A 114,598-nucleotide genomic window follows, 5' to 3' on the forward strand; every position below is an offset into this window, starting at 1 on the left:
CCTGCTTTGTAAGCAGGCTTAGTTTATTAAATAATGGCCGCAATTAAGCCAAATAAACCGCCAAACACACCGCCCCATACTACTAGCCAACCTAAATGCTCACGTATCATAGTTTGAATAATGTCTTTAACCATTTTTGGGGTGAGTTCATTTAAACGCTCATCAACTAATTTAAGTATCGTAGCATGTAAGCTTTGTGCGCTATTCCCTTGCGATAACGTATCGTTTACTAGCACTTTAAAATCGTCTGTTTGGCTAATTTGCGCAAGTGATAGCTGCATTTTTTCAATAAACTTTTCTCGCATTGGCTCTATAGCCGCTGTGCCACCAAACATACCTAACATACTGCCAAACTGTGATTGCTCTATTACTTGAAGTAGGTTGTCGAATGCAGGGTTTAAATCAACCTTAGTAATAATGCCTTCAAAGTCGATATTAGGTTGTGCTTTGCTAAGTAGGTTATTAATTTTTTGCTCAGAGAAAAACTCAGTCAAAATTAAATTACGAATAGCCACTTTAAAACTTTCGAATTTTAGAGCAATAACACCCGAGCCATATAATAAAGGTACTTTTTCAAATAACATATGAACAGCCAATAAGTTTGTGACAGCACCAGATAGCGCAAATAACCCCACCGATAACACAATAGCGTGGTTAAAAAGGTAGCCTATAACTACGCACAAGACAGCGAGCAAATTGGTGATAAAACTTTTGTTCATTGTTACTCCATTAGCATTTTTTATATCGTTAATTTTACAACGATTAGTTTGTTAAATTAATACTTTTTTGCCATAGTTTAAGTATCTGTTTAAAAGGCGAGCAATTGATATGTGGAAAACAGTAAACGAGCACATTAGCCAAGCCATTCATTATGACTTTAAACATACTTACAAACGTCAGCTGCAAAGTACAAATACCGATAAACTCTATCAACTCACCGATGGAAAACACAATTACTTGGTTAAAATTGCCCTTAAAAGCGAACTAGATCGCCTAGAAAGCGAAGCGATAGGACTTAAGCAGCTCACCCAAAATAGTGTTTTTATGGTGCCCGACTGCATTGTAACAGGTGCTAATATTGAATTTTCGTTTATTGTACTCGAATGGTTAGTACTTGATAAACAGCCCCATACACATTGGCACGATATGGGTAAACAACTGGCTATGCTGCACCAAAAGCACGACCAAGCAATGTTTGGCTTTGATGTAGATAATTACCTAGCCACCACCGTGCAACCAAACCAATGGCATAAAAAATGGGACTTATTTTACGCAGAAGAGCGCATCGGCTGGCAACTGCAACTATTAGCCGAAAAAGGCATTCAGCTTGTAGAGCCTGAGCTATTAATTAATTTGGTAAAAGAGCAATTGCACAGCCATATTGTGGAGCCCTCTTTAGTACATGGCGACTTTTGGCGAGGAAATATGGGCTTTATTAAAAATGTACCGACCTTATTTAATCCCGCTTGTTATTACGGAGACCGCGAGGTAGATATTGCAATGAGCGAGCTATTTGCCCCTTTACCTGATGATTTTTATAACGCTTATAACGCGCAATACCCATTAAGCGAAAACTATAAAAAGCGCAAAGCTATATACCAACTTTACCCTATTTTAAATCACGCAAATATATTTGCAGGGCACTATCTTACTCAGGCTAAGCAGCATATTGATGAACTGCTATCGCTTTAAATAATAACGCCTCATAAGGCGTAAAATAACTGTCATAATCGTTGCTTCAGCACTATATTTAAAAAGGATGTTATTTAGGCTCAATACCTTGTTGTTTAGTTCAGTTTTGAGCCATCAAGTTGTTGCTAGTATAACTGCACAACTTAATTAACGCGTATCAACAAGTTAATTCTTACCTTGGTACTATTGGAGTGATTATGAAAGATTTTTTATCACAACGTATCACGTGCCCACACTGTGGCAACCACATACACCTAGACATTGACGCAAGTATGGGGGATCAAGACTACGTAGAAGAATGCAGTGCCTGCTGTAACCCTATTCATTTAAACATGCACATAGACCATGCTCATAAAAAATTAGAGTTACACATAGACAGCGACGATGAACAAATTTTTTAGCCCTGGTGGCGTAAGTAATTTTCTACCGTGTTAATAATGGTATAAGTTTGCTGATCGACTTCTATATTTAGTTCATCACCCACTTGAGCGTTACCTAAATTTGTAATGGCCAGCGTTTCGGGGATCAGGTGTAACCAAAACCCCTGCTCGTCAATTTCGCCCACGGTTAAACTTGCGCCATTTATTGCTACAAAGCCTTTGTACAAAACATACTTTTGCCATTTAGTAGGTAAGCTTAACTGAATTTTACAGTTATTTTGTTGCTTAACTATTTGCCCAATTTGGGCAGTGCAGTGAATATGCCCCGACACAATATGCCCACCTAATTCAGTACCAAAGGTTACTGAGCGCTCATAATTAACTAAACTACCTAGTGCAAGCTTGCCTAAATTCGTTAGTAATAGTGTTTCATCAATTACATCAAAATGTACTTGCGCCACTACATCGTGGTTACTTAATTCAACTTTAACCACCGTTAAACAACAGCCATTAATTGCAATGCTCGCGCCTAAATCTAAATGTTTAACGTATTCATCACCTACCGATACAACCAAACGTAAAACCCCTTCGGTATGCGTGGTAGATACAACAGTAGCTTGAGTTTGAACGATTCCTGTAAACATAAAATCACTTAAAATTATTACAAAGTGCTAGTTTAACGTATCAACTCGTAAAATCATTCACTACAGTGATTTTTATTTGAAACACAATCGATTACAATTGCGCCCTGTTTTATCAAATAGCTGTTTTTATGACCTTTTGTAGCTGGGAAGCCAAACGTTTAATCACCCTTGCCGTACCTGTATTTTTAGCACAAGTAACACTCGTTTTAATGTCGGTGGTCGACACCATTATGGCAGGCCAAGTAAGCCCAACAGATTTAGCTGCGCTGTCGATTGCAACCGGTATATGGAACCCGTTATTACTGGCGCTGCAAGGTATTTTGCTCGCGTTAACCGGTATTATTGCCCAATTTGCGGGCGCTAATGATAAAAAGGGTATTAGCCATTATTTTCAGCAAGCTCTGTATTTAACCGCTATTTTAAGCGCAATTGGTTTTGGTATAGCCAACCTAGCCGATATAGTGATTTTAAAACTCGATACAACCCCCGCTATCGCAAGCCTTGCGTACGACTATATCCATTTTGTGAAATGGGGAGCCTTTGGTTTTTTAATTTTTACCGTTTATCGCAATATGACCGAAGGCATGGGGATGACAAAACCCGCTTTTTATATCAGCTTACTGGGCCTTGGCGTTAATATTCCGGCTAACTATATTTTTATAAATGGTTTATTTGGCTTACCAGCCTACGGCGGTGCAGGTTGTGGTATTGCTACGGCATTGGTACTGACTGTAATGGCTGTTGCACAAGTGACGTATTGCCAGTTTAGTAAAAAAATCGATGCAAAAGCCCTGCTGGCAAATTTTGAAAAGCCCAATATTAAAACCATTGGAATTATTACTAAATTAGGTATACCTATTTCGTTGGCCACCTTTTTTGAAATTACGCTATTTGCGTGTATACCATTATTTATTGCACACTTAGGTGCTGTTGCTGTGTCGGGTCATCAAATTGCGGGAAGCGTGACCGCGTTATTATTTATGATGCCACTGAGCTTATCTATCGCCATTAGTATTCGTATTGGTAATTTATTTGGTCAAAACCATTTAAGCCAATTAAAAACTGCTATATCAACCAGCTACATATTAGCCATTGCTATTGCGTTATTTTTAGCTTTTATAACCTTTATTGGCCGCGATTTAATAAGCCAACTTTACACCGACAGCCCAGCTGTTATTGCATTAGCGACCTCAATTATGATTTTGGCATGTATTTATCAAATTCCTGATGCACTCCAAGTCGCTGCGAACGGCATTTTAAGAGGTTTAAAACATACGCAGCCTATATCGTATATAACGTTTATATCTTACTGGTTAATCGGGTTTGCTTTAGGCTACGTATTGGGAAGAACAGATTTAATTGTGCCCGCCATGGGGCCGCACGGTTTTTGGATAGGTATTATTTTTGGCTTAACCGTTGCTGCTGTATGGCTTATGTTCACCGTTAATAAGCGATTAAAGCAGGCGCCATTTGTATAAAAAAGCACTAACATTAATACCAAGCAAAACATGGTTAAGTTGTTTATTAGCGGTGTGTTGCGCCGTGCTTGCTGGGTGTTCAAAAGCGCCTAGCAACACTTATCAAACATACACAGCACGCTTAAGTAATACCCTTGAAACCCAAGCCCCAAGTTTAAGTAAACCTGTAGCAATTAGCCCGCTTTTACCCCCTAACACGCTTTTAAACACCACCACCATTAGCTTGATTGAACTTGCCAGCTTAAGCCATTGTAAGCTCAGCTTACTTATTAGTGAGCACAACAATCAGCTAGGTAAAACGGCCGGACATGCCGGTGTTTTAAAGTATCAAATAGAGTTTGTGCAAAATGCACAGCAGTGCTTAAGCACGCTTGAGCCTGACTCAGCAGTTTATAAAACCTTGTTAAAAGCAAAAACACATAAAGAGCAAACACTAAACCACTACTTTAATTTAATGTTGTATAACGAATTTGAGCTAAAAAACACGTGGCAAGCTAGCAGCGCAGAGCTTTCTGCTTCCCCGGCAGGGTTTAGCGACACGGTAGCGGCCATGCAGCAGCTTGCGCTCATAAAACAACACATACTCAATAAACACTACTTAAAAATTAACTCCGCAGACATTTTTAACGCGTTAGAGCAGCTGAATAAGTACCGTTTTAACCAATTACTCATTTATTCTGCACGCCTGCAAATAGCGTTTAATAATTCAGCCACGCGATTTATCGAATCGCAATCCATTGATGAAATATGCCCAGCAGGAAAAAATAAAAAAGTAGCCACTATCGTCAGTAACGTGTTTCAAAAGTATTTCCTTAAAGAAATACAGCCTTATCAGGCTAATTTAGCAGGCTACCTTGAAACACTTTTACCTTTGTATAACCAACTGTGGTTTGACCAAGCCATAACAAATAAGCAAATAAATACTTTTATAGCGCTTGATTCACAAAACAATCTACTAAACCAGCTTAAAGGCTCAGCCAAAAAACACGTTACCTGGTGGCAAAACTTTTATAAAACGTGTGAAATCAGCCCAATATGAATAAAAAAACGGCAAATAAACGTAAAAGCAACAAACTTGCTTGATTCACCACTCACCACGCTATATATTAGCGGCCGCTGATAATTAAATTTATCGCATCTTAATTAGGTAATACGACCGTAGCTCAGTTGGTTAGAGCGCTACCTTGACATGGTAGAGGTCGGTGGTTCGAATCCACTCGGTCGTACCAAATTTATTCTTCCCTCTGAATAAATATAATTAAGATACTATTTGTACGACTGTAGCTCAGTTGGTTAGAGCGCTACCTTGACATGGTAGAGGTCGGTGGTTCGAATCCACTCAGTCGTACCAAAATTATTCTGACTTCTTTGAATAAATTATATTTAAGAATCCCTATATGTACGAATGTAGCTCAGTTGGTTAGAACGCTACCTACTCTCTATGCCCACGCCGAAATCAGTTGCTCGAATCCACTCAGTCGTACCAAAATTATTCTTCCCACTGAATAAATATAATTAAGATACTATTTGTACGACTGTAGCTCAGTTGGTTAGCGCGCTACCTACTCTTTATGCCTACGCCGAAATCGGTGGTTTGAATCCACTCAGTCGTACCAAAACTATTCCTCCCTCTGAATAAATATTATTAAGATACTATTGTACGACTGTAGCTCAGTTGGTTAGCGCGCTACCCACTCTCTATGCCCATGCCGAAATCGCTGGTTCGAATCCACTCAGTCGTACCAAAACTTTTCTTCCCTCTGAATAAATATAATTAAGATATTATATGTACGAATGTAGCTCAGTTGGTTAGGGCACTATCTACTTTAAACCCTAACTAATACTGCAAACACCCGCAGTGTTTATAAATTCGTTTAAACAAAAACGCCCTCGTATTACTTATTTATTAATGCAGTTTGTTATTTAAAGCCAAATTAAGCCATTACTTAAAGGCGATAATTTTGTTTGATTTATATACTATTTATTTACAATTTGATTATAATCGCTTAGTGGGTTTTTAAAGTGAGTTTAGGTATGGTGCGGGTTGGTATATTAACAGTATTCTTTTTCTGTGCTTTGTTTAGCCCGCTAACACCTGCTTATACACTTAATAACAACATTACCCTAGAGGATGATAACCTGTGGCGCCCTGTCACAGCATTCAATACGCCTCCTTCTGCACAGCAAGTAATTACATCTTATAAAAACGCTAGTGAAACGAGCAACCTGCTCGGTAAAAGTGGCGCTGTAATAACAAAAATTGCGCTAAATAACCCCACCACTGGAGATTGGTATGTGCTGCCGCAAGCCAATTTTATCGACGTTGGTTTAGCCTATTGGCAAACCGAACAGGGAGATATAGTTAAGCTTGCTGATTTTTCGCAGTCTCACGTTAATCAACCGGCTATTTTAATGCATGGACAAGCATTTAAATTGCCCTTTTATGCGCCAAGCAGTGGCTATTTATGGATATATTTAGAAGCCAAACACTATCCAACGCCAGTTGATTTAAGTATTTTAAGCGAAGGTGCATTTTTGCATCATCAGTTTTATATAAACTCATTAAGCCTTATTACTATTTCTGTCATGCTTACTTTAGCAATGATGGCCTTTGTAATGTTTTTAAGAGTAAAGCAAAAAGTGGCCTTGTTTTGTGCTGGGTATGTCGGTTTGCACGGTCTAGGCTGGGCGTTTGCTTCGGGCGCTGTAAATACAATTTATGCCAGCCCCTCTTTTAATAAGCATTACTTAGGTATTTATTTATTTTCCTTTGCTGTGAGTTGCGCAGCAGCATTTACCTACTACCTGTTTAACTTCGATAAAGAAAAAGCCAATAAGCTTGGGAGTGCTTTAAAATACTTTACCGTTAGCGCATTTGTATGCGGTATCTGCAGCCTATTTATGCCCTTTTATTTAGTGTTTTATATCGCGCACTTTTTAGCAGCCGTATGGGTTATGCTTAGCTTAACCACCGGGTTTGCCATGCTTAGCCTGAACGATTTTAGAGCCAAGTATTTTTTATTTGGAAATATGCTCTATAGCCTGTCATTAGTAGTATTCGTTGCGTTTCATTTTGATTTAATAAATGCGACCTCATCAGAAATACTTGTGCTGTTAGCCTTAGCAATAGATTGTGTGTGTATTGTGCTGTCTTTGTCTGAGTGGCTAAAGTTAAAACAGCATAAATTTAGTACCTTGTTACATGAATCTCGCTTTGATCCTCTAACCCAAGTAGGCAACCGACTACTATTAAATGATGAGCTGATTAAACTTGCACACAGTGCTTACATCATTGTGTTTATAGATTGTGATGGAATAAAAAATAAACGATGCGCTTGGGCACGCCAAAGGTGATGCTTTTTTAATAAATGCAGCAAAATTAATGACGCAGCATCTAGCGCAAGACGGCACCGTATTTAGAACCGGGGGCGATGAATTTATTTGGTTATGTAAAGTCAAAAACAAATCACACCTCCCCCAACTAAAAACCACACTTACCCAAAAGCTCACCGCATTACATCGCACTATTCAACAGCAATGGCCGCAATCTGGTATTAGTTATGGCATAGCATCTAGCGATGAGTGCCAAAGCCATACCGAGTGTTTAACCTTAGCGGATCAGCGCATGTATAACTTAAAATCAGCCCATAAACTCAAAGTATGCTGAGTTAATAGTGTTCACTTTTGGGTTTGTTACTTACCATAGTGTATTTAGATCATTAACCGTGTTAAGTACACTCGTGTATCCACCAGTAACTACGTACCACTGTGTTGGATTTAGATAATAAACATGATTTTTTTGCCAAGCGTTGGAATTTTTTATAAAAGGTGAACTAGTTAATGCTTGCTTAATATTACTTTGTCCTGCGGTTGCTAGCCCTCTGTCGAGTATAAATAACCAATCAGGTTTTTTTTCTATGTATGCTTTTGTAAGGGTTGCAGCATGTTTGGCTTTTTGTGCTTTAGTTTGCTTTTTATTTGCTTTGCTATCGGTTTGTTTATTAATTTTATCAACGCTTGGAATACCTAATAGGTCATACACCATACCAAACCTATCGCCAGGTAAATGTGCAATAAACACATCTTTTACGGTAAATAAAACTAGCCCTGCACCTTTACTTTTTGCTTTAGCCTGCAAAGTTAGGATTTTACTGTTTAGCTTTTCCCACAGTGACTTTGCTTGTTGTTTTTTATCAAAAATACTGCCCAGTAATAAAACATTTCTTTTAACGCTAGGCACAAAGATATCGGCATTAACGGTTAAATCAATAGTTGGCGCAATACCCGATAGTTTATCAAGGGCCTTACGGCTTCGGCCACCCACAATAATAAGGTCAGGTTTTATATCTTTGAGCTTTGCATAGTCGGGTTTAAATAAACTACCCGCTATTGCTCTATCAGAGGTGTTATAACCTGCCAAATAATCCGGAAACACGCCCTTAGCTACAGCGGTTACTTCAACATCAAGCGCTGTTAAGGTATCGAGTACACCTAAATCAAAAACAACCACTTTTTTAGGTTTTTGTTTTATAACAACAGGCTTCTTTCCTGCATGCTCTATTGTTAAAGGGTAGTTGGCAAAACTTGCCACTGAATAAAAGCCGAACACTAAAATTATAAGTATATTTAAAAATTGACCGTACATTATTACTATTTCCTTTTGTGTAAGTATAGGTAATTGGTAAGCCATGCTATCACGCACACCTAAAAATGATAATGAGTCGTATTTGTTTTATTTGGTATAAAAGCGGTTTTTTGCGTTGCAGTTTCTAAAACACTAAGACATTTCTTCGCGTTTATGAGGGTCTGTTGATCTTTGCGGACTAAAATTTGTTTAAACTAGGGGCTATTTAATCACAGTGCGATTTTTGTAACATAATGGATTAAGCAAAAGCCACGTTACAAAGAGTAAATAGTCCCCAGGGAGACCCTTTAGGCAGCGCCTGTTGGGCGTTAATGCGACGTTAGCGCCTATTTATAGGGAATAACAAGATAGGCTCGGCTTTGCCTAAATACCAAACAGACTGATGAGAAGTTAACTAAAAAGCTCAACATACTCTAATTACTATTACATACTTTGGCATATTTCAGTATTCCAGGCTTTAGGTAAATTACCTTTAATATGATCTATAAAGGCGCGTTGCTTTTTCGCTAATTTACCAAATGGGTAACATAGCCAAATAGGCAGTGGATCCGCTACCCAGTCGTTTAAACAACGCTCAAAACACCCAGGATGAGCATTGAGCCGCATGCTGGCTTGCCACAATGGTAATAAACCCAGCCCATGCCCGTGGCTTATTGCGTCCCCCTGCAACACGAGCTGATCAGACTGAATACGTGACGAAGGTACCGGCACACTTAATGTCGTCCCACGCTGATCAGTCATCACTAGCTGCTCGCTTTTATTCCCAAGTAATTGAAGCCATTGTGTGTTTATCAAATCTTCCGGTGATTGTGGGTAGCCGTTACGGCTAAAATACTCTTTACTACCAAATACTCCTTGCCATAACATGCAGAGTTTTTCTTGGCGTTGGCTGGTCTCTGGGAGAGAGCCCATACAAAGTAAAATATGATCTCGCCACTGATTTGAATTTGCCTTTATATCTGTTTTTAAAGTCACGCTCACATCAGGAAAGCGCGTTAAAAACTGAGCAACCACATCCCCAAGCCAACCTCTTAATAAACCATTATCAACATACACAACCACCTCACCTTGTATCTTTTCATCAAGTGTAGCTAGTTCATGTTTGGCCTCATTAGCAATGCGAAGTATTTGCTCGCAATAACTATAGAAACGCAGCCCTGCCTCCGTAGGGACTAAGCTTTTAGGCATTCTTTTTAATAAAGTATAACCTGTATCTTGCTCTAAATTTTTTAGGTGTCGGCTAAGAGTTGATTTAGATAACTGAAGCGTTTTTGCAGAACTTGATAAACTGCCCGAACTGACAACAGACACAAAACTATGTAATTCTTTAAACTGTAACACTATAACCTCCTGCAACGTTTGAAATACAAAACAGGCTTACACCTTCAGTTAAACCTGTTTGTCATAAACAAACGAGTGCAATGTGTTGCGGCTTTTGCAACACATTGTTCCATTCAATTTCCTTTACATGATAACAATAAGAATTATCATTTGCACTTTATAAATAAAGGTCTACACGTAAAGGAGAACATTTTAATGTGCAACCGCTCATTGTTTAAGCAAGCACCATTGACCTGTAAAAAGTTACCTTTGGCTATTTTTATACCTTTAGCCATGGGAGCTTCGGCCACAGAAAATAACAACGAAATGGAAACAATGGTTGTAACAGCAACCGGTTACCAACAAAAAATTATAGACGCCCCTGCTTCTATCTCGGTCATATTACAAGAAGAGTTACGTAAACAGTCTTATACCACGGTGGTGGATGCTGTTCGCGATATACCCGGCGTATACGTCAGTGGTGGCGGTAATATGCAAGATATTAGTATTCGCGGTATGGATGATCAGTACACCCTATACCTTGTTGATGGCCGCCCTATTTCAGCGGGACGCTCTGTTAATACCAACGGTGCCGATGGAGGCAAACAAATTGGTATACCGCCGCTTGCAATGATTGAGCGTGTAGAAGTTATTCGCGGCCCTATGTCATCGCTTTATGGCTCAGAGGCAATGGGGGGTGTAATTAATATTATTACCCGTGCAGCCCCTCAACACTGGTCAGGCAGTTTGGCGGCCAGTTATACCTCATCGATGAATGATGTAAGTAATGATGAGTACAATAGTGACTTTTATCTGGGCGGCGCTTTAATAAAAGACGTATTAGGCGTTGAGCTTACAGGGTCTTTACAGCATACCGATGAAAGTGGTTATTCAGGCGGTGGCGACTCTGCTGCAAGCCGCCCTGATTCGGATACAACGCAATTAGGTGTAAAATTTAATTGGGCTGTAAATGCTAAAAACCGAATGAGCATAGCTTACAATACATCAAACATTGATTTTAAGCATACGCCAGGTGAGTCTATTGCGGCTGATGCCGAAGGGTCTCAATACGAATATGAGAAGCAAATGTATGTGGTTACTCATAATGGTAATTATGGCAAGCTAACTACAAATACGTATCTTCAACAAGACTTATCGGAACGTGTTCAAAATGAAGATAAAAAAGAAGAAGTGATCACGCTAAATAGTTCGGCAACTTACGCAGGCGATAAGCACATTTATACTGTTGGCGCACGCTATAAAACAGAAGAGCTCGTTGATGAAACCAACGGTTTACTTGATGCTAATGTTGCTATTGCAAGTGACACGGTAGATCGGTGGATTGGTGCTTTATTCACAGAGGTTGAGTGGAACTTTATTGACGACTTAGCCATAACAACCGGCTTAAGATACGATAACGATGAGCAATTTGGCTCGCATTGGTCACCCCGCCTGTATGCCAACTGGCATACCACTAATAATTTTACTATTAAGGGGGGTGTTTCTACAGGGTATACGCAACCTTCACTCTCTCAAGCCACAGCTGGCTTTGGACGCGGTACTGGTGGCGGCGGGTCGCCTAATTTATCTGCAGATGGGACATCGATTTCACGTGCCTTGATCATAGGTAATCCTGATCTAGAGCCTGAAACCAGCGTAAACTACGAAGTAGGTTTTATTTATAACGACCCCAAAGTAGGTCTATCCACTAGCTTAACGCTTTATCAGACAAACTTTGATGATAAAATTGCAGAAGATAGATACTGTGTTAGCGCAAATATTGATAGGAATGACTTTGAAAACTACCAATGTGAATTCAGTGGCAATACCTATCAGTTTTTAAGTACGCAAAAAAATATCTCAAAAGCGCAGATGCAAGGGTTAGAAGCAACGATAAGCTACCGTATTAACCAAAGTTTACGTGTTAAAGGCGACTATTCTTACACTGATTCTGAGCAAAAAACCGGTGACTTTGCAGGCGAACCTTTAAATAAAATACCAAAGAGCATGGCTAACATTAGCTTAAATTGGGATGCCAGCGATACTGTAAATTTATGGAGCCGTGTAAATTATCGTGGCGAAACAACCGACTACTTAAGTCGTACCAGCCTAAGTGATGGTACACCCGGTTACACCATGATGGATATATGTGCACGTTATTGGATTACTGATGACTTAAAACTCATGGCTGGCTTATATAACGTAACAGACCGTGTAGTTACCAACGAGACTTATGGCGTTGTATTAGATGGTAGAAGGCTTACTCTAAGCTTTAACTATGACTTTTAATACACTCTAATTTAATAGGGGCGTTTAACACGCTCCTATCTTCCCTATTTTGCCAATTTATTTAAATAACCTTACAAATCCCTATCCACGTTTATTCATTATAAAACTTGCCAGTAATGACTTTGATAACCTACCGCCCCTTATGCAGCATTTAATTAAATTACATGAAATTTATTAAACGGCTAAACAGTACAAAAAAAATAAGAACAAAGTTATAATGGCGCTAATTTGTCAGGCGAATAAAGCTATAAATAACACGATTAAATTACACCAATAGGAGTTGTACATGGAACATATTATTTCGGGCGTGGCTAAGTTTCAAAAAGAAGTTTACCCATCAAAAAAAGCAGCGTTTCAAAAACTAGCCAATGGTCAAAATCCAGAAGTGTTATTTTTCACCTGTGCCGACTCGCGTATCGATCCTAACTTAGTGACTCAAACTGAACCCGGTGAATTATTTATTTGTCGTAACGCGGGCAATATTATCCCGCCACATAGTAATCAAACCGGCGGTATGACAGCCTCAATTGAATTTGCGGTGGCTGCACTGGGCGTATCGCACATTATCATCTGTGGGCACTCGGATTGTGGCGCAATGAAAGGCGCTATAAATACTGAAGGTTTATCAAGCTTACCGCACGTTAAAGAGTGGCTTGGCCACAGCCGCGTAGCAACTGAAGTTGTAAAAGAAAAATGCGGTTGCGCAGAGCTAAACAATAACGACCACCTAGGCTTAGTAATTGAAGAAAACGTAGTACAACAACTACAGCATATAAAAACACACCCTGCCGTGGCTGCAAAAATTGCAACCGGTCAAGTTAAGCTACACGGCTGGGTATATGATATAGAATCTGCAGAAATTAAAACCTACGATGAAGCAACGGGCAGCTTTAAACCTGTTGAAGATACCGATGTAGAAACCCTAGCAAAACAAAGCAAGTAAAGCCGCTTTACAGAATTAATGCGCTTACTGTTATTTTTATCTCAAAATAACAGTAAGCGCATTTTTATTTATAGCCTAAACGCTTACCCCTCGTTATTAGTTAACGGCACAAATGCACTTTTGCTGACTAAACACCACATTGTAGCCTCATTATGTGCACTCCCATAGTGCTAGCACCGCACCAAAACAACTCAAATATGCGTAAGTAAAACCTTTTAAAAGTAATGTAGCTATTAAAAAACAAATACTTATAAAAATGGCCGTGTTTTTGCTTATATGATAACCATACCGTTCGTTATTAAAACGACACACATTTAGGTTGTTATGACCACAGGCAAAGAAGCCCGCTCGCAGTTGCATTAATTTGTAACTGTGGCGGGCTTTTTTGTTTTTAAATTAAACCGTCATTGAGGGGATACCAATGCAAACACCAACAAAAATACTCATTATTGGTAATGGGATGGTTGGGCACCATTTTGTAGAGCAAATGCGCCAAAGCGACGCTGACGCGCACATTACCGTACTGTGTGGAGAAGCAAATTTAGCTTATGACCGTGTTTACTTATCCAGCGTGTTTGATGGTAAAACAGCCGCCGATTTAGCCCTAACCACCTTTGATAATTATCAGCAGTTAAATATAAATGTGCATACTAACCAGTGGGTTAATGAAATAGATAAAACAAACAAGGTAGTTAGCACTCAAACCGGTGATAAATTTAGTTACGATAAACTTATTTTAGCAACAGGGTCGTACCCGTTTGTGCCGCCAATTAAAGGGAATGACCAACCCCATTGCTTGGTTTACCGTACCCTAGAAGATTTAGAGCAAATAAAAGCAAGCGCTGCACAAAGTAAAAGTGGCGTAGTGATAGGTGGCGGCTTATTAGGGCTTGAAGCAGCCAATGCAATTAAGCAACTTGGGCTTGATACTCATGTAGTTGAGTTTGCACCCCAACTTATGGCGGTACAACTTGATCAACAAGGTGGTACGCTGTTAAAAAACAAAATTAAAAAACTGGGCGTGAGCGTGCATACCGCTAAAGCCACCAGCGAAATAGTAAAAGGCGAAACGAGCCGTTACAGATTAAATTTTTCAGATGACACGTTTTTAGAAACCGACTTAATTTTGTTCTCGGCCGGTATTCGCCCATACGATGAGCTTGGCAAAGTAGCCGAACTTGAATTAGGGCAACGTGGCGGCATTGTAATAAATAACCAATGCCAAACATCAAACCCAGATATATATGCTATTGGCGAATGTGCCCTGTGGGATAAAAAGCTATTTGGCCTAGTCGCCCCGGGATATAACATGGCTCGCGTGGTTGCAAGCCAACTTACAGGCGGCGAACTTGAGTTTTTAGGCGCCGATATGAGCACAAAATTAAAGCTACTCGGGGTAGAGGTAGGCTCAATTGGCGATGCCCACGCTAAAACCCCCGATTGCAAAGAGTTAATTTATCAAGATCCTATTCGTGATTGTTATAAAAAAATTATTTTAAATGAGGCAGGCAACAAGTTATTAGGCGCAGTACTTGTTGGCGATACTAGCGATTACGACACACTGTTGCAGTACATGTTAAACGACATGGAATTACCCGCACACCCTGAGTGCCTCATTTTACCTGATAGCGAAGGAGCACCTGTTTTAGCGGGAAATGCCCTGCCCGATACTGCCACTATTTGTTCGTGTCACAATGTAAGCAAAGGCGACATTGTGGGTGCAATTGATGGCGGCTTATGCGATTTATCTGCAGTTAAAGCTTGTACCAAAGCCGCCAGCGGCTGTGGTGGTTGTGCCGCATTATTAAAATCGGTAGTCGACAGTGAACTTCAAAGCCGTGGGGTTGAAGTTAACAACCATGTGTGTGAACACTTTGCTTTTTCGCGCCAAGAGTTACTGCATTTAGTAAAAGTAGAAAGCATTAAAACTTTTGATGATTTGCTCGCTAAACATGGCAGCGGTCATCACGGCTGTGAAATATGCAAACCTGCAGTGGCCTCTATTTTAGCTTCAACGTGGAATGAGTTTATTTTAGAACCCGCTCATGTTGGCCTGCAAGATACCAACGACACTTACCTTGCAAATATGCAAAAAGATGGCTCTTACTCTGTCGTTCCCCGTATAGCGGGTGGCGAAATTACCCCCGACAAACTTATTGTTATTGGTCAAGTTGCCAAAGACTTTAACCTGTATTGTAAAGTCACAGGTGGGCAGCGTATCGACTTATTTGGCGCACGCCTTGAAGAGCTCCCTATTATTTGGGAAAGACTTATTGCAGCCGGTTTTGAGACCGGTCATGCTTATGGTAAATCGCTCAGAACCGTTAAATCGTGTGTCGGCAGCACGTGGTGTCGCTATGGAGTACAAGACAGTGTTGGCCACGCGATTGCGATTGAAAACCGCTACAAAGGTTTACGCGCCCCGCATAAATTTAAAATGGCCGTATCGGGTTGTACCCGCGAGTGCGCTGAGGCACAAAGCAAAGATATAGGCGTAATAGCAACCGAAAATGGCTGGAACTTATACGTATGTGGAAATGGCGGTATGCGTCCGCGCCATGCTGATTTATTTGCTACCGATTTAGATACCGAAACACTCATTAAATACATTGACCGCGTGATCATGTTTTACATTAAAACCGCCGATAAACTGCAGCGCACCTCAGTGTGGATGGAAAATTTAGAGGGCGGGTTAGATTATTTAAAAAGCGTAGTAATAGACGACAGCCTAGGTATTTGCCATGAGCTTGAAATCCAAATGGCGCTTATAACTAAAACTTATGCCTGCGAATGGAAAAAAGCAGTGGAAAGTCCAGAGGCATCAAAACGGTTCCGCCAATTTATTAATAGCCCAGATGCCGATAGCAATATTTTATTTGTACAAGAGCGCAACCAAATTCGCCCTGCAACTGAGTCTGAAAAACGTAACCAGCAAAATTCGACAAACCGTATCCCCGTAATGGAAATTGAGCAGGAGCAAGCTGATGTATTGGCATAAAATTGGAACAACCGACGACCTAGTTGCTAATAGTGGCGTATGCGCATTAGTAAACAACCAGCAAGTGGCCATATTTTATGTTCCACAAAATAGTGAGCCTGTGTTAGCCATTAGCAACTACGACCCGATAGGCAAAGCCAATGTACTATCGCGCGGCATTATTGGCTCTATTGATGGAAAATTAGTAGTGGCCTCCCCTTTGTATAAGCAACATTTTTGTTTAAGTACCGGCGAATGCCTAGAAGCAGAAGCGATACAGCTCCCCGTATTTGAAGCCAAAATAGACAATGGCAATGTATTTGTTAGCGCTGAGCCAAAAGCCATTACAGCATTAGCATAAGGAGCAATAAAATGAGTGTTCTTTCGTATTTTTCGGGTATTGACAGCCCATGGCTAAACAAGTTTGTTAATAAACTCACTCAAGATGCAAAGCACAAAGCTAAACACAAAAAAAACGGCCACGTGTATTTAATAGGCGCAGGCCCGGGCGATGCTGAGCTTATAACGGTGAAAGCGCAGCGCCTGATTGCAGCAGCCGACGTGGTATTGTACGACAGCCTAGTTAGTGAAGCGCTTTTAAATACATTGCCTAAACATGCGCAGCGAGTGTATGTAGGTAAACGCGCAGGTAAACACTCTATGCCACAAGCTGCCATTAGTGACCTATTAGTAAAATACGCACAACAAGGGTTTAAAGTTGTTCGTTTAAAAGGTGGCGATCCCAGTATTTTTGCGCGCATCAATGAAGAAGCCAACGCCCTATCAGATCACAATATTAATTTTGCTATTGTCCCGGGCGTTACTACCGCGTGTGCAGCCTCGGCTTATACTGGTATACCGCTTACTGCTCGCGATGTGGCCCGAAGTGTTACCTTTTTAACGGCGCAATTTGCCGATCCTAATAAACTCCCTAATTGGCACAACTACACCTATGTACAAGGCTCTAACAACCCCACGCTAGTCGTCTATATGGGATTAGGACGTTTAAACGCATTAAGTACTGGTTTGCAATCGGTTGGCTGGCCTAAAACAACCCCTATCGCATTGATAGAAAATGCCACCACCAACCAGCAAAAAATAATAACCAGCACGCTTGGGCAAATTATTAGCGAAAGTGCGGTGCATACATTAACGGGCCCTACGCTAATTATGGTTGGCGAGGTAATAAATCATCAAATGGCTATCAGCCCAGCGTTACTGCAATGTAGCAACGCATAAATTCCCCCTCTGGTGTTTGCTCTGTGCAGTTTACAGAGTAAACACTTTTTTCCCCTCGTTCATGAAGGGCGCAATCGAGTGCAAAAACAACTATTTTTGCACCAAAAAGGTTTATTCCTGTAATAAGGACAGATAAGTTAAAATGGGAACAAATAACAAGTATGGCTTTAAGCAGCTGTTTTAATTTAATTTTAAATTCAATCGAAAAGTTTTTAAATGATTGGAACAGTGGTTGCATTTTATATACAAAAAAGTGTGGAACAAGTCCTATGTTATCGAGCAATCCTCTCACAAAACAGTTTTTATTAGCAGCAAAATACCAAGAGATTCATGCCTTAAAACAGCTTCAAAAAAGCTGTGCATCGCTTACTAAACTGGGCGATTTTATACACCAGTTACAAAAAGAGCGTGGCATGAGCAATATTTACTTAGCCTCTAACCGCAAACGTTTTGCTTCGCAGTTAAAACAACAAATTAGCTTAACAGAGCAAACCCAAACGCAGTTTTACCACTCAATTAAAACGACCTTTATTACCGATAACGCCGACACGGGCCACACCCGTTTGTACAATTTAATTACCCATAGTTTGCAATTGTTAGAGGCGCTGCCAGAGCTGCGACAACAAATAGCAAATCAAAAAATTACCCCAGTGCATGCAACTCAATCGTATACGCAGCTTATTTCGTGTTTGCTAAATATAATTTTAGAAGCCGCCGATGGCGCAAGCGACCCGCGCGTTACACGATTGCTAGTGGCTTATTTTAATTTTATGCAAGGTAAAGAATACGCCGGACAAGAACGTGCCTGTGGCGCGCAAGCGTTTGCATCAAGTAAGTTTACCGTGGAGCAAAAACAACAGCTTGCTCATTTTGTTCAACAACAGCATCACAGCTTTACGTTTTTTAACGAATACGCCGACGAACACGTATTAAAATGCTATCGCTCGTTAACTGATCACCCCGTAAATAAGCAAGTGGATCAGCTACGGGGGCTTTTACAAAATTTAGATGACGAAAATGCGCAGCCGCTTTCTCAGCTTAGTGAGGTGTGGTACGAGGTAACAACAACGCGTATCGATATTATGCACAAAATTGAGCAAAACCTCAGTGACTACCTTATTGACTCTGCAGCAATGCAAATTGCTCAGGCGCAGCGCACTTTAAATTCAAATAAACAGGTTATAAGCAGCCTTGAAGAACAATACATGCCAATGACCGACGGCCAACTCGCGTTTAAACAAAATACCCCCCAAAATACCGCTGCTAATAAACTCAATAGTAATAAAAGCATGTACGACTTAATCATGGAGCAAAGCCAACATATTAAGCAAATAAATCAGGCTTTAGTTGATGCTAAACGGGTAATAACAGAACAAAAAATAATACATCAGGCAAAGTATATTTTAATAGAGCAGCTAAGCCTTAGCGAAGAGCAAGCTCATAAAAAGTTGCAAAAGCAAGCAATGGACTCGCACTGCTCGCTTTATAATATTGCGCAAAAAATTGTAGAGCTAAGCGATTAAAATCGGGCGTATGGTTAGCGCCAAAAACCGCCTTAAAGTAAGGGTTTTAAAAAGCGGTTTTTACGAGGTAAGTAATAATCGTCGTAATCAAGCGACACAATAATACGCTCTGCTTTGCCAAGTAGTTCGCTGCGGGGGATTAAACCAATAACACGCGAGTCAGCACTGTGGTCGCGGTTATCACCCATTGCTAAATAATAATCTTCAGGAATAGTTATTTTATTAAAACCCGATAGCTGCGAAGGCGTATGCGCAACACGAATCGTGTGTTTGTGGCCATTTAAATCTTCTATTTTGTCTAAAGAATCAATATTGCTTTGCAAGTTATTGTATTTAAGTTTAACGCCATTAATTTCTAGCTCGTTGTTGTAAAGCGCTACCGTATCACCTGGCACACCAATTACGCGTTTAATTAACCGGTTATCAGCAGCTTGTGAGTCAAATACAATAATATCGCCTGTTTGTGGGTCGGCTAATTTAACTAAAGGAATATGCGTAAAAGGGATGCGTATATCATAAGCCATTTTATCGGTTAAGATTCTGTCGCCTTCTAATATGGTGGGTTTCATCGAGCCTGTCGGTACTTCATACCAATCGGCAACTGCGCTTCTAAACACGCTCATCAGCGCAATAAATAAAATTAACGAACGGTTATTTTTCCAAAATTTATAAAGTGGCTTCATACCTAGTCCCTACCTATCATAAGTAATAGTATGACTAGCTTAATACCAAGCAGTTCAATGAATAATGTAACAAAAAGTGTGGTGATTTTAGGTAGAATTACCAAGGCTTATGCCTTGGTAAAGTGGTAACTTGTGAAGCTTATTGCTGGTTTAGCTTGTCTTTCGCTTCTTTTACTTTTTCAAAGTCTAGGCCGAGTTCGTCGGTGGCTTCTTTAATTAAATGCGGCTGAGTCATCACCACGGCCATTAACTGCTGTAGTTTTTCAGGCGGAATACCAAGCTCTTGTACTAATGCCATTGCCATCATTGGGTTTTGTGTAAAGGCTTCGAACAATGCTTTTACTTTTTCGTCGCTTACATTGTGCTCTTTAAGTATTGCTAGTATTGGGTTCATTTTTAACCTTGTGTGTTTTGTACGTATTTATATTTACTAAATTATATTAGCTGAGCCATGCATTAACAACGCCAACACACGACTCAGTGTTACATCGGGTGGTTATTCTACAAGTAATACCACTTTACCGGCATTTTCATTACGCTCTAAAATAGCATGCGCTTCGTTTGCATCGCTCCACGGTAGTGTTTTATACACGTTAAAGTCGTACTTTTTAGTAGCAATATCATTGTAAAAACGCGCAACTAAGTCATCGAGTAATTGGCGTTTAAACTCAATACTACGGTTTCTTAGTGTTGATGCATGAAACGAAATACGTTTGCGTAATAGCGCTGCAAAATCAACCTCAGCAAAACGTCCATCTAAAAAAGCGAGCATAATAATTTGGCAATCCATGGCTGCAATAGCCGCATTTTTATTTAAATAACTGCCCGATACGGGATCTACAATTGCATTTGCTAAAAGCTCATTTGCTTGCATATATTCTACAAAGTCAGTTGTTTTGTAGTTAATGGCATGATCGGCGCCAAGGGCTTTTGCATGCTCGCATTTTTCATCTGAGCCGGCAGTAATAACCACCGTTGCACCTGCACTTTTAGCCATTTGAATAGCCGCACCGCCTACACCACTTGCCCCTGCATGAATAAGCGCTGTTTGGCCTTGTTGTAATTTACCCAGTTCAAAAAGCGCACCAAATGCTGTTAGGTACACTTCGCTAATAGCTGCACCTTCAGCCATGGTTAAATCATCTGGTAATACCATTAATTGTTTAGCATCTATGGCAACGTATTCGCTGTAAGCCCCGCCTGCGCACAAGCTAAAAATACGTTTATTAAGCCAGCTTTTATCAACATCAAAACCAAGCTCAACCACTGTGCCTGCGCACTCTAAACCTAAAATGGGGCTATCCCCAGCTGGCGCTGGGTATTTACCTTGGCGCTGCATGCAATCAGCGCGATTTACACCTATAGCAGACACTTTGACTAGCACTTCGTGGCTTTTTAAAACCGGTTTATCGGTTTCACTAAATGCAAGGGTGCCACCCTCATGAGAAATATATTTCATTAATGCTCCGTATTTAGCCTTTTAATTAGGGCCTGTTAACCTTTCAGGATTAAAATTTGTTCAATCTAGGGGCCATTTAATCGCGGCGCGAGGTTTGTAACCTAGTGGGCTAAGTAAAAACCGAGCAACAAAGAGTAAATGGCCCCTAGGCAGAAACCCTTCGGGCAGCGCCTGTTTGGCATTTATGCTACGTTATCGCCTATTTATGGGGAACAACCACACTACATAGGCTCTGCCTTGCCTAATTACCAAACAGACGGCTGCAAATTTAACCTCGAAAGATAAACAGGCCCTAGCTAGACATGGGGTTAGTTATTTTTATTTAAACCGCCAGCTTTGTTTATACGGGTATACATCAGGTAAAAAGCCTGATTTAATTTGTTGTTGGCAAGCTTGCCAAAAATCAGCTAAAAACAGATCGTTATGTTCGCAGTTAAAATAGTTAAATGCCGTTTCGTTTGCGCTAAAAAACACCTTAAACTGACTGGGGAAAATATCGTTTTCTGCTATATCAAAATAACTGTTGGCGCTTAGCTCCTCCAGGTCGTTTTGTGCGCTAGGTACATCTCTAAAGTGGCAATCAGTCAATGGGCAAATTTCATCAAAATCGTAAAAAACAACGCGCCCCCAACGGGTTACGCCAAAGTTTTTCATTAGCATATCGCCTGGGAATATATTTGCGCCGGCTAAGTCTTTAATCGCTTTACCGTAATCGGTCATAACCTGTTGTAATGCTTTGTTAGAGCAGTGATTAATGTATAAATTAAGCGGCGTCATTTTTCGCTCAACATACACATGCTTTAAAATAAGCGCCTTACCCGATATAACCATGCTGCTGCCAATTTGTGATTTCATTTGCTTAAGTAACTCGTCGCTAAAGCGGCTGAGGTCGAACGCTAAATACCTAAATTCGTGTGTATCTACTAAGCGCCCTACGCGGTCGGCTTGCTTTACAAAGTTGTACTTGGCTTTTACTTGCGCTTTGGTGGCTGTTTTTGGTGCACTAAATTTATCTTTTATTACTTTATAAACGTAGTCTAGCCCTTCAATGGTAAATACCAGCATAACCATGCCGGGAGTACCTGGTGCTGTAACGTATTTAAAATTAGTAGGGCTATTTTTAGTGGTATCAACTTTGTAACGATAAAACTCTGTTTTAGCGTGCTTAATAAAGCCAATGGCGTTAAATAACTCAAAGCGTTTTTTATGAGGCATCAGCACGCTTAAGTAATCTACGTAACGCGCGGGTTGGTCGGTATCAACCATAAAATAGGTACGAGCAAAACCAAACAATAAACTTAACTGATCGGCGCCCATCATTACGGCATCAAGCTTTAACCCTTTATTAGTATTTAATATGGCGATAGCAAAAGGCATATTATCGCCATTTTTAGCGATACAGCGCCCTATTAAGTAACAGGCTTTGTTTCTAAAAAATAATGAATTTGCGTATTCTATAAACCCGTCGTTTAGATTTATAAGCTCATACACTTGTTTGCATTGCTGCTTTGCACCGGCCATTAACGTTGCTTGCAATGCCTGTAAATCGGCATTTAATTGACTAAAAGGCACTCTAAATGCTTGGCGGGTAATGAGCGTTTTTACAGCGTGGTTAAACCCATCTTTAAACGATATTCGCCTTACTAAATTTTCATACGAACGCGGCTCGCTTCTGTATTTTGCTTTTAATACAAACAAATGTACGGTACGAATTTTTTTATCGTCCCAAATTGCACCAAAGGTAGAATTAAAAAAGGTATGCGCTATGGGTTTATTTTCATGATTTTGCACCATATCGCCGTATATATTTTTAGCTAGTTGCCATGTTTGCGGGCAAGACAGTTCAGCGTAAGCAATAACTCTCACAGCTTCACTAACATTTTTTACTTCCCGCTCGTACACTTGTAAGCGTTCGCGCATGGCAGTTTGCACATCGTGATATTTTTGTTGTTCAAACCGGCTTTGCGCACCTAGCGTAATATTTAAAAACTGCGCAAACATTGCTTCAAAGCCTGCAAAAACAGCGTGGGCCAACTTAGTAGCAATAACTTGCTGTAGCGCATTATTGGTTTGTTTAGTTAACGATTTTGACATGGTTACAACACTTTTATTTTTACCACTTATAGCGGTTATTTTTTATTAATTGTTTACACCTTAGCAAGCAGGCTTTAATTTAGGTAATTAATAAAGCATATAAATAAAATTGATCATATGAATATACGTAACGTCGATCTCAACTTATTGGTGTACTTAAATGTGCTCATTGATGAAAAAAGTGTTTCAAAAGCGGCCAATAAACTCGCACTAACACAACCTGCCATGAGTAACGCACTTAAACGATTACGTGATTTATTTGACGACCCATTACTTGTGCGTGCCGCAGGCTCTATGACCCCCACCAGCAAAGCACTTAGCTTAAAGCCTGAAATAGAGTCTCTTTTAAAAATGGCAGAGGCGATTACTCAGCCCAGTGAGCAATTTAACCCAGCAACGGCAGAGGTGACTTTTAGAATAATGGCAAACGACTACATGGAGTCGACCTTAATTGCCCCCTTTATTACTGAGCAGTTAACTAAAAACCCAGGGATTAATTTTGATGTACTAAGTCCAAGCGATGTAAACCTGCAAGATATGGAAAAAGGCACTATTGATTTAGCCATAAACCGTTTTAATGGCTTGCCCCGCTCGTTTCATCAAGCCAGTGTTTGGCGCGATAATTACTGCTGTTTAACCCACCCTAAAAATACCTTTTTACAGCACTCAAGCCTTGATGATTACCTACAAAAAGAACATGTTTGGGTAAACCGCGCTGGCTGGGGGCCAGAAGCCGCCGTTACCAATAAGTCAGGCAAGCAAAAACTAGGCTGGGTAGATGAAGCACTTTGGCAGCTAGAACAAACGCGTAAAATACGGGTGTTTACACGCCACTACATGATTGCAAGTTTGCTATGTCAATCAGAGCAACTTATTGCCACCTTACCGCGCAGGCAGGCTAAATTATTAACCACGCATACCGATTTAGTCATTAGCCCAGTACCGTTTCAAATAGTCCCTATTGAGGTAAAAATGATATGGAGCCCACTACTTCACCATGCTCCCGCACACCTGTGGTTACGCCGTGAGTTGCTTGAGTTTGCTAAAACAATTGCGGATAGGTAGTTTGTTATTCCCCGTTCATCAGGCACTAGCACTTTCAAAAAATTGGCATGATGTTTTCGATCAACTTTTTGCAGAAGTATACAATGATCAACAAACTTAATAATAAGAATACCGAGATAGCAAATATAATTTTTACTGTCTTTCAAAAGTCCTATGCTATCGAAGCTAATTTAATAGAGGCACTTAACTTTCCTCCTTTGGCACGTAATACTGAAGATATTAAAAAGTCAGAAACAACCTTTTATGGCTTCACCGAAAATGAATGTTTAGCAGCGGTTATTGAAGTAGATACAAACAGCCAGTGTTTAGATATATGCAGCTTAACTGTTGACCCTAGTTATTTTAAAAAAGGTATCGCAAGTAAGCTAATAAATTATGTATTAGAAATGAGTGATTTATCTTATGCAAGAGTTGAGACTGCGGTTGCTAATACTCCTGCAATAAATTTATATAAAAAGCATGGCTTTGTAGAGTTTAAAAGATGGACACCGTCACATGGTATAGAAAAGCTAGCTATGTCGGTTGTCACTTAAAGCATTATTAAAGAAACAGATTTATACAAATGGATAGTGCATCAATAATTGCGAGGAGTGTTATGTTTGGCGGTATAGGTATTGTGCAGCTTATTGTCAGCGCTATTTTGAGAACCATTCTCTACTTTATTAAAATTTAATATTACTGCAGTTAAATAAAATGAATGCTCAAATAAAAAAGCGCCATGGTATTCAACTTTGGGAAAATACCATGGCGCTTTTGAAATCGTAGAAATAGGAGTGAACCCTACCCTTTATATTTAGCAACCTTGATGCCAACCCACCACAAAAATAAAAAACATTTAAAATCAAACATCTAATTAAATTATGCTTTTAATTATTATTTAGTGTGTCCCAGTTTTGTGCATTTTTATAGGTTTTTGCACCACTTTAATTAAGCATGCTAAGTGGTTTTTGGTTTGTTGTCATTTACTATTGATAAAATCAATGTCAGTTATTGAAAACAACAATTTCATTAATAATACACTTAGCGCTAAAGTGAAGTTAAGCCAACAAACTAAGAGTAATAATTATGACAACATCAAGCTTCACACAACAAGACGGGTTATTTATTGATGCTAATTTACATCAGTTTATTACCCAGCAGTTATGCACTAAAACCAATGCCGCTGAGACATACCAAGCACTTGCTACCTTGGTTGATGAGTTTGGTTGTAAGTGCCGTAAAACAAAGCACCAACCCGATGACATTTTAGAAGTAGATACGCTACTGCATGCGTACCAGCGTAAAAACCACCCGCTTTGCCATGTAGATGCACAAACAACCGAGGCAGTACTTGATGAATACTGCTGCCAAGTACCGGCTATTATTGTAGTTGCATTAATGGATACGCTTAGTGGTACTCAGTGCGATGAACCTAACGCACACGATATTTACCACCGCGCTGCACAGCTTACTAATCGCCCATGTGTACACAAGGCAAAAACAGCCACAGCGGCCTAATAATGGAGTTGCTTAAAAATACTCGATAACCTTTTGTGCAAAGTCACTGCAGCTTAGGGTTGTCGAGTTATTAATATTTTGCGTTAAATCAAAGGTTACATTACCGCTTTTGAGTGCTTGTTCGAGCGCTTGTTCAATCAGCGTTGCCGCCTCATCCCAGCCCATAAACTTAAGCATTAAAACGGCACTTAAAATACTGCTACTTGGGTTTGCTTTGTTTTGCCCTGCTATTCTCTCAAACGTGCCATGGGTTGGCTCAAAAAATGCCACATCGTTATTTAAATTAGCAGCCGGCATAATGCCCACTCCGCCAACTTGTGCGCTGAGCATATCAGCTAAAAAGTCGCCATTTTGGTTTGTGGTTGCTACCACATCAAATTGCTCTGGGTTCATTAAACATTGTTGCAGCATGTTATCGGCTATCACTTCTTTAATAATTAAAGGCGATTTATTAGCGCGTGCTATTTCAAGCCAGCGCCCGTTTTCGTGTGGGGTAGCGTTAAACTCATTTTGGGCTAAGGCAAACCCCCAACGTTTAAAGGCACCATCGGTAAATTTAAGTACATTCCCTTTATGCACAAGCGTTAACGATTCGCTGTTATTTTTAAGGGCGTAATTAATTGCATAGCGTACTAGGCGCTCGGAGCCTTCTTTAGATATATTTTTTATACCTATGCCACACTCTTGAGAAAACCTTAGGCGCGTTACTCCCATTTCTTCACATAAAAAGTCGAGCATTTTCTCGCTCTCTACGCTGCCAGCTTGCCACTCTATTCCTGAATATACGTCTTCGCTGCTATCACGCAGCACTGTTATGTTAGTTAAAAATGGATTTTTTAACGGCGATGGCAACGCACTTAGCCCTTTAACAGTGCGCATATTTACAAATAAATCCATTTCGTGCCTTAGCGCCACATTTAATGAGCGAAAACCGCCGCCAAGAGGTGTAGTTAGCGGCCCTTTAATTGCTATTTTACACGCACGTACTGCGTTAATCGTCTCCTCTGGGAACCAATCGCCATCATATAACTTTGCTGCTTGCTCGCCGTTATATACTTGCATCCAGTGAATTTTTCGCTCCTTTGCATAACAGTGTGTAATGGCATTATTCACCACATGCTGCATGGCAGGTGTGACCTCTTGCCCAACCCCGTCACCATTAATATAAGCAATAATAGGGTTTACAGGCACATGCCATTGGCCTTTAGCATCAATAGTAATATTTTGTCCGTGCTCAGGGATTTTAATATGCTGATAAGCCATGGTTAATACCTATACTAAAAATAGTGTTACCTAATTAAATCATGCTTGATTGAGCATGTATGCAATTTGCTTTTTATAATTGATATTAGTTAAAAAAATAACGAATAACATGTGCTTAATTACGTAAATAGTGGGTCTAGTATTAAGCGCGTATTTAGGAGGTATAAATGAAGTTATTTTGGCTGTTATTGCTATTAGTGTGCTCTTTAAAAGTCTCAGCTGTTGATGTGGTTATTCATAATTTAGACGCACTGACGATTAAGGGTCAAAAAACGGTAGCTACTTGGGTAAATCAAAGCCTTAAAAAAACACAAAATACTTTAGGGCCATTACAACAAAGCACCCTCCCTATTTATTTAAAGCCACAATATTTTGCTTTTGAACCCGTGCCATGGGCTAGCGTAAAACGAAATAATCCCGATGGAGTAGAGCTGCATATTGACCGCTACGCAAGTTTAAATGCATTTACAAAAGATTGGACGCTTTACCATGAGCTTTCACATTTATATTTGCCACTACTGCCTTACTCTGGCTTTTGGTTAAGCGAGGGGTTTGCCAGTTACATGCAAAACGTAATAATGCGCAACAGCGGTGTCATTAGCCAAGCGCAATTTGTTCAGCGCCTAAACGCAGGGTTTGAGCGAGCACGCTTACAAACTAAAAAAAGCAGCAGCCACTTAATCAACTTTCAAGTGATATGTGGAAGCAACGTGCACAACAGCGGGTTTATTGGACTGGGGCAGCATTTTTTGTAGAAGCCGATTTAGCCCTTCACAAACAAGGTAAAAGCGTTGCCGCTATAATAAAACAATACCAACTATGCTGCAGAGCTGCGCGCACAAGTGCTAAAACGCTCATAAAAGAGCTAGATAAGCTCTCACGCAGTAGTATTTTTACTACCTTGTACGCGCAATATAATACGCGCACTGACTTTCCTGTTATTACTAAAACGCAGTTAAATACACTTTAAGTACTTTTAATAAGTGCGCAATACTCATCATATGCTTTTACATTGTAATTAGTAGAGTAAGCATTCATAAAACCATGTAAAAACGGTGTTTTGTTACACGTAACTTGGCTTTTACTGGCTAAAGCACTTATCACTTCATCTACATTAAAATGCATTTCGGTATGTGGAAAAATAAACGTACAAGGTACTTTTGCCGCAATATCTAAATGATTTCTAATTTGTGAAGGGTAAAAGCCAATGAGCTTTTTTAGGTGTGGATTGCCTGTTAATAACTGTGCGCGCCACGCGGCACTTGCGCCTGCACTAAACCCTATACAGGCTGTTGGCTCTGTAAGGTTATTAAATACATTTAAGAGCTTAGCTACGTAATTGTCATGGCCACAGGAATTTATAAATTTATTATAATAATACTCTTCACTATCAAGGGGTTGCAGTTCTCCTTTGTAGGGGTCTATAACCTCTGTATTGCCTTGCATAATATCTAACAACCTCACTAAAGGTGCTGTTACACCATAAATATCGCTGACTATTATGTAATTCATACTTACCTTTTTAAGGTTAAAATCCATGCGTTTAAGCAGTTGATAAAATTAAGTATAAATAATTTTTAAATAAATAGCTTGCACACATTTTTTATTTAGGTTACCTTTCTTCTCTGGTTTTAAAAACCACCGCGGTTAACCTTTTTACCCTGATCCAGTAAGCCCCGCAAAACGTATATTTTAAAGCTAAGTTATTGTACGGCGAGAACCCCTATTAATACCTTGATGATTTTTTTAATATCATCGCAAAAGTGTCATAAAGATCGTCAACACTGTAATGAAGCTAAACACAACATCGTTAATTTATTAACTGCATTTGGCTATAAAAAATAGCGCAGAGTAAATAACAAGAATAAAGTGAGTTTTATTATGTCTTATAAATACAATGGATCTATGATCCAAATTGCCCATCCGGTGCAATCAATTTCTGTAAACAAACAACGTGTTGTTTTTAGTGATACACAAGGTTTGAAAAACGCAATGTTTCAAAAAGCAAGCGAAGCGCGCGAATTTGTAAAATGGTTAAAAGCCAACTAATCATTGCGAGCAATTAACTGCTTAAGCAGTTAATGTTAATAAAATGTGCCAGCTTTGTAGCTGGCATTTTACTTTGTTGCACTTAATTGACTACAATAGCGATACTTTCATTGTTTTAGGTAATTGTAGTAATGCTCCGTGCATTTTTGTGTATCACCTTATATTTAAGCATTTCTTCAGTCAGTTACGCCCATACGATTAACTGGCTAACACACGACTTTGCGCCCTATTACATTTTAAATGGAAAATACCAACACCAGGGGCGTGATGAAAGCGTTATAACCTTACTCGAGCAACAACTTGCGCACATCACGTTTAATCGCCTTGTTATCCCCTCTGGCAAAGTTACGCAAGAACTGGCCAATAAATCGGCCACACATTGTGCCCTATCACTTTATAAAAATGCATTTAGAGAAAAGTTTATTCACTTTAGCGAGCAAAGCTCAACCACGGGCCTTTCACCTTCTATTGCTATGCATAAAGGTTTGGCGCATTCACTAGAAGTGCCTAACTCAGAGCCGGTGTCGTTGCAGGATTTACTTGCAGAAAAAAAGCTCACGTTAGGTGTATCTATGAACCGCTCATACGGCGAGCAACTCGACAGTGTAATAAATAACACCCCCGATGTTGATATTGTTATTCGGCCAACGCGCAATAGTTTAGCCAGCCTTACCTATATGCTTAATTTAAAGCGCTTAGATATTTTATTAGGTTACCCAAGTGAGCACCATTACTTAGCTAAATCTATGTACTTTGAAGAAAACCTAACTCAGCGAGCGATTGTTGAAGCGCCACCGTTAAGTTATGGCTATATTGGCTGCACTAAAAATGAGCAAGGAGCTAAAAATATTCAACTATTAGATGAGCAATTAAAAAAAATTAAGCAAACCGAGCAATACCATCAAGTAATGTTACGCTGGTTACCCCCACATTTAAAACCCTTATTAGAATCAAGAATTCACGCCACAAAAAACAAAAACGCCACTAACTAAAGTGGCGTTTTAATTTAATCTACGCTTTATTATTTACGCACACCTTCAATAGACAGCCCAATATCAACATGAGTAGACGCTGGGCCTAAATTATAATCAATGCCGTAATCGGTGAGTTTTAAACTGGTTTCGCCCTCAAAACCAGCACGGTAGCCACCCCAAGGGTCTTGCCCTTCACCTACTTTATCCATTTCAAACGTAATGCGTTTAGTTACGCCATGTAAAGTAAAGTCGCCCGTTACAGTGGCTGTATCATCATCGGTAAATTTCACATCGGTGCTTTTAAATGTTGCTGTTGGGTATTTATCTACATTTAAAAAGTCTTTACCTCGTAAGTGTTTATCACGCTCAGCATGGTTAGAGTCTAAACTTGCAGTATCTATATTTACTAAAATATTAGACCCTGTTTGCGTTTTAGCGTCGTAACTAAAGCTGCCATCAAAACGGTTAAATCGCCCGTGTAGCCAGCTGTAGCCTAAATGCTTAATTTTAAAGGTAACAAATGCATGCGCCCCTTGCGTATCAATTACATAATCTGCTGCATTTGCAGTGGCCGATAACATCATTACACCCGATAGAGCTGCAATTAATAGTCGTTTTTTCATGTTAGTATTCCTTTGGTTTGATCATTCTTGTTAAGGTTTTATCTTTATCAATAAAGTGGTGCTTTAATGCCCCCAGTGCATGCAAAACAGCCAAGCCAATTAATGTACACGCACCGTAGTAATGAATTTTTCCGGCAATATCGGCTTGTCCATCAAAGTTATAATCCAGAGCTGGTACATTAAATATCGAAAAAACGGCGATTGCTCTGCCATCGGCGGTAGAAATCAAATAACCCGCCACTACAATGACTGCTAAAATTAGGTACATAACAATATGCGCGGTATGTGCAATGTGGTTTACTGTATTATTTTGACTAAGGGGGCGAGGTTTGGGGCTGAATACGCGCCACAAAATTCTAAAAATAAGCACTGCGGCGAGCGTTATACCTATACTTTTATGTAAATCCAATGAGCCTTTATACCAGCTATCGTAATAGGTTAGCTCAACCATGTATAAGCCCAAGCCAAATAAACCAAACACGGTCAAAGCCATCAACCAGTGTAAAATAATGGCAATAAGGCCATAAGATGTGGGCGTATTTTTAAACATGTGGGTTCCTCTAAATTCAATAATTTAAGAATATAGAGGGTGAAGAAAAACTAAAATAGCGTATACAAACAGCATCTGTGCATATACGCACATACAACTTGAGCTACAGGTTTTTGCTAGTTAGCTATTAGGCGTGTCGGTAAGGTTTATGTAAATTAAGCTATCAGGTGAGACTTGCAAACAGCTAATTAAGCCTTCTTTTATAAGCTCAAGCATAGCAATAAAGCTAACCACTACACCGCTTCGCCCTTCACTAAGGGTGAATAAATCGTTAAACGGCAGCGCTTTTTTTGCGTTACTCAGCTGGGCTAAAATTTGGCTCATCCGCTCACGGGTAGAGAGGATTTCTGCGGTCACTTGGTGATGCTCAAATGTTTTAGCACGCGCCATCACGTCGCTCAGAGCTAACATTAAATCCTTTAACTCTAGCTCTGGCAGGTTTTGAGCGGTATTTTCAATAACCGGCATAGTTGCATGTGCTACGAAAATATCACGGCCTACACGGGGGATGGCATCTATATTTTCGGCTGCTTTTTTAAACTGCTCGTACTCTTGTAAACGCTTGATCAGTTCTGCGCGGGGGTCTTCCTCTTCTTCGAGCTCCTCGTGCACAGGCAATAACAGACGCGATTTTATTTGTGCCAATAACGCTGCCATTACTAAGTACTCACCGGCAAGCTCTAACTGAAACTCACTCATCATTTCTACATAACTGACATATTGCTCAGTAATGCTAAAAATAGAGAGTTCGAGCACATCTAACTTGTGCTTTTTTATTAAATACAGCAGTAAATCAAGCGGTCCTTCAAAGGTTTCCAAAATAATTTCAAGTGCATCGGGCGGAATGTATAAATCTTCAGGTTTATCTACAACGGCTTTGCCATGCAAAAAAGCCAGTGGCAGCTTTTGCTGCACTGGCTCACTTTGAGTCTTTTTTTCGCCCTGTGTTGAATCACTCACCAAGGTTACTCAAACGGGCTGGTATCGCCACACCCTACACGTAAAATGTGAATATCGTCTTCTGATAGGTCAATAACCGTGGTTGCTTGCTCTGCAAGGTGCCCGCCGTCAATAATTAAATCTACGTGTTTATCTAAACGCGTTAAAATTTCATCTGGGTCTGATTCTGTAAACTCTTCTCCAGGTAAAATTAACGAACACGACATTAACGGCTCCCCAAGCTCTGCAAGTAATGCACATGCAATTGGATGCTCTATAACGCGCATACCAATGGTTTTTTTCTTATCGTTTAATAACCGCTTTGGCACCTCTTTTGTACCTTTAAAAATAAAGGTGTATGGCCCTGGCGTATTATTTTTAATAAGCCTAAACATTTGGTTATCTACACGGGCATAAGTTGCCAGCTCAGATAAATCACGGCATACCAGCGTAAAGTTATGGTGTTTTTCTATTCCACGAATACGCTCAATGCGCTCTTTTGCTTGCTTATTACCGAGGTTACACCCTATCGCGTAGCCCGAATCTGTTGGGTATACAACAACCCCGCCCTGTTTAATAATATCAACCGCTTGGCTAATAAGTCGTGGCTGTGGGTTTGCTGGGTGAATATGAATTAATTGACTCATGATAATGCTCCTTCTTGCCCTTCCCACACTTGCCAAACCCCTTGGCAGTCTTTGGGTAAGTATAAGTTTTTACCTAGCTCTAAATAACTAGTTGGAAAATGAAAGTCAGAACCTTGCGAGCACAGTAAACCGTACTCTTGGCTCAATTGCCCTAAAAATTGGCGTTCAGTGGGCGCTTGTTGCGGCTGCGCAACTTCCATAGCATCGCCCCCGTCACTTTTGTATTGCACAAGTAACTTACGTAACCATTTATTAGACATTTGATAACGCCCAGGGTGTGCAAGCACCGCAACCCCACCCGCAGCATGAATGGCGCTAATGGCTGTTTGCATATCACACCAATTGCTTGGAACATAACCTGTTTTACTGCGCCCTAAGTATTTTTTAAATACCCCAGGGAAATTTTTAGCAACGCCTCTTTCAATTAATGCACGCGCAAAATGGGCACGGGTAATTTGGGCGTTTTCTGCCAGCGCCTTGGCTTGCTCGTAAATACCATCAAAACCGTTTTTTGCCAGCCTTTTGCCAATTTCAATGGCGCGTTCATCACGCTTTTGCTGCTGCGCCGATAACAATGATGTAAGGGCATTGTTGTTTATATCAATATTTAGCCCAACAATATGTATTTCAAAGCTTTCCCACTTGGTAGAAATTTCTACGCCAGATATAAGCTTAAGCGGTAAGTTTTCTGTTTCGATAAACGCTTTTGCCGGCGTAATAGCAGCCACAGTGTCGTGATCGGTTATCGCAAACACATCAATGTTTTTTTCTACGGCGCGGTTTAATAATTGCTCAACTGTTAAATGTCCGTCTGAATGCGTTGTATGGCTGTGTAAATCGTATTTTATCAAAAGAAAACTGCTTAAATTTAAGGGTAATAGATGTTTATATAAGTATAACAACTTTTTTGACTAAATTGTTTTAAATAAACACTTGACACAAAAGCGCTAAATACGTTTTACTGTAGCCACTTTAAGACACATTAAGAATTAATAAAAATGATCAATTCAATTCAACACACTATTTGGTGGTGGCACTCATAATTTTTGGGTGATGAATTGTCGTGTCTAGCAAATATTCAAAACCCGCAACTATGCGGGTTTTTTTATAACTAAATTTTACGTATTTAATTTTTTATTTTGAGGCAAAAAAACATGAATAACGGTCTTACTCTTACACATCGTTGGTGGTGGCGCCTGATATAGCGGGACGGTAATGATCTGTTTGTAATTTAGATATCGTTATTCAAACCCCGCATTGCAAAAGCATTGCGGGGTTTTATTTTTTGAGGAAATGAGGTTTGATTTTTAGTCATATAACTACCACACCAGGCGAAGTTACTAGCATAACGCAAGTGCGCGACTACATTAGTAGCCCACTTGCACTTTATGCAGCACTTGATAAGCCTAATTCGCTACTGCTTGAATCAGCCGAAATTGATTCTAAAGACAGTGTTAAAAGCTTAATTTTAGTTGACTGCGCGCTGCGCATTGTTTGCCAAGGTAAAACCGTCACGGTAAGTGCTCAATCTAATAACGGTAAACAGTTACTGCCGTATTTAAGAGCCAATGTACAAAGCTGCGATGCAACCTTAACCGACACAAGCCTAACTCTTGTTTATAAAGGCGGCTCTAATGACATTGACGAGGCAAGTAAACTGGTTGCCGATAATGCATTTAGCGCACTACGCACCTGTATAAACAGTATCAAAAGCACCACCGAAAACCCGTTTTCGGTATTTTTAGGCGGTGTATTTGCCTACGACATGGTGGCTAATTTTGAGCAGCTAAGCGACGTACCCGATGGCGAAAACACCTGCCCAGACTACGTATTTTACTTAGCCGAAACCTTAGTGGTTATCGACCATCAAAAACAAACCACCGAGCTTATTGGTAATGTGTTTAATGGCCCAGACGTACACGCTAATTGTTTTGAGGTAGGTAAAGAGCTAGAACGATTAAATGCCTTATGCGACAAAGCAGAAGAGTTTAGTGCGCCTATGCAAACAGGTACTTGCGATGTAAGTGTTGATATAAGCGATGAAACTTACTGCGAGCAAGTGGTTAAGCTTAAAAAGAACATCGTTGATGGTGATATTTTTCAGGTTGTGCCTTCGCGCACGTTTTCACTGCCCTGCCCTGATTCATTGCACGCATATAGCCAGCTTAAAAAGCAAAACCCAAGCCCTTATATGTTTTATATGCGCGATGAAGAATTTGCTTTATTTGGCGCCTCACCTGAGTCTGCGCTTAAATACGAAGTGCAAAGCAAACAAGTTGAAGTTTACCCTATTGCCGGTACTCGCCCACGTGGAAAATTTGCCAATGGCGCAATCAACCCAGATTTAGACAGCCGTATTGAGCTTGAACTAAGAAACGATCAAAAAGAGCGTGCAGAGCATTTAATGCTCGTTGATTTAGCCCGTAACGATGTGGCACGCATCAGTGTAGCCGGCACGCGCCATGCAAAAGAGCTATTAAAAGTAGACCGCTATTCGCAAGTAATGCACTTGGTTTCTCGCGTGGTGGGCACATTAAAGCCTGAGCTTGATGCACTACACGCTTACCAAGCGTGTATGAACATGGGCACGCTGGTAGGCGCTCCGAAAGTACGCGCTGCCGAACTTGTACGCCAAACCGAAGGCAAACGCCGTGGCAGCTACGGTGGCGCAGTAGGCTATTTAACAGGCGATGGTGCAATGGATAGCTGCATTGTTATTCGCTCAGCGTTTGTTAAAAATAATACCGCGTATGTGCAAGCAGGTGCCGGTGTCGTTTACGATTCTGATCCACAAGCCGAAGCTAACGAAACCCGCGCTAAAGCCCAAGCGGTGATCACCGCCATAAAATCGACTTATGAGGCGGTATAAAATGAGCACAGCAAACCCAATGAAAATATACTTTTTAGATAACTTTGATTCGTTTAGCTACAACCTTGTTGATGAACTAACCATGCTGGGCTGTGAGCTTGTGGTATACAGAAATAACATAAGCGCAGAGGTTATTTTTAATAAAATGCGCCAAGAGCCTGGGCAAGTATTATTAGTGCTTTCGCCAGGACCTGGTGCACCCAGTGATGCAGGTTGCTTAATGGAATTAATCGAACTGGCTAAAGGTCACTTCCCCATGCTGGGCATTTGCCTAGGGCAACAAGCACTTACACAAAGTTATGGCGGAGTAATCGGCCACGCTGGCGAAACCGTACATGGTAAGTCATCAATCATTAATTTAAACCCGCACCCGGTGTTTGAAGGAATGGGCAACACCATGCCCGTAGCCCGTTACCATTCATTAATGGCAACCAAGGTACCTGAAAATATTGAGGTAATTGCACAATTTGACGATATTCCTATGGCCATATATCACCACGACGATAAAGCGTTAGGTTATCAATTTCATCCTGAGTCAATACTTACGCCAAATGGTGCAATGCTACTTCAACAAAGTGTTGCGTACTTAACGCGCACCAACTAATAGAGGACATTATGAGTACCCAAGCACAAGAGACCATAAATGTTCAATACGCTATTGAGCAACTTATTCAAGGCAAGTCGTTAAACTATGCCCAATCAAACGCATTATTTAACCAAATAATGCAAGGTAACATGAGCGAAATAGAGCTCACTGCATTGCTAATCAGCCTTAAAATAAAAGGCGAAGTAAGTGATGAAATTGCCGGCGCTGCAGCGTCAATGCGAGAAAACGCCGTTGCCTTTACAACCACTAGCACGCAACTTGCCGATAGCTGCGGCACCGGGGGCGATGGCTCAAACACGATTAATATTAGTACTACCGCGGCGATTGTTGCAGCTGCCGCGGGTATTAATATGGTAAAACATGGTAATCGCAGTGTATCGAGTAATTCGGGCTCTGCTGATTTATTAAAAGCACTGGGCATTAATATTGATATGAGCCCAGCACAGGCTGCACATTGCCTTGAGCAAACCCATTTTACCTTTTTGTTTGCACCGCATTATCACAGTGGTGTACGCCACGCGATGGGCGTACGTACTGCGCTTAAAACACGTACCATTTTTAATATTTTAGGCCCGCTTGCTAACCCTGCTGCACCACACGTGCAATTACTGGGTGTTTACGATGAGTCTTTATGTATGCCAATGGCGCAAACACTTAAAACTTTAGGCACTAAGCGCGCGATGATAGTGCATGGTTCTGGCACTGACGAAATAGCCCTGCACGGCCCAACTAACGTAGTTGAGCTAAACAATGGCGAAATAACGCAGTACACATTAAACCCAAGCGACTTTGACCTTGCAAACTATTCACTTGAACAACTAGCCGGTGAAGGCCCACAATATAACGCAAATGCGAGCCTTGCTATTTTACAAGGTAAAGGCAGTGATGCGCACAATGCTGCAATCGTAGTCAATGTGGCTGCACTTTTATACCTAAGCGGTAAAGTACAGTCATTAAAAGAAGGCGCACAACAGGTACAAACATTACTAAGTTCAGGCAAAGCCATGAACACATTAAATGCAATTATTGAGGTAAGTCATGGCTAATGTATTAGACAAAATTGTTGCTGATAAAAAACAAGAGCTAATAGAGCGTAAAGCCGCGCGCCCACTAGAGAGCTTTAAACACCTAGCAGTGCCAACCAGCCGCAGCTTTTATAAAGCGTTAGCAAAGCCGGGTACGCAGTTTATTTTAGAATGTAAAAAAGCATCTCCTTCAAAAGGGCTAATAAGAGAGCCGTTTGATTTAACCGAGATCACCTCTGTTTATAAAAAATACGCCAGCTGCATGAGCGTACTTACAGATACTAAATACTTTCAAGGTAGTTTTGATTATTTAGAGTTTGTACGTAGCCAAGTAGAGCAACCACTTATTTGTAAAGACTTTTTTATTGATGAGTACCAAGTTTACATGGCACGTATTTATGGCGGCGATGCTATATTACTAATGCTTTCAGTGCTTGATGATGAACAATATAAAGCGCTACATGCAGTTGCCGACTCGCTTAACATGTCGGTATTAACCGAAGTCAGTAACGAAGAAGAAGTACATCGTGCCCTTTCACTTGATGCGCAAATTATTGGTATTAATAACCGTGACCTTCGCGATTTAAGCACTGATTTAGCCACCACCGAAAAGCTACGTAAACTCATCCCACAAGATAAAGTGGTTATCTCAGAGTCAGGTATTTACACTCATCAAGATGTTAAACGTTTAGCGCCATTATGTGATGGCTTTTTAGTTGGCAGTTCTTTAATGGCTGAGCGCGATTTAGAACAAGCCTGCAAAAAAGTGATTTTAGGTGATAACAAAGTGTGCGGTTTAACCCGAGCACAAGACGTACAGGTCGCTTACAACAACGGCGCAGTGTACGGTGGACTCATTTTTTACCCTAAATCGCCTCGTTATGTTGATTTAGATTGTGCGATTGAGCTGAGCCAAAGTGCGCCACTTAAATTTGTCGGTGTTTTTGTTAATGCAAGCCCGCAGCAAGTGGTACAATACGCGCACGAACTAAAACTTGCCGCAGTACAATTACACGGTCAAGAAAGTGACGATTACATTGCCTCATTACGTACACAGTTACCTAAAGGTTGTGAAATTTGGAAAGCACAGGCAATTAAAGATACATTGCCAACCCCAGCTAAGGGCGTAGACCGCCATCTTTATGATACCCACAGCGATACACAAGCCGGTGGTACAGGTAAAGCATTTGATTGGGCAGTACTGCGCGACGCAACAACCCCCTTTATGCTAGCGGGTGGCTTAAATCCAGACAATATAAAAGACGCGCTGTTTCAAGGTGCCCTAGGCCTTGATTTAAATTCAGGCGTTGAAGAATCTGCGGGTAAAAAGTGCCCTATCAAATTACAAAATGCTTTTACAAGCATCAGAAATTATTGAGGTTATAATGCAAAATCCAGCTTATTTTGGCGAGTTTGGCGGTATGTTTGTACCTGAGCTACTTGTCCCTGCGCTTAAGCAGTTAGAGAACGAATTTAACAAAGCACAAAAAGACCCTGAATTTCAGGCTGAGTTTACAAAATTATTAAACGAGTATGCCGGTCGCCCTACGCCGCTTACTTTAACGCGTAATTTAATTAAAAACCCTAAAGTAAAACTTTACCTAAAACGTGAAGATTTACTGCACGGCGGTGCACACAAAACCAACCAAGTACTTGGTCAAGCGTTGCTAACTAAACGTATGGGTAAAAAAGAAGTTATTGCCGAAACTGGAGCGGGCCAACATGGCGTGGCAACAGCCCTAGCCTGTGCATTACTTGGCTTAAAATGCCGCATTTATATGGGTGCTAAAGACGTTGAGCGCCAACAGCCTAATGTATTTAGAATGAAATTAATGGGCGCAGAGGTTATTCCGGTAACAGCCGGCTCTGGCACATTAAAAGATGCGGTAAACGAAGCGCTACGTGACTGGTCTGCAAACTACCAAGACGCTCATTACTTACTTGGTACCGCAGCGGGTCCTCACCCATTCCCAACAATTGTACGAGAGTATCAAAAAATCATTGGTGAAGAAGCTAAACAACAAGTACTAAAAGCAGAAGGACGCCTACCAGATGCCGTACTAGCCTGTGTTGGCGGTGGCTCTAATGCCATTGGTATGTTTACTGACTTTATTGACGAGCCAAGTGTAAAACTTATTGGTGTAGAGCCTGCAGGTAAAGGCCTAGATACCCACGAGCACGGCGCTACAATTTGTAAAGGTACTAAAGGTATATTGCACGGTACCTATACGTACATTATGCAAAACGACGATGGCCAAATTGAAGAGTCATACTCAGTATCTGCCGGTCTTGATTACCCAGCAGTTGGACCACAGCACGCGTTTTTACACGAAACAGGCCGTGCTCAATATGTGGGTATTACCGATACAGAAGCGCTTGACGCGTTCCAAGCACTGGCTAAAAACGAAGGCATTATTCCAGCTCTTGAATCAAGCCATGCCCTTGCTTATGCGCTTAAATACGCCGAAGAGCAAACAGAAGAAAGCATTTTAGTGGTTAACTTAAGTGGCCGTGGCGATAAAGACTTAACCCACGTACACAGCGTTTTATCACAAGGAGGTCAACTATGAGCCAGTTAAATACAGATCGTTACGGTAAAACCTTTGCTGCACTTAATGAGCAAAAACAAGGTGCATTTGTGCCATTTGTTACCATTGGCGACCCAGGTAAAGAGCAAAGTATTGCCATTATTAAAAGCTTAATTGATGGCGGCGCGGATGCACTGGAGCTAGGTATTCCGTTTTCGGACCCAATCGCCGATGGCCCAGTTATTCAAGCGGCGAATATTCGTGCTCTCGATGTAAACATTAACACGCAAGATTGCTTTGATATTATTAAAGAAATACGCGATTACAATGCAGATATTCCAATTGGCTTATTATTGTATTCAAACCTTGTGTTTAAACGCGGTTTAGAAACATTTTATAAAGATGCAAAAGCGGCGGGCGTAGACTCTATTTTAGTTGCTGATGTACCACTGCATGAGTCTAAAATGTTTAGAAAAGCAGCCATGGCAAACGGTGTAGACCCAATATTTATTGCCACACCAAATGCCGATGACGATACTCTGCGCCAATGTGCATCTTACGGCCGTGGCTACACGTATTTATTATCGCGTGCGGGTGTTACCGGCACTGATACTAAAGCGCAAATGCCAGCGGGTAACATAGTAACTAAGCTAAAAGAATACCATGCAGCCCCTGCTTTATTAGGCTTTGGTATTTCTACGCCCGATGATGTAAAAGCCGCCCTAAATGCCGGCGCAGCTGGTGCTATTTCAGGCTCGGCCGTTGTTAAAATTATTGAAGCCAACCTTAATGATTTAGATGCGATGACAACGCAGTTAAAAGCGTTTGTAGCTGATATGAAAGCGGCCACCGCACTGTAAAAGCTTAAAATTTACGCATTAAAAAAGGGCATTTTCAATGCCCTTTTTTATTAAGCTCTAAACTTAATGAGCTTGATGCTTACCTTCTAAAATTTCTTCAATAAATTTTGCATTAAATGCTTCTAAATCTGCAGGACTGCGGCTTGTTACTAAACCTTGGTCTACGCTCACCTCTTCATCAACCCAATTGGCACCAGCATTGATCAAATCACTTTTAATGCTTGGGAATGATGTAACGGTACGGTCGCGTAATTTATTAATTTCGGCAAGTAACCAAGGAGCATGGCAAATAGCTGCAACGGGTTTGTTTTTCTCGGCGCCAAAAAAACCGTCTATAAACGCTTTTGCGTGCTTATCTTGGCGTAACGTATCTGGGTTAAATAAGCCACCTGGCAGCATAAGCGCATCGTAATCGCTGGCACTGGCATTTGTAACAAGTTTATCTACGCTTACTTTGTCGCCCCATTTATCTTCATCCCAACCGGTGATTTCGCCCTCTTTTACCGACACAATATCGATATCGGCGCCGGCATTAAGTAAAGCATCACGTGGAGATAATAGCTCACTTTGCTCAAAGCCATCAGTGGCTAAAATAGCAATTTTTTTACCTTGTAAACGAGTGCTTGTTTGTAATGTAGACATATAGATCTCCTTATTGCGTTTAATAAAATGTTTCAATCACCCTATTAAAAGCATAACCGATGCCAAATTTAACCTATTGAAAATAATGGATAATATAAATTAAAGCTATCAAAGCTATGTAAATCATTTAGAGGGTTTGAACAATCTACATAGCTTAATTTAAAGTGCGTATTAAAAACCAGCACACAAGCTTTGCTTACAAGATGAAGTAGTTAGCATTAACTAAAAGCTGGGTATTTATTTTCTAGACGCACCCTATTAGCGGGGTGCGCCGAACTGTAATTTTGTGATTAATAGCGCAAAGTAAACCTAAAAAGGTAACCGGGCTATTTGCAAGTATTGGTTGCAGGAACTAGTCGCTGGTACTGGTCAATGCAAGTTGCTATTTAAAGGAGATCTTTTAATGCTTTGGCAGGTTTAAATACGGGTTTGTTAGCGCCTTCTATTTCAATACTTTCGCCTGTTTGCGGGTTACGCCCAGTGCGCGCTGGGTAGTAGCTTAAAGCAAATGTACCAAATCCATTAATTTGCACTTGGTCGCCTTCAGACAGCGATTTAGTAATTACTTTTTGTAAGCTAGTAAGGGCCGCTTGTGTGTCTTTTTTTGTTAGTTCACTGCGTTTGGCTATTTGGGCAACAAGTTGTGCTTTGTTCATTCTAGGCTCCTAAATGCACACTTAATCAGTGTTGGTTAAGTGTGGGAATATGAAGATGGATAATTAAAGCCACGCAGGCTAAGGCTTACAGGGCAACAAGTCAACCTTGTAGTTGCCTAGTGTTATGTGGTAAAAACTTCCCTGACTTCTTTTTGTATAATTTAGGTAGTATATGCACGCATTGATTGAATACATCCCGCTAATATTATTTTTTGCGGTATTTAAATTAGTTGATATTTACTGGGCAACAGGCCTTTTAATGGTCACTACGCTTATTCAAGTTGCGTATAGCTACTTTAAGCACGGCCATGTACCTGCCCGCCAATGGCTATTTTTTGCTATTGCAGCGGTGTTTGGCACATTAACCTTAGTACTCCACGATGAGCAGTATATAAAATGGAAAGCCACGTTAATTTATGCCGGCTTAAGCCTTACCTTATTAATTAGCCGCTACGTGCTGAATAAAAATCTTGTTAAAAAAGCCCTTAGCTCAATCCTTGAAAACGCCAACGACTCTAAACAGGCGATTGAAGTACCTGAGCCGGTGTGGAATAAGCTTAACTTAATGTGGGTTGCCATTACCGCAGGTATTGCAGTACTGAATATTTACATTGCGTATAATTTCTCACTCGATTTTTGGGTTAACTTTAAAGTGTTTGGTTTAATGGCCATTACTTTTGTGAGTATTTTGATCACTATTTTTGCTTTGTATAAGTACTTCCCTGATGAAGAAGAACCCGCAAAGTAAAACACCTTCGTCATAAAAATGTCGTCTTTGCTTGATAGCGTGTAAAAAAAATCAATCAGAGACGACCTTGAACGCCAATCAATACCGCTGGTTTGAATTTACCCTAATATTTGTTTTATTGCCTTTAATAGGCTTTACCCTTCGTAGCTACCTAGCGAACTGGCTAATACCCGCACTGATTGTTTTAATGAGTGTGTGCTGCATGTTATTACTGAACGACCCTCACTTTAAGCGATTTAGACTCACAAGCCTGGGGCAGTTTTCTACAGTAAAGCGCCGTTTATTTAGTTTCTTTTTTTTAGGAGCGCTTTTTTCAGGCGTGTTTTACGGCATTATTCACCAAGAAAATTGGTTTAGTATGCCGCTGCACTCATTTTATAACTGGCTACTTTTACTGCTTCTATACCCGCTGCTGTCGGTATTCCCACAAGAGCTAATTTTCAGAACCTACTTTTTTCATCGCTATAAACGCATTATGCCCAAAAAAAGAGTGCGTATAGTGGTAAGCGCAACAGTGTTTGCCCTTGCCCATATTGTGTATGCCAATTGGGTGGCTGTAGGCTTAGCATTTTTAGGCGGGTTATTATTTTCGTTTACCTACGCGCAAAGCCGCTCAACCATAGTGTGTGTAATTGAACATAGCTTATGGGGATTGTGGATGTTTACACTGGGGATTGGCAGTTCATTAGACTCAGGAGCTATCAGCTAATAAGCTAAGCCGCTATATTAAACACAAAAAAGCCGCGTTAATACGCGGCTTTTGAAAACTTTCTTTTAGCCTAAAATCCAAATAACTTAAAGGCAAAAAACTTAGTCGCTACTGTGTTTATAAATATGGCTAATAAAATAACCGGAATAAACGTAGAAAGCGAAAAGTTAACGTATTTCTCCATAAAGCTACCGGCGTAATTTGGTGAGCCTTGGCTTAGCTCATCTGTTAGGCGCGCTTTTTTCCAGCGATACATAACAAATAAACACACCATTAAACCATTCAGTGGCAATATAGTGTCGTAAAATACATCATAAACAATATCAAAAAAGCTTTTATTACCGCTGCCGTAACTAGTAAACGACGTTAGGCTATCAACCATACCAAACGACATAGTACACAATATAGTTAACACACCGGTGGCTAGCGTTAAAATACCTAAAGCTTTTTTACGGCTGATCCCTTTGCGGTCGCTAAGGGTCGCTGTAGGTACTTCTACAATTGATACAAGCGAAGTAATCGCTGCAAAAAACACTAATAAAAAGAACGAAAACGCCACTGCAGACGCGCCAAAGTAACCAATATCATTTTGAAGTGCTAATAAAATTTTAGGTAAGTATACAAATATCATCGATACAGACGAGTCAGAAAGCGCGGCTGGGTCGGTATTAGGATCAAAACTAAATATTGCCGGTAACACCATTAAACCAGCAACAAATGCCACTAATGAGTCGGTAATAGCCACCATTTTTGCACTGCCAACAATGTCATCTTTTTTAGATATGTAAGAGGCGTACGTCATTAAAATGCCCATACCTAGCGATAGTGAGAAAAACGCTTGGCTTAGTGCACCATTAAGCACGCTGGCGCTCATTTTAGAAAAATCAGGAATAACATAATATTTAACACCAGCCATGGCGTTATCAAGCGTTAATACATACGCTACAAGGGCAAGCAACATAACAAATAAAGCCGGCATTAAAAACTTAGCGGCTTTTTCAATGCCTTGTTTAACCCCACCCAATAAAATAAGGTTAACAATAATAACGACCACAGCCATGTAGCCAAAGACAGTGTAGCTATTTATAAAGCTGCCAAAATGGCTCGGATCTGCCAATGCATCTAAATTACCCATGGCGGTTTGGCTTAAGTAACCAAAAATCCACACGGTAATAACCATATAAAATACTGCAATCATAAACGGCGTTAATACAGCCAAAAAGCCTGCAAACTTCCATTTTTTTTCGTTATTTGCCAGCGTTTTGTACGAACCAAGTGGATCTTTTTGCGCGTTACGACCCATGGCCATTTCAGCCATCATTACCGGTAAACAAATAAAAGCAACAAACAAAGCGTATACAAGTAAAAATGCACCACCACCATTTTTAGTTGCCGACACAGGAAAACCTACTAAGTTACCAATACCCACTGCCGAACCTGCTGCAGCCAGTATAAAGCCAAGACGGGAGCTAAAATGCTCTCTATTATTGCTCATGTATTAACCTTGTTATTTTTAAGTTATTCAAGCGACTCTACCAGTGTTGTGCCGCGCTTTTCAAGCAATTACACACTAAAAATAATTAATAACTGTAAACCTAGCTTTAACGGTAATTTGTTCACCAACTATCAACGTTGTGCTAGTATTTGCGTTATTAAACTTAACATTTTTTTGAGAATTACTATGTTGTACATGATTTATTCAACCGACGTTGAAAACAGCTTACCGCTTAGAAAAGAAGCCCGTCCCGCCCACTTAGCACGTTTAAGCGAACTTGACTCTCAAAACCGTTTACTTGTTGCCGGCCCACTGCCAGCAATCGACAGTGAAGACCCGCAAGATGCTGGATTTACAGGCTCATTAGTCATTGCCGAATTTGATTCACTTGAAAAAGCACGTGAATGGGCAGCCTCTGATCCATACGTTGCAGCCGGCGTTTACGCAAACACCGTTGTAAAACCATATAAAAAAGTATTACCAGCGTAACGAACACCCTGAATTTAAAACGTTATTTAATTCAGGGTTGGTTCACTGCTAATTAATTAAGCTGGCGAACGTAAAAGCGCATATTGGACGTTTTTACTTGAGTTTTAGTAGCTTAGTTAATTAGAATAGCTGGGTTTGATCTAGGAGTTCCCGTCATGCGTGTATTATTAACCCTTGGTTTAATTGCCTGTATTAGCGTCAGTGGCGCCGTACACGCAAGTTCGACTGTTACCAAAGCAGTTAAAAAAACTGAGATCAGCAAAAAGAAAGCCGTAATACTTGCAAAAGAAGAAACTGACGGTAAAACCTTAAAAATTACAGAACAAGCAAATTTTTATACTGTACGTATACTCAAATCTGACGGCCACGTCGTTGATTTACATATAAATAAAAAAACCGGCGAAGTGAAAAAGGATTAGCAAATGCGAATTTTAGTTATAGAAGATGATTTACACTTAGCAGACAACCTACGTAATGCTTTAGAGAAAGAACGTTACAGTGTTGATTTATGTCACGATGGCGAAGCTGGCCTATTCCATATTACAGAGTACCCGCTAGATATGGCGGTGGTTGATTTAGGCTTACCAAAAATTGACGGTATTGAGCTAATCAATAAAGCACGTGCACAAGGCGTGACGATCCCTATTTTAATATTAACGGCGCGCGACCGCTGGCAAGACAAAGTTGAAGGCCTAGACGCAGGTGCCGACGACTACTTAACCAAGCCGTTTCATGTTGAAGAATTAATTGCGCGTTGTAACGCACTTATTCGCCGCAGTGCTGGTAAAGCAAACCCTGAAATGACAGCGGGTCCAATTAAAATTCATACTCGCTCGCAACAAGTTTGGGTTAACGACAAAGAACTTAGCCTTACGGCTTATGAGTACAAAGTACTTGAGTATTTAATGGTTAACCCGCAAAAAGTAATTTCTAAATCAGAACTTACTGAGCACATTTACGACCAAGATTTCGATCTTGATTCTAACGTTATCGAAGTATTTGTACTTCGTCTGCGTAAAAAATTAGACCCTGAAGGCACATTAAACCCAGTAGAAACACTACGTGGGCGTGGTTACAGGCTTAAAAGTCAGTGGTAGCATCGCAAATATCGCTTAAAATAAGGCAAGGATTTATCCTTGTCTTTGTTTTATTGGTGGCACTGCCTATTTTGTTTTACTCGATTGGTAAAGCGTATTACGCCTCATTAGTCGAAACCACCGAAAAAAATCTAGAAGCCCACTTATACTCCCTTATTTCTGAAGTCGACTTTACTGAGCGCGGCATTATTATGCCCAGCACAATTTTAACGCCTGAGCTTAATAACTTAAATTCAGATACCTACGCAATGATTTACCGCGATGATGTACCTGTTTGGCACTCAGAGTCGGCAGTAAATGTAAACTTTAAACCCGAGTACATAGAGCCTAAAGCAGGTGCGGCCGACTTTAGACGTGTGGTATACAACAATGCGGTTTACTGGCAATTAAGCCTAACGGTCATTTTAAATAATATTGACCAATCTGAGCAGGCACGTTTTATATTACTCAAACGAAACGATGCATTGCTAAGGTTAATGGATGGCTTTAAACAAACCTTAGTCGATTGGATGTTTATAATGGGTATTGCGATTGCCGGTTTAATGGCAATTGGATTTATTTGGAGCGGCCGGCCGTTACAACGTCTTGATAAAGAAATAAAAGCCATTGAGTCGGGCGATATTCAAGAAATTAAAGGCTTATACCCTGTAGAGCTGCAAACAATTAAATCAGACCTAAACTTATTACTAGAGTCGCAGCAACGTCAAAAAGAGCGCTACAGAGCCTCTTTAAGTGACCTAGCACATGCATTAAAAACCCCCCTTGCGGTATTAAAATCAAGCCCGCTTGCTAATGATGCCGATGCCCAAGAGCAACTTGATAGAATAAATGTGATGATCGAGCATCAGTTAAAGCGTGCAGCTACTGGCGCATCAGACACATGGAAAAAGCAAACTCCAGTTAAACCTGTGGTTGATTCTATTTTAAGTGCAATGGCCAAGGTATACCGCGATAAAGACATTATATTTAATTGTACCGTGACCGATAAAGATTACTTTTTAGGTGACCAAACAGATTTAATGGAGTTACTGGGTAATTTAATTGATAACGCCTGTAAAGCGTGTCGCTCGCAAGTAGAAATACAAGTCATTCAAAGTAAAACACTGTGCATAGGCATTAGTGACGATGGGCCCGGTGTACCCGAGGATAAACGCGAGTCTTTATTAACCCGTGGTACCCGCCTTGATACTTACGAAAGCGGCCACGGTGTTGGCATGGCGATAGTCTCTGACTTGGTTAAATCTTATAACGGACACTTAACGATTAATAAGTCGGACACCTTGGGCGGCGCACAATTTATTTTAGAGTTTAATTACAATGATAAAAAATAGCCTTTTAATCACACTTGCGAGCCTATTAGCCCTAAGTGCTAATGCCAGTGCCAGTGCCAGTGCGCAAGCACAGTGTACGCTTGAGCAAAACGCAACGCCAAGCCAAACTAAACGCTATACGCAGTGTTTAGACACCCAAATAAATCAGGCTAAATACAATCAGGGTACTTGGGTTCAAAAACGTAAATATGAACTCACTAAATTAGAAGAGCAAAGCGGAAATACGCAAATACTCATGTTGTTTAAGCGCAGCGTCGACAACCACCAAAAGTATATTGAAGCAAGCTGCCAATGGCGCTATATATTAAAACTGCCAAATGCCAGCCAAGCTGCTATTGATTACAAATTATGTGAACTTGCACTTATTGAACAGTTTACTCAAGTGCTTAAAAAGCCACTTTAAACGGGGATTAACACCCATAAAAAAAGCGATTAATACTGTGTATTAATCGCTTTTTTTGTATCAATTATTTAATCAAATACGCAATTTAAAGCTATGAAAACCAATTGATATTATTTATCGTCTATCGACTCACCAGTACCAAGTAGCGTGGCAACCCAACGCCCTTCATCACTTGCCTCTAGGGCTATTTTAACAATCATGGTAAGCGGTACCGATAGCAACATGCCTACAGTGCCTAATAACCAACCCCAAAATATTAACGACAAAAACACCACCAAGGTAGAAAGCCCAAGCCCTTTACCCATAAATTTAGGCTCTACAATGTTACCCATTACCGTATTAATAATTAAATACCCTGCACCTACAAGCCCGGCTGTTAATGGTCCTTGTGTGATCAGTGCTAACAATAAAGCTGGTACTGCGGCAATAATAGAACCTATATTAGGAATATAATTAAACATAAAGGCCAACACGCCCCACAGCACAAAGTAGTCAACATCTAAAATCCATAAATAAAATGCTGCAATAATACCGGTGGCTAAACTCACTAATGTTTTAATTGCCAAATACGAATTAATAGAAACCAAAAAGCGGTCAATTTGCTCCATTTTTCTGTCTGGGTCGGCAAGTGCCATATGAATTTTTTTGCTTAATGCAGGCCCTTCAAAAAGCATAAACACCACAGTTAAAATTATTAAAAACATGTTTGCCATTACGCCACCTAAGCCGGTAAGCATATTCGTGGCTACATCGACCATTTTACCTGGGTCAAACATAGAGAGAATTTGATCTCTATCGATTAAGATATTGTATTGCGATGCAAGATCGACCAGCCACACGAACTCTTCTTGTAACTGGGCTTTATATTCAGGAAGTTGCTGAGAAAAGTCGTTAACTGATTGTCCTACAAGGCCGCCTAAGCTTACACCTAAGCCCACAATGATAAGCACCACAATAACAACAGAAACCCCTTTAGGGATCCGATAGCGACCAAAAAATGTGATCAGCGGGTTGCATACAATGGCAATAAACGCCGCCAAAATAAAGGGAATAATAATAACACTTGCGGCCTTAATACCGGCTAATACAACCACTAGGGCTGCAAATATTATTAAGCTTTTATTTACGCCAGTTAAACTTGCCAACGCGCCAATCCTTTTCTTATGAAATTCGCTTTAGTGTAAGGCAAAAACTAATTAAATGAAATATTTACAAAGTGATCGTTGTTTTTTAGTTAACGTAATAATTTGCATTTAGATAGTTTAAATAGTATACATTTTAAACAAATCGTACACTTAAAATTGGTAAGATTTTTATGCATATTTTTTTTACAGGCGCTACAGGCCTAATAGGTAAACACTTAACGCCTTTTTTGCTACATCATCATAAAGTAACCGTACTGAGCCGAAATAAAACCAAAGCCCATGTATTGCTTGGTCATAATATTGATGTAGTAAGCACCGTTGATGAGGTTAATTTTAACCATGTTGATACTGTAATTAATTTAGCCGGCGAACCTATCGTCAACAAGCGCTGGACGCAGGCACAAAAACAAACAATTAAAAACAGCAGAATAAACCTTACCATGCAAATCAGCGATGCTATTTTAAATTGCAGCACGCCCCCTACTACATTTATATCTGGTAGTGCCATTGGCTATTATGGCCGCCAAGGCGATACCCCCGTAGATGAGGACACCGACGATGTAAATGATGAATTTAGCCATCAGCTATGTAAAGAGTGGGAGCACGCGGCACTAAAAGCGCAAAGTGATAAAACACGGGTGTGCTTATTACGCACGGGAATTGTACTTAGCAAAAACGGCGGCGCTTTAAGTAAAATGCTTCCTGCGTTTAAATTTTTTGCAGGTGGCCCCATTGGTGATGGGGAGCAAGGTATGTCGTGGATTCATATTGATGACATGATTCAACTGATTTTATTTATTATAAAACACACGTCGCTCTGCGGGCCAATTAACGCCACTGCACCCACCCCTGTTAGCAATAAAGTATTTAGCAAAAGTTTAGGTAAAGCATTGTCACGCCCTGCGGCCCTAACCATGCCAAGCCCTGTGTTAAAAGTGTTAATGGGTGAAATGTCTGATTTGCTCACTACTGGGCAATATGTAATACCCAAAAAAGCGTTAGCGCATAATTACCGTTTTCATTTTACGGATATAGATTCGGCTCTAAGAAGTTTAATAAAGTAGGTGTATTCAGCATAGATACACCTAATAAAGGTTATAAAAATACTACTTTAAGCTAGGTTACTGTAATTAATATAAGCTTTAGTATCTAGTCTCCATTAAAATAGTCGTTTTATAATAAAAGAACCTTTCTATGCTGCACTTACCAACCGTTATAAGCCTTTCTTTTATTTTAAACCTTATAATTGGGCTGTATTTTATCTCTATTTATCAATATAAAAAACAAACTAGTTTTTTATATTTTGGCCTAGCTTGTACCACCTTTACATTCGCCATACTATGCGCAAGCTTACGCATGATCATTGCATGGCCGTTTATTACCCATTACTTTGCCAGTCTATTTATTATTGCTTGCCCACTTTTTTTAATTATGGGATTAAAAGCACTCAGCCCTTTAAATAAAAGCATATGCAAGCAAGTTAGCTATTTACTATTCGTGGCTGCGGTTTTTTTGCTCGTAGTTTACAACACCGCTGTAGAGCAAGTATTGGTTAGTTTAACTGTGGCAGGGTTATTTTTGTATGCTTCGTATATTGTTTTAAGCACCCGCTTTATAGCAAAATTACAACAACGTATGCTATTGCTTTGCCTATTACAGCACGCACTCGTTATGCTAATACAGGGAGTTTTATTACTGTTGCCATTTTTTACTGCGCTCAACTTTAATTTTGCCTCTGTTTTGCAATTTACTTTGGCTGTACACTTAATACTTGCCACTAGCGCCGCCCTATTGCTGCCTTTTTTAGTGTTTGCCAATACAGAGCATACGCTCAACTCCCTTGCTAATCGTGACCCATTAACCCAGCTATTAAATAAACGCGGTTTAAATGCAGTGGCCAATACGTTATTTAATAAAAATAATGCCGAGCATCCCCTTAGCATTATTATGGTCGATATAGACTTTTTTAAGCGCGTTAACGATGAATATGGACACGATGCAGGTGATGAGGCAATTAAATGGGTTTCGCAACATATTGCCGCGCTTTTTTCTAACAGCGCGGTGACCTCGCGTGTTGGCGGCGAAGAGTTTGCAATTTTACTTAACCACTGCACTTTAAATGAGGCACAGTGCGCGGCAAACACCCTCAGAAAAAACATTAAAAACAAGCCCTTTAGCTATTACGGCAACACCATTTATTTAAGAATAAGCGCTGGAGTGGCATGCAGCGATACTCAAACAAGCTCTTTTAAATCGCTACTTAGTGCGGCAGATAAGCGCTTGTATATTGCTAAAACCACAGGACGCGACAAAGTTATATATGAATCTGCACAAAACCCTTTTATAAATAACAAACCGGTTTGCACATAAAAAAAGCCCTTCAATTGAAGGGCTTTGACATACACACTAAAACAAAATGATTACTGACATTTAAGCCCAGCAGAGTCTGCCTTATTAGGCACAAACTGAATGTTTGCTACCGACACTGAGGTTTTACTGCTTGCATGTAAACTAAACGGGCTTGTAAGGCTTGAAAAGTCTACGCCTTGGTTAGCAAAACAACGTAAGTCTACCGACACCGACTGCCATTTATTTTTGATTGATTGATCAACCACTTTACTCAAGGCAATCGCACCACCACACTCACCTGAACAAGTCATAGCAAGGTTTACGTCATCGGTTAGTGGCTCATTGAGTTTAATATCAAAACTAATAACGCCATTAGCCTCTAAATACGTAATGGTATCTTCTGCAAAGCTTGTGACTATTTCAGCACTTGCCTTTTGCTCGCCACTAAAATTAAATTGGCGCGCGTCTTCTTGAACTGTTTTATCCTCAGTACGGTATTTAAGTGCACCTAGTTGATGAGTACTGCTTGATACATCTAATAGCTCATCGCCAGATTTAAGTAATAAACGCCACGGAGCAACCGGTGCGCCAACTAAAATATCCATACTAGTGAGTGCTGAGCTATCTAATTTAGAGTCTTCGTCTAAATTATCAGCCAATACATTTTTATCGCCATAAGTTAAACCAAAGCCGTACGGTAATAATGGGCTGTAATCGTCATCGCCTTTATTAACCGTTGCTTGTACTGCTGTTTTAGGCCATGAAAACGAAAGCTTGCCGCTAAAGTCATGTTGAATACTGCCATCTTTACCTTTTAAAATAACATCGGCAACACCGCCACCCTCTGTACCTGGCAGCCATGCTGCAACAAATGCATCTGAGGCATTTAATTCACTGTTAACCCACATTGGGCGACCGGAAATAAATACCGATACAACCGTAATACCCTGCTCTTTTAACGACTTTAATAACGCGAGCGATTTTTTATTACCACGCTCAAATTCAAGGTTATCTCTATCGCCATGGCCTTCTGCATAAGGCTCTTCACCAAATACCACAACCGCTACATCTGGGAGCTCATCATATGAGCCATCCACACTTAAAATGGCACGACCACCCGCCTCAGTAATTTGTTTTTCAAGACCTGCGTAAATAGACGTGGCACCAGGAAAATCAGCATTTTTGTTATTCGTCCCTTGCCAAGTAATACTCCAACCACCCGACTGCTTACCTATGTTATCGGCTCCATCGCCGGCAATTAGTACAGCTTGGTTTGCATCAAGAGGCAAAATATTGTTTTTGTTTTTAAGTAAAACAAGTGATTCACGAACTGCCTGACGCGCAACTTCGCGGTGCTGCTGCGCACCAATTAGCTCAGTTTTACCCGAAAACTGACGCTTAGCTGGGCTTGGTTTATCAAATAAACCGGCACGCAATTTAACGCGTAAAATTCTACTTACTGCATCATCAATGCGCGACATGCTGATTTCGCCAGCTTTGACTTGCGCTATGGTGTTTTCGTACAGCGGCTTCCAAGCGCCCGTTGGCACCATAAAAATATCAAGCCCCGCGTTAACAGCCTGTGCACAGCTTTCGTTTGTACAGCCTTCAATTTGACCGTGGCCGTTCCAATCCCCTACCACAAAACCATCAAAGCCCATGCGGGTTTTAAGCACATCGGTTAACAGGTATTTGTTGCCGTGGTTTTTAACTCCATGCCAGCTATTAAACGATGCCATAACCGACTGACTTCCCGCCGATAAGCCGCCTACATAACCTTGGGCATGTATATCAAACAAATCTTGCTCACTGTCGATATTATTACCTTGGTCATCGCCATCGACTGTGCCGCCATCACCTAAAAAGTGCTTAACGGTACTAATAACACGTTTATCACTTAAAAAGTCGCCATCGGCCTTGCCCTGTAAACCATTTACAATTGCGGCTGAATAATCACGTACTATTTGAGGATCTTCTGAATAACCTTCATAGGTTCTGCCCCAGCGATCATCGCGCACAACAGCCACTGTAGGTGCAAATACCCAATCAATACCCGTTGCCATTACTTCAACCGCAGTGATAGCTGCTATTTGCTCAATCAATGCAGGGTTGTTTGCCGCACCTAAACCAATATTATGCGGAAATAAGGTCGCGCCAATTACATTATTGTGACCATGCACCGCATCGGTGCCCCACATTGTGGGTATTTTACTGCCATCGATAGAATCATCTACCGACGCCTGATAAAAATCTTCAGCCAATTTTACCCAGTCCATTGGTGTTGCGTGTTTATCACCATTAGGAAAGGCACCGCCCCCGTTTAGGTATGAGCCAAAGCCATATTTGCGCATATCTTCAACGGTAATATCACGAATTTCTGGTTGAATCATTTGAGCTACTTTTTGCTCAAGTGTCATCGTTTTTAAATAATCGGCTATTTTAGCTTCAATTTTTGGGTCTTGTTTTACGGCAATATTAAGTTTTGGCCAAATTTTCTCTGTTTTAGACAGCGCATTATTAGCTTCAGGAGTGGTGGTCCCGTCATTTGAACAAGCCGCTAAAATGCCTAGTGATGCAATTAATGAGGCACGTGCTATTTTATTAAGTGAAAAAAGGGTTTTCATTATAGAGTCTCCTGAGCTTGAACTGGTTTGCTTCCGCTTAAACCATAAAACGCGATAAATAAGTAACAAAAAATAGGTAAAACATACGAAAGTTGAACACCCACACTATCAGCAAGTGCACCTTGTAAAAGAGGCACTATTGCACCCCCTACAATCGCCAAGCACAAAATACCAGAGCCCTGCGCGGTATGCTTACCAAGGCCATTTAACGCTAAACTAAAAATAGTTGGGAACATAATAGAATTGAATAAACCAACCAGTAGTATTGACCACATTGCTAATTGACCCGACGTGCTCATGGCAATAACCACCAAAATAATAGCCATACTTGCGTTAAAGCCAAGTACTTTACCAGCGGGTAATTTTTGCATTACCGCTGCACCAATAAAACGCCCCACCATAGCTCCACCAAAATAATATGTGATGTAGTGAGCGGCAACATGCTCTTTTAATCCAGCAATATTTTCTTGTGCTAAAAAGCTAACTAAAAAACTGCCAATCGCAACCTCTGCACCTACATACATAAATATACCCACAGCACCGAGGGTTAGGTGGCGGTATTGCCATGCACTACCTTCAATTGTCTCTGACTTTTCAGCGGCTTCTTTTTGCTCATTCATTATGTCTGGTAATTTAAGCCATGCAAAAATACCGGCTAGTAAAATAAGCATGCCTGCTAATAGTAAATAAGGAAGTTGAACCGATTCTGCATTTTGTGCCGGCGTTAAAAATGCTTCAGATGCAGAGTCAAGAATCAAAAATGCACCAAATGTAGGGGCAACCGTCGTGCCTAGCGCATTAAATGCTTGCGTTAAGGTAAGGCGAGAAGACGCTGTTTTAGGGGCGCCCAATAAACTTACATAAGGGTTTGCAGAAACCTGCAACAAGGTAATACCGCTTGCCAGAACAAATAAAGCAAACAAAAATACCGGGTAATTATGTAGTGCCGCGGCTGGGTAAAAAAGCACACAACCACATGCCGCTATAAGTAACCCCACTACAATGCCTTTTTTATACCCTAATTTTTTAACTATGTAGCCACTTGGCAGTGACATTAAAAAATAAGCCCCAAAAAAACAAAACTGAACCAGCATTGCCTGAACATAAGTTAGGTTAAACACCGCTTTTAAATGCGGGATTAAAATATCGTTTAAGCAGGTAATGAATCCCCACATAAAAAATAAAGTAGTTAAAGATGTTAATGCAAAACCATAGTTTTTATCTTGGTAGTTTTGCGACTGTGTGTGTGTCGTCAGTGGTGCTGAACTGGCCATGGGCTCTCCGCAATTTATAATTATAAATTAATGCAAAAGTCGTTATTAAAAATTGCCGTGTAACCCAGCAACATTAAAGAGTTGACCTTCGTATCAATTAACACTAATCTAAAAATGTAAGCGCTTTCACGTGTAATTAAATACGAACATGTAACATATTTCAACAAGTTTTATTTTTTTATAAACGCGCCCTTACGCTTCATCGCAGTAAATACAGTGGCTATTTATGCATTTAAGGTTTAAAAAGGTTTGTTACTAATGACAAAATTATCGTTACCATCTCATTCACCTCTATTAACAAAAAACTTTGTTTATGGTGTGGCTACGGCATCATTTCAAATTGAAGGCGGGTATGAGCATCGCCTGCCCTGTATATGGGATACCTTTTGCGATACACCCAACAAAATAGCCGACAGCTCAAATGGGCATGTTGCCTGCGATCATTACAACCAGTGGCAAAACGACATTGAATTAATAGACTCGCTTGGCGTAGATGCGTATCGACTTTCTATCTCTTGGCCGCGAGTTATTACCTTATCGGGCGAGCTAAACCCTGAGGGCGTAAAGTTTTATACTAATATTCTTGATGAGCTTAATAAGCGCAACATTAAAGCGTTTGTAACGCTATATCACTGGGATTTACCTCAACATTTAGAAGACAAAGGCGGCTGGTTAAATCGCGACACAGCTTATGAATTTGCTCGCTATGTAAAGCATATTAGCCAAGCATTTGGCGAGCGGGTATTTTCGTACGCGACCCTAAATGAGCCATTTTGCAGTGCCTTTTTAGGCTACGAAGTAGGCATACATGCCCCAGGTTTAGTGGGCAAAGAGTACGGTAAAAAAGCGGCGCACCATTTATTGCTTGCTCATGGTTTGGCAATGGATGTGTTAAAGCAAACCTCGCCTAATACTCAAAATGGTATTGTGCTTAATTTTACACCTTGCTACCCATTAACGCAGTCAGCAGAGGATATAAACGCAGCTCGCTACGCCGATGATTATTTAAATCAATGGTATATGAAACCAATAATGGATGGCCAATACCCAGAAATTATAAAACAGCTTCCTAGCAATCAGCAGCCTGAAATCCACCCAGGCGATATGGACATAATTTCACAATCTATTGATTACTTAGGCATTAATTTTTATACGCGCCAAGTATACAAAGCGCATCCTAGCGATATATACGAGCCACTTGATCCACAAGGGCCTTTAACCGACATGGGCTGGGAAATTTACCCGCAGTCGTTCACCGACTTACTTGTAACGCTTAACAACACTTACACCTTACCGCCTATTTATATTACCGAGAACGGCGCAGCTATGCCCGACACCATTAAAAATGGCGAGGTAAACGATGTAGATCGCCTAAACTATTATCATAGCCACTTAAATGCCGTGCACGATGCCACAGCGCAAGGGGTTAATATTATTGGTTACTTTGCGTGGAGCTTAATGGATAATTTTGAATGGGCTGAGGGCTACTTAAAACGCTTTGGTATTGTTTACGTTGATTATAAAACTCAGCAACGTACTATAAAAGCCAGTGGCCAAGCTTATAAAAGCTTGATACAAAGCCGTAAATAGCCAATAAAAGCTATTCGATTAATCGCATAAATAAAAATCAAAAAGCGAGAACCTAACATCATGATAAGTGTAAAAGAAAAAATAGCCTATGGCCTTGGCGATACGGCAAGTAATATTATTTTTCAAACAGTTATGATGTTTTTAATGCTTTACTACACAGATGTAGTAGGGCTTTCTCCTGCGGTGGTAGGCACCATGTTTTTAGTGGTTAGGTTGTTTGATGCCATCACCGACCCAGTTATGGGCAACTTAGCCGATAAAACCCAGTCGCGCTTTGGCCATTTTAGGCCCTATTTATTGTGGCTTGCCCTGCCCTTTGCGCTTATTAGTATTTTAGCTTTTACCACGCCAGAGCTTGAAGGCACTGATAAAATTATTTACGCCTTTACTACCTACACCTTGCTTATGGTGGCGTATACCGCCATAAATATTCCTTATTGCGCATTAGGTGGCGTGCTCACTAACGATGTAAAAGAGCGTGTTAGCGTGCAATCGTATCGTTTTGTGTTTGGTATGTTAGGCGGCGTTATTGTTGCGGGCTGTACAATGCCAATGGTTGAATACTTTGGCCAAGGCGATAATGCCAAAGGTTACCAATACACCATGACGGCAATGAGTTTGCTTGGCTTAGTGTTATTTTTACTGTGTTTTTTTGGTACAAAAGAGCGCGTAGAGCAACCGCCTGAGCAAAATCTGTCGTTGTTTAAAAGTCTAAAAACCTTAATTAAAAACGATCAATGGCGAGTCCTGTGCGCGGCCGCGCTATTTTTACTCACTGGACAAGTATTACGTTTAACCTTAGGTGTTTATTACGTTAAATACTATTTAGGGCAAGAAGATTTAATTACCTCCTTCATGACCCTAGGAGTGGTTGCCAGTATGGTTGGGTGTGCGTGTGCTCAGCCGTTGGCTAAGCGATTTTGTAAAATAAAAGCCTATATTAGTTTGCAGTTAATCGCTGCGGGCATATGTATTGCGAGCTATTTTATCTCCCCTGATAACATTACCTTGGCATTTGCCGCCTTTATTCTGTGGAAGTTTTTTTTAGATATGGCCACCCCGCTACTGTGGGCAAAAATGGCCGACACCATAGACTACGGGCACCACAAAACTGGGGTAAGAATTACTGGCCTTGTGTATTCGGGCGTTATATTTTTTATAAAAATGGGTGTGGCGTTAGGCGGTGCAATTGCAGGCTGGCTGCTGTCTTTTTATAATTACCAAGCGCAAACAATGCAGAGCCTTGATACGCAACAGGGTATTTTATTATCGTTTACTATTATACCGGCGTTTGGCTCTTTGTTTGTTGCTTTTATTATGCGTAAATACACGCTCAATAACGCGCAGTTAGCCTCTATACAGGCATCGCTAAAAACTAGTGCTAGTTAACATTTGGTGGGTACGGTATTATTTGCCCGCCAAAATAAAGGATATAAGTGAGTTAACAATAACATGGCCACAATTTATGAAGTGTCGGAGCTTGCTGGCGTATCGTTAGCTACAGTGTCACGGGTAATGAATAAAAACACCCGCGTAAGTGAAAAAACCACTAAAAAAGTACTCGATGCAATGCAGCAGCTGGGCTATAAGCCCAATTCTATTGCGCAATCGCTTGCCTCAAACAGAACCAACAGCGTGGGTATTTTGGTATCAGAGCTTCATGGTCCTTTCTTTGCTCAAATGATGGCGGGCATCGAGTCAGCCCTACGCGCTGCGGGTAAGCACGTTATTATTACCACCGGTCACAGTGAAGACGATAAAGAAAAAGACGGCATTGAATTTTTAATTAGCCGCAAATGCGATGCGCTAATTTTACATGTAGAGTCAGTCAGTGATGACTACTTAATTGAGCTAAGTAAAGGTAAAACCCCTATTTACCTTATTAACCGATACGTACATTCACTTGAAAGTAACTGCATTAGCCTAGATAACGAACTCGGCGGCTACTTAGCCAGTAAATCTATTGTTGAGCAAGGCCACACAAATATAGCTTATATCGCGGGGCCGCAAGTTAAAGCCGATGCCAGAAACCGTTTAAAAGGCCATAAAAAAGCGCTGCACGAAAAAAACATTCCCTTTAATGAGGTGCTGTTTTACGAAGGTGATTTTAACGAAATTGGCGGCAGCAAAGGCCTTGAAAAACTACTCAACACGCGTATTCCGTTTAGTGCTTTAGTGTGTGCCAACGATGAAATGGCATCAGGTGCTATGAAATACGCCCGTGAGCATGGCTTTAATTTACCTAACGATTTGTCGGTTATTGGCTTTGATAACGTTATATTTGCCAATTATCTTTACCCTACACTTACCACCATAGATAACCCAGTAGAAGAAATGGGTGAAATGGCTGCAAAAATGGTGCTACAAGATGTGTATCAGTATAAAAACTTACACATAAACCGCGTGTTTGAACCCACCCTTATAAAACGTGATTCAACCCAAACATTGCCAAAATAACGCATAAAAAAACGGCGCTATATTAAGCGCCGTTTTTATTAACCCCTAGTAACTTATTTTGCTATCCAAGGGGTTACTTTAACTACTTTTTCTATATCACCAAGCAGATTTACGTCATCTTCCCAGTTATCCTGTACTGCAAAGTAGCAGATTGATTTTTCGCACTGTATATGTGGGTTATTAAAGGTCACAGGCTCTTTAAATGTTACAGCAACGCCTTTTTGCTCAGGCAATAAAAACCACATAAGCTTACTAACAAAAAAGCCCGATAAATCTGTTAAAAGTTCATCTAACTCGTTATTAATTGTGTACAACGAATCTTTAGTTAAGCTAAGCCCTTCGAACTCGCTGGCCTCAATTTGCAATTTTAACTGACAATCGTGATCAGGATTTTGTGGCTCTACAACAATAACGGCTTTATCCGTATCGAGCTGCTTATCAAACGGTAAAAGTAACTGTGCTTTATCGGTAAAGTTGAGCGGGTATTCGTTATTTTCAGTTAAAATTGTACCGCTTTTAATAGCACATGCCTCGTTTGTGGCAATATCGCTAATGTAAAAGTTAACCCGTGCATACTGAAAATCGCCCTTGTTAACCACTTTTAATCTATCGTAAAAGCCATCGTACGACATAACAAACTCTTTGGCATTGACGGTACTTGCCGCCAAACTTAATAAAATGAGTATGGCGTTAATATTTATGAGTCGTTTTTTATTCATCAAAGTAAGCTCTGTTTTGGTTAATCATGGTGTTTAGCTCTTCTATGTAGGCCTCGCCGCGCTCTGAGTACGACATTAAACCATGCGTTAGTGCCGTTGCCGCAATGGGCTTTTGCTGTTGTCGTAAATCTTCGCGTATCAGGCGTAAATCTTTGTAGGCATTATGCGTGTTAATATTTCTAAAATACGAGCTTACTGCTGCGCGTACCGACTTGAATGCAGCAACTTCGTGCGCCGCTCCACTATTGCGGCGTCTTGGCACCATACCGCAGCCTTTTGAATAGCACCATTGGCCAAAAAAGTTAAGCCCTATGCGTGCAAAGCGCGATGTACCCCACGCCGACTCATTCGCCGCTTGCATTAGCGCAAGCTCTTTAGGAATAATATCAACACGGCGCAGCGCTTGGCTTAAAATTAGGGTGTTTACTGTTTCAGGTAAGCCATAGGCTTTTAAAATATTAACGATGTCGCGCTGTTGTTTTTTCTCGAGCGGTTCGTTGTATTCAAGCATCATACGCGCAATTTCTAACTTAGCGCGTTGCTGTAATATTTTTTTATTTTCAGCCTCAACATGTGGGCGAATAAAATCAAAAAAAGCCTGTTTTTTCTCTTTTACATCAGCAAATTCAGAAAATTTAGGTAAGGTAACATTGTGCAGGGGTTTTTCTTTTTTCTTTACTGTTTTAGGTTGTTCACCTGTGGTTTGTTCTTCAACCTCGTGCTCATTACTTTGCATAAACGGATATGCAAGCGCCCATAAAAAAAATACGCTTAGTAACAGCTTTAAAATGGTTTTTAGCATGTAGTCTCTCTTTCAAACAACAATTATGCATGGGTAATACACACACATACGAAACCCCATTATACCTAAGCCACTATATAAACGCGAGTAACACCCTGTGTGTAACCCTTTAAGGGCCACGCTTTGCTAAAAAATGCTAAAGTGGCTGCTTGCGATAAATATACTATCCACCAGCTAAGGTTATGTACTTGTTCATTCGCAATTTATTAGGGCATGGGTATACTGAGCTTATACCGTGTATAACAACGTTTTGTGAGTAAGCAGTATGGATAAGCAATGGCAAAGCCGAATAATAGAACAGTATAAAAATCGCCCTAACGATAATCGCTCCCCCTGGCAGGTAGACCGCTCTCGTATAATTCATGCCGCAGCTTTTAGGCGCTTACAAGCAAAAACCCAAATTATGGGGATAGGCTTAAACGACTTTTATCGCACACGCTTAACGCATTCTTTGGAGGTATCGCAAATTGGTACAGGCATATTGCGGCATTTAAAAGCACAGCACAGCGATTTTGAACACTTCCCCTCTACCGGTTTATTAGAAACCTTATGTTTAGCCCACGATATAGGTCATCCCCCGTTTGGCCATGGCGGCGAAATTGCCTTAAATTATATGATGCGTGAGCACGGTGGATTTGAAGGCAACGCACAAACATTACGTATAGTCGCTAAACTTGAGCCTTACTCTAACGGCCACGGCATGAACCTAACGCGCCGCACGTTGCTAGGCTTTATTAAATACCCTGCATTTATAGACGATTTATGGCACACCATTCCGAAGGTAAATAGCACACGCTCATTTATAAAAGCAGATGATTGGCGCCCCGCTAAAGGCTTATACAAAGACGATGCACAAATATTTGAATGGATCATTGCCCCTTTAAGCGACAACGACAAAGCCCTATTAACTAGCCATACACCAATAGATCAGTATCGTGCAAAAACCCGTTATAAATCGTTAGATAGCGCTATAATGGAACATGCCGATGATATAGCATATGCAGTGCACGACTTAGAAGATGCCATAGCCACTAAAGTGCTCACACTAGATGATTGGCAAACACACGCATTACCCCACTTAAACGCGCTTAATGACGATTGGTTAAACACTAAATTAGACTCGCTTACCCAACGCTTATTTTCAAAAAACGATTTTGAGCGTAAAGATGCCATAGGCGAGCTGGTAAATATGTTTATTATTCATATTCATTTAGATGTTCAGCATGGTGATTTTGAGTGCCCTATTTTAAAGTACACTGCAAAGCTAGACCCACAGTACGAGCGCGTTTTACAAATACTTAAGCATTTTGTATTTAATCGCTTAATACGCGACCCAGAAATGCAGCAAATAGAGTTTAAAGGTCAAAACTTACTGATTGAATTATTTACCGCTTTTGCCAGTGACCCTCTGCGTTTATTACCCGAAACAACGCAAGCGCTTTATCTAGACGCTGAAAAACAAAACCAAGGGATGCGCATAATATGCGACTACCTAAGCGGCATGAGCGATGAGTACGCCTATAAAACCTATCAGCGTTTATTCTCACCAGTACAATAAAAGCCACGAGCACATCTTGTTAAGCGTTTGGTTAAAGGAAGAGCCTGTGTAAGGGGTTATTGCAAATAAATAGGCGTGCGCAGGAGGCGTTATCGAGTCCACTCGGTTACAAACCTTGCGCCGCAGTTAAATAACCTCTTGTTTGCAAAAATTTTTCCTGCAAAGTCTAGCAGGTCCTTGTATATTTAATAAACTATAAAAAGAAGAGCATTGACTATGAACACACCACACACTTTTAACTCCTTTAAAGCGTTTTACCCGTATTACTTAAAAGAGCACCGCAATGTAACCTGCAGAAGGCTTCACTTTATTGGCAGCACGCTGGTACTTGCTGTCATCTTTATTGCATTAATCAAGCAGCAATATAGCTTGCTGTGGTTATTACCGATTATTGGCTACGGATTTGCTTGGATTGGGCATTTCTTTTTTGAAAAAAACCGCCCCGCCACTTTTAAGCACCCCCTTTATAGCTTATGGGGAGATTGGGTCATGTTTAAAGATATACTTATCGGTAAAATAAAATTTTAATTTTTATATTATTTTATTATAAAAATCACTCATAACCTTTTTAAACGCTATACAAATTTCAGCTTAAATAACCTGCTTTTTATATGTTAATTTATTTAACATATAAAAAGTGGGTTATACACTTAATTTAAAAAATCACTGAGTAACAGCCATTATTAAAGACATACAGACTGCTCTTACCTGTTAACTAAAAGTAAATCTCATGGTTGCAAATTATTTTAAGCCCCATCAGTTACTTACAAACCCTAGCCTATTTATAGCTTTTACCTCATTTAGTTTTATTAATTAAACCTTGTAACTATATACCCTTTAATTTTAATTGAATGTTATTCAATTGACTCATTTTGTTAATGCGGTTTATGTTCTCAAAGCAGCTCCATTAAAAAGTAGCAGCTATAAAAACAAAAATTTTAAATCAATGGGTGATCAGATGAGGATTAACAACATGAATAAAAGCCTACCGTTTAGGTTAAATAACTTAAAAGTGAGTACAGCAGTGGCTGTGGGTGCAACGCTTTCGCTATTTGGTGCGTTTACTGCACACGCGGCACAGCAAACACCTCAAGTACAAGAAGATATAGAGCAAATTAGCGTTATTGGCTCACGCCGTTTAGGGCGCACAGTTGAAGACAGCGCCGTACCTATTGATATTATTGGCGCTGAGGCGCTTACCAGTTCAGGCCTTACGGAAACAAACGCGCTACTGAGCAATTTATTACCAAGTTTTAACTTTCCACAGGCATCGCTTACCGATGGCAGTGATCATGTACGCCCTGCACAACTACGTGGTTTAGCACCCGATCATACCTTAGTGCTGGTTAATGGAAAGCGTCGTCATAGCAGTGCACTGCTTAATTTAAATGGTTCAACGGGCCGTGGCTCATCTTCTGTAGATTTAAATGCAATACCAGCTAATGCAATTGAACGCATTGAAGTTTTACGCGATGGCGCTGCGGCGCAATACGGCTCTGATGCTATAGCGGGTGTGATTAACATTGTACTTAAAAGCGCAAGCAGCGGCGGCTCCCTTGCTGCTATTTATGGGGCAAATGTCACCGAGATGGATGGTGTGCCTCAGCTTGAATCGGTATCTGAGGGTAGCGATGGCAACCTAGCATTTACCGAAGGCGGCGATCGCTCTTTAACCGATGGGCAAACGCTCACTTTGCAAGGTAATATTGGTTTAGAGCTTGGTGATAATGGCTTTTTAAACATTTCGACTGAATACCGCGACCGCCACTCAACTAACCGTGCCGATTACGATCAACGCGAAAACTACGACCGATTAGAAGATGGCTCACTCGACCCTCGCGAGTTTACAGTTAACCGCTATAACCATAACTTTGGTAATGGGAATGTAGAAGACCTATCGGTTTTTTATAATGCAGGGTATCAATTAGCTAACGATGCAGATTTGTATTCATTTGGCTCTTACTCTAAACGTGAAGGTGAAGGCGCTGGTTTTTATAGACGCGCAAGCGATAGCCGTAATATAGAAGAAATATACCCCGACGGTTTTTTACCTGTGATCACCTCAGATATAAACGACTACTCACTCGCGTTAGGTGTTAAAGGCTTTATAAGTGATTGGAACTACGATGTATCGGCTGTGTATGGTGAAGATGCATTTGAATTTGGCGTAACCAATAGTTTAAATACCTCATACGGCCCAACAAGCCAAACACGCTTTGATGCAGGTACGCTCACATACGATCAACTTACTTTAAATGTTGATTTAAGCCGCGAAGTGGATGTCAGCTTTTTAGAAAGCGCGGTAAGTGTTGCCATTGGTGCTGAGTACCGCACAGAAGGCTATCAAATAGAAGCTGGCGAAGAAGCCTCATACGCACAAGGCTCATTTGGCCCAGGTGGCGTAGTCACAGGCGAAGATGGCCCGTTTGGTGCAGCAGGTGCGCAAGTATTTCCAGGCTTTACACCCGAATCAGAAGGTGACAACAGCCGCCATAATGTAAGCTTTTACATAGACTTAGAAACCTACCTGACAGATGATTGGAACATAGCCGTGGCAGCCCGTTATGAGGATTACTCAGATTTTGGCGATACACTTAACGGCAAAATTGCAACGCGCTATTCGTTAACCGAAGATTTAGCCATACGCGCTTCAGCCTCAACAGGATTTAGAGCACCTTCATTACAACAGCAATATTTTACCTCGGTTGCTACCGTATTTGTTGATAGCGTTCCGACCGAAACCGGCACCTTTGCACCAAGCAGCGATGTAGCCAAAGCGCTTGGATCACCGGGCCTTGATGCCGAAGAAGCCACTAACTACGGGGTTGGCTTTACTTGGTCTACCGACTTTAATTTCAGCTTATCGGTTGATTACTATCAAATACTAATTGATGACCGTATTGTTTTATCTAACAATTTATCGGGCGCAGCAATAGAAGAGTTGCTAGCAGGCACGGGCGCTAACCAAGGCCGCTTTTTCTTAAACGCTATAGATAGTAAAACGCGTGGTGTTGATGTGGTTGCCTCGTACAACTTAATCACCGATGGCTATGGCGATATTGCCTTTAACTTAGGCTATAACTACGGCAAAAATGAAGTCACTGATATTATTGACCCGCCCGCTGAACTACAAGGTGCTGGGTTTGATCAAGACAACTTGTTCTCAGGTACAGAGCTGCGCCGCTTTGAAGTAAGCACCCCGCGCAATAAATACAATTTAAGTGCTACATGGACCCATGATGCGCTGCGTACCACACTAAGAACTACGCGTTATGGTGAAACGCAGGACCCTTCATCAACGCCTGAGCTAAACGAGGTATTAAAACCTAAGTGGATCACTGATTTAGATGTAGCCTATGCCGCTACCGATAACCTAACGCTTAGTTTAGGTGCCAATAACATTTTTGATGTATACCCAGATCCTACCCGCGAAAATGTAGAAGAAGTCTCTACTTTTTCTCGCTTGTTTGCTTATTCGAGCTTTTCGCCCTACGGATTTAATGGCCGTTACGTGTACGGCAAAATAGAAATGAAGTTTTAAGCGCTAAACATTTCAAAAAGTACTCAAAAACACAAAAGCCACCTAGTCGGTGGCTTTTTACTGCGAACTGCTAAAATCAATTAGATTTTAGTTAACCAGCCGTGTTTGTCTTCACTTTTACCCCATTGAATATCGTTCAATGCTTGGCGTAATCGCGCTGTTGTAGGACCTGGCTCGCCACTGCCTACTTTGTATTCTTTATCGTTATGAATAAACGTGCCTACCGGCGTTAACACCGCAGCAGTGCCTGAAAGTGCAGCTTCTGTACCTGGCTTTGCAGCACGCTCTAAAAGCTCGGTAACGCTAAAGTTACGCTCGCTTACCGTCATGCCTAAATCTTTTGCAATGGTTAAAATGCTATTACGGGTTACGCCATGTAAAAACGTGCTATCAAGCGCTTTGGTAATAATTTCGTTACCATCAATCAGAATAAAGTTAGCTGCACCTGTTTCTTGTACGTCGCCATCTGGGCAAAACAAGATTTGATCGGCTTGGTATTTTTCGCGCGCTGCGCTAATTGGTGCAAGTGCACTGGCGTAGTTACCGCCACTTTTTACCATGCCCATGTGCGGGGCACAGCGCATGCCATCCTCTTCAAGTAATACACGCAGTGCAGTAGCGCCGCCTGTAAAGTAATCGCCAACTGGCGATAAAAGTGTATATAACAACGAGCTCATTGACGGCGCAGCCGCTTTACCAATGGCAGCCTCTGTTCCTATGTGAGTTGGGCGAATGTACATAGAGCCTGGTGGTAATGGCGTTTCATCAGCATACTCTTTAACAATCTCGATAATCATGTCTTTTAGCATTTGACCGTCAAAGCTTGGTAAGCTTAATAACGCAGAGCTTTGCTGCATACGCGCAATGTTTGCATCTATTCTAAAAATATAAATAGAGCCATCTTCGTGGCGAAAAGCTTTTAAGCCTTCAAAACACGTGCTTGAATAATGAAGGACGTGCGCGCCCGCATGAAGTTCAAGTTTATCGGAAGGGACGATTGAGCTTTCGCTCCATTGGTTATCAGAAAAACGAGCTTGAATCATCTGCGGCATAAACACGGTACCGAATGCGGCCATTTTAATCTCTCTTGTGTGGTCTATTTTTCTCCATTGTATGACATTCATGCATCATTTAACCATAGCAAAACTGAGGCTTTTTTAATTATCAAAAAGAAATTTTTGCAACTGCTGTTTATAAATTGGCCATATTGCTAAGCACATACAAAAAAGCCGATTAATGAACCTTCATTAATCGGCTTTTTAAAGGCACATTATTTATTTAAACGAGTACCTTATAATACGTTTTAATACCGAGCTATACTGCTTAAAAAAACCACCTGTATGATAATCAATGCCGTGTTTTTGCATAACGGCTTGCACTTGCGGGGCCACTTCTTGATAGCGAGAGGACGGCATATCAGGAAATAAGTGATGCTCAATTTGGCAACTTAAATGCCCAGTTAAAACATGAAACCAATGCGGGCCTGTAATATTAGATGAGCCCAATACCTGGCGATAATACCACTGCCCTTGCGTTTCGTTTATGCAGTCTTCTTGTTTAAAGGTTTCGGTGTCCTCGGTAAAGTGCCCACAAAATATTATGGTTGAGGTCCATAAATTACGGATTAAATTTGCCAGTAAGTTGCCTGCTAATACCCATAAAAACAAAGGGCCTGCCAATAAAGGAAATATCACATAATCTTTTATTAATTGGCGCGCACCTTTACTAAAAAAGCGCTGTTTTAGGGTAGAATGCGATACACCCCCTTCGCGGTTTTCTTTCTTTTTACCTATAAACACACGCTCCGCTGCCAGTTCGTGATACGACACCCCCCACTGAAACAGTACACTTAAATTAATATACGTAATAAACTGCCACACATTTTTTAAGCGCCATTTAAAATCATTGCTTAAACGTAATAACCCATAACCAAAGTCGCGGTCTTTACCAATAATATTAGTGTAGGTGTGGTGTTCAAAGTTATGAACGCGATGCCAACTTTGCCCATCGCAGGCAATATCCCATTCGTAGTGTTGTGAGTTAAGCTGCTTGTCGTTCATCCAATCGTATTGGCCGTGCATAACGTTGTGACCAATTTCCATGTTGTCTAAAATTTTTGCCAGCGCTAATAACAGTACACCCGCAACCCATAAAAGTGGCTGAATAAAGCCCAGCATAAGTAAAATACGGCCACTCCACTCACATAGCCGCTGCTTTTTAACAACCGAGCGAATGTAGTTTGCATCTTGTTGCCCTACTTTGCCTAGCGTATCCATTTTTATGCTATCTAAATCGTGGGCTAACTGATCAAAGTTTATGTTTTTCATAGCTGTAACTCCAAGTCGCTAACAGGTTGACTTACACACAGTTGAATTAACTGCTCGCCGTTATCACTCAACTCACCAGTTTTTAAATTACGCACCACGCCTGACTTTTTAATGCACTGGCACTGGTGGCAAATACCAATGCCACACCCGCGTTTAACCGGTAATTGTTTTGCTTCAAACTGTGCTAACAATGCATTGTTAGCATTTACGACATGAGCGCTGCTATTAATCTGTACGTTAAACAGGCTGTCGTCATTTTGGCTTGGCAGCGTTAAACCAAATGCCTCTTGGTAGTAATTTAAATGGTGTTTTTTAGCAAAGTCACACACCGTTTTCATGAAGTTTGCAGGCCCACAGCAGTATATATCTGGGTTTTCCCATACATTTACATGGCGAGTAATCTCATCTGATTGCTCGCGTGTGAGCAGTAAAAACGAAAAATGCGAAAACTGGTTTGCTAATGCGCTTAGCTCGTCTACACATTGGTGTGCAGCAGCTTTGGCATAATAAATTAGCGATACTTTTTGTGTGGTATGTTTTAAATGCTCACTAATCATGGCAAGCATAGGTGTAATACCCGATCCGCCCGCTATAAACGTTGCATTGTTTTGGGTGTTTTTATAAACAAAGTCGCCACTAGGCGCTGAAATATTGCACCACTCACCGACTCGTAAAGCACTGCTTAAAAGGCTTGTAAAACGCCCTTGCTCATTAGTTTTAATTAATAAACGCACCAACCCCGTTTTTTTAAATTGCTCAGGGCTTGAGGCAACCGTAAACACACGAGTTAATAAACGCCCGTTTATTTCTACCGTTAAACTAATATGTTGGCCAGCAATGTGTGCTTGCCAGTGCTGAGTAGGCTTTAAGGTAATACTTAAAAAATCACCATTGTGCTGCGTCAGCTCTTCTATTTTTGCTCTATAAAGACCAGCACGCCACGCAGGCTTAACCATTTGCATAATGGGCTCAATGTAGCCTGCAAAGCTTTGATGGTGTAAAAACCACTTCGAAAATTGGTCTAATACTTTAGTAATCATCACTATTAATCTCTTGGATATTAAATATTGAATTTGAACTTACATGTGTACGCTCAAACTTCAGCGCACAAGTGTACGCCCAAAAAAATTAATTTCAATAGTATTAGAGTAAATATTCAGTTTTTTAGCGCAATTTTTACGCAACCCTCTAATTTAAAGCGCTGTACTAAAGCCTCAATTAAGGTGTAATAAATAGCTGTTTAAAATATTAAAACCAGCCATACAGCACTGCGGGCAAACTCTTTATGATTGAAATATATATAGTTTTATTTAAGCGCTACATTTAGCAAAATCTGCAGCAGCATGCTAATGTAGGTATTACTTGCTTATTTATTGGACAGGACAACAACTGTGTTTTTACCAACAAAAACGATTGCTAAAACATTATCAACGGCGTTTATAGCTGTACTCGTTTCAACGCCGGTGGCAGCTGTTGATTACAAAACCCTTGATGTGTTACCGCTCAATGTAAAGGCCGTCAGTGTGGCTAAAGGGGTAACTATCCCCTGGGCTATCGAGCCATTAAGTAACGGTGATTTACTTATAACCGAGCGAAGCGGCGCACTTTATTTACTGCCTAAAAACTCATCTAACTTAACTAAGCTCTCGGGTTTGCCGCTAATTGATGCTAACGGGCAAGGCGGTTTACTAGATTTAGCCCTACATAGAAGACCAGACGATAGCCAATGGCTTTACATAACTTACTCAAGTACCCATGGCGCTAAAAGTGGCAGTAATACAGCCCTAATGCGCGCCAAGCTTAGTGACGATCGCACTGAGCTTTTAAGCACACAATTACTATATAAAGGTGAGCATAACAGCACAAAAGGCCAGCACTACGGAAGCCGTATTGTGTTTGATAACCAAGGGTATGTTTACTTTTCGATTGGCGATCGCGGCTCGCGCGATAAAAACCCGCAAGACTTAACCCGTGATGGCGGTAAAATTTATCGCTTACACGCTGATGGCCGTATTCCTAAAGATAACCCGTTTGTAAATCAAAAAAGCGCTAAACACGCTATTTGGTCATACGGACACCGTAACCCGCAAGGCATGTGGTTTGATAAAACAACACAAACGTTATGGTCTCATGAGCACGGCCCACGCGGCGGCGATGAGCTAAACATAATTAAAGCGGGCGCTAATTATGGCTGGCCGGTGGTTAGTTATGGTGTTAATTACAGCGGTACGTCGTTTACCAACATACAAGAAAAAGACGGCATGCAATCGCCCGTACTGCATTGGACCCCCTCCATTGCCCCTTCTGACATGTTATTGGTTAGCAGCGATAAGTACCCGCAATTAAAAGGCAAGCTTTTGCTATCGTCTATGAAGTTTTCGTTTTTAAGTGCACTGGAAATATCCAACAAAGGTGTTTCAAAGCAATATAAAATTTTAGAAGGGATAGGCCGCGTCCGCAGCTTAGCACAAGGCAGTGATGGCTATATTTACTTAGGCATTGACGGACAAGGAATTAAACGCCTTGAGCCTGAGCAATAAAACCGTTAGTAACCGCAGCATAGCAAATAATGCGTTTACCTTGTTTTTATATAACAAGGTAAACGCCCTACGGCTAAAAGAACTATTTAGCTCTTTGTAGCGTATGGTAATGCTAGGGCGTGTTGATCTCTGATGGTTGAATTTGCAGCAGTATGTTTGGTTTTTAGGCAAGGCAGAGCCTATGAAGTGTGGTTACTCCCCATAAATAGGCGATAACGCAGCATAAATGCCAAACATGCGCTGCCCTTCGGGTTCTGCCTAGGGCCGATAAACTCTTTGTTGCCTACATGGATGTAGGTAAGGGGCGTGAGCAGGACGCGGAAGTTTTACTCGGTTTTTTACTTAGCCCACTAGGTTACAAACCTCGCGCCGCGATTTAATCGCCCCTAGATTGAACAAATTTCAATCCGCAAAGATCAACACGCCCTAATACTTTTATAAAACTAAGGAGCCCCATGTTTTCACTATTCAAATCAGACCCGACAAAAAAACTACGCAAAGAGTACGATGCAAAGCTTGAGCAAGGCATGCAAGCGCAGCGTAAAGGCGACATTAAAAGCTACGCAATGTTAAGCGCAGAAGCCGAAAAAATCTGGAGTGAAATAGAAGCGCTTGAAGCAAAAAAGCCAGATAATACCAATCGTGTTAAGTAATTAGACATTTATAGCGACGGGTAAATAGAGTGATAACAAGGCATAAATTTCGACATGTAGTTTTTCTACATGAGAAATTTATAACGCAGTTAACGCTTTATTTAGCACGCGAGAAAGGCTAAATATTTAAGTCGATTGGTATAAATATCGTGTCTGTACTGTTTTAAAAGTAGAAAGACGCGTTTAGTAAATAATTCATCACCTCGTTTTATAGCCTCCACCAGCCAAAAACCACCTTTAATAATAGGCTTGCACAAACAAGTGTACTTTAGGCGGTTACTTATATTTTCGATGCAGTTTTTATTGGCGGTTAAATGATTAAAAAAGGGGTTTGGATGTCATTTTAAATCTTTAACTGCTGTATTTGCTTACTGCGCAGGCGTTTTACCTCCTAAGTCAGAAAATGAGGACAATTTCCTCTTTTCCACCTGCCATAAAAAGGACACCCCGCCTTAAAGTTTAATACTCGCAATGTGTTACAGGATTTGTTATTAATACTAAAAATAAATAAGAGGACATACATTGCTCATAAAAAGAGGAAAGTGTCCTCTGATAAAGCTGTTAGCCGTCATGGAGTTTATATCGAGCATGGAAGTGTTATTTAATATTTTTTGCTTTGCCCTTGGTGCTCTTTCGATTTACCTGACCGCGTATTTAAAGGTCAAGGGTAAAAACCGAGCACTAATTGAAGATAATCGCCAGCTTGAAGAAGACAAACAGAAGATTGTTGCTAAGTATCGCGCCGAAACAGAAAAAATTAAAAAACAGCACTCTTTAGATATTGAAAAGAGAAAATATCAATATGAGGATAAAAGGCTTCAATTCTCAAAATACTTTTCTCTACTTGATGAGTTCCACGGAAAGTGTAATTCAATCTTTGTAGAGAAGTTTCAGCCAATTATGGCTGAATTTTTAACTGCTTGTTTACAAGATGATGAGGCAGCCAAAAATAAAGGAATTGTTAAATATAATCAAGACGTTCAATCGCTTGTATTTGAGTTAAACGAGGAACATCTTAAAGTTAAAACTGAACAAAATAGTATTCGGTTGATAGCTTCGAAGGAAGTTGACGCGTTACTAGATAAGCTAGAAATTGCGGTAAAGAATGCAACCGACGCTTCTACCGAAATGCTTAGATTTATGTCAACGCAAGAGTTCTGGGCAGATCAAACTTTGATCACTCCATATCAGGAAAAAGCGACCATATTCGGGCAGGACGTACAAAACTGTCATAATGCTTTAAAGGAGCAAATGAAGCTAGAGCTGAATGAGATATGACGGCTAACAAACAACTGTTGTCACTCACTGCGTTAGCTGGGACACAAATACATGGGCACCCTCGCTTCGCTCGTAATTTTAGCCCATATATTTGTGCCCCAAAGTTGAGGCGTTAGGTTTACATGAAGTATTTATTTTTAATCTCACTAATCGTGTCTTTTTCTTCACTGAGCAACGAAGTAGTCAATAATCAGATTGAAAATACCATTAAATCTTACTTGGAAGTTAGAGAAGGTTACGTGGTAAAGAATAAAATTAAAGGAGTTATTGATGGTTATAGCAAAGAGATAACTATTATTCAGTGGTCTATGCTTGGAGCAACCTATTGGCAAGATTATTTATCAGTTTTTAGTGCTGATAATAGTGAAGTTTCAACTATGAAGCTTTTTGGTATTGTTCAAAATGTTAAAGTTAAAGCAGGAATTATTCGGGTTAACACTAAGCAAAAAATGCCTGATGATCCTCGCTGCTGTCCTAGTGGTGAAGAGGAACAATTTTACCATCTTAAAAATGGGGATTTAACTCGTCTAAAGTAAACCCAACAAGGCACTAAAGCAGGACGAAAAAAGCATGCTTTGCGTTCGTGCCTCACTAATTTAACCATGCATTTTGCGCCTCTTAGTGGGGCGTTGGTATGACTCCCACTGTCAAGTTAAACGCACTGATCCCTGCCTAACTTTTTAAGCCATAATTACTTTAGCTCGAATTAGAGCGAGTTAATACATAGGATGAAGCAAGTAATGTCGTCGGTTATCTTGCTGATATTCGTTGGTTATTACTATTTCTAGTAACAGAGCAGACCTTACTTATTTCGTCGTGGCACCTGTCTTCAGTCTATGTTCGTGGTTCAATGCAGCGTTAGCTGCACTGCCATCCTAACGCCGTCGGTGGTTGTGCCACACCCGATGCTTGATCCCATGCATTAACTCTAATACGTTTATCATGCGGGTACTCTTGCCAATCTAAGTTTTGTATTCACTGGCGTAAGCACCACTTCTTTTGCAATAGCCCATATGTACGCAATCATTTCTCGGGCAATGGCGGTAACAACCAGATTGTAGTGTTTCCCTTTGGCTATCATTTTTTTATAGCGTTTGCAGAGCCTAATCTGTGCTTTCCACGCAATATCAATAATGTCCTTTGGTAAGCCTTCTTGTCGTTTTTGCATATCTGTTGATATATTTGCCGCATACCGATAAGTGTGTGCACCTTCCACAAGAAGGCGTCTTGCTCGGCCATTTCCGCATTTTGTGATGGCGCCAATATGGCGTTTGCCACCACTCGAGTGTTCACTGGGTACAAGACCGAGATAACTCATTAATTTACGGGGATGGTCGAAACGCGATAAATCGCCAAGCTCAGCAACAACGCCAGTGGCGACCAACAAACGGACACCACGCATAGCTTGTATTGCTTTGACAACAGGATAATAACGCCACTGGTGAACGTGGTGTGTTAGTTCATTGTCTAGCCGTTCAAGTCGGCTTATTCGTTCGGTAATTGTGTGTAAAAATTCTTGTAAGACGATGTGCTGAGCGGGGTGTGGCAGCACAATCTCAGTGAGCCAACGTAAATGTTTTTGTGACCAATTCGCAGTGCCTTTATAATTAATATTATTGCGAAGCAACAGCGCCTTTAATTGATATTTGGCATCTTTTAAGTCCTTCATTGCCACTTCGCGTGCACGAGATAAATCGCGTACAGCTTCATCTTCAGGCTCGGGAACATAGATAGGTGTTAAATCTTCAGACTTAAGTAATTTAGCAAGCTTAAGAGCATCACGTTTATCGGTTTTAATCTTCTCACCAGGTTTTTTAGGAATAAGAGAGGGCGCCACCACGTAACAGCAATGGCCGAGGCTGGTAATTAACCTGTAAATCCAATAACCACATGGGCCTGCTTCATAAACAAAATGAAGTGTTGCGCCAGAGTATTTCGATTCGAACTGACGAACAAGCTTTTGAACGGCCACTTTGGAAGACGAAACTCGGCCAAGATGAACAGGTTGCGCACCTCTATGTTCTTCAATATAGGCGACTTCATTGAATTCTTTATGTGTATCAAGACCGATAAAAAGTATGCTATGTTTATTCATGTTAGCCTCTGCTGTTTAGTTAATTGACAAACTAATTATGGCTCTGGCTTTGAATTAAGCTAACCCACGAAAAGCGGAGGCTAACACCGTGTGGGAGTCATTATGTCTATATTTCTTAAGAGAGATCTATTTGAATCAGTATTTATCCACACTACTTAGTTCCATCGGTATCGATCTCGAACACTTAAAATATAAATATCTTAGTCCCCAGGAACTTACATATATCGATAAGCTGTTGGCATCTAAGAAAGATTTCGAAGGAACTTTTTATACTGATGAACATGGCGATAAATTGGAGGTGTTGCTAATGTTTCTGAATGCCCATAAGGAGGGCATAATCAATATTATGGAAGGCAAAGGGAAAAAAGAGACACTAAACGAGCTATTTACCTCAAGTGTAATATCAGGAAGTTATGATTGTTTTCGCTTTGATTTGTCAAAGTTTCCTCAAAGCTACACGCCTTTGAATCAAGCTTTAACCTTATATCGAATAGGTAGATATGGTGAGTCTCATCAGGATTTAGGTTGCTCGTGGGCAAGGGAAATTGAAGGGCTTAATGCTTTTTACCATTCATCTGGAATGTCCGAATCCATGCTTAAAGCTAGGCCAGTATTTCTTATGGAAATAGATGATTCACAGGTGCTGTTCGAAGGTAATGCAAGAGAGCATGAATTAGTATTAAAGCCTAATTTTACACCCAATACATTAAAAAAGCTTGATGAAGAAAGACGAAACCGAATTAGCAGCTAAATGATGCAACGAAATATAACAAGGCGTTATGTGCCAGTGCAATATGGAGTAAGCATTGAGTTTTAGTGTTCAATCAAAATTATTAATTAGTGCAGGTGTTATAGCTTCCGCTTCTGCAATCTGGCACCTACTCTGTATTTTGGGCGGTCCTAGTTGGTTTGCATTTGCTCGGGCACCTCAACAAATAATCGACTCTTCGATTCAAGGAACTTTACTTGCTCCAATTGGCACAATAATCGTTGCAAGCTTAATGTTTGCTTGTACTATTTTTGCTTTTTCAGCAGTTGGTTTAATTCGCAAAGTTCCTCTGCTCAAATCAGCTTTAATTACCATTGCAATGATCTGCTTATTGCGGGGATTAATTGCTGTTCCTACATTTGTAACGTCCTCAGGTTTAGATACTTGGCAAATTGTAGCGAGTACTGTTTGGCTTTATGTTGGTATTTGTTTTTCCGCTGGTAGTATAGAACAAAATAGTCTTGGTAAATTAGGCACATAGAAAGCTTCTTAAACTCTTCGCCCTATCTATTAGGTCTCATTATTATTTTTTACCATACACATTTTTAGGGTTTATTTGCATTAGCAATGCTGGGTTGTCTATCGGTTTAAACCCGTATTGCGCATACAGGCCATGCGCATCAGAAGTGGCTAATAAAAAGCGCCTTAGCCCTTGCAGCTCAGGGTGTTCTACAATCGTTTTTATGAGTAACTTGCTCAGACCATTACCTTGTAAATCTGGGGTAATAAATACATCAGCCAAATAGGCAAAGGTGGCGTTGTCGGTTACTACGCGGGCAAAACCAACTTGCTCGTTATCAGCGCTGTAAACACCAAAGCACATTGAGTTATCAATCGCTTTTTGCATAACGCTTTTAGGTATTCCTTTAGCCCAATAGCTATTAACAATAAAGTTATAAATAACGTTAAAGTTAAGCTTGCTTTTATCTGTGCTTATCGTGAAATTATGGGTATTTACAGTCATAATTTATTGTCTTTTAGTAACAAAATTTGAATCAATAATCTTTAACATTTTTTAACTGTTTATCATGTACTTTTGAAAGCAGCAATATCGAGCAAATAGCCCCAAATAAGGCAATTCCCATATCAGATTGAGTATCCCATACGTACCCTTGCGTACCTAAAAATGCTTCTGCGTTTTCACCGCTTAACACTGCAACCCACCACTCTATTAGTTCGTAAAAAGCACTAAACGCTAAACATATCGATACAACAAACACATTTAGCCAGCCTTTACCATTGACTACGTTTTTACGTAGTAATATTTCACGCGCTAATAATGCAGGCACAAACCCTTGAAAAAAGTGCCCTACTTTATCGTAGTTGTTACGCTCACTGCCAAATAAGTTATCAAACCAAGGGACTTCGGCGTAGGTGTAATGCCCGCCAACCATTAGCACAATACAATGCGCTAATATAAAGCCATATAAAATGGGGGTGAGTTTAAAATGCTTATAGCTGCTTGCCATAAGCACTAAACCAATGATTGCGGGGATAACTTCAAGCAGCCAAGTAAACTGATCTTTTGGGTTAATTCCGGACCAAATTAATACAATAAAAAACAGGCCAAGCCATAAATACTTCATTTAGAATCCTTGTCTAAATTGATTGAATTTACAGCATTTTATATCTCTAAATTGCCCGATGCTACCGATAGTTTGTTTTAGCGGTTAATCGATTAAATAAGCGAGGAAAAAACCGTTTAATGGTCGGTGCCCAGCCACTTAAGCCTTTGCCAATAACCACTTCGTCTTTTTTATTATGAATTGCGAGGATCATTTTTTTAGCGGCTACGCTTACATCCATGCCATTTTCTATTGAGTGCTCTGGCTTGTTTTGCGCTATGCCTTGCTCGTTTAACGAATTATGTGCAATGGCCGTTTTAATAGAGCCGGGGCAAATAGTTAAGCAATGAATATTATGCTCTGAAAGTTCAGCACGCAGGCAATCCATAAAGCCCACTACCGCATATTTAGAGCCTGAATAGCCCGTTCTAAATTTAGAGCCTACTTTACCCGCAACACTACTAATAGAAACGATTGAACCGCTTTGCCTTACTACCATACTAGGCGCTACCGCTTTGGTAAGTGCAATGAGGCCAAAATAGTTAACTTCCATTAATTGGCGATAAACATTGAAGTCGTTTTCTAAAAATAGGCTGCGCTGCGATACCCCGCCGTTATTAATTAAAATATCGATAGCAGGTAATGTACTGATTAAATCAGTAACTTGAGCTAAAACAGCTTCAGGCGCTGACAAATCAAGAGGCACAATAATGTGGCCATCGCCGTGTAAGCTTTGCTTTAGTTCGTTAAGTTTATCAACGCTTCTGGCTGATAAAATAACCTTGGCACCCAGTGCTGCAAACTGTATTGCGAGCTCTTTTCCAATACCTGATGATGCGCCGGTGATCCATACGGTTTTATTGTTGTATTGCATGGGTTATTTGCCTTTATTATTTTATCCGCTGCTAATAGCAAGCGTGTTAAGTTTTAAACGTTTATAACGACAGATATATGATTTATAACGTGGTTAACGCTTTATTTAGCACGCTCGAATAACTAAATATTTAAGCCGCTTAGCATTATGCCTTGGTGGGGCCTGCGATGGCGTTAACTTCATGCTCTAGCGATTTATAAAGCCCCATTAAAAATAAAAACTCAACGGTTACATACAACGGGCCAATAATTAAGCCAATTAAATCATCTACAAACGCAGGCTTTTTACCCTCATAGTAATGGCCAATAAACTGCAGCACCCAGCCAAATACAAACACGCCCACACCAATACTTAACCAAGGCCAAAAAGCCATAGCAGCGATTGGCTGGGCTGCTAAAAGCAATAAGGTAAACAGTACACCCATTATTAAGCCAAGCGACACGCTCAGCATTAAGTAATACACCACGCTTGCAAAAACAAAAAGCTGCGCGCCATCAATAAGCAGGCTGCCAATGGGTATTTGAATACGCGCTAACAAGCACAGCACCGCAAATACAATAAGCGGAATGCCAAAAAAATGAGTTAAAACATTGCGTTTAGAGCGATGGTACAAACCGTATGTACCAAGCTGTTGCTGTAGAGTTTTCATGTGTGTGCCTTTTATTGTGTTTTTTTACACTATATCAGGCTTTTAAAATATCACTCTGTCGGGGAGCCGACATTTACTGATTACAAAGTAGCTCTAAAGCAGATTGGTTTAAAATGGTCACTTTGTTATAGCCGACCTCAATAAGTTGCTGCTTTGCTAATTTTTTTAGAATTTGATTGGCGGTTTGCCGTGTGAGGTAAGTCATATCAGCCAATTGCTGCTGAGATAACGTAAACGTATGGCCATTACTATGCGCTAAATGCGCGCACAATATAAGTAAGCGTTTTGCAACGCGCTGATCGGCACTTAATAGTGCATGATCTTCCATGCTAGTAAACATAACTCGCAATTTTTGGGCAAGGAGTAACCCAAAGTCTTGCCAATAATGCGGGTATTGTTTTAACAGTTGCTCAAGTGCGCGTTGCCCAATAAAACACAGTGTTACATCGGTTTGCGCATAAACATCGTGCGTGCGCATTCCGCGGTCAAATAAAGTGACTTCGCCAAACCAAAGCGAGGCGTCAACAAAGCTTAAAACAGCTTCTTTACCATTATTACTTACCCCACTAATACGCACCACACCACTTAATACAGCATAAATACCGTCGTGTTTATCACCTCGTAAAAAAAGAGATTGGTGCGCGCTAAGGCTTAAAGTTTTTGCGTGGCTTAGTAAAAACTGTTTTAAGTGTGCATCACGCTTAGAAAACCACTGCCCTTGTTCAATAATGTTACAATGTGCTTTACTTAATCCATTCATTGCATTGTGTTTATATGTGGTTGAAGCTCTATTGCCAACGACTTAGGCAAGTCTAAATTACTGGCAATAACAAAGTCGTTATACGCCTCATTACCAGAGAAAAACTCCGCAATAAGCGTTTTATTTTTATATACGTTCACTGAAACACCACTGCCCATACCACCAGCATTAATAATGTAGTAATAGTAATTGCCTTTGTTAAAAAACAAAATACTTTCGCCTACTTTCCCTATTTGACGATAGTAGCTACCAAATGGCTGCGCCGCAGTGGCCGTATACTCAAGGCCAATTTTTTGCTCAGTGCCATAACGATAAGTAATAGCTGAGTTATCATTGGCCACACACACAGACAAAATATTATCAGTGGGTTTTAGTGTATAAGTCACTTTTGCGGTTGGGTTGCGTATAACCTTTTGCATTTTTGCATTTATATATGCTGTTTCACCACGTTTACAGTGACTTGGTACAATTCCCTCTATTAGGCCTTCTACAACAAGGTGCTTTTGCTTAATAGCAGTAGCCGGTAAATTAGCGTTTTCGTTTTTAGCCACTAACGGCGTTTTACTGCTACTAAATAAACTCACTTCCTCATCGCAACCATTTAAAAAGAGTACGGGAATACAATAGCAAAAAGAGATCAATTTGAAACTCATACTAATTCCATCTAATACAACTTAACCTTAAAATAGCGGCAAAATTAAGCACTAGCAACCATTTAAAATGGTAAGTTTTATAAATCTTTTTTTTAACCATGTTATGCAAATATTGCTTTACTATTTAGTGACTTATTTAATATTTATTTACACATTAATTGGTTTATTTACGAACAATTCATAAACCAATTAATGCCCGTATGTCTATTTTCAATATAGGGACAATAAACCCTCTTTTTATAATACTTAAACACAATAATTGCGGATAAGCATTGGCTAGCGAAAAGCAATGTTGGCTTTTATTAATACAAATTCGCTTGGTTAGGTAATCTATTTTAGGTAGGAGGCGTATTGAATTTTAGGCAAAAATTTCATTGTTGAGCTTTCTTAAGCAGAACACTTTAACCTAGCAAGGTTTGCTTTGGGCTCTTTAGTATTAGCTAGAAAAGTTAGCGCATCCCTTTTAAAGGCATGCGCGGTAAATATTAAAGCGTTGTGACGCCTGAGCTAAGGCTAACCTAATCAGATGAAGAATCGTTTTCTTCACGCTTATATATGTAGGTTTGCTGCGTTTTAAAGCCAAAGCCTAATGTATCACTGTCATTTACAAGTTTAACTTTACCATCGACAACAGTCAGCCCTGGTCCGTTAATTTCAGGCGGTTTGATTGGGTTTACTGCGCCTTCACCAGTAAGGCTCGGGCCGATTAAATAAAACTGGCTTACTTGGCTTACAGGTATTGTTTCTTCGTACTCGTAACCACCACCTGGGGTACCGTCATCTGGGTCACCATCATCAGGTGTTGGCACATCACATAATCCATTATTATTAGCATCTATACATGAGTCGCCTTCACCAAAATACAACTGAGCGGTGTCGGGTACATCGTAGCTGGTAGTAAATTTAAGTTGGTCGTACACTTTTGTGCCATAGTGCAAATGAAAAGCGTACATTGCACCACCGCCTCCAGTTAAAGAACACTGATTTTTATCAGACTCTAGTGCAGGTGTAAACGATGTATAATAAGCTACGCCTCCTACCACGGTGGCTGCAGCCAATGATTTTTCACCATTACTTAGCTCATATCGCCACCCTTTAAAGCCTGCTAAATCAGCTTCAAGTTCTACAAACTCATCTACATTATCTAGTGCATTGCCAAATGGGTCGTCATTCATAAGCATTAATTCACTTGGCACTATGGGCTCTGGCGTATTTTGTGAATCGAAGGTTTTAGTTACGGTTTGTTCATCGCGAATCATGTAAAGATGATCTTGCTCATTGGTTGCAAGCGGATTTGAGCGATTACCACTGCCTATCACGATTGCATCGTAAGGCGTATCTAATCGTGTGGTTATTTCTTCACCGCCATAGCTCGTTTTGCTCACTTTACTAAACATAGTACGTGCCACTAGTGGCTTGTAAAAAAAGCGTCGGTCTTGCGTTGCTAATGAACTGCCAAGCTCTGCTAATTTGTAATGAGAAAAACTATTTTTGTCTGAGCCAGGCATATCCACACGCCAAATATTACCCCCCGTATCGGTGGCATATAAACGGTCAATGTAACCATCATAATCTGAGTCAAGCGTTGCTATATCAGCAGCTATACTGTGCTTACCTTGGAAATTGTTATCCTCGGGCGTTAACGCCCATACTCTTTCGCCAGTTTTAGCCTTAACAATGTAAATTCCCGTGCCTGATTCATCCTCGCTACGAATCGCGTTGTCTTTGTTTGTATCGTATCCGCCACCAAATACCAGTAAAGGCTCATCTCCAAACGCTTTAATATAGGCTATTTGTGGTTTTGACCAGGTTTGAGCTAGGTATTCAAACCCATCTGAGCCGCCTACAATAGGCTTACTCCAAAGCTGTTTTGGCTTATCTGGTGAGCTAATATCAAGTGCATAATAATTTTTACCCCCGCGGCGCATGCCAGCAAATGCCCATACTTCATCACCTTTAGTGGCATCTATTACTCCGTCATTTAAGCCGTCACTGTTTAAACTTTTATTGTTAAAAAACACACTAATAGGCCCATCCATACCATACACTTTAGTATTGGCTTGATTTGTACGAAGCGCAGGTATGTTTTTTAACAGCTCAGCAGGCATAAACGCCCACTCCTCTTCAATGCTGTTACCTTTATCGTTAAACATGTGCAAAAAGCCAGCATTAGTGCCCACTAAAATACGTATGTTGCCATCACCATAATCAATAGATACCGGTTTAGAATGCAAAGGATCACCAAAAATATTGGCACGCTGATCTACTGATGAGCTATCGCTATCTTCGTTATCTACATCCATGCCTCTTGCCCAATTAATATCATTGCGCGATATAGCAATATCAGTACCCGGTATGATGCCACCTATGGCGTCTGACACTATATTTAAAATTTCTTTAACTCTATCAAAGGTAAAATCAACAATACTACCGTCCGAATCTATATACAGTTTGCGGCTTTGTGAGTCTAAGCTTGAAAGTAAGTAGTTTACGCCCCCTTGTGCGACTAAATTACCATCGGCCGGTTTATTTGAAGGTAGCCAAAACGTGCGAGCGTCTTCTTTAATTAAGCCGTCATCACCTATTGCCTCACGGCCTGTGGAGTCAACTATGTTAGAGCCCGACATAACTAATTTTTTTAAATTGCCGCCCCAACGAGCCCCGGTCTCTGGGTAGAACATAGCAAAATAAATTGCTTCTCGGCTGCGGGTTTGGTCAACGTTATTACTGGCAACCGTAGGCGATGAAAAGCTATCGTTTACTTCGCGTATTCTAGAAATAGTATTATTTAATGCTTCAGAGAGCTCTGCTGAGGTATCTGCGTGAAGGTACTCGCCACCACCTAGTTCAGCGGTTTTTTCAAGAAGCGTTTTACCTTTGCTACTCATGCCACTACCAAAACCAATAGTAAATACGCGGCCTGTGTCTGCTACTTCCGGTGTGTCTTCGTAAAGATCTATTTCAACGTCTTGTGTACCATGAATTATTTGCGCTAATACCGCTAAATAACTGTTACTTGTTTTACTTGGGTTATAACCAAATTTTTGCTTGTATAAATCTTTAATATCGTCATTACGGTTATTATCCTGAGTAGGGTCGCCGTCGGTCATTAATATTAAATTTATAGAATTATCACAGCGCTCTTGCGAACCATATGCCTGTCTAAACGGCGATATATAATCAGGGGGCGTTAAAGGGTTGTCGTTAGTCTCTACACTAAAGTCACGTTGATTGGTATTTTGTCCATACCAAACAGTTTGGCCTGTCATATAAAGGTAGGCTTCCCATAAGGTTTCTGTAACGGGGGTGTTTCCGCTAGCAGGTAGCTTTTCAATTTGGCCTAAAATAGTGTCATGTGATGAGCCTAAACCAGCCATAATATAACCACCGTTGTTACCATTAAAACGCATTAAACCAAAGTCAATTGCGCTATTATCATTAACCAGTTGGGTCATGGCATCTTTAGCTGCATCTATTTTTTTAGGTCCATTGTAAGGAAGCTTACTTCCCATACTTCCGGAGGTATCAAAAATAATCACAACACGGGGGTTTTCATCGGTTTCTACGTTATGGTTTACGTATAGTTCTATATCTTCGGCGGTTACAGAGAGGCTAACAGTTGCTGCAAAAAAAGATGCAACAATGCGATTGAAGGTAAGTTTCATTTTAAATCCTTTTATCTGCGCTAAAATCACGCAGTTCCATTAAAAGTGCAGTTACTTATTTATTTTTAGTTTTAATTAGAAAAATGCACAAAACAGCTAAATGCCATTAAACATAAACTTATTTACAAAGATTAATATTAACTGAATTTGCTATATTTTAAGTACTTTAATGAAAATAGGCGCAAATATAAAGAAATTTAATACCCTTAGAGCATTTTATATACGCATCGTCATTAGTAAAATATCCCACTTTTAAAAACAATTAACCCTGTAATTCTCGGTTAACCTTACTTGCAATGGTGTTATTACCATATTTTAAGTTTAAAACCCCCTATTAAAATAGGTATTTAAGTGAGGATATACGTTAAACCCGCTTAAAAATTAACAACTCACATTGGTTAATTTCAAAAATAAAACTAAAAAGCCCCCGCGAGTTATAAACTCGCGGGGGCTTTTTAAGTGCTAAGTAATAAATTTATAACGATAAATCTTCTTTAGCACGCGTTAAATTATGAGATACCAGTGAGTTTTTAGAAATTTGATACGCTTCGTATAAATCTGAAAGGCCTGCGGTGTCTTTTTTGGCCATCATGCGGGCTACACCACGGTTACTTAATGCAAACGATGTAAGTTCGCGTACTTTTAAACGTGGGCCACGGCTTTCTTTTAATAAGGCAATTGCTTGTGTACAAATGGCTTCAGCTTCTGTGTAGTTTTTAGATTCTACATTAAGTGCACAGCTATTAAATGGCTGTTCAAACTCCGGCGCTGCTGTTACAGAATCTTCAATAACCATTAATTTGTAGTCACTTTGATCAGCCATTGCAGCAGCTGAGCAAGTTAATAATGAGCCAAGAGCGATGGTTTTTAAAAGTGTACGTTTCATGATTATCTTCCTGTTTGGTTAGTCGTACTTGTTGCCGACAACTTAACTTTAGATAAATCCTCTTCCCCCGACAAACGATAAAAACAAACCTAATAAGTGAGAAAATCTAACCTATAGACTTTAGTCTAATCCCTGCTTTAAATAACGTTTCTTTCACTTTCAAAAAATACAGCAAAAACAAGCGAGTTAACTACGTTTGCAATTAATTAGTAAAGGCCCACCTATAAGTAAAACCGAGTTAGTTAGCAGTTAACTTTTTATGTGGGTTTAAAAAAAACATTTTTTTCCACCCTTGGCTTTGCGTTGTAAAAAGCCACGGCATAGGCATAAGCGATAATATAGAATAATGCACATGAGGTTGTTTTCCTGCGGCATTACCGGTATCACCCAGTAAGCCAATTTGACTGTTTAAGCTAACTACATCCCCTGCACTTACATTGTAGTCATTTAAATGTGCAAAATAATGCACTCGCCATTTTGCACCAAGTACCGCAACCACTTTGCCACCTCGGTTTAGTTCACCTGAAAAAATAACAATACCGCTTGTTGCAGCAACCACAGGCGTGTTTTTAGCGCCAAAAATATCAATTCCTTTATGCACACCCGAGCGCCCCCACGGCTCATACCAAAACGTATTGTGGTTCCAATCTTTACTTGTAGCGCCTTGCACAGGAATTATTAGCTTCTCAGGAATGAGTAAACTCACTATTAATAAAATTATAACTGCGCCCAAAGTCCACTTTAGTAGTTTCAATGCATTACCTTTGCTGTGAATAGTCATTAAATTATTAATTACAATACCTGAACGCCTAGTGAGTATTGTTAGAACGAAACACTTTTTTAACGTGAACTAAACTCATTAATTTTAATACAGGTTTTATTATTAATTGCGCACTGCCAGCTATAAAAAGCCAGGTACCGCTTTCAACTAATGACTCATTTAAAAAGAAAAAGCTACCAATTAAAAACCACACCGCAATTAAAAAATCGTTAACTGCGCCTAATGCTTCATAACGGCGTTGGATAGTAATATGCTCTTGTCCTAAGTCTAAATTAAGCTGATTTTTGCTGGAGCCCATCAATACTACTCACTCTTTTTACTGTGTAATTAAAAAAACTGTTTTCATTAGCATCTAATACCAATTCGCTTAATTAAGTATTATTGCGAATTGGTATAGGCTTATCTGCATAATACAATAGCAAAAAACACACAATAAAAAACGCTGCCTGATATATCAGCCAGCGTTTTTATTGGTGTAGAGTCTTTATAACTAAAAACTCACTATTGCTTGTATATTTAATTGTTTATTTTTGGTCTTTTTCTAAACGTTTTTTAAGACTTAAAGCCGCATCTGCCGCTAATAATCGCATAAATTCAGAACCATTGCTTTGTTCGCCCTGCCCTGCACCTATTACAATTTCAGGCACTAAACGGCTTTTTCCTAAACTATTGAATAAAGCAGTTTGAATTTTCACCTCAGCTTTTAATGTTTCATCAAACACATATTTAGGATCAAGCGCTGCTGATTTAGCACGCAAGCGTGCCTCAGCTAACACATCCATGCCTAGTGCTTCTAAACGCTGTTGCTTTAATATCTCTTCTTGCTCTTTAGCCAACTCAGCTTTTACAGCTACACGTTGCTGCGCAGAAATAATAGCATTCGCTTTAATACGCTCGGCATCGATTTGCTCTTTAATTTTAAGCTTTTCAGACTCTGCCCGCTGCTTTGCTATTGCTTGTTCGCCTAAGGCAACTTCTGTACGCGCTTGTTGCTCTGCTTTTTTAAGATTTTGACGTGCCAAGGCTTCATCTGCAGCCGCTTGCTTTTGCGCTTCTAAGCGCGCGTTTACTTTACTTTCGTAGTCAATATCAATAATACTTGCATCTACAACAGTAATACCATACGCACCTAAAATCGGCGCATTACGCAGCGGTTTACCCTCTTTATCAGATTTAATATTTACCGTTACACGCTGCTGTTTACTTAAGCTACCTAGTTCATCGCTTTTATCCCGCTCACCGCTGCTGATTATTTGCTCAGTAACAAAAATACCATTAGTAAGTTGATCAGAGAAGTCTTGGCTAAGTTGCCCGTTTCCACCAGAATAATGCTGCTCAACCGACATCATACGCGCCGACGCTTTAACGTTTTCTGTAGTAGCACGCATAAGTAAATTAGATATAAGCGTATCTTGCGAACCAAACTCTTCGTGTATTTTTAGTAATCCACGTAATTCACCTTTTTCAGTGGCTGGTACATTGCCTGGCAGCCTAAAGCGCGATACACCACGTGCACCACCGGTTGTTGTATCCAAAAAGCGTATTGGAATAAGAGGTACAATTGCACTGGCAGTCGCGTTTTCGTCACCCGTAAAGTTAATCGATATAACCTTTTTATAAGCAGATGTAGTGCCAAATGCTTTTAAGTATGGGCCAGCTTGGTTAATAACCGTTAACTTTCCGGTAAACGCCGATTGATGAACTAAACGCTCGTCAGCTTCGTTCCAAGAAATAACTTGTGAAGTAAGCGTTGCTATAACAGCCAACACAACCACTATTGATGTTACTAAAATGACATTTCGGCGGCCAAAACGACCTATAAATGATTGTGACTTTTCTTCTGGAACCGCTTTTTTATCGCTATCCATTTTCATTACTCTCCATGTTTAGTTTTTTCTTAACAAAGTAAATAATTTCTTGCTCGCTTAAATGCGCACAAAAACTACCTGAGCGATGCAATTCTATAAATGTTGCAAGGATCTCTTCTTTGCCTTTTATTTTTTTATGTTTATCTGCTTGGGCTTGGTTTTTATCCGTAAGTTGAGTAATAAGCTCATCTACAATGGTGTCTTTATCAAACAGCACATTGTATTCCTTAGTTTTTCTTACTCGGTTTTTGCGTATATTGCTATAAATAACATAAATAGCTAAACACAAAATAATAACCAATGTACTCAACCCAACAATATAGAAAATCATATAACCTGCTTATATTTAGTTGAATGATTACGTCAATAACAGGTGTTATAAATCAATAACAAATGTTAACTCATTAATTTTACAGAAACCTCGTATATAAAACAGGTAAAAGTAACATTTCCAAAAATAAAGCTTTCTAAAACGGACTTTCTCGCTTTTAAATTTACACGAGAGCTTTATAAAAAATTTTATTACACGCACAAAAAAGCCCCTACCTAATATAAATCGGTAGGGACTTTTTTGTGACTCTCGCTAATTAAATTGCTTTATAAGGCAAGCTCTTCTTTAGCGCGAGTTAAGTTATGAGACACTAATGTGTTTTCAGAGATTTGTACTGCTTCGTATAAATCAGCTAATGCTGCTGTATCGTTATGCGCTTTTAAACGTGCAACGCCACGGTTGCTTAAAGCGTACGATGTAAGCTGGCGTACTTTAAATTTAGGGCCTTGTGCATCTTTTAATAGTGCAATGGCTTTAGTACAAATTTCTTCAGCTTGAGCGTAATTTTTAGATTTAACGTTAAGTGCACAGCTATTGAATGACTCTTCAAGTGGCAATGGTGCAGTAGCAGTTTTGATAACCATTAGTTTGTAGTCACTTGAATCAGCCATTACAGCTGCTGAGCAAGTTAGTAATGAGCCAAGAGCGATGGTTTTTAAAAGTGTACGTTTCATGGTTTGTCTTTCCTAATTAAGTTAGTCGCGCTTGTTGCCGACAACTGAACTTTAGAGTAATAGCTCAGCGCCGACAAACGAGAAAAACAAACTCAACAAGTGAAGAAAATTAACCTATAGACTTTAGTCTAATATACGTACAAATTTAAATGTTTAACAGCGTGTAAACCAGCGTAATTACTGCTTGTTTTGAAAAAGGTTTTAAAACGAGTGTTATGCAGTAGTTACGCATACAAGCCAGCGAACTGTACAAAAATCAGTCTTTAAAATTTATTTTGTTTTTATGCTTTTGGCGACTTTTCCTACGCTCAAGCCTTGCACTAAAATTGAAAAAACCACCACTGCATAAGTTAAAGCCAATAATATATTACGCTGCGCTCCATCAGGTAGCTGCAACACCAGTGCCACCGAAATACCGCCACGTAACCCTCCCCAGGTTAACACTTTCCATGCACCACTGGGCAGCTCGAGCTGTTTATTAAAAATAGTTGTTGTTAGGCCAACCACAATAAGCCGTGCGCATAGCGCAATTAAAATGGTTAAAACGCCCGCCACCAGCAAATTAGCTGAGTACACAATCATTACCACTTCAAGGCCAATTAGAACAAATAAAATGGCATTTAAAATTTCATCAATTAGCTCCCAAAACAAATCAACATAGTGGCGTGTTTTATCACTCATGGCTAAATTACGGCCATGATTACCCACCATTAATCCCACCATAACCATCGCAAGTGGCCCCGATAAGTGCCAGTGACTCGCCAATGCATAACCGCCTATAACACCCGCTAGCGTAAGTAATACTTCTTCTTGGTAGCTATCTATTGCTTTTAATAAATAATTTAAAGCACCGCCCAATATTAAACCAAATATTATACCGCCCCCAGCTTCAACAGCGAGTGTATGAGCCACTGAGTATGTAGTTGGCATATCACCACTGGTTAAAATTCCTAATAAAAGCGCAAATACCACCACGCCTATACCATCATTAAATAGCGACTCCCCCGCTATTACAGTTTCAATACTTTTAGGCGCGCCAGCAGAGCGTAAAATACCCATTACCGCTATCGGATCGGTTGGCGAAATCAACGCACCAAATAATAAACACCATATAAACGATAAATTAAATCCCAATAAAGGCACTACTACATATAACGCTGTAGCAATAATCACTGTTGAAACTAGCGTACCCACACACGCTAAAATACCTATGGGTAATTTATAACGTCTTAAGTCACTTACATTAACGTGCAGCGCCCCAGCAAAAAGCAGCATTGAGAGCATGCCGTCGAGCAATACATGAGTAAAATTGAGTTGATCAAGTAGGCTTACTTCGTAATCAATAAGTTCATCAAACCCTAAAAAGCCCAAAAATATGGCCGCAATAGACACTAAAAGCGAAATAACCATCACCCCAATGGTGGTTGGCAGGCCTATAAACCGATGATTTATATAAGCAAGTAATGCGGTTATAGATAAAAAAATCGCGCTAATTTCAAATATACTCAACGTACTGGTGACATCCATAATCTAGCTCTCTTAAATTTAAAGCCTAATAGGTAGTTTCCACTTTTATGATTTGCACTTTTTAACCGTGCAACGCAAAAAGCCCATGCTAAGAATAAACCTAACATGGGCTTTTTATACACTGGCTTAATTAAAGCATGTTTAGTGCTTTTTTATAGCGCAAGCTCTTCTTTAGCAAGTGTTAAATTATGCGATACCATTGTACTGTTAGACATTTGCGCTGCCTCGTACAAATCAGCAATGGCTGCAGTGTCATTATTTGATTTTAAGCGCGCAACACCTCGGTTACTTAACGCGAATGACGTAAGTTGGCGTACTTTAAATTTAGGGCCGTCTGCATCTTTTAAAAGTGCAATTGCTTTTGTACAAATTGCTTCAGCCTCTGCATAGTTTTTTGACTTAACATTCAGTGCGCAACTATTAAATGACTGCTCAATTGGCTGCGGTGCAGTCGCTTGTTCGATAACCATTAATTTGTAGTCACTTGTATCAGCCATTACAGCAGCTGAGCAAGTTAATAAAGAGCCAAGAGCGATGGTTTTGATAAGTGAGCTTTTCATGATTATATTCCTGTTGAGTTAGTCGTGCTTGTTGCCGACAATTCAACTTTAGAGAATTAACACAAAACCGACAAACGATTAAAACAAAACCAATAAGTGAAGAAAATTAACTTATAGACTTTAGTTTAATGGAGAATTACTACTTTACGGCAATTGGTATTTATACAATCAGTAACCGAACCCGCACTTTACTTAGTCCGTTCAAGTAGCTTAACTTTTCCATAACAGCTTCAAACTTAAAGCCTATGTCTGCAGCATCATTTATCCACCAAACCAGCTGTTAAAGCACCAAGTGCTTAGCAAATTTGCGTTTGATTTACTTTGGACCGGTAATAACTATTTACAAAAAGGTTAGCAAGCCATGGGCTATAACGGCGCGCCCCCTTACTTTTAATTCGTGATTGTGGATTGGAACAAAACTCAAACTTGACGTATTACTACAAAGTTCCATAACATCATTTATCACCCAAACCTATAAACTCCCTCGCCCATATGCCATAATCTAAATAATTCATTATTTTAGTAACTTGGCGCGTATTTAGGCGTTTATAAGTTAACTACTCAGGGTTTTCAGCATGGCATATCAAGAGCAAAATCAAGCAACAATCTACTGGCACGACTATAATCAAAGTTAGATAATGCATTGTTTTTAGTGACATAATGTAAAATATAAAAATAATTTATACACATATTTATACACACTTACTATCCAAATTAAAAAAGGGCTAAAGCCCTTTTTTAATTTAATAATTCTTGATTTATAGATGCGCTATTATTCAGTAGCCGTTGTAGTGCTGAGTCTAGAAGCTGATGCTCTAGTTCTGTGTAGTTTTCGTCTCTGGTTAACAAAGTTAAAATTGCTTGCATCTCTGTGTTTAGTTCTGCGATTCGATCTAGCTTTTCCATCATAATACAAATTACCTTTTCTGTTATTTGCAGATAGCCTAACCTACTTTTAAAATCGCGCAACTGAATGGAATTTCACTATTCCACCACTGGCTCTAATGTGCTTTTTAAGCTGCTGGCTGCTGATTTGTGGGCGGTAAATTCGCCTTTGGTAATTGGCGGTCCCGCGCCCTGGTCTTTGTGGCCGTGTGTTTCTAGGCTTTGGTTTATGTCTTTTACCAGTGCGATTAAATCTAGCAATACTTGCGCTACGTTTACCGAATTATTTCCTAGCCACACTGTTGCGCCCTCTACTTTTGCCAGTTTGGCGGCTTTGGCGTGTAGGGTTTTGAGAGTGGTTAGGTTCATGTTTTCGGTGGCTTCAATATCTACCTGTTTTTTACTGCCAAGTAATAAACCCTCTAAAGCTACAATTAAGGCTTTCTCACCCACTACGGCTTTTAATGCGCCCATAACTTCGGTTATTTGGTTGCCGTCTATTTTTAGCGTGTCGTGCGTGGCTATGCTGGTGCTGCGCTCGTGGTAATTTTGCTCGCTGCTGCGTGCTGTTGTTTTGTTTGTGTCGCTGGTTTGGGTTATTTCGCCGTCGGTTGTGGTGTGCCAATTGCCGTCGCGGCCTTGTATTTTGCTGCGGCTGTTTTGCTGTAGTATTACGTCGGTACGTTTGTGCTCGGGCACTAGGCTTTGCCATGGCAGTAAATTGGTGATCACGGCATGGCTGTTTAGGCCGTCTATATATTGTATTAAACAATGCATGCCTGGCGCTGGTTCGTTTAATAATCCGTGGTCGGATGCTTGTCCTGTGCCGAGTGTTACCTGTTGAAAAACGGGCACGGCCAATGGCTCGCCTGTTAGCGGGTTTAATAGCTGTACGTCGGCTGCTTTTAGCGGCCTAAATGCGGTGCTAATGGCTGCGCCGCCGCTTGGTAGGTCATATATTTTTTCAATGCGCGCCAATTGCGGCAGGTGTTTACGCTCGCTTAGCTCTGGAAAGTAGCGCTGTATTAGGCGTTTAATGGCTTGTTTGACCATCGTATGTGCATCCTGTCGTTGATTAGTGTTACTTCGGTTATGTGGCGGCCGTTTATTTGTATGCCTGGTCTTAATTTTGGGATAGCTATTAGCTCGCCGGTGGTTGAGCTTTTGGCTGTTATTGTGTGCTCTGGAAAGTCGTTTATTGCTGCGAGCGGCCAGCGCGAGTCGTGCCAGCTGCCAATAAATATTTTACCATCGGGGCGCTGCTGAAATATAAAATCGCTAATGCCCCACACTTTAGCTACTTGCCTAAGCGCTTCAATACCTGTGCCGCTGTGATAAAACGCGGGTGCTATTTTATTTAAATATTCGGCGTTTTCAGGTGTTACGAACTCAACACCGAGCTTTGCCAATTCATCGAGCACGGCTTTTATTGTTGCGTGACGAATAGCAAGCGGGGCGGGAAAGCTTAGCGCGCCTAGCAGTTCGCGGCAGGTTAAATACCAGCGGCCGTTGGCTTGGTGCTTTGACTCTATTACACCGAGAAAATACGGGGTCATATTATCAAGTGTGTAACCTAGGTGCAGCTCGACCAACCCGCTTGGCTCTTGCTCTGCGACTACTTCAAATTTTGCGCGGCCGGTGCTGGCAATGTCTAGTTGCACGGTTTTGCTAACAATATTGGTTACTGTGTTGCCGCCAATTGTTAGCGTGTTAGAGAGGCGAGTACTCATGGTCCTTCGACCTCGTTAAATTTATTTTGTACGTCGTCGTTGCTGGTTGTTGCTTGCGGCTGGGCGCTTTCGGTTGCTTGCTCGTCTAGCTGCTGCTGCTCGCGCTCTGATACAGATTGCACTTCTACCAGCTTAAATGCTACTTGCCAGCCTTTTTTGTTTTCTATTTCGCTGGCGCTTATGTCGCCATCGAATTTTGCTTTACGTATTTTATATGCTGCGGCTAGCTCGTTATTTACGGTGTAAATGATACGCGCGCCGTTTTCATCCAGCGCTTTTGCTTTGCTTATTAGTAAAGCTAGGCTGGCGCTTTCGTTAAATGGGATTTTAGTATTTACGGTTAGTGTACCCGACTTTACGCCTTGGTCGCTACTTAGTGAAAAGCTGCCAAGACCTGACATGTCGCCACCGGCTAATTTTACGCCTGCGTTTACGCGGGTTTCGAACCCGGGCACGTTCCAACCGTCGAGTGCTATGCTCATAATACCTCTTTAATTTTATTAAGTTCGCCCTGCTCGCCAACGAATAAACACAGTGCCCAGTAGCTATGATCATTACCTTTGTTAGCCACTGAGTCGGCTAGCTGTTTTGCTGTGCTAGCTGTTATTAATTGCACATCTACGGCGCTGCTTTTTGCTGTGAACTGTGCTTGATTTAATCGCTGGTCGCGGGCTTTTTTTATCTCTGCTGTTTGGGTTAGTGCATCGTCAATGGTAGTAATTAATTGCTTGCCGCTATCATCGACCACCGCGAGTTCGTCAGCTATTAGCTGCTCACGAATTGGCAATAGGTTTTGCAGGGTGTTTATTTGCCACTCTAAACTTTGGCCTTCGTACACTGCCAGCTTGCTTTGCTCTAGCGTGCTTTGGCTTTGGCCGTATTGCGCGCAGGCGATGAACTCGGCTATTGGGCAGTATTCATTTATTGTGCTGAGCTTGCTTGCCATTGCGGCGGGGTCATTTGCGCTTACAGATAAAAGCAGCGCGTTGTATTGGGCTGGTTTATCTGTGCGCGAGTCGTCTTTTATTGCTGATGCAAGCAGCTGCGCGCCCTCTTGCATTGAGCAAGGGGCGGCGGCTTGGTGGTAGCATAGCGCTATGTTATGCATTTTCTGCTGTGCTTTCTGGCAGCGGGTAGCGCGCTTTAATTTCGGCCACTTTGTCGCGCCATTTTTGTAGCGACTCTGGCGTGCCTTCGAACTGCGCCTCCATGTATAGCGGGTCTGACTCTTTTGTGTATGCAGCTTGGCGCTTTTCTAGGTTTTGGCTTAGCTCAAACTGCTGCTGATTTAATACAGATTCAATTTGCTCTTGGTCCATACCTAGCGATTGCATGTATTCGCTGCTTGTATTGCTATGACTTGTGCCTTTGTAAATGTATGTAAACATAGTTTTACCTTTTAATGTTTTGGAAAGTGCGATAAAAACCACACTTAAGTGTAATTAAAGCTCAACGAGCTATTACACAAAAAGTCCTGGGCGGAATCCGATATTGCTATTTTTAATAGTACGTGCACTATGAAGCCCTAAAGCCCCCATCCCTGCGTTTGAACCAATCAACCAACTACCTCCACGAATCGCAAATCTTCTACCATAGTTTCTACAATAAATAGCGCCATTTACCGTACTAGCTGATTCTGATTCTATTAGAAGCCTACGTAATAACTCTATTTTGTTATAGTCTGCTGCTTTCTCTACAGCTGCAAAATGAGCGTTACTCGTAGTGGGGTTACCGTGACCATTATTACCTAATGCACCATTCCTATTGCTAATGCTAGAGCTAAGCTTAGGTGAACCTATGCTGTCTGTTCCTTCAGTATTAGCAGTTGGTGAGTCAAAAAATGCAACATGCTTGTTCCAGTTATCTTCAACAATTTCAGGGTTATTATCTAATGTTGTAATCACCTGCCCTTCGTCTAGCATCATTTGATCTAACCACTCCCAAACATTACCGACTAAGTCTTGAACACCCCATTCAGTATGATCATGCGTCCATGTTGCGGGCCCCTTTCCTGTATCTGTGCTAGCTGTTCCAAATGTTTCTCCTGGGATACCATTATCGCTACGGCGGGCTGTTTCTAATTTATTTTCGTGGCTGCGACCGTGGTTTGTATTTCCGCGTGGTACTGTCCCATTAGCAAGTGACCATAGTGCGATTGCAGCCCATTCATGAATGCTCATCATGTGCCAGCCTGCACCTTTGTTGTTACAAAGCGTTTTTGCTACATCGTAGTTAACTGATGTACGTGGTTGTACACCACCAATTACTGAACAGCCGCCATTAGCGCCTGATGATGCTAAGTATTTTGCAATGAGCACCTCACCCATTTGCTCGCCGTTACGCTGGAACATGGTTGGTGTACCTGTGCCTAGCATTAAGTCAACGCCAAGGCGATCTAGAATAGCCTGGTTGATATCTTCGTAATTAAACCGCGGGATGCGCACCATGACATTTGGATTGCCTTGCTCGTCAATTACTACCGTATTGCGGCCACCTGATGCATCTTCGATTGCTTTTCGGTAGCCGTCTGATGCAACGATTGCCAGTTGCGCCGAGTTTTCTGCGACCTGCTGATCAAGTGCTGCTTTTTTACTGTTGTAGTCGCTGGCTAGCTCGGCTGTTTTTGAGTCTATCTCGGCTGCTTTATTTTCTACTGCTGTAACCACACGGTCTGCCGCGGTTACGATTTCGTTGATTTGTTCAATGCTCATCATAGTTCCTTAGTAAATACTGTAAATTCTGACATTAAGAAATAGTTACGCAACGTGCGGTACATGTTGTTTACCTGCGCTGTTGCTGTGGTTAGTGATAGTGCGTTTAGCGCATCTATTTGCGGGCTGTAATCAAACATCCATGATTGCGCTGGGATGGTAATACGAGCCAGCGCCGCCGCTGCTGCAAACTTAAGAACAAACGATCGGTTGTGTACGTTATTTACACCTTGGCGTTTGCGCTGAAGCGGCAGGTAATCGACGGCTAATAAAGTACCGTTTTGCGTTACTAGGCCTATCCAGTTGTAGTCAAAGTCGCCGATTTCTTGCTCTAGCACCACGGCCCATGCAACGGTGTTTGCGTCAACATAGCCAGACACATCAATATTTCGGCGGTGTACGATTTGCAAATCGCTTGGCATGGGCTCGTTTGGGTTGCGCTCTTCTTGCTCGTTTAGGTTTGGTATTTTTGCAAACACCAGCTCTTTTACATCAAGCCCTTTGTTTTCAAGTGCTCGGGTGGTTATGTAACTTCTTCCGGCGTTAGTCATAATGCCGGTGATGGCTTCGCTCATAGTATCTCCTTGGCGATACTGACACCGCCCTCTTTACTTAAAAATCCATAGTGATGATGTGCGGCAATAACATGCTGCATATCTGTGGTTATTGCTTGGTGTGTGGTGTTGCTCACCAAGTTATCGAGCCCTAAAAATTGATATAGCAGCTCAGTAGGCAATGTATGCTTTACGTTGTGCGTTATTGCATGCATTGGCGCGTGGCTGCTTTCGTTTTGCAAGTCAGTAAAACCGTGGCTGTATTGTTGCTGTGCTTTATTATGAGCTTCTAAACGTAGTGGGTGATCAATATGGCAGCTATCCCACTGCACGTGAGTTAACCCCAAACTTAGTGATACATCAGCTTTGTTATGTACGGTTAATTCGTAGCGGCGACACGTTCGACCGTAGAGCTGTATTAGCTCTGGCAGTAAATCGGTATTGCCTGCGAGTGTTGAGTCAGTCATATCAATAGCAATAATGTCCCAGTCACGACCATCAATACGCTCACGCACGTTAAGCACTTCTAACCCCAAGCGGTCAAATATACTTTTAACTGAGGAAATTTCGCCGGCGTCAATAGTATTTACCAGTGCATGCTGCACGCGCTTGCGGTATAGCTCGATTGGTTCGTCATCTAGGCGAGTTGTTAAGCGCTCCCACGCTAAAAAACCTAATACGGGATCTTCGTTTTTCGATTCGTCTTTTTGGTTTACCGCCCACATAACGTAGTCACGTGATTTCTCCCAATAACAGGTTGCTGCTTTTACGAGTTTTTCGGCATAGCCTTTGTTTAACCAGGTGGCGATTTCATTAGCCATTTGCCACCTCGTTAACGGTTAGTGATGTAAGTACCGGTAGCCAGTTCGCGGCGGTTATATCGTCAATATCAAATTTAATTGATTTAAGCTCGCTAAATTGCTCGTGGCACTCTGATATTAATTTGCTGATGCTGAATACCGTTTGATGCGCTACACGTGTTGGCGCATATGCTGCATTTTGCCTGAACGCTGCTTGTATAAATGTTGTTAGCTCGCTTTGTATGTCTTCGCTTTGCGAGTGCAGTTTGTATGTTGCTGTTACATTAAACCCAGTGGTTGCCATTGCATGCACTATGAAGTCGTCGCCCAAGCCGTGATGCCCTGCGGTTCTTATGTGCTGATTGATTGCACCCAACAAGGCAGTTGGCACTGCGCCTATGTCTAGGTATATGTAGGCGTTTGCCGTGCCTGGGCCGCGCGGCGCTCCGGTTTGAATATAGATGTTATCTATTGGCACGCCAAAGCTTGCGATTATTTGTTTGTATACTGCGTTAATGTGCCAGCGGGCGGCGGTGCCGAACACGTTACGTATGCGTAGGCGGTAATGCTCTGTGCTTTCTGTGTCGGCCCCGGGCTTTATTAGCCAGTCTTCGTTATTAGCTACTGTTATACCCTCTTGCTGCTCAACAAAGTAACGGTATGCATTGTCTGGCAGGTTGTATGCTGCGCCCTCTTCTTGCGCTTGCGCTAATGCGTACGCCGTGCTTTGACCTGCTGAAAAATGCACATCTTGCATTAGCGTTAATTTATATACTTGTTCGCCTAGCACGTCGGTAGCAATTTGTGCACCGGCGGTAATTGAGCTTTCTCCGGCAGTGTTTTGGCGCGTGAACGTGAGTATGCCTTGAGCCGCTACGCCCACCTGAATGAAAACGTTGCGCGCGGGGCCGTGCTTTTCTATTAGTGATTCGCGGTTGGCGGTCATTATAAATAGATTTGGCATTAGCTGTTGTGCAACCCAGTTTAATAGCTGCACTAGCGGCTTTGTGATCAGCGCTTCAACGGTGCGCCAAAAAGGGCTGAACGGTGAGTTATTAGCAACCTGTATGTTTTGCTCTTTTAGCTGTGCTTGCCATTGCTTCGCTGCTGATTGCTCGTCCATTGGCAAGCCTGCATTTTGCATCATTGTTTTAAAGTTCATTGCTGCTCCCATACTGGCGCGTTTGTGCGTTAATGCTTAATGTGCCGTCGTCGTTGCGGTGCACTTTTATTGTGCCTGGTTTTACGCGATTGTCTTGCTCGGTTAGTAATTCGAGTTCGGTTAATATTGGCTCTATTGCGTTTTTGTTGCGCAGGCCAACAAGCTTGGTTAGTAAGCCGCTTTCTAAAATGCGGTGCTTTATATCCTGGCTTATTACGTCTGCTTTTTTAAACGTGCTTGGGCTTAGCGAGTCGTTAAGCATAAAGTCGCCGTCTTGTATTTCTAGGTCTATGTGTAGCGCTATATCAAATTTCATTAACCTGCTAGCTCCATCATTTGTTCAAAGCTTTGCGCTAAGTCGTCTGATTTAAAGTTTACGTTCTCAATGCTTATATGCTTGCTGCTGTCACTGCTATTGCTGTTGTTATTTGTACTGTTGCTGTTGTTAGTTAGGCTTTGCAGGTAAGCCGACTTTTGCAGCTTAGGCTTATATGCAGTGGCCTGTTGTTCTGCGCTAATTTGCTGTGCTTTTTCGGCGCTGTTGCTGGCTGTGTTAGTAATTACCTGATCTGTTTTTACGCTGGGTAATGCTGGCTCTGGTGTTGCACCTTGGTTAACGCTTACCAGCTGCGCTTGCTTAGGGTTATAAATAGGCGAATTTGCCGAGTTAGCAATATTGTTACTTGCAACCGTAACTGCTTTGTTTTGTGTGACGTTAGTTGCGTTGTTGATTGCCGTTGCCGCATTGTTTTGCGTGGCGCTCACTGCGCTGTTATTTACTGCGTTGTTTTGCTCGCTTGGGAATGCATTATTTATTAATGCCTGGCTGCGGGCTTGCGCCTGTAAATTTAACGGTGCGGTGGTGTCGGTTGGCACTGCAGGCAAGCGCTGGCTAGTAAATTTAAATGCATCGTTTGCGGCTTCACGCTCGGTCATTACTTTTGGTTGGGCAGCTATGACCTTCGTGCTAGTTGCGCTGTTAGTTACCGTTGCCGCATTGTTTTGCGTGGCGCTCACTGCGCTGTTATTTACTGCGTTGTTTTGCTCGCTTGGGAATGCATTATTTATTAATGCCTGGCTGCGGGCTTGCGCCTGCAAATTTAATGGTGCGGTGCTGTCGGTTGGCACTGCAGGTAAGCGCTGGCTAGTAAATTTAAATGCATCGTTTGCGGCTTCACGCTCGGTCATTACTTTTGGTTGCGCTGAATAAACAGGGTCGTTTGCTGCTGGACCTGCTAATGCCTGCGTGCGCGGCTCTTCGGTTTCAACAATTGCTGTTACTTTAGGCGCTGCATAATTTATAGGACTGTTTGGCGCTATGTATTGCGAACTTTCTTGCTGAGCTGGCGCGCTTGCTTTACTGATAACGCTTTGCCCGTAGTCGCGGCTGTAAGCTTGGTCGGCACTTTGCATAACCATTGTTTGCGGCTGAACTGCTTGGGTTACCTGCTCAACTTTGTTTGATACTTTTGCTGGCTCGTCGTCTGAGAAAAACGAGATAACCGAGTTTAATACGCCGTTGTCGGCGATGGCTGAAATAAAGCTACTTACGCCGTCAAATATTCCACTGATGCCGCTGGCTATGCCGCCGAAAAAGTCGCCCAAAAAGCCGAACGTTTCGGTTAAATAATTTATTAGCGATTCAATTATGTCGACTGCGCTTTGCCAAATTCCGGTGAAAAAACCTGATACAGAACTCCCCATGCCTGAGAAAAACCCGGTGATGGCGCCGCCAAAGCTAGACAGTAAATTACCCACATACGAAAATGCTGAGCCTATGGCGTTAACCATGCCCATAACTACGCTGCTAATTGCCGAAAATGCGGGTGCAAAAAAATCGTACACTCCTACGGCTATTGTTTTTATTAGCCGCCACACCAATTGCAGTGGCAGCGTTAGCAGGTCGAACGCAACTTTAAGGTATTTAAACACGGTTGAACTTTCCGCCCACTCATTAAATGCGGCGGTTATGTCGTCAAAATAATAGATAAGTGCGGCGACAGCGGCGATTAATGCAACAGCTGCTATAACAATCCACGTTAATGGATTTGCCCAAAGTGCGGCGTTAAATAGCCATGTGGCCGCTTGGCCTGCAAGCATAACCGCTTTAAATGTACCCATGGCAATAGCGGCCGCACCCATGGTAGCTATAAGCGATAAGAACCCTGCAACACGCAGTGCGATTAATGCGCCCTGCCATAGCTTAGTTACTATTAGCTGTGCATTGGTTAGCGTTATGCCAATGCCTGTTGCAAAGTTATATAGCCCCATGGCAAAGGTGGCTATACCGAAGGCGGTCATTAGCGCAACTACGCCCACTACTGCGGTTGCGATCACGCTTGATAAAAATGGGAACTCTTCGGTTAGCGAAACGATGCCCGCAAACATTGACGCAAGCACTTCTACAAATGGCTCTACCACTGGCAACAAGCGGTTACCCATTGCTGTGGCTGCGGCATTAAATGAACCGCCCATTCTATCCCATGGGCTTGCAATGATGTTTGCCATTTCTGCCGCTTTGGAATTGTCTTGCACGCCTTCGAAAACAGCAATGCCGTCTTTTAGTTTGTCTACTTTGGTGCTTAGTACGTCGACCGCTTTTGCGCCTTGCTTGCCAAATATTTGCGTTAGCACGTCGCCGCGCGCAACAGAACCCAACGATGATAGACGGTTATTAATACGCCCTAGCACCACGTCTATTGCAAGCATATCGCCATTATCAGCTGTTAATTCTATGCCTAGCGTTTCTTGTGCCTTGCCAATGCCTTGCAATAACGATGCGGCTTGCGTGCCCGCAACCGAACCCGACTTAGCAACTAGCTGTAACTCGCCCACTAGGGCAAATTGTTGGGCTGAGCTTAGGCCGATATTTGTTGCAGTTGCGCCAAGGTTTGAAAACGCCGCTTGCATTTCTGCACCGGTGGTTTTGTAAAGCTGTACTGCGGTGGCGGTTTGGCCTGCTATTTGGTTTACCCAATTAGACTTGCCCATTTTGTTAGCTGTTTTTTCGAATATGCCATACATGGTGCCCATGTAGCTGGTAATGGTGGCCGCGTCGGCCTTGGTTGCTACCGCTAGTATGTTTGATGTTTTAGTAAATTCTGATAGTTCATCGCCCGTTAGTCCGGCAATGGCTGATTGAATATCGTATGCACTGCGCACAAACTCGGCAGAGTTGCCACCGAACTGAAAGCCAAATTCGTATGATGTTTTGGTTAGCTTTTGCAATGCGTCGTCGGCAACGCCAAGTGATTGCACTTCGCCTAATGCTGCAACGTGATCAATTGCGGGAGCTAGTGATTTAGCCAGTGCGTAACCACCACCAACGGCCGTGGCTGCGCCGCGCATCATCTGATCTTGCGCGGCGGCTGTTTGCTGGCTCAGCTGATTAATTTTAGCCATGACTTTATTAACCGGACCCGTCACCTTGTCGATGATGCCGATTGAATAATTAAGCTTGTCTAACTTGCTGAGCGTGGCCATTACATTACTCGCTTAGTGCTTGGCATATGCCGTTATTTACAGCAACTACAAAGTTTTCTTGCTGCTGCGTTTCGAGGTATAGCGCTTGCGCTAGGCTCTCTTGGGTGGCGGTAACCGCGCCAAAATACTTGGCGTGGTATGCCTGTAGCTGATCTAACCGAGACTTGCCTATTTGCTTGGCTCGGTCTTCGATTTTTTTACGGTGAAATTAAACTCCGGTTGGTATTCTTCAACAATTGCGCCCACTAAAAATAATGCTGCGCCTGGCTGTTGCACTAGCTCTTTTACTTTTTTAGCGTCTTCTTGCACTACGGTGTTTAATACAAAGTTAGTGGCTGGCTGCACTTTGTTGTTTGGCTGCGTAGAGTTGATGTATTTGTTGTAGTCTGCTGCGTTTACGTTAAATGTAATTTCGCCTACCGGTGTTTCTAATGTGATTTTTTTCTCGAACGCCATGATTATTTACTCTCTGTTGGTTTTGCAATGTCTGCTTGGTCTAGCAGGGTGTAACTAAAATAAGGGCCGTACTTGGCTGCTGATTGGTCACACAAAGCAATAAGCTCGTTAAAGTCGTTTGGGTTGGCTAGCACTTGGCAACCTGCAGACCATTTATCAACCTGGGTTGATGTGGCTTTGCTGTTTGCTCGGTGGCAGTTAATACCAAAGTAACCTTGCTGTAGCTCGGCTTGTGGTGTGACTTCCGTGTCTAACTCGGTGTTTTTGTCGTTGTCGCGTAGGACAACAACAGGTTTGTGCTGCACGAGGGCGCGGTACTTGCCCTGGTGATAACCCAACTTCCATAAACTTTTATGCTGCCCTGCAATTAGCACTGCGGTGCCACTTACATTCATTGGGTTGGTTCGCCAGTACGTTCCTGCGTCTGTTGTAGCTTTGTACTGCTTTAATTGCCATTCGCCACTTTGCTGATACAGCACGCAAATAACATCGTTAAAGGTATTGGCGCGTGTGTTGTTGTGACGAATACCTATGATGTTTAGGTTTAATTCGCCCTCGAACACGCGGTAGCCGCAGGCCTTTAAAGTGCTAAGCAATGTTGCGGCAGTTAGTTTGCGAATGGCTTTTGTCATTACAAGTCTCTCACTTCATCTGATGTTAGGTACGGCACGCCGTTGATTTTTACAAAGTCGGGACTGGTGATCGGACACTTAATTGATGTTGTGTCTTCTTCGCCGCCGTCGGCTTTGATGTTTAAAATTTCGTCTAGTTGCGGTAGGCAGCCAAACGCTTCAATGTTCTTTTTGCCTGCCGCTACTTCTGCGTTAAATGCCACGTCGAACGGCTCAATGCCTTTCCAGCTACCTGCCTTTGCCGCTTGCGCTTGCACAATTAGCCAGTTTTCGTGGTCGAGCTTTAGGGTTACTTCGCCTTCTACGTCGCCGTCGATAAAGCCTTTTGGTACGCCACGCACTTTTTTAACTGTGCGGCCGTCGGTGATTTTTACGGTTGCTTCGATTACGTGCACCATTGAGTTACCAAGGAAAATATCGAAGTCTTTACCGCCTAGTACTTTTTGCATGTTCGCTCCTACTCTGCGTTATCTAACATGATGCCAACTATGATGGTGTTGGGTGAATCGATTGGCTTAACTTTGAGAACGACTTGCAATGTGGTTGCGTTCATAAACGTTAGGCTGATGCTGTCGTCTTTTGGCGTGTCGATTAGGCCCGGGAACTTGTCGGCACCAATGTTAATTGAGCGCGCCATTTCGCGTAGCGGTTTGCCCATAATGCGCTTGCCAAATTCAATGCCACTGGCACTGTTGTTTAGGCGGCGGTTTTTAATGTTTTGAATGGCAATAATGCGCACGTCGCGTGCGGCCTTGTCGACAATGCGGCCTGTTTCGATTTGCTGAAAGTCGCCACCTTCGGCATCTAACATGTTTACGTCGCCAAAATATGTGCCGTCAAAGTCTGGGTAAAACTGTGTGCAACTAAAGCGCAGGGCGTCTAGTGCGGCTGTGGTTGAGTTGGTTAGCGGTTTGCCTGCTGCATCTACTGGATGCGGCATTAGTGACATTGCCCCCGTAAGTACGCGCATTGGGCTATCGGCAATAGTGACTGCGCTTTTGCATAAACGCCCAGTTACTGCGCCTAGCTCGTCGCCAAATAACAAAGGAACAACAGCCGTTTGCGGTGCTACTACGCCGTCGGTTATTGGCTGTAATGCCGTTACTAAATCAGACCAATTTTGTAGTTCGGTTAGCCCTGGCGCTGCTATTAAAAAGCGCACTCGGCGAGCAAGGCTTGCTAGTATTTCAAGCGCTTTTGCTTGGTAGCTTTCTACTTCTGCTTTACCTGTTACTGGTGTGCAAATAACAATGATTTCGGGGCTTACGTCTTGATCCATTGCTTCGTCAATAAGTGCCATTACGTCGGCGTCGATTGCGTGCGCTATTGCATAACCACTTACTAGGTCGTCGCCGTTGCGCTGCCATGCTTTAACTTGGGTTTTTAACGGTGAGTCGGCTACGCCAAACTCAGCATCAAAGTCGCTTTGTGCATTAATGGGTAGAATTTTGCCGTTGTTTTCGGCTGCTTGGCCGATGAACAATACGGTGCGTTCTACCTGTTTTGTAGCGCCACTGCCTGTTTGAATGGCGGCAACGGATACTTTACCTTGTGCCATGGTCGTTCCTTTTTTTGCTTGCGCTACGCCACTTGCATAGCTTTGTTTAAAATAAAATTCATTTGCTCTTTTTGCTCGGCTACCGTTTGCCCCAAAAAGGAGCGGGCAGGTAAATCAATTTTCCATGTGCTCTTACCTGAGCTGCCCTTTAATTCGCGCAGTAAAAACCCTGCTTGGTTAATGCTTAAATTGTTTGTTATCCATTTAATACTTGGCCGCTTGCTGCCCTTGCCTTTGCCTCGCGGTATTTTGTAACCCTCGCTTATTAATGCTCTGGCTAAGTTGCGCGTGGCTGGGCCTTCTTTATTTTGTGCGGCACTGCTTTTGGGCTTACCTGCATCTAGGCTTATGCCCTCTTGGTGGGCGCGGGCTATTTTTCCGCTGTTGCCACCTTTAAAATATACGCTTGCGCTATTTGCGCCGTAGCGCACTTTCATGTTGCGCTTTAGCTTTGTTAGCATTTTCTTTTTTTTACCGTTGGCGCGGCTTTGCCATGTTTTACCGGCTAAATCGCTTTGCCTGGTAATGCGCTCTTTACTGCTTTTGTTTGCTGCACGTATTGCGCTGCGCAATATGTTGCGGCGCTTTTGCGGCTTAAGCTGCAAAAATGCTAACTGCTCTTTGCTGCGGCCTTCGTCAAACTTGAGATTAAGCACGGTTTACTTGACCTTCAAGTGTGAACGCTTCGGCTATCCACAGGCTTTGCTCGCCAAAGTCGTAGCGGTTGCCGTTAAATTCAAACGGGCCGTTGGGCGCTTGTATTAGTTCTATGTCTTCGCATAGCTGGTTTATTGTTAGCTCTACTTCGTTGCTGTTGTCGTCGTTAACGTCGGCGCTAAATTCAATGTCGGTGCTGTCGTATCGCCCGCCGTTGTTTTGCAACCAAATTGACGCAAAGGCACAAATAAGCGCTGCGGGTGCTGCGCATGGGTTTATGCTGATCGCTCCTGAGTAATAAAACCTTGCTGCCAATAGGCCGTTGCCGTTAATGGTTTTGCTGCTTGGCTCTATGCGGCCGCCTTCTATCCAGCTGTCGAACTGGGTGCTTAGCGCTAGGTTGCGGCCTTGGTATTCTGCGGTTGCTAAATGCTGCTTAAGCTTTGCTATTTTGCTTTGGCTCATAGTAGTTCTACCGATAAGTACGCGCTTAAGCTTTGCAGGCGGCGCATGGCGTTTATGCTTTCTCTTAACCAATGTTCGTGGTTGTCTATTGCCGCTTGGCTTTGTGCTGTTGCGTTGTCGCGGTGCGTGCTGCCTAGCTTTGATACCAGTAAGCTGGCTTTTGCTTTGCTGTAAACTGCGCGCTTATAAAACAGCGCTTGCTCGGCGCTTAACGTTTGGCCGTTGGTAAGCTGTGTTTTTGCTAGCTCTTGGTTAATTTCGGCCTGCGCGTAAAGTAGCTTTTCTAGCAGTACGTCGCTTTTACTGGCGTACTCTTGGGCTATTGCGTAGTGCTCAATAAAATGGGCGGTGCTTAGCGCTGGGTAATAGCCGCTGGCTTCAATGATCACATTGACGCTTTGTAAATCTGCTTGTGGCATACCGCTTAAGTTCATATTGCACCTGTAAAATACACACATTAAATTGGGTGCGGGCGCCACTTAGTCACGCGCGTTAAGCAAGTAATGCTAACGTTGTGCTAAGTTGCCCGCTGGCGTTGGAGCTAGTTAGCGGTTTGCTGCTCTGGCTCCGCTGGTTTAATCATTTTTTGCAATTCTTTTAGCAGGGTTTTAACGCCTGCTTTGTCGTTAATGAATTGAGCCATTTCGGCAAAGTGAAGGGCGTTGCCTAGGTTAAGCTGTGCTTTGTTAACCTTTGCGGCTATGGCGTAAAGCTTACCGCCCACTACTTCCATCCCTGCCCAATCTTGGTTTTTAACTACATTAATTAAGCGATGCAGGATAAAGCCGATGTCGTACAGGCCTTGCTGCTTTGATTCTGTTAGGTAGTAATTTGCGTCGTCGTAGAGCTGGTCGATAACGAACGCAGGCCAATGCTTGGTATTAAACACGGTTGGCAGTGGTTGCTTTTGCTCAATGAGTAATGGCAATAGTTCTAACACTGCATCCCAGCGTTTTAAGTCAACTAGCCAAATAAACACCCATGCCAACACTTTGTTGTGGTGGTTTTGGCCGCTTAGGCGGTATTGGTTTATGTAGCCTAGGTAGTCTTGGCGCTCTAGCGCTTCTGATTTGTATGTTGCTTTGTCGCTAATGTCGGCAAATGTTTTTAATTGAGCCAAATCGGATTCTATAGCTGCTGCATAAAGCTGGTACTCGGTTTGCGTGTTTACGGTTGCTGGCGCGTTGGCTTGAGTGGCGTTAGCCGCTGCCGTTGGCGCTTTATTTTCAGTGCTTGTTGGTACCGCTTTAGCTTTGGCTAATGATTTTTTGAAAAGGCTCATTTAAAAATACTCGCTAATTGTTAAAAAAAGCCGCCCCGAAACTAGGGAGAAAGAGGCGGCTTGCTGCTGCTAAAAAACTATTCCCAGCCGGTGCCTGCTTTGTTTGGCAGTTTTACGCTGGCTGATTCGAAGTATGCTACTTTTTCGAGGTCTTCGATGTAGTAACAGTCGTTACGCGATTGGTAGTCTTCTACGCGTTTCTTTTTTGGGTTGTCTTCTACGTGGGTGCGGGTTGATCCTGATTGCACGTAGTGACTTAGGTTGTCGAAACTTGTTACTAAAATGCCGCGCGCTGGAAAGAACGGAATTTTATAACTGGCTAGGCCGCCATATGTTTTAATGATTTGCTCAAGTTCGATTTTGGTTTTTTCGCTTGGCGTGTGCGACTGCTTTGCATACAACTTGTTTTGGTCGTTTGCTAGTAGTTCGTCGCCAATGATGGCAACCATGTTTACGCGCTTATGCTCTGGCACTGCTTGCAGTGCGTCGAACACGGCTTGGTCTAGGTTTTCGTAATCGCCACCGGCACCAATGCGAATTTCACCAACGGTTGCGCCTTCGCTAACTGCGCGCTCTGGTGCGTCGCGGCGAATGAGTTGCAGCCAGCCAATGTTTACGTCTTGCAGCATTGTGTTGGTTGTAATGTTCGTTGAGTCGGCGGCTGACGTGCCGTGAAAGCCAATTTTAATAATGTCTAGTGCAATTGCTTGGCGCACGTGGTTGCGGTAGCGCTGATGGAAGTCGGGGAACTTTGACCACTGATCCATTTTTGCCCATGATAAATGAATGTCGCATTCTACCGGGTAGCAACGGTATTCGCGTTTGGCTAGGCCTGCTACGTCGCGCGTTTGGCGCTCTTTGGTGTCGTCGCTTTCTACACCGGCACGCCCTGTTACGCCACCGTCTACGCTCATCATTACTGATTGGCCTACGATGTCGTCTACTAGTGCGGTGTTGATTAATTGTAGAAATTCTACTGAGTCGTACGTTGCGTCGTATAAGCGCTGCTCAGTTGTTGGCTCTACGTTGAACTGTTCGTTCATTGATGCTACGCCGTAGTTGCTGGCCATGCCTGCAAGTACTGCGATAAATAATTGTTTTGTTCTGGTTTTCATTTTCGTTCCTGCGTTTTGCTAAGTTAAGTTAGGGTGCGGCAATTACAAGCAGTTGCTGTATTTGCCTTCGTCGCCTTCGTGTTCTTCGTCGGCGTTGGTTGTGTCACCCGCAGGTGTTTTTAATGCTTTGGTAAACTTTTCGTTAAGTTCGTCAAGCGCTACTTTTGTGCTTGATAGCTCTTCCTTAAGCTTTGTTAGCTCGGCTGACTCTTCGGCTGGCGGGGCTGTTTCTTCTTCGCCTTCCACTTGAGTGGCTGAGAATGAATCAAGCTTTGTGGTTAGGCCGTCTAGCTTTTTGCCAAACTCTTCAAGCGGTGCGCCGAGTGCATCTTTTAATGCATTGGCTAATTGTGTTTCGTTCATGTCGGGATCTTCCTTAGTGAATAGTCGTTTGAAAAAGGGTTTTTTAGGTGTGTCGATAGGCTCACATGACCCTAAGTCAACGGTTAATAAAGAGACTTCCGTGTCGCCTGCTTTGCTCTTACTACTGAAATGGATGCGGTCGGTGTAGCAGCTTGCTGGGTAGTCGGTAACAGCTAGGCCGGTTAGGTAGGTTTTGCCAGTGCCCATGAAGTCGCGGCTAATTTCGATGCTAAAATATACAGCTTGGTCGGCTTTGTTTAATGCTACAAACCCTTGATTGGGCGCGAGTACTGCGTATAGGCACACTACGCCTTCTTCGTTTTCGTATGCTTCTACGCTTACTACGTCGCCTAGCATTCCTGGTATGTCTACGTTGTGTAGGTTTTTAGCGGCCCAGCCTGACCAGTTAAATTCGTGATCGAGGTTTATGCGTGCGCCATACTTGCGGGGGTTGTAGGTTTCTACTATGTCGGCTACGTCTTGCTCGGTGATTTCGCGGCCGTCGACGGTCATGCCAACAGCGGCAATAGAAAGTGGTTTTGTGCGTAGTTGACCTGGCATATAAACAAACCTTTTAAATGTTTTTTAATTAAGCTTAATGCTTTAAAGTAACTGCAGTTTGCACCCTCCTTTTGCACCTTTCCAACGGTTTAACTTTTTGAAATTCCTATATTTAACTTTTAGGAATGGGCAGGTTTATAACAAACAGATTACGTGCTTTATTACTAATACACTGCCGCCATGGATTAATTAATGTGGCGCAATATGAAGGCTAACTACGGACCAGACGTACGCAAAAAAGCACAGGATTTGTATGTTGTTGAGGGCTATACCTACGAGGAAATAGCTGATTTAGCAGGCATGCCAAGTGCGCGCAGCGTTAGGCGTTGGTCTGAGTCTGAGAACTGGGCTGACATGTGCCCAACATATAATGCCGAAATGGCGTTTAGCCGCCGCATTAATTTGTTAGCCGATAAAGACAATAAAACCGATGCTGAATATAAAGAGCTAGATTTTTGCACGCGCCAATTATGTGCACTAAATAAAAGCAAGCTTGCGCCTGCCCCTAAGCAACGCGCTAACAACGACGACACTGCTGCTGGCAATAGTGGCGGCAGTGGCAAAAAGTCGAAGAAGAAAAAGAAAAATGATTGCTCTGGCATTACGCTTGAAATGCTTGACGAGCTTAAAGACAAACTTCTTTATCCCCACCAAAAACATTGGTTTGAAAACCAAGATCACCGCGCCCGCTTTATTTTAAAGCCCCGTCAAATTGGGGCTACTTTTTACTTTGCATTTGAAGCCTTTTACGATGCGGTTATTAATGGCCGCAATAAGATATTTATATCGGCGAGCCGCGACCAGGCGGAAGTATTTAAAGCTAATATTGTGGCGCTGGTGCGTGAGCATTTTAATGTTGAGCTGACCGGTTCACCAATGGTGCTAAATTTGGCTGGCGGCAAAACTGTTAAGCTTATTTTTAAAAGCACTAATGCGCGCACTGCACAATCGGAAAGCGGCGACTTATATATAGATGAAGTTTTTTGGATCCCTAAATATAAGAGCTTGCGCGGGTTGGCGCAGGCCATGGCAACGCATAAGCATTTACGAATAACCTATTTTAGTACGCCGAGTGTTACGAGCCATGAAGCGTATGACCACTGGAACGGAAAGTGGTACCGCAAAACAAAAGCCTGTAACGACCCTGAATTTGCGATTGATGTTAGCCATAAAAGTTTAAAAAATGGCAGGCTTTGCGAAGATGGCATTTGGCGACAAATGCTTACTGTGTACGATGTGGTTACCAGCGGGTTTGACCGCATTGACATTGGCGTGCTTGAAAACGAGTACAGTGTAGATGAGTTTAATAACTTGTTTATGTGTAAGTTTATTGATGATGCGCACAGCGCGTTTAACCTCAAGCAGCTTATGAACTGCGTGGGCGATTCGACCAAGTGGCCTGACTTTGATTTAGATTACGAACGCCCTTACGGGTTAAAGCCGGTGGTGATTGGTTTTGACCCTGCGCGTTTTGGCGACAAAGCGAGCGTAGCTATTTTAAGTGCGCCAATGAAGCCTGGCGAAAAGTTTTTGCTGCTTGAAGCAATTGATTTAAGCGGTAATGATTTTGAAGCGATGGCAAGCGAAATAAAACTACTTACCGAAAAATACAACGTTGTGCACATTGGCGTTGATACCACTGGTATTGGTTACGGCGTGTGGGAGCTTATTACTAAGTTTTACCCTAACGCCGAGCCAATACATTACAACCCTATTATTAAAAACCGCATGGTTATTAAAGCAATTAACGTTATTCAAAACCGACGCCTTGAGTTTGATCAAGACGCTGTAAACATTGCTAGCTCGTTTATTAATATTCGCCGCAAAGTTGTTGGCGATCAAATTACATATGCCACTAACCGCACAGCTACTACGGGCCATGCCGATATTGCGTGGGCAATTATGCACGCCTTGTTATTTGAACCTCTGGACGGTAATGCCCACAGCCGCCAAACATCTGTAGGAATTGCAGCTTAATGAAACCACGATTACAAGTAAGCAACGGCCAAGCGCCTAATTACAACCAACGAACTGCGGTGACTGATGCGTTTAGTTTTGGCGACCCCGAGCCGTGCTTAGATAACAGACTAACAGATTACGTTGGTGTATTTAGTGACAGCAACGGTATTTATGCGCCGCCCATTAGTTTGCAGGGTTTAATTAAACTGCTGCGCGTTAATGCCCAGCACGGACCCATTTTGTATTTTAAGCGCAATATGATTTTAAAATGGTATAAGCCCAACCCGCTGTTAAGCCATCAAGCATTAAGCAAATTTGGCTTTGATTTGCTGTGGAGTGGCAACGCTTATTTGCAAATTATTAAAAATTCGTTTGGGCAAATTATTAAACTGCGACACCTGCCTGCACTGACTATGCGCTATACAAGTACGCGCGGTGTGTATGCGCAATTAAGTAACCGCAGCCATGAGCCTATTTATTTTAATGCGGGCGAAATTATACATGTAAAAGAGTACGACCCCGGCCAAGGCATTTACGGTATACCGCAATATTATGGCGGTATTCAGTCGGCATTATTAAATGAAGATGCGACTTTATTTCGCCGCCGGTATTACAAAAACGGTGCGCACATGGGTTTTATATTTTCAATGGCTGATCCTAATTTAAGCGCTGAAGATGAAACGGCATTAAAAGATGCTATACGCGATAGCAAAGGCGTGGGTAACTTTAGAAGTTTGTTTTTTAATTTTCGTAGCAATAAGGCCGATGCTGAAAAAGCGATAAACATTACACCGGTTGGCGATATATCAACTAAAGATGAGTTTGAGCGGATTAAAAAAATTACGCTTAACGATATGCTAAGTATGCACCGCGCGCAAGAAGCGCTAAGCGGCCAGTCGTCTGGTGATAAAAACGGCTTTGGCGACTTAGATAAAATTACCCGTGCCTATTACAACAATGAAGTTGTGCCAATGCAGCAAGATGTTTTAGGTATTAATAATTATTTGCCTGCAGCGCAGCGCATTGAATTTAAAGAGCCTGAATATTCAGACCTTAACCCAACACCCAAGGAAGACGCATGAGCTGGATAGATATAGTTGAATTTATTAAACAGTGGGGGCAGTTGCTTATGTTGAGCTTTTTAGCGGCGGCTATACAAATGTATTTAAGCCGTAAGGTGTTTACGTTTTTTCATTATTTTATGAGTGTGTTAATTGCTGTTTTTGCGGCGTACTTGGCGGCTATGTTTTGCGAGTGGCGGCAATTTGATGAAAGCTTAAAAACGGGTGTTATTGGTGTAACCGCTTATGCGGCCCCGCACATTTTGGAGGGGATCAATAAATTTATTGAAACGTTTAGCAAAGACCCAAAGGGCTTTATTAAATTAATTAGAGGTGGCAAATAATGGGATGGCTTAAAACACTGGTTTCATTCATCACTGACCCAATAGCCGACTTAACCGGCGGCTATGTTGAGCGTAAACGCATAGCGGCCGAAATGGCTGCCGATGTTGCACGCGCTGAAAACAACTTTAAAATTGCCCAGTTTGAAGCTAAAGCAAAGCGCTGTATGCAGGCCGAGCAAAACGACGCCGATTATGATTTTCTTGTTTTAAAGAACCGCGACAAAACCATCATGGATGAAGTGATCATTCTATTCTTTTTAGGCTTGTTTGTTTGCCACTTTATACCGGTAATGCAGCCGTACATGCATAAGGGCTGGCAAGCAATGGGCTATGAAGGTGCGCCCTGGTACTTTGAATTTGTGATTGTAGGTATTGCCGTTTCAACGCTTGGGTTAATGCGGTTGTTTAGGGCGTTTTGGGGCGGTAAGGATAAAGGGAATAAAAGCGTTAGGGGGAGCTAGCGCTTAATCGAATATCTATTTAAACTCTTTAAATAGATCATCATAAACCTTTTGTTCATCTTTTCTAAATTTAGAGTAAAAATTTGCAAATTCTTTAGTAACTGTATCAAAACTTTTTTCCTTACCGGCTAGCTCTTGACGGAGTTCTACGCACTTTCCATAAAAATTTTCCATATCTTCAAAGCTTTTTAGTTTGCTCTTTTCGTTAAATATTAATCTATTGCATTTTAAATATGATAATTGATATTCAAGCGAATATTCATTGAATTTTGAATAATTTAGAATGTCATCTAAATCTTTGATAATTCGCTCATGATCCTTTTCATTACGTGCCCTATCTATAAGTGCAAAACTGTTTTTAGTCATATCTAAATATTCTGATGATAATAGTTGGAAACTTAATTCCATTTCTGTAAGCAATTTTATCCTTTCTAAATATAACTGATGCTTTCGCCAGTTAAATAATGTCCACATAGCTATAACTAAAGCGAGAATTGTAGCTATGGATGCAATAAAAGTTGCAAGTTGAGTTAACCAATTAAAATCAGATAAAGAAATTAGATCTTTCATACATTAATAACATAGTTTAAATAATAACTTCTACTATGTTGTAGATACAAAATCAACTTTTAACTTTCACCATCTATCAGACTATTTTGTTGTCACTTTATGTCAAACAATGTCAACTTTTGACAAGCCGATCTTTTTTAAGTGCGATACAGATCCTTTAGCAATAAGGCTTAGCTAAAAATGGCTTGTCACTGAGGTTGTCAATTGAACGCATTTTTTGCACGAAAGCGGAAGGCGAGGAGGAGTGATTTTTTTAGCTCTTTGATTCTCAGCCAATAGTTAAATGGTTATTTGTAACGCACTTAACCACTGTATATAATGACAGTGTACTTTATTAACGATTGGTGAATATTATGGCGCGGGTGACTTGTCCAAATTGCGAAGCTAAAGCTACGATTACATCGCGTGAAACGCAAAGCGCGCACGTAGTAAATTTATATTGTTCGTGTACTAATACTCGTGAATGCGGGGCCACGTTTCGTATCACCCAATCGTTTGATCACTTCTTAAACCCTCCGGTGCAAAGCACGCAGCAATTAGCCGCCGCACTTATTAAAAGCCTACCGCGCGAACAGCAATTAGAATTGGTTGGGTTTTAACTTTATTACAAGCATGAATAACCCCACATATGTGGGGTTAAAATTAAAATCTATTTTGCTTTTTCTAGAATGATAAATTTAGTTAGGCTCTATAAGCTTGCATATTTATTAACTTGGCCAATTATTTGTCATATGAGTTGCAACTTCTTCATTGATTCCAGTCCAAGCAGCATTATTATTTGTACTATCTATAACTATCAAGGAGTCATTAGAGTCCATCACAGCAGAAACAGCATCTCTAGCA

At 41.3% G+C, this 114,598-nt stretch carries 116 protein-coding genes and 3 tRNA genes (1 of these 119 cut by a window edge); 54 read left to right on the plus strand and 65 right to left on the minus strand.

The features are described from left to right. Positions 1-26 precede the first annotated feature (26 nt). Complete coding sequence (locus tag VOI46_RS08860) at positions 27-719, minus strand: hypothetical protein (RefSeq protein WP_004586761.1); 693 nt, start codon at positions 717-719, stop codon at positions 27-29. Positions 720-828: 109 nt separating this feature from the next. Here VOI46_RS08860 and VOI46_RS08865 point away from each other — a divergent pair, with 109 nt between their 5' ends. After that, the gene (locus tag VOI46_RS08865; protein WP_004586762.1) at positions 829-1,692 is read left to right on the plus strand and encodes a fructosamine kinase family protein; all 864 of its coding nucleotides are present in this window, start codon (positions 829-831) and stop codon (positions 1,690-1,692) included. Positions 1,693-1,889: 197 nt separating this feature from the next. Beyond that, positions 1,890-2,093 (plus strand): CPXCG motif-containing cysteine-rich protein, encoded by a 204-nt coding sequence (locus VOI46_RS08870; RefSeq protein WP_004586763.1) that lies wholly within the window; start codon positions 1,890-1,892, stop codon positions 2,091-2,093. Here VOI46_RS08870 and VOI46_RS08875 read toward each other — a convergent pair. Continuing rightward, complete coding sequence (locus VOI46_RS08875) at positions 2,090-2,716, minus strand: riboflavin synthase (RefSeq protein WP_024033478.1); 627 nt, start codon at positions 2,714-2,716, stop codon at positions 2,090-2,092. The two genes, VOI46_RS08870 and VOI46_RS08875, sit on opposite strands and share 4 nt — an antisense overlap. 128 nt (positions 2,717-2,844) lie before the next feature. Here VOI46_RS08875 and VOI46_RS08880 point away from each other — a divergent pair, with 128 nt between their 5' ends. The 7 genes from VOI46_RS08880 (at position 2,845) to VOI46_RS08910 (ending at position 7,861) form a co-directional block, all read left to right on the plus strand. Continuing rightward, a complete protein-coding gene (locus VOI46_RS08880) occupies positions 2,845-4,194 on the plus strand; it encodes an MATE family efflux transporter (RefSeq protein WP_004586765.1) in 1,350 nt (449 codons plus the stop codon). Then, positions 4,187-5,233 (plus strand): DUF3080 family protein, encoded by a 1,047-nt coding sequence (locus VOI46_RS08885; RefSeq protein ID WP_004586766.1) that lies wholly within the window; start codon positions 4,187-4,189, stop codon positions 5,231-5,233. Before VOI46_RS08880 ends, VOI46_RS08885 begins: the two co-directional genes overlap by 8 nt. Before the next feature lie 113 nt (positions 5,234-5,346). Then, a tRNA-Val gene (locus VOI46_RS08890) sits at positions 5,347-5,423 on the plus strand. 45 nt (positions 5,424-5,468) lie between these two features. After that, a tRNA-Val gene (locus VOI46_RS08895) sits at positions 5,469-5,545 on the plus strand. 180 nt (positions 5,546-5,725) lie between these two features. Then, positions 5,726-5,810, plus strand: a tRNA-OTHER gene (locus VOI46_RS08900). 406 nt (positions 5,811-6,216) lie between these two features. Continuing rightward, positions 6,217-7,548, plus strand: coding sequence for a 7TM-DISM domain-containing protein (locus VOI46_RS08905; RefSeq protein WP_086004326.1), 1,332 nt, complete (start codon positions 6,217-6,219; stop codon positions 7,546-7,548). A 10-nt stretch (positions 7,549-7,558) separates the two neighbouring features. Beyond that, entirely contained in the window at positions 7,559-7,861 is a 303-nt protein-coding gene (locus VOI46_RS08910) for a diguanylate cyclase (RefSeq protein ID WP_286364895.1), read from the plus strand. 30 nt (positions 7,862-7,891) lie between these two features. Here the strand turns inward: VOI46_RS08910 and VOI46_RS08915 are convergent, their stop codons facing one another. Both VOI46_RS08915 and VOI46_RS08920 read right to left on the minus strand, forming a co-directional pair. Next, on the minus strand, positions 7,892-8,884 hold the full coding sequence (locus VOI46_RS08915; RefSeq protein WP_324737971.1) for an ABC transporter substrate-binding protein: 993 nt from the start codon (positions 8,882-8,884) through the stop codon (positions 7,892-7,894). Between the two features lie 378 nt (positions 8,885-9,262). Next, positions 9,263-10,180, minus strand: a complete 918-nt coding sequence (locus tag VOI46_RS08920) for a LysR family transcriptional regulator (protein WP_004586768.1) — start codon at positions 10,178-10,180, stop codon at positions 9,263-9,265. A gap of 195 nt (positions 10,181-10,375) precedes the next feature. On the opposite strand from VOI46_RS08920, the gene VOI46_RS08925 reads away from it, so the two are divergent. The 6 genes from VOI46_RS08925 (at position 10,376) to VOI46_RS08950 (ending at position 19,130) form a co-directional block, all read left to right on the plus strand. Beyond that, positions 10,376-12,448, plus strand: a complete 2,073-nt coding sequence (locus tag VOI46_RS08925; RefSeq protein ID WP_324737972.1) for a TonB-dependent receptor — start codon at positions 10,376-10,378, stop codon at positions 12,446-12,448. Positions 12,449-12,734: 286 nt separating this feature from the next. Beyond that, positions 12,735-13,391: a carbonic anhydrase gene (locus tag VOI46_RS08930; protein WP_004586769.1), complete on the plus strand. Its 657-nt coding sequence runs from the start codon at positions 12,735-12,737 to the stop codon at positions 13,389-13,391. A gap of 421 nt (positions 13,392-13,812) precedes the next feature. Then, on the plus strand, positions 13,813-16,389 hold the full coding sequence (gene nirB, locus VOI46_RS08935; RefSeq protein ID WP_004586770.1) for a nitrite reductase large subunit NirB: 2,577 nt from the start codon (positions 13,813-13,815) through the stop codon (positions 16,387-16,389). Further along, positions 16,376-16,729 carry a nitrite reductase small subunit NirD gene (gene nirD / locus VOI46_RS08940; RefSeq protein ID WP_004586771.1) on the plus strand — a complete coding sequence of 118 codons (354 nt, stop codon included), beginning with the start codon at positions 16,376-16,378 and terminating at the stop codon, positions 16,727-16,729. The genes nirB and nirD overlap by 14 nt, the downstream gene beginning before the upstream one ends. A gap of 11 nt (positions 16,730-16,740) precedes the next feature. Continuing rightward, the gene (gene cobA, locus VOI46_RS08945) at positions 16,741-17,607 is read left to right on the plus strand and encodes a uroporphyrinogen-III C-methyltransferase (RefSeq protein ID WP_004586772.1); all 867 of its coding nucleotides are present in this window, start codon (positions 16,741-16,743) and stop codon (positions 17,605-17,607) included. Between the two features lie 269 nt (positions 17,608-17,876). Next, positions 17,877-19,130: a nitrate regulatory protein gene (locus VOI46_RS08950; RefSeq protein ID WP_004586774.1), complete on the plus strand. Its 1,254-nt coding sequence runs from the start codon at positions 17,877-17,879 to the stop codon at positions 19,128-19,130. A 32-nt stretch (positions 19,131-19,162) separates the two neighbouring features. Here VOI46_RS08950 and lepB read toward each other — a convergent pair whose 3' ends face one another. The 4 genes from lepB to aceK all read right to left on the minus strand — a co-directional run bounded on the left by lepB (position 19,163) and on the right by aceK (position 23,366). Continuing rightward, positions 19,163-19,813, minus strand: a complete 651-nt coding sequence (gene lepB / locus VOI46_RS08955) for a signal peptidase I (protein ID WP_004586775.1) — start codon at positions 19,811-19,813, stop codon at positions 19,163-19,165. Between the two features lie 139 nt (positions 19,814-19,952). Then, positions 19,953-20,207 carry a DUF2999 family protein gene (locus tag VOI46_RS08960; RefSeq protein WP_004586776.1) on the minus strand — a complete coding sequence of 85 codons (255 nt, stop codon included), beginning with the start codon at positions 20,205-20,207 and terminating at the stop codon, positions 19,953-19,955. 102 nt (positions 20,208-20,309) lie between these two features. Beyond that, the gene (locus VOI46_RS08965; RefSeq protein WP_004586777.1) at positions 20,310-21,272 is read right to left on the minus strand and encodes a zinc-binding dehydrogenase; all 963 of its coding nucleotides are present in this window, start codon (positions 21,270-21,272) and stop codon (positions 20,310-20,312) included. Between the two features lie 318 nt (positions 21,273-21,590). Continuing rightward, positions 21,591-23,366 carry a bifunctional isocitrate dehydrogenase kinase/phosphatase gene (aceK, locus tag VOI46_RS08970; RefSeq protein WP_004586778.1) on the minus strand — a complete coding sequence of 592 codons (1,776 nt, stop codon included), beginning with the start codon at positions 23,364-23,366 and terminating at the stop codon, positions 21,591-21,593. Between the two features lie 117 nt (positions 23,367-23,483). Between aceK and VOI46_RS08975 the strand changes: the two genes are divergently transcribed. The 3 genes from VOI46_RS08975 (at position 23,484) to VOI46_RS08985 (ending at position 25,928) form a co-directional block, all read left to right on the plus strand. After that, a complete protein-coding gene (locus tag VOI46_RS08975; protein WP_039972173.1) occupies positions 23,484-24,431 on the plus strand; it encodes a LysR family transcriptional regulator in 948 nt (315 codons plus the stop codon). A gap of 83 nt (positions 24,432-24,514) precedes the next feature. Beyond that, positions 24,515-24,964: an N-acetyltransferase gene (locus VOI46_RS08980; RefSeq protein ID WP_004586780.1), complete on the plus strand. Its 450-nt coding sequence runs from the start codon at positions 24,515-24,517 to the stop codon at positions 24,962-24,964. A 532-nt stretch (positions 24,965-25,496) separates the two neighbouring features. Next, a complete protein-coding gene (locus VOI46_RS08985) occupies positions 25,497-25,928 on the plus strand; it encodes a hypothetical protein (protein ID WP_004586781.1) in 432 nt (143 codons plus the stop codon). Between the two features lie 12 nt (positions 25,929-25,940). On the opposite strand, the gene icd is transcribed toward VOI46_RS08985, so the two are convergent. Next, on the minus strand, positions 25,941-27,191 hold the full coding sequence (gene icd, locus VOI46_RS08990) for an NADP-dependent isocitrate dehydrogenase (protein ID WP_004586782.1): 1,251 nt from the start codon (positions 27,189-27,191) through the stop codon (positions 25,941-25,943). A gap of 167 nt (positions 27,192-27,358) precedes the next feature. Between icd and VOI46_RS08995 the strand changes: the two genes are divergently transcribed. After that, positions 27,359-27,946, plus strand: a complete 588-nt coding sequence (locus tag VOI46_RS08995) for a hypothetical protein (RefSeq protein WP_232423976.1) — start codon at positions 27,359-27,361, stop codon at positions 27,944-27,946. Then, entirely contained in the window at positions 27,889-28,161 is a 273-nt protein-coding gene (locus tag VOI46_RS09000) for a hypothetical protein (protein WP_232423977.1), read from the plus strand. The genes VOI46_RS08995 and VOI46_RS09000 overlap by 58 nt, the downstream gene beginning before the upstream one ends. On the opposite strand, the gene VOI46_RS09005 is transcribed toward VOI46_RS09000, so the two are convergent. After that, the gene (locus tag VOI46_RS09005; protein WP_004586783.1) at positions 28,158-28,703 is read right to left on the minus strand and encodes a dienelactone hydrolase family protein; all 546 of its coding nucleotides are present in this window, start codon (positions 28,701-28,703) and stop codon (positions 28,158-28,160) included. The two genes, VOI46_RS09000 and VOI46_RS09005, sit on opposite strands and share 4 nt — an antisense overlap. A gap of 369 nt (positions 28,704-29,072) precedes the next feature. On the opposite strand from VOI46_RS09005, the gene VOI46_RS09010 reads away from it, so the two are divergent. Then, entirely contained in the window at positions 29,073-29,240 is a 168-nt protein-coding gene (locus VOI46_RS09010) for a hypothetical protein (RefSeq protein ID WP_171046486.1), read from the plus strand. A 131-nt stretch (positions 29,241-29,371) separates the two neighbouring features. Then, positions 29,372-30,232, plus strand: a complete 861-nt coding sequence (locus tag VOI46_RS09015; protein ID WP_004586785.1) for a transporter substrate-binding domain-containing protein — start codon at positions 29,372-29,374, stop codon at positions 30,230-30,232. A 29-nt stretch (positions 30,233-30,261) separates the two neighbouring features. Here the strand turns inward: VOI46_RS09015 and VOI46_RS09020 are convergent, their stop codons facing one another. The 5 genes from VOI46_RS09020 to VOI46_RS09040 all read right to left on the minus strand — a co-directional run bounded on the left by VOI46_RS09020 (position 30,262) and on the right by VOI46_RS09040 (position 33,824). Next, positions 30,262-30,837, minus strand: a complete 576-nt coding sequence (locus VOI46_RS09020) for a YceI family protein (RefSeq protein ID WP_004586786.1) — start codon at positions 30,835-30,837, stop codon at positions 30,262-30,264. 1 nt (position 30,838) lies between these two features. Further along, on the minus strand, positions 30,839-31,387 hold the full coding sequence (locus VOI46_RS09025; RefSeq protein WP_004586787.1) for a cytochrome b: 549 nt from the start codon (positions 31,385-31,387) through the stop codon (positions 30,839-30,841). Positions 31,388-31,507: 120 nt separating this feature from the next. Beyond that, positions 31,508-32,347, minus strand: coding sequence for a ScpA family protein (locus VOI46_RS09030; RefSeq protein WP_004586788.1), 840 nt, complete (start codon positions 32,345-32,347; stop codon positions 31,508-31,510). Positions 32,348-32,352: 5 nt separating this feature from the next. Then, the gene (locus VOI46_RS09035) at positions 32,353-32,973 is read right to left on the minus strand and encodes an L-threonylcarbamoyladenylate synthase (RefSeq protein ID WP_004586789.1); all 621 of its coding nucleotides are present in this window, start codon (positions 32,971-32,973) and stop codon (positions 32,353-32,355) included. Continuing rightward, positions 32,970-33,824 (minus strand): PHP domain-containing protein, encoded by an 855-nt coding sequence (locus tag VOI46_RS09040; RefSeq protein ID WP_004586790.1) that lies wholly within the window; start codon positions 33,822-33,824, stop codon positions 32,970-32,972. Before VOI46_RS09040 ends, VOI46_RS09035 begins: the two co-directional genes overlap by 4 nt. A gap of 449 nt (positions 33,825-34,273) precedes the next feature. Between VOI46_RS09040 and VOI46_RS09045 the strand changes: the two genes are divergently transcribed. Genes VOI46_RS09045 through trpA form a run of 6 tightly spaced genes read left to right on the plus strand, consistent with a single transcriptional unit; the run spans position 34,274 to position 40,862 of the window. Next, positions 34,274-35,842, plus strand: coding sequence for an anthranilate synthase component 1 (locus VOI46_RS09045; protein ID WP_004586791.1), 1,569 nt, complete (start codon positions 34,274-34,276; stop codon positions 35,840-35,842). 1 nt (position 35,843) lies between these two features. Further along, positions 35,844-36,446 (plus strand): aminodeoxychorismate/anthranilate synthase component II, encoded by a 603-nt coding sequence (locus VOI46_RS09050; RefSeq protein WP_004586792.1) that lies wholly within the window; start codon positions 35,844-35,846, stop codon positions 36,444-36,446. Positions 36,447-36,457: 11 nt separating this feature from the next. Next, positions 36,458-37,495: an anthranilate phosphoribosyltransferase gene (trpD, locus tag VOI46_RS09055; protein ID WP_004586793.1), complete on the plus strand. Its 1,038-nt coding sequence runs from the start codon at positions 36,458-36,460 to the stop codon at positions 37,493-37,495. Then, positions 37,488-38,852, plus strand: coding sequence for a bifunctional indole-3-glycerol-phosphate synthase TrpC/phosphoribosylanthranilate isomerase TrpF (gene trpCF, locus VOI46_RS09060; protein WP_004586794.1), 1,365 nt, complete (start codon positions 37,488-37,490; stop codon positions 38,850-38,852). The genes trpD and trpCF overlap by 8 nt, the downstream gene beginning before the upstream one ends. Before the next feature lie 7 nt (positions 38,853-38,859). Further along, positions 38,860-40,044, plus strand: coding sequence for a tryptophan synthase subunit beta (gene trpB / locus VOI46_RS09065; protein WP_004586795.1), 1,185 nt, complete (start codon positions 38,860-38,862; stop codon positions 40,042-40,044). Then, positions 40,041-40,862, plus strand: coding sequence for a tryptophan synthase subunit alpha (gene trpA, locus VOI46_RS09070; RefSeq protein ID WP_004586796.1), 822 nt, complete (start codon positions 40,041-40,043; stop codon positions 40,860-40,862). Before trpB ends, trpA begins: the two co-directional genes overlap by 4 nt. A gap of 63 nt (positions 40,863-40,925) precedes the next feature. On the opposite strand, the gene VOI46_RS09075 is transcribed toward trpA, so the two are convergent. Together VOI46_RS09075 and VOI46_RS09080 are read right to left on the minus strand one after the other, a co-directional pair. Continuing rightward, entirely contained in the window at positions 40,926-41,504 is a 579-nt protein-coding gene (locus VOI46_RS09075; RefSeq protein WP_004586797.1) for a type 1 glutamine amidotransferase domain-containing protein, read from the minus strand. Between the two features lie 386 nt (positions 41,505-41,890). Further along, positions 41,891-42,160: an HU family DNA-binding protein gene (locus tag VOI46_RS09080; RefSeq protein ID WP_004586798.1), complete on the minus strand. Its 270-nt coding sequence runs from the start codon at positions 42,158-42,160 to the stop codon at positions 41,891-41,893. A gap of 172 nt (positions 42,161-42,332) precedes the next feature. On the opposite strand from VOI46_RS09080, the gene VOI46_RS09085 reads away from it, so the two are divergent. Both VOI46_RS09085 and VOI46_RS09090 read left to right on the plus strand, forming a co-directional pair. Continuing rightward, positions 42,333-42,908 (plus strand): inner membrane-spanning protein YciB, encoded by a 576-nt coding sequence (locus VOI46_RS09085; RefSeq protein WP_004586799.1) that lies wholly within the window; start codon positions 42,333-42,335, stop codon positions 42,906-42,908. Positions 42,909-42,975: 67 nt separating this feature from the next. Then, positions 42,976-43,617, plus strand: a complete 642-nt coding sequence (locus tag VOI46_RS09090) for a CPBP family intramembrane glutamic endopeptidase (protein ID WP_004586800.1) — start codon at positions 42,976-42,978, stop codon at positions 43,615-43,617. Positions 43,618-43,687: 70 nt separating this feature from the next. Here the strand turns inward: VOI46_RS09090 and VOI46_RS09095 are convergent, their stop codons facing one another. Further along, positions 43,688-45,112 carry a sodium-dependent transporter gene (locus VOI46_RS09095; RefSeq protein WP_004586801.1) on the minus strand — a complete coding sequence of 475 codons (1,425 nt, stop codon included), beginning with the start codon at positions 45,110-45,112 and terminating at the stop codon, positions 43,688-43,690. A gap of 186 nt (positions 45,113-45,298) precedes the next feature. Here VOI46_RS09095 and VOI46_RS09100 point away from each other — a divergent pair, with 186 nt between their 5' ends. From VOI46_RS09100 to VOI46_RS09120, 5 genes are all read left to right on the plus strand, one after another. Then, positions 45,299-45,601, plus strand: a complete 303-nt coding sequence (locus VOI46_RS09100; protein WP_004586802.1) for a YciI family protein — start codon at positions 45,299-45,301, stop codon at positions 45,599-45,601. 155 nt (positions 45,602-45,756) lie between these two features. After that, positions 45,757-46,020 carry a PepSY domain-containing protein gene (locus tag VOI46_RS09105; protein ID WP_004586803.1) on the plus strand — a complete coding sequence of 88 codons (264 nt, stop codon included), beginning with the start codon at positions 45,757-45,759 and terminating at the stop codon, positions 46,018-46,020. A 3-nt stretch (positions 46,021-46,023) separates the two neighbouring features. Next, on the plus strand, positions 46,024-46,698 hold the full coding sequence (locus VOI46_RS09110; RefSeq protein ID WP_004586804.1) for a response regulator transcription factor: 675 nt from the start codon (positions 46,024-46,026) through the stop codon (positions 46,696-46,698). Further along, positions 46,692-48,029 (plus strand): ATP-binding protein, encoded by a 1,338-nt coding sequence (locus VOI46_RS09115; RefSeq protein ID WP_004586805.1) that lies wholly within the window; start codon positions 46,692-46,694, stop codon positions 48,027-48,029. Before VOI46_RS09110 ends, VOI46_RS09115 begins: the two co-directional genes overlap by 7 nt. Then, entirely contained in the window at positions 48,016-48,432 is a 417-nt protein-coding gene (locus VOI46_RS09120) for a hypothetical protein (protein ID WP_004586806.1), read from the plus strand. Before VOI46_RS09115 ends, VOI46_RS09120 begins: the two co-directional genes overlap by 14 nt. A gap of 110 nt (positions 48,433-48,542) precedes the next feature. Here VOI46_RS09120 and VOI46_RS09125 read toward each other — a convergent pair whose 3' ends face one another. Further along, positions 48,543-49,577 carry an AI-2E family transporter gene (locus tag VOI46_RS09125; RefSeq protein WP_004586807.1) on the minus strand — a complete coding sequence of 345 codons (1,035 nt, stop codon included), beginning with the start codon at positions 49,575-49,577 and terminating at the stop codon, positions 48,543-48,545. A gap of 170 nt (positions 49,578-49,747) precedes the next feature. Here VOI46_RS09125 and VOI46_RS09130 point away from each other — a divergent pair, with 170 nt between their 5' ends. Together VOI46_RS09130 and VOI46_RS09135 are read left to right on the plus strand one after the other, a co-directional pair. Next, complete coding sequence (locus tag VOI46_RS09130; RefSeq protein ID WP_004586808.1) at positions 49,748-50,641, plus strand: TIGR01777 family oxidoreductase; 894 nt, start codon at positions 49,748-49,750, stop codon at positions 50,639-50,641. 130 nt (positions 50,642-50,771) lie between these two features. Then, positions 50,772-51,947 carry a GGDEF domain-containing protein gene (locus VOI46_RS09135; RefSeq protein ID WP_004586809.1) on the plus strand — a complete coding sequence of 392 codons (1,176 nt, stop codon included), beginning with the start codon at positions 50,772-50,774 and terminating at the stop codon, positions 51,945-51,947. Positions 51,948-51,997: 50 nt separating this feature from the next. Here VOI46_RS09135 and VOI46_RS09140 read toward each other — a convergent pair whose 3' ends face one another. Continuing rightward, on the minus strand, positions 51,998-54,550 hold the full coding sequence (locus tag VOI46_RS09140) for a glycoside hydrolase family 3 N-terminal domain-containing protein (protein ID WP_004586810.1): 2,553 nt from the start codon (positions 54,548-54,550) through the stop codon (positions 51,998-52,000). Then, entirely contained in the window at positions 54,550-55,824 is a 1,275-nt protein-coding gene (locus VOI46_RS09145) for a sugar MFS transporter (RefSeq protein WP_024033438.1), read from the minus strand. Before VOI46_RS09145 ends, VOI46_RS09140 begins: the two co-directional genes overlap by 1 nt. Before the next feature lie 258 nt (positions 55,825-56,082). Between VOI46_RS09145 and VOI46_RS09150 the strand changes: the two genes are divergently transcribed. The 3 genes from VOI46_RS09150 (at position 56,083) to VOI46_RS09160 (ending at position 59,871) form a co-directional block, all read left to right on the plus strand. After that, on the plus strand, positions 56,083-57,414 hold the full coding sequence (locus VOI46_RS09150; protein ID WP_004586812.1) for a GH1 family beta-glucosidase: 1,332 nt from the start codon (positions 56,083-56,085) through the stop codon (positions 57,412-57,414). A gap of 60 nt (positions 57,415-57,474) precedes the next feature. After that, positions 57,475-58,803 carry an MFS transporter gene (locus tag VOI46_RS09155; protein ID WP_054982646.1) on the plus strand — a complete coding sequence of 443 codons (1,329 nt, stop codon included), beginning with the start codon at positions 57,475-57,477 and terminating at the stop codon, positions 58,801-58,803. A gap of 63 nt (positions 58,804-58,866) precedes the next feature. Further along, a complete protein-coding gene (locus tag VOI46_RS09160; RefSeq protein ID WP_004586814.1) occupies positions 58,867-59,871 on the plus strand; it encodes a LacI family DNA-binding transcriptional regulator in 1,005 nt (334 codons plus the stop codon). Between the two features lie 53 nt (positions 59,872-59,924). Here the strand turns inward: VOI46_RS09160 and VOI46_RS09165 are convergent, their stop codons facing one another. Together VOI46_RS09165 and VOI46_RS09170 are read right to left on the minus strand one after the other, a co-directional pair. Further along, positions 59,925-60,590 (minus strand): DUF2987 domain-containing protein, encoded by a 666-nt coding sequence (locus VOI46_RS09165; protein WP_004586815.1) that lies wholly within the window; start codon positions 60,588-60,590, stop codon positions 59,925-59,927. Further along, positions 60,583-61,392 (minus strand): glucosaminidase domain-containing protein, encoded by an 810-nt coding sequence (locus VOI46_RS09170; protein WP_004586816.1) that lies wholly within the window; start codon positions 61,390-61,392, stop codon positions 60,583-60,585. Before VOI46_RS09170 ends, VOI46_RS09165 begins: the two co-directional genes overlap by 8 nt. A 265-nt stretch (positions 61,393-61,657) precedes the next feature. On the opposite strand from VOI46_RS09170, the gene VOI46_RS09175 reads away from it, so the two are divergent. The 3 genes from VOI46_RS09175 to VOI46_RS09185 all read left to right on the plus strand — a co-directional run bounded on the left by VOI46_RS09175 (position 61,658) and on the right by VOI46_RS09185 (position 66,491). Further along, positions 61,658-62,950 (plus strand): anti-phage deoxyguanosine triphosphatase, encoded by a 1,293-nt coding sequence (locus VOI46_RS09175; RefSeq protein WP_004586817.1) that lies wholly within the window; start codon positions 61,658-61,660, stop codon positions 62,948-62,950. A gap of 216 nt (positions 62,951-63,166) precedes the next feature. Then, positions 63,167-63,478: an Mpo1-like protein gene (locus tag VOI46_RS09180; RefSeq protein WP_138725016.1), complete on the plus strand. Its 312-nt coding sequence runs from the start codon at positions 63,167-63,169 to the stop codon at positions 63,476-63,478. Between the two features lie 445 nt (positions 63,479-63,923). Next, complete coding sequence (locus VOI46_RS09185) at positions 63,924-66,491, plus strand: TonB-dependent receptor (protein ID WP_324737973.1); 2,568 nt, start codon at positions 63,924-63,926, stop codon at positions 66,489-66,491. A gap of 80 nt (positions 66,492-66,571) precedes the next feature. On the opposite strand, the gene VOI46_RS09190 is transcribed toward VOI46_RS09185, so the two are convergent. The 3 genes from VOI46_RS09190 to VOI46_RS09200 form a co-directional block, all read right to left on the minus strand. Next, on the minus strand, positions 66,572-67,615 hold the full coding sequence (locus VOI46_RS09190) for a branched-chain amino acid aminotransferase (RefSeq protein ID WP_324737974.1): 1,044 nt from the start codon (positions 67,613-67,615) through the stop codon (positions 66,572-66,574). A gap of 150 nt (positions 67,616-67,765) precedes the next feature. Beyond that, positions 67,766-68,818 (minus strand): acyl-CoA desaturase, encoded by a 1,053-nt coding sequence (locus VOI46_RS09195; RefSeq protein WP_324737975.1) that lies wholly within the window; start codon positions 68,816-68,818, stop codon positions 67,766-67,768. After that, complete coding sequence (locus VOI46_RS09200) at positions 68,815-69,858, minus strand: FAD-binding oxidoreductase (protein WP_324738254.1); 1,044 nt, start codon at positions 69,856-69,858, stop codon at positions 68,815-68,817. The genes VOI46_RS09195 and VOI46_RS09200 overlap by 4 nt, the downstream gene beginning before the upstream one ends. A 399-nt stretch (positions 69,859-70,257) precedes the next feature. Between VOI46_RS09200 and VOI46_RS09205 the strand changes: the two genes are divergently transcribed. The 4 genes from VOI46_RS09205 to VOI46_RS09220 all read left to right on the plus strand — a co-directional run bounded on the left by VOI46_RS09205 (position 70,258) and on the right by VOI46_RS09220 (position 73,825). After that, positions 70,258-71,358, plus strand: coding sequence for a PQQ-dependent sugar dehydrogenase (locus tag VOI46_RS09205; protein ID WP_324738255.1), 1,101 nt, complete (start codon positions 70,258-70,260; stop codon positions 71,356-71,358). Positions 71,359-71,813: 455 nt separating this feature from the next. Then, positions 71,814-72,011, plus strand: a complete 198-nt coding sequence (locus VOI46_RS09210) for a DUF6435 family protein (protein ID WP_024033426.1) — start codon at positions 71,814-71,816, stop codon at positions 72,009-72,011. Positions 72,012-72,599: 588 nt separating this feature from the next. Further along, on the plus strand, positions 72,600-73,289 hold the full coding sequence (locus tag VOI46_RS09215) for a hypothetical protein (RefSeq protein ID WP_248442107.1): 690 nt from the start codon (positions 72,600-72,602) through the stop codon (positions 73,287-73,289). A 122-nt stretch (positions 73,290-73,411) separates the two neighbouring features. Continuing rightward, positions 73,412-73,825, plus strand: a complete 414-nt coding sequence (locus VOI46_RS09220; protein ID WP_029772744.1) for a hypothetical protein — start codon at positions 73,412-73,414, stop codon at positions 73,823-73,825. A 404-nt stretch (positions 73,826-74,229) separates the two neighbouring features. On the opposite strand, the gene VOI46_RS09225 is transcribed toward VOI46_RS09220, so the two are convergent. Beyond that, entirely contained in the window at positions 74,230-75,384 is a 1,155-nt protein-coding gene (locus tag VOI46_RS09225) for an IS110 family transposase (protein ID WP_029772239.1), read from the minus strand. Positions 75,385-75,514: 130 nt separating this feature from the next. Here VOI46_RS09225 and VOI46_RS09230 point away from each other — a divergent pair, with 130 nt between their 5' ends. Together VOI46_RS09230 and VOI46_RS09235 are read left to right on the plus strand one after the other, a co-directional pair. After that, positions 75,515-76,135, plus strand: a complete 621-nt coding sequence (locus tag VOI46_RS09230; protein WP_324737976.1) for a hypothetical protein — start codon at positions 75,515-75,517, stop codon at positions 76,133-76,135. 55 nt (positions 76,136-76,190) lie between these two features. Then, on the plus strand, positions 76,191-76,634 hold the full coding sequence (locus VOI46_RS09235; protein WP_324737977.1) for a hypothetical protein: 444 nt from the start codon (positions 76,191-76,193) through the stop codon (positions 76,632-76,634). A gap of 42 nt (positions 76,635-76,676) precedes the next feature. Here the strand turns inward: VOI46_RS09235 and VOI46_RS09240 are convergent, their stop codons facing one another. The 36 genes from VOI46_RS09240 to VOI46_RS09415 all read right to left on the minus strand — a co-directional run bounded on the left by VOI46_RS09240 (position 76,677) and on the right by VOI46_RS09415 (position 109,360). Then, the gene (locus VOI46_RS09240; protein ID WP_324737978.1) at positions 76,677-77,117 is read right to left on the minus strand and encodes a GNAT family N-acetyltransferase; all 441 of its coding nucleotides are present in this window, start codon (positions 77,115-77,117) and stop codon (positions 76,677-76,679) included. A gap of 31 nt (positions 77,118-77,148) precedes the next feature. Continuing rightward, entirely contained in the window at positions 77,149-77,739 is a 591-nt protein-coding gene (locus VOI46_RS09245; protein WP_324737979.1) for a DUF2238 domain-containing protein, read from the minus strand. Between the two features lie 61 nt (positions 77,740-77,800). Beyond that, the gene (locus tag VOI46_RS09250; protein ID WP_324737980.1) at positions 77,801-78,592 is read right to left on the minus strand and encodes an SDR family oxidoreductase; all 792 of its coding nucleotides are present in this window, start codon (positions 78,590-78,592) and stop codon (positions 77,801-77,803) included. A gap of 145 nt (positions 78,593-78,737) precedes the next feature. Beyond that, on the minus strand, positions 78,738-79,241 hold the full coding sequence (locus VOI46_RS09255) for an Mpo1-like protein (RefSeq protein WP_096739468.1): 504 nt from the start codon (positions 79,239-79,241) through the stop codon (positions 78,738-78,740). Positions 79,242-79,314: 73 nt separating this feature from the next. Then, the gene (locus VOI46_RS09260) at positions 79,315-80,001 is read right to left on the minus strand and encodes a Crp/Fnr family transcriptional regulator (protein ID WP_004587211.1); all 687 of its coding nucleotides are present in this window, start codon (positions 79,999-80,001) and stop codon (positions 79,315-79,317) included. Beyond that, a complete protein-coding gene (locus VOI46_RS09265) occupies positions 79,998-80,654 on the minus strand; it encodes a hypothetical protein (RefSeq protein ID WP_029772248.1) in 657 nt (218 codons plus the stop codon). The genes VOI46_RS09260 and VOI46_RS09265 overlap by 4 nt, the downstream gene beginning before the upstream one ends. Before the next feature lie 518 nt (positions 80,655-81,172). Continuing rightward, positions 81,173-84,319 carry a PilC/PilY family type IV pilus protein gene (locus tag VOI46_RS09270; protein ID WP_004587209.1) on the minus strand — a complete coding sequence of 1,049 codons (3,147 nt, stop codon included), beginning with the start codon at positions 84,317-84,319 and terminating at the stop codon, positions 81,173-81,175. 475 nt (positions 84,320-84,794) lie between these two features. Continuing rightward, on the minus strand, positions 84,795-85,205 hold the full coding sequence (locus tag VOI46_RS09275) for a hypothetical protein (RefSeq protein WP_004587208.1): 411 nt from the start codon (positions 85,203-85,205) through the stop codon (positions 84,795-84,797). 238 nt (positions 85,206-85,443) lie between these two features. Beyond that, the gene (locus tag VOI46_RS09280) at positions 85,444-85,959 is read right to left on the minus strand and encodes a M23 family metallopeptidase (protein WP_039972211.1); all 516 of its coding nucleotides are present in this window, start codon (positions 85,957-85,959) and stop codon (positions 85,444-85,446) included. 55 nt (positions 85,960-86,014) lie between these two features. Next, positions 86,015-86,284, minus strand: a complete 270-nt coding sequence (locus tag VOI46_RS09285; RefSeq protein WP_004587206.1) for a YrhK family protein — start codon at positions 86,282-86,284, stop codon at positions 86,015-86,017. A gap of 226 nt (positions 86,285-86,510) precedes the next feature. Next, a complete protein-coding gene (locus VOI46_RS09290; RefSeq protein WP_004587205.1) occupies positions 86,511-87,854 on the minus strand; it encodes an SPFH domain-containing protein in 1,344 nt (447 codons plus the stop codon). Further along, the gene (locus tag VOI46_RS09295) at positions 87,847-88,185 is read right to left on the minus strand and encodes a hypothetical protein (RefSeq protein ID WP_039972209.1); all 339 of its coding nucleotides are present in this window, start codon (positions 88,183-88,185) and stop codon (positions 87,847-87,849) included. Before VOI46_RS09295 ends, VOI46_RS09290 begins: the two co-directional genes overlap by 8 nt. 266 nt (positions 88,186-88,451) lie before the next feature. Next, the gene (locus VOI46_RS09300; RefSeq protein ID WP_004587203.1) at positions 88,452-88,859 is read right to left on the minus strand and encodes a hypothetical protein; all 408 of its coding nucleotides are present in this window, start codon (positions 88,857-88,859) and stop codon (positions 88,452-88,454) included. Positions 88,860-89,129: 270 nt separating this feature from the next. Further along, positions 89,130-90,386, minus strand: coding sequence for a sodium:proton antiporter (locus VOI46_RS09305; RefSeq protein WP_004587202.1), 1,257 nt, complete (start codon positions 90,384-90,386; stop codon positions 89,130-89,132). Between the two features lie 152 nt (positions 90,387-90,538). After that, positions 90,539-90,946, minus strand: a complete 408-nt coding sequence (locus tag VOI46_RS09310) for a hypothetical protein (protein ID WP_004587201.1) — start codon at positions 90,944-90,946, stop codon at positions 90,539-90,541. Between the two features lie 984 nt (positions 90,947-91,930). Further along, entirely contained in the window at positions 91,931-92,884 is a 954-nt protein-coding gene (locus tag VOI46_RS09315; protein ID WP_282337906.1) for a hypothetical protein, read from the minus strand. Then, on the minus strand, positions 92,857-93,561 hold the full coding sequence (locus tag VOI46_RS09320; protein ID WP_282337905.1) for a hypothetical protein: 705 nt from the start codon (positions 93,559-93,561) through the stop codon (positions 92,857-92,859). Before VOI46_RS09320 ends, VOI46_RS09315 begins: the two co-directional genes overlap by 28 nt. After that, entirely contained in the window at positions 93,558-94,043 is a 486-nt protein-coding gene (locus VOI46_RS09325) for a hypothetical protein (RefSeq protein WP_002960001.1), read from the minus strand. The genes VOI46_RS09320 and VOI46_RS09325 overlap by 4 nt, the downstream gene beginning before the upstream one ends. Next, a complete protein-coding gene (locus VOI46_RS09330) occupies positions 94,040-94,669 on the minus strand; it encodes a hypothetical protein (protein WP_282337903.1) in 630 nt (209 codons plus the stop codon). The genes VOI46_RS09325 and VOI46_RS09330 overlap by 4 nt, the downstream gene beginning before the upstream one ends. Beyond that, positions 94,662-94,949 carry a hypothetical protein gene (locus VOI46_RS09335; RefSeq protein ID WP_282337901.1) on the minus strand — a complete coding sequence of 96 codons (288 nt, stop codon included), beginning with the start codon at positions 94,947-94,949 and terminating at the stop codon, positions 94,662-94,664. The genes VOI46_RS09330 and VOI46_RS09335 overlap by 8 nt, the downstream gene beginning before the upstream one ends. Positions 94,950-95,021: 72 nt before the next feature. Beyond that, positions 95,022-96,272, minus strand: a complete 1,251-nt coding sequence (locus tag VOI46_RS09340) for an SUMF1/EgtB/PvdO family nonheme iron enzyme (protein ID WP_324738256.1) — start codon at positions 96,270-96,272, stop codon at positions 95,022-95,024. Further along, on the minus strand, positions 96,272-96,847 hold the full coding sequence (locus VOI46_RS09345) for a phage tail protein (protein ID WP_282338184.1): 576 nt from the start codon (positions 96,845-96,847) through the stop codon (positions 96,272-96,274). The genes VOI46_RS09340 and VOI46_RS09345 overlap by 1 nt, the downstream gene beginning before the upstream one ends. Then, on the minus strand, positions 96,844-97,647 hold the full coding sequence (locus tag VOI46_RS09350) for a hypothetical protein (RefSeq protein WP_282338187.1): 804 nt from the start codon (positions 97,645-97,647) through the stop codon (positions 96,844-96,846). The genes VOI46_RS09345 and VOI46_RS09350 overlap by 4 nt, the downstream gene beginning before the upstream one ends. Continuing rightward, positions 97,640-98,788 carry a baseplate J/gp47 family protein gene (locus tag VOI46_RS09355; protein WP_282338189.1) on the minus strand — a complete coding sequence of 383 codons (1,149 nt, stop codon included), beginning with the start codon at positions 98,786-98,788 and terminating at the stop codon, positions 97,640-97,642. Before VOI46_RS09355 ends, VOI46_RS09350 begins: the two co-directional genes overlap by 8 nt. After that, positions 98,778-99,104, minus strand: coding sequence for a DUF2590 family protein (locus VOI46_RS09360; protein ID WP_004589628.1), 327 nt, complete (start codon positions 99,102-99,104; stop codon positions 98,778-98,780). Before VOI46_RS09360 ends, VOI46_RS09355 begins: the two co-directional genes overlap by 11 nt. After that, complete coding sequence (locus VOI46_RS09365; RefSeq protein WP_324737981.1) at positions 99,104-102,271, minus strand: phage tail tape measure protein; 3,168 nt, start codon at positions 102,269-102,271, stop codon at positions 99,104-99,106. The genes VOI46_RS09360 and VOI46_RS09365 overlap by 1 nt, the downstream gene beginning before the upstream one ends. 168 nt (positions 102,272-102,439) lie before the next feature. After that, the gene (locus VOI46_RS09370) at positions 102,440-102,727 is read right to left on the minus strand and encodes a putative phage tail assembly chaperone (protein WP_002960018.1); all 288 of its coding nucleotides are present in this window, start codon (positions 102,725-102,727) and stop codon (positions 102,440-102,442) included. Between the two features lie 2 nt (positions 102,728-102,729). Beyond that, entirely contained in the window at positions 102,730-103,359 is a 630-nt protein-coding gene (locus VOI46_RS09375; protein ID WP_282338196.1) for a hypothetical protein, read from the minus strand. Next, complete coding sequence (locus VOI46_RS09380) at positions 103,359-103,808, minus strand: phage protein (protein WP_282338198.1); 450 nt, start codon at positions 103,806-103,808, stop codon at positions 103,359-103,361. The genes VOI46_RS09375 and VOI46_RS09380 overlap by 1 nt, the downstream gene beginning before the upstream one ends. An 8-nt stretch (positions 103,809-103,816) precedes the next feature. Next, positions 103,817-104,917, minus strand: coding sequence for a DUF2586 domain-containing protein (locus tag VOI46_RS09385; protein ID WP_282338200.1), 1,101 nt, complete (start codon positions 104,915-104,917; stop codon positions 103,817-103,819). 23 nt (positions 104,918-104,940) lie between these two features. Next, a complete protein-coding gene (locus VOI46_RS09390; protein ID WP_324737982.1) occupies positions 104,941-105,573 on the minus strand; it encodes a phage virion morphogenesis protein in 633 nt (210 codons plus the stop codon). Further along, positions 105,566-106,039: a phage tail protein gene (locus VOI46_RS09395; RefSeq protein ID WP_282338205.1), complete on the minus strand. Its 474-nt coding sequence runs from the start codon at positions 106,037-106,039 to the stop codon at positions 105,566-105,568. Before VOI46_RS09395 ends, VOI46_RS09390 begins: the two co-directional genes overlap by 8 nt. After that, on the minus strand, positions 106,036-106,473 hold the full coding sequence (locus VOI46_RS09400; protein ID WP_282338207.1) for a head completion/stabilization protein: 438 nt from the start codon (positions 106,471-106,473) through the stop codon (positions 106,036-106,038). The genes VOI46_RS09395 and VOI46_RS09400 overlap by 4 nt, the downstream gene beginning before the upstream one ends. A 107-nt stretch (positions 106,474-106,580) precedes the next feature. After that, positions 106,581-107,321, minus strand: coding sequence for a phage terminase small subunit (gene gpM, locus VOI46_RS09405; RefSeq protein WP_282338208.1), 741 nt, complete (start codon positions 107,319-107,321; stop codon positions 106,581-106,583). A 77-nt stretch (positions 107,322-107,398) separates the two neighbouring features. Then, the gene (locus VOI46_RS09410) at positions 107,399-108,436 is read right to left on the minus strand and encodes a phage major capsid protein, P2 family (RefSeq protein ID WP_282338210.1); all 1,038 of its coding nucleotides are present in this window, start codon (positions 108,434-108,436) and stop codon (positions 107,399-107,401) included. 42 nt (positions 108,437-108,478) lie between these two features. After that, entirely contained in the window at positions 108,479-109,360 is an 882-nt protein-coding gene (locus VOI46_RS09415; protein WP_282338212.1) for a GPO family capsid scaffolding protein, read from the minus strand. A 192-nt stretch (positions 109,361-109,552) separates the two neighbouring features. Between VOI46_RS09415 and VOI46_RS09420 the strand changes: the two genes are divergently transcribed. The 4 genes from VOI46_RS09420 to VOI46_RS09435 are packed head-to-tail and all read left to right on the plus strand — an operon-like array spanning position 109,553 to position 113,185. After that, positions 109,553-111,337: a terminase family protein gene (locus tag VOI46_RS09420; protein ID WP_282338214.1), complete on the plus strand. Its 1,785-nt coding sequence runs from the start codon at positions 109,553-109,555 to the stop codon at positions 111,335-111,337. Then, the gene (locus tag VOI46_RS09425) at positions 111,337-112,401 is read left to right on the plus strand and encodes a phage portal protein (RefSeq protein ID WP_282338216.1); all 1,065 of its coding nucleotides are present in this window, start codon (positions 111,337-111,339) and stop codon (positions 112,399-112,401) included. Before VOI46_RS09420 ends, VOI46_RS09425 begins: the two co-directional genes overlap by 1 nt. After that, positions 112,398-112,724, plus strand: coding sequence for a phage holin family protein (locus VOI46_RS09430; protein ID WP_002960036.1), 327 nt, complete (start codon positions 112,398-112,400; stop codon positions 112,722-112,724). Before VOI46_RS09425 ends, VOI46_RS09430 begins: the two co-directional genes overlap by 4 nt. Next, positions 112,724-113,185, plus strand: a complete 462-nt coding sequence (locus VOI46_RS09435; RefSeq protein WP_282338217.1) for a hypothetical protein — start codon at positions 112,724-112,726, stop codon at positions 113,183-113,185. Before VOI46_RS09430 ends, VOI46_RS09435 begins: the two co-directional genes overlap by 1 nt. A gap of 15 nt (positions 113,186-113,200) precedes the next feature. Here VOI46_RS09435 and VOI46_RS09440 read toward each other — a convergent pair whose 3' ends face one another. Beyond that, on the minus strand, positions 113,201-113,755 hold the full coding sequence (locus VOI46_RS09440) for a hypothetical protein (RefSeq protein ID WP_282338218.1): 555 nt from the start codon (positions 113,753-113,755) through the stop codon (positions 113,201-113,203). 353 nt (positions 113,756-114,108) lie between these two features. Here VOI46_RS09440 and VOI46_RS09445 point away from each other — a divergent pair, with 353 nt between their 5' ends. Beyond that, positions 114,109-114,354, plus strand: coding sequence for an ogr/Delta-like zinc finger family protein (locus VOI46_RS09445; RefSeq protein ID WP_282338220.1), 246 nt, complete (start codon positions 114,109-114,111; stop codon positions 114,352-114,354). 108 nt (positions 114,355-114,462) lie between these two features. Here VOI46_RS09445 and VOI46_RS09450 read toward each other — a convergent pair whose 3' ends face one another. Beyond that, positions 114,463-114,598 carry the end of a hypothetical protein gene (locus VOI46_RS09450; RefSeq protein WP_282338222.1) on the minus strand. It continues 146 nt past the right edge of the window, so only the last 136 of its 282 coding nucleotides appear in the window; its start codon lies beyond the right edge, outside the window; the stop codon is at positions 114,463-114,465.

The organism is Pseudoalteromonas sp. CuT4-3 (genome assembly GCF_035666335.1).
Taxonomy (GTDB): domain Bacteria; phylum Pseudomonadota; class Gammaproteobacteria; order Enterobacterales; family Alteromonadaceae; genus Pseudoalteromonas; species Pseudoalteromonas atlantica.

What these genes read in the sequence shown, in the direction of transcription:
- VOI46_RS08860 (WP_004586761.1), bottom strand. Translation starts at nt 719, where the DNA reads ATGAACAAAAGTTTTATCACCAATTTGCTCGCTGTCTTGTGCGTAGTT.
- VOI46_RS08865 (WP_004586762.1), top strand. Translation starts at nt 829, where the DNA reads ATGTGGAAAACAGTAAACGAGCACATTAGCCAAGCCATTCATTATGAC.
- VOI46_RS08870 (WP_004586763.1), top strand. Translation starts at nt 1,890, where the DNA reads ATGAAAGATTTTTTATCACAACGTATCACGTGCCCACACTGTGGCAAC.
- VOI46_RS08875 (WP_024033478.1), bottom strand. Translation starts at nt 2,716, where the DNA reads ATGTTTACAGGAATCGTTCAAACTCAAGCTACTGTTGTATCTACCACG.
- VOI46_RS08880 (WP_004586765.1), top strand. Translation starts at nt 2,845, where the DNA reads ATGACCTTTTGTAGCTGGGAAGCCAAACGTTTAATCACCCTTGCCGTA.
- VOI46_RS08915 (WP_324737971.1), bottom strand. Translation starts at nt 8,884, where the DNA reads ATGGCTTACCAATTACCTATACTTACACAAAAGGAAATAGTAATAATG.
- VOI46_RS08925 (WP_324737972.1), top strand. Translation starts at nt 10,376, where the DNA reads ATGTGCAACCGCTCATTGTTTAAGCAAGCACCATTGACCTGTAAAAAG.
- VOI46_RS08930 (WP_004586769.1), top strand. Translation starts at nt 12,735, where the DNA reads ATGGAACATATTATTTCGGGCGTGGCTAAGTTTCAAAAAGAAGTTTAC.
- nirB (WP_004586770.1), top strand. Translation starts at nt 13,813, where the DNA reads ATGCAAACACCAACAAAAATACTCATTATTGGTAATGGGATGGTTGGG.
- nirD (WP_004586771.1), top strand. Translation starts at nt 16,376, where the DNA reads ATGTATTGGCATAAAATTGGAACAACCGACGACCTAGTTGCTAATAGT.
- cobA (WP_004586772.1), top strand. Translation starts at nt 16,741, where the DNA reads ATGAGTGTTCTTTCGTATTTTTCGGGTATTGACAGCCCATGGCTAAAC.
- VOI46_RS08950 (WP_004586774.1), top strand. Translation starts at nt 17,877, where the DNA reads ATGTTATCGAGCAATCCTCTCACAAAACAGTTTTTATTAGCAGCAAAA.
- lepB (WP_004586775.1), bottom strand. Translation starts at nt 19,813, where the DNA reads ATGAAGCCACTTTATAAATTTTGGAAAAATAACCGTTCGTTAATTTTA.
- VOI46_RS08960 (WP_004586776.1), bottom strand. Translation starts at nt 20,207, where the DNA reads ATGAACCCAATACTAGCAATACTTAAAGAGCACAATGTAAGCGACGAA.
- VOI46_RS08965 (WP_004586777.1), bottom strand. Translation starts at nt 21,272, where the DNA reads ATGAAATATATTTCTCATGAGGGTGGCACCCTTGCATTTAGTGAAACC.
- aceK (WP_004586778.1), bottom strand. Translation starts at nt 23,366, where the DNA reads ATGTCAAAATCGTTAACTAAACAAACCAATAATGCGCTACAGCAAGTT.
- VOI46_RS08975 (WP_039972173.1), top strand. Translation starts at nt 23,484, where the DNA reads ATGAATATACGTAACGTCGATCTCAACTTATTGGTGTACTTAAATGTG.
- VOI46_RS08980 (WP_004586780.1), top strand. Translation starts at nt 24,515, where the DNA reads ATGATCAACAAACTTAATAATAAGAATACCGAGATAGCAAATATAATT.
- VOI46_RS08985 (WP_004586781.1), top strand. Translation starts at nt 25,497, where the DNA reads ATGACAACATCAAGCTTCACACAACAAGACGGGTTATTTATTGATGCT.
- icd (WP_004586782.1), bottom strand. Translation starts at nt 27,191, where the DNA reads ATGGCTTATCAGCATATTAAAATCCCTGAGCACGGACAAAATATTACT.
- VOI46_RS08995 (WP_232423976.1), top strand. Translation starts at nt 27,359, where the DNA reads ATGAAGTTATTTTGGCTGTTATTGCTATTAGTGTGCTCTTTAAAAGTC.
- VOI46_RS09000 (WP_232423977.1), top strand. Translation starts at nt 27,889, where the DNA reads ATGTGGAAGCAACGTGCACAACAGCGGGTTTATTGGACTGGGGCAGCA.
- VOI46_RS09005 (WP_004586783.1), bottom strand. Translation starts at nt 28,703, where the DNA reads ATGAATTACATAATAGTCAGCGATATTTATGGTGTAACAGCACCTTTA.
- VOI46_RS09010 (WP_171046486.1), top strand. Translation starts at nt 29,073, where the DNA reads ATGTCTTATAAATACAATGGATCTATGATCCAAATTGCCCATCCGGTG.
- VOI46_RS09015 (WP_004586785.1), top strand. Translation starts at nt 29,372, where the DNA reads ATGCTCCGTGCATTTTTGTGTATCACCTTATATTTAAGCATTTCTTCA.
- VOI46_RS09020 (WP_004586786.1), bottom strand. Translation starts at nt 30,837, where the DNA reads ATGAAAAAACGACTATTAATTGCAGCTCTATCGGGTGTAATGATGTTA.
- VOI46_RS09025 (WP_004586787.1), bottom strand. Translation starts at nt 31,387, where the DNA reads ATGTTTAAAAATACGCCCACATCTTATGGCCTTATTGCCATTATTTTA.
- VOI46_RS09035 (WP_004586789.1), bottom strand. Translation starts at nt 32,973, where the DNA reads ATGAGTCAATTAATTCATATTCACCCAGCAAACCCACAGCCACGACTT.
- VOI46_RS09050 (WP_004586792.1), top strand. Translation starts at nt 35,844, where the DNA reads ATGAGCACAGCAAACCCAATGAAAATATACTTTTTAGATAACTTTGAT.
- trpD (WP_004586793.1), top strand. Translation starts at nt 36,458, where the DNA reads ATGAGTACCCAAGCACAAGAGACCATAAATGTTCAATACGCTATTGAG.
- trpCF (WP_004586794.1), top strand. Translation starts at nt 37,488, where the DNA reads ATGGCTAATGTATTAGACAAAATTGTTGCTGATAAAAAACAAGAGCTA.
- trpB (WP_004586795.1), top strand. Translation starts at nt 38,860, where the DNA reads ATGCAAAATCCAGCTTATTTTGGCGAGTTTGGCGGTATGTTTGTACCT.
- trpA (WP_004586796.1), top strand. Translation starts at nt 40,041, where the DNA reads ATGAGCCAGTTAAATACAGATCGTTACGGTAAAACCTTTGCTGCACTT.
- VOI46_RS09075 (WP_004586797.1), bottom strand. Translation starts at nt 41,504, where the DNA reads ATGTCTACATTACAAACAAGCACTCGTTTACAAGGTAAAAAAATTGCT.
- VOI46_RS09080 (WP_004586798.1), bottom strand. Translation starts at nt 42,160, where the DNA reads ATGAACAAAGCACAACTTGTTGCCCAAATAGCCAAACGCAGTGAACTA.
- VOI46_RS09085 (WP_004586799.1), top strand. Translation starts at nt 42,333, where the DNA reads ATGCACGCATTGATTGAATACATCCCGCTAATATTATTTTTTGCGGTA.
- VOI46_RS09095 (WP_004586801.1), bottom strand. Translation starts at nt 45,112, where the DNA reads ATGAGCAATAATAGAGAGCATTTTAGCTCCCGTCTTGGCTTTATACTG.
- VOI46_RS09100 (WP_004586802.1), top strand. Translation starts at nt 45,299, where the DNA reads ATGTTGTACATGATTTATTCAACCGACGTTGAAAACAGCTTACCGCTT.
- VOI46_RS09105 (WP_004586803.1), top strand. Translation starts at nt 45,757, where the DNA reads ATGCGTGTATTATTAACCCTTGGTTTAATTGCCTGTATTAGCGTCAGT.
- VOI46_RS09110 (WP_004586804.1), top strand. Translation starts at nt 46,024, where the DNA reads ATGCGAATTTTAGTTATAGAAGATGATTTACACTTAGCAGACAACCTA.
- VOI46_RS09120 (WP_004586806.1), top strand. Translation starts at nt 48,016, where the DNA reads ATGATAAAAAATAGCCTTTTAATCACACTTGCGAGCCTATTAGCCCTA.
- VOI46_RS09130 (WP_004586808.1), top strand. Translation starts at nt 49,748, where the DNA reads ATGCATATTTTTTTTACAGGCGCTACAGGCCTAATAGGTAAACACTTA.
- VOI46_RS09135 (WP_004586809.1), top strand. Translation starts at nt 50,772, where the DNA reads ATGCTGCACTTACCAACCGTTATAAGCCTTTCTTTTATTTTAAACCTT.
- VOI46_RS09140 (WP_004586810.1), bottom strand. Translation starts at nt 54,550, where the DNA reads ATGAAAACCCTTTTTTCACTTAATAAAATAGCACGTGCCTCATTAATT.
- VOI46_RS09145 (WP_024033438.1), bottom strand. Translation starts at nt 55,824, where the DNA reads ATGGCCAGTTCAGCACCACTGACGACACACACACAGTCGCAAAACTAC.
- VOI46_RS09150 (WP_004586812.1), top strand. Translation starts at nt 56,083, where the DNA reads ATGACAAAATTATCGTTACCATCTCATTCACCTCTATTAACAAAAAAC.
- VOI46_RS09155 (WP_054982646.1), top strand. Translation starts at nt 57,475, where the DNA reads ATGATAAGTGTAAAAGAAAAAATAGCCTATGGCCTTGGCGATACGGCA.
- VOI46_RS09160 (WP_004586814.1), top strand. Translation starts at nt 58,867, where the DNA reads ATGGCCACAATTTATGAAGTGTCGGAGCTTGCTGGCGTATCGTTAGCT.
- VOI46_RS09165 (WP_004586815.1), bottom strand. Translation starts at nt 60,590, where the DNA reads ATGAATAAAAAACGACTCATAAATATTAACGCCATACTCATTTTATTA.
- VOI46_RS09170 (WP_004586816.1), bottom strand. Translation starts at nt 61,392, where the DNA reads ATGCTAAAAACCATTTTAAAGCTGTTACTAAGCGTATTTTTTTTATGG.
- VOI46_RS09175 (WP_004586817.1), top strand. Translation starts at nt 61,658, where the DNA reads ATGGATAAGCAATGGCAAAGCCGAATAATAGAACAGTATAAAAATCGC.
- VOI46_RS09180 (WP_138725016.1), top strand. Translation starts at nt 63,167, where the DNA reads ATGAACACACCACACACTTTTAACTCCTTTAAAGCGTTTTACCCGTAT.
- VOI46_RS09185 (WP_324737973.1), top strand. Translation starts at nt 63,924, where the DNA reads ATGAATAAAAGCCTACCGTTTAGGTTAAATAACTTAAAAGTGAGTACA.
- VOI46_RS09190 (WP_324737974.1), bottom strand. Translation starts at nt 67,615, where the DNA reads ATGAATGTCATACAATGGAGAAAAATAGACCACACAAGAGAGATTAAA.
- VOI46_RS09195 (WP_324737975.1), bottom strand. Translation starts at nt 68,818, where the DNA reads ATGAAAAACATAAACTTTGATCAGTTAGCCCACGATTTAGATAGCATA.
- VOI46_RS09200 (WP_324738254.1), bottom strand. Translation starts at nt 69,858, where the DNA reads ATGATTACTAAAGTATTAGACCAATTTTCGAAGTGGTTTTTACACCAT.
- VOI46_RS09210 (WP_024033426.1), top strand. Translation starts at nt 71,814, where the DNA reads ATGTTTTCACTATTCAAATCAGACCCGACAAAAAAACTACGCAAAGAG.
- VOI46_RS09215 (WP_248442107.1), top strand. Translation starts at nt 72,600, where the DNA reads ATGGAAGTGTTATTTAATATTTTTTGCTTTGCCCTTGGTGCTCTTTCG.
- VOI46_RS09220 (WP_029772744.1), top strand. Translation starts at nt 73,412, where the DNA reads ATGAAGTATTTATTTTTAATCTCACTAATCGTGTCTTTTTCTTCACTG.
- VOI46_RS09225 (WP_029772239.1), bottom strand. Translation starts at nt 75,384, where the DNA reads ATGAATAAACATAGCATACTTTTTATCGGTCTTGATACACATAAAGAA.
- VOI46_RS09240 (WP_324737978.1), bottom strand. Translation starts at nt 77,117, where the DNA reads ATGACTGTAAATACCCATAATTTCACGATAAGCACAGATAAAAGCAAG.
- VOI46_RS09245 (WP_324737979.1), bottom strand. Translation starts at nt 77,739, where the DNA reads ATGAAGTATTTATGGCTTGGCCTGTTTTTTATTGTATTAATTTGGTCC.
- VOI46_RS09250 (WP_324737980.1), bottom strand. Translation starts at nt 78,592, where the DNA reads ATGCAATACAACAATAAAACCGTATGGATCACCGGCGCATCATCAGGT.
- VOI46_RS09255 (WP_096739468.1), bottom strand. Translation starts at nt 79,241, where the DNA reads ATGAAAACTCTACAGCAACAGCTTGGTACATACGGTTTGTACCATCGC.
- VOI46_RS09260 (WP_004587211.1), bottom strand. Translation starts at nt 80,001, where the DNA reads ATGAATGGATTAAGTAAAGCACATTGTAACATTATTGAACAAGGGCAG.
- VOI46_RS09265 (WP_029772248.1), bottom strand. Translation starts at nt 80,654, where the DNA reads ATGAGTTTCAAATTGATCTCTTTTTGCTATTGTATTCCCGTACTCTTT.
- VOI46_RS09270 (WP_004587209.1), bottom strand. Translation starts at nt 84,319, where the DNA reads ATGAAACTTACCTTCAATCGCATTGTTGCATCTTTTTTTGCAGCAACT.
- VOI46_RS09275 (WP_004587208.1), bottom strand. Translation starts at nt 85,205, where the DNA reads ATGAAACGTACACTTTTAAAAACCATCGCTCTTGGCTCATTATTAACT.
- VOI46_RS09285 (WP_004587206.1), bottom strand. Translation starts at nt 86,284, where the DNA reads ATGGGCTCCAGCAAAAATCAGCTTAATTTAGACTTAGGACAAGAGCAT.
- VOI46_RS09290 (WP_004587205.1), bottom strand. Translation starts at nt 87,854, where the DNA reads ATGGATAGCGATAAAAAAGCGGTTCCAGAAGAAAAGTCACAATCATTT.
- VOI46_RS09295 (WP_039972209.1), bottom strand. Translation starts at nt 88,185, where the DNA reads ATGATTTTCTATATTGTTGGGTTGAGTACATTGGTTATTATTTTGTGT.
- VOI46_RS09300 (WP_004587203.1), bottom strand. Translation starts at nt 88,859, where the DNA reads ATGAAACGTACACTTTTAAAAACCATCGCTCTTGGCTCATTACTAACT.
- VOI46_RS09305 (WP_004587202.1), bottom strand. Translation starts at nt 90,386, where the DNA reads ATGGATGTCACCAGTACGTTGAGTATATTTGAAATTAGCGCGATTTTT.
- VOI46_RS09310 (WP_004587201.1), bottom strand. Translation starts at nt 90,946, where the DNA reads ATGAAAAGCTCACTTATCAAAACCATCGCTCTTGGCTCTTTATTAACT.
- VOI46_RS09315 (WP_282337906.1), bottom strand. Translation starts at nt 92,884, where the DNA reads ATGGTCAAACAAGCCATTAAACGCCTAATACAGCGCTACTTTCCAGAG.
- VOI46_RS09320 (WP_282337905.1), bottom strand. Translation starts at nt 93,561, where the DNA reads ATGAGTACTCGCCTCTCTAACACGCTAACAATTGGCGGCAACACAGTA.
- VOI46_RS09325 (WP_002960001.1), bottom strand. Translation starts at nt 94,043, where the DNA reads ATGAGCATAGCACTCGACGGTTGGAACGTGCCCGGGTTCGAAACCCGC.
- VOI46_RS09330 (WP_282337903.1), bottom strand. Translation starts at nt 94,669, where the DNA reads ATGCATAACATAGCGCTATGCTACCACCAAGCCGCCGCCCCTTGCTCA.
- VOI46_RS09335 (WP_282337901.1), bottom strand. Translation starts at nt 94,949, where the DNA reads ATGTTTACATACATTTACAAAGGCACAAGTCATAGCAATACAAGCAGC.
- VOI46_RS09340 (WP_324738256.1), bottom strand. Translation starts at nt 96,272, where the DNA reads ATGAGCATTGAACAAATCAACGAAATCGTAACCGCGGCAGACCGTGTG.
- VOI46_RS09345 (WP_282338184.1), bottom strand. Translation starts at nt 96,847, where the DNA reads ATGAGCGAAGCCATCACCGGCATTATGACTAACGCCGGAAGAAGTTAC.
- VOI46_RS09350 (WP_282338187.1), bottom strand. Translation starts at nt 97,647, where the DNA reads ATGGCTAATGAAATCGCCACCTGGTTAAACAAAGGCTATGCCGAAAAA.
- VOI46_RS09355 (WP_282338189.1), bottom strand. Translation starts at nt 98,788, where the DNA reads ATGAACTTTAAAACAATGATGCAAAATGCAGGCTTGCCAATGGACGAG.
- VOI46_RS09360 (WP_004589628.1), bottom strand. Translation starts at nt 99,104, where the DNA reads ATGAAATTTGATATAGCGCTACACATAGACCTAGAAATACAAGACGGC.
- VOI46_RS09365 (WP_324737981.1), bottom strand. Translation starts at nt 102,271, where the DNA reads ATGGCCACGCTCAGCAAGTTAGACAAGCTTAATTATTCAATCGGCATC.
- VOI46_RS09370 (WP_002960018.1), bottom strand. Translation starts at nt 102,727, where the DNA reads ATGGCGTTCGAGAAAAAAATCACATTAGAAACACCGGTAGGCGAAATT.
- VOI46_RS09375 (WP_282338196.1), bottom strand. Translation starts at nt 103,359, where the DNA reads ATGACAAAAGCCATTCGCAAACTAACTGCCGCAACATTGCTTAGCACT.
- VOI46_RS09380 (WP_282338198.1), bottom strand. Translation starts at nt 103,808, where the DNA reads ATGCAAAAAGTACTAGGCGGTAAAGACTTCGATATTTTCCTTGGTAAC.
- VOI46_RS09385 (WP_282338200.1), bottom strand. Translation starts at nt 104,917, where the DNA reads ATGGCACAAGGTAAAGTATCCGTTGCCGCCATTCAAACAGGCAGTGGC.
- VOI46_RS09395 (WP_282338205.1), bottom strand. Translation starts at nt 106,039, where the DNA reads ATGAGCCAAAGCAAAATAGCAAAGCTTAAGCAGCATTTAGCAACCGCA.
- VOI46_RS09400 (WP_282338207.1), bottom strand. Translation starts at nt 106,473, where the DNA reads ATGAACTTAAGCGGTATGCCACAAGCAGATTTACAAAGCGTCAATGTG.
- gpM (WP_282338208.1), bottom strand. Translation starts at nt 107,321, where the DNA reads ATGAGCCTTTTCAAAAAATCATTAGCCAAAGCTAAAGCGGTACCAACA.
- VOI46_RS09410 (WP_282338210.1), bottom strand. Translation starts at nt 108,436, where the DNA reads ATGAAAACCAGAACAAAACAATTATTTATCGCAGTACTTGCAGGCATG.
- VOI46_RS09415 (WP_282338212.1), bottom strand. Translation starts at nt 109,360, where the DNA reads ATGCCAGGTCAACTACGCACAAAACCACTTTCTATTGCCGCTGTTGGC.
- VOI46_RS09420 (WP_282338214.1), top strand. Translation starts at nt 109,553, where the DNA reads ATGTGGCGCAATATGAAGGCTAACTACGGACCAGACGTACGCAAAAAA.
- VOI46_RS09425 (WP_282338216.1), top strand. Translation starts at nt 111,337, where the DNA reads ATGAAACCACGATTACAAGTAAGCAACGGCCAAGCGCCTAATTACAAC.
- VOI46_RS09430 (WP_002960036.1), top strand. Translation starts at nt 112,398, where the DNA reads ATGAGCTGGATAGATATAGTTGAATTTATTAAACAGTGGGGGCAGTTG.
- VOI46_RS09435 (WP_282338217.1), top strand. Translation starts at nt 112,724, where the DNA reads ATGGGATGGCTTAAAACACTGGTTTCATTCATCACTGACCCAATAGCC.
- VOI46_RS09440 (WP_282338218.1), bottom strand. Translation starts at nt 113,755, where the DNA reads ATGAAAGATCTAATTTCTTTATCTGATTTTAATTGGTTAACTCAACTT.
- VOI46_RS09445 (WP_282338220.1), top strand. Translation starts at nt 114,109, where the DNA reads ATGGCGCGGGTGACTTGTCCAAATTGCGAAGCTAAAGCTACGATTACA.